Annotated in this window: 96 protein-coding genes and 1 riboswitch; of the genes, 47 read left to right on the plus strand and 49 right to left on the minus strand. The window is 74.1% G+C overall.

Annotated elements, in window-relative coordinates; genetic code table 11:
• The first annotated feature begins 443 nt into the window (after positions 1-443).
• Positions 444-1,268 carry an NAD-dependent protein deacetylase gene (locus tag ACFVN3_RS00005; protein ID WP_047232387.1) on the plus strand — a complete coding sequence of 275 codons (825 nt, stop codon included), beginning with the start codon at positions 444-446 and terminating at the stop codon, positions 1,266-1,268.
• Positions 1,269-1,362: 94 nt separating this feature from the next.
• Here the strand turns inward: ACFVN3_RS00005 and ACFVN3_RS00010 are convergent, their stop codons facing one another.
• Complete coding sequence (locus ACFVN3_RS00010; RefSeq protein WP_205206896.1) at positions 1,363-1,794, minus strand: nucleoside deaminase; 432 nt, start codon at positions 1,792-1,794, stop codon at positions 1,363-1,365.
• Positions 1,795-2,170: 376 nt separating this feature from the next.
• On the opposite strand from ACFVN3_RS00010, the gene upp reads away from it, so the two are divergent.
• The 3 genes from upp to ACFVN3_RS00025 all read left to right on the plus strand — a co-directional run bounded on the left by upp (position 2,171) and on the right by ACFVN3_RS00025 (position 4,697).
• Positions 2,171-2,806: a uracil phosphoribosyltransferase gene (gene upp / locus ACFVN3_RS00015; RefSeq protein ID WP_087470014.1), complete on the plus strand. Its 636-nt coding sequence runs from the start codon at positions 2,171-2,173 to the stop codon at positions 2,804-2,806.
• Between the two features lie 327 nt (positions 2,807-3,133).
• Positions 3,134-3,817: a winged helix-turn-helix domain-containing protein gene (locus ACFVN3_RS00020; protein ID WP_378229276.1), complete on the plus strand. Its 684-nt coding sequence runs from the start codon at positions 3,134-3,136 to the stop codon at positions 3,815-3,817.
• Between the two features lie 157 nt (positions 3,818-3,974).
• Complete coding sequence (locus tag ACFVN3_RS00025) at positions 3,975-4,697, plus strand: NAD(P)-binding oxidoreductase (protein ID WP_378229278.1); 723 nt, start codon at positions 3,975-3,977, stop codon at positions 4,695-4,697.
• Positions 4,698-4,745: 48 nt separating this feature from the next.
• Here the strand turns inward: ACFVN3_RS00025 and ACFVN3_RS00030 are convergent, their stop codons facing one another.
• Positions 4,746-9,962 (minus strand): sigma-70 family RNA polymerase sigma factor, encoded by a 5,217-nt coding sequence (locus ACFVN3_RS00030; protein WP_378229280.1) that lies wholly within the window; start codon positions 9,960-9,962, stop codon positions 4,746-4,748.
• Positions 9,963-10,137: 175 nt separating this feature from the next.
• On the opposite strand from ACFVN3_RS00030, the gene ACFVN3_RS00035 reads away from it, so the two are divergent.
• Complete coding sequence (locus ACFVN3_RS00035) at positions 10,138-10,935, plus strand: hypothetical protein (protein WP_378229282.1); 798 nt, start codon at positions 10,138-10,140, stop codon at positions 10,933-10,935.
• A gap of 77 nt (positions 10,936-11,012) precedes the next feature.
• Here ACFVN3_RS00035 and ACFVN3_RS00040 read toward each other — a convergent pair whose 3' ends face one another.
• The gene (locus tag ACFVN3_RS00040; protein WP_378229284.1) at positions 11,013-11,321 is read right to left on the minus strand and encodes a DUF1540 domain-containing protein; all 309 of its coding nucleotides are present in this window, start codon (positions 11,319-11,321) and stop codon (positions 11,013-11,015) included.
• A gap of 209 nt (positions 11,322-11,530) precedes the next feature.
• Here ACFVN3_RS00040 and ACFVN3_RS00045 point away from each other — a divergent pair, with 209 nt between their 5' ends.
• Positions 11,531-12,256, plus strand: coding sequence for a phosphotransferase family protein (locus ACFVN3_RS00045; RefSeq protein WP_378229286.1), 726 nt, complete (start codon positions 11,531-11,533; stop codon positions 12,254-12,256).
• 22 nt (positions 12,257-12,278) lie between these two features.
• On the opposite strand, the gene ACFVN3_RS00050 is transcribed toward ACFVN3_RS00045, so the two are convergent.
• The 6 genes from ACFVN3_RS00050 to ACFVN3_RS00075 form a co-directional block, all read right to left on the minus strand.
• On the minus strand, positions 12,279-12,773 hold the full coding sequence (locus ACFVN3_RS00050; protein WP_378229288.1) for a heat shock protein transcriptional repressor HspR: 495 nt from the start codon (positions 12,771-12,773) through the stop codon (positions 12,279-12,281).
• 26 nt (positions 12,774-12,799) lie between these two features.
• The gene (locus ACFVN3_RS00055) at positions 12,800-13,789 is read right to left on the minus strand and encodes a DnaJ C-terminal domain-containing protein (protein ID WP_378229290.1); all 990 of its coding nucleotides are present in this window, start codon (positions 13,787-13,789) and stop codon (positions 12,800-12,802) included.
• Positions 13,790-13,946: 157 nt separating this feature from the next.
• Complete coding sequence (gene grpE, locus ACFVN3_RS00060) at positions 13,947-14,609, minus strand: nucleotide exchange factor GrpE (RefSeq protein WP_378229292.1); 663 nt, start codon at positions 14,607-14,609, stop codon at positions 13,947-13,949.
• Positions 14,606-16,489, minus strand: a complete 1,884-nt coding sequence (dnaK, locus tag ACFVN3_RS00065) for a molecular chaperone DnaK (RefSeq protein ID WP_378229294.1) — start codon at positions 16,487-16,489, stop codon at positions 14,606-14,608. Before dnaK ends, grpE begins: the two co-directional genes overlap by 4 nt.
• Before the next feature lie 159 nt (positions 16,490-16,648).
• Entirely contained in the window at positions 16,649-18,046 is a 1,398-nt protein-coding gene (locus ACFVN3_RS00070; protein ID WP_378229296.1) for an alanine--tRNA ligase-related protein, read from the minus strand.
• A 70-nt stretch (positions 18,047-18,116) separates the two neighbouring features.
• The gene (locus ACFVN3_RS00075; RefSeq protein WP_378229298.1) at positions 18,117-19,073 is read right to left on the minus strand and encodes a cold-shock protein; all 957 of its coding nucleotides are present in this window, start codon (positions 19,071-19,073) and stop codon (positions 18,117-18,119) included.
• A 161-nt stretch (positions 19,074-19,234) separates the two neighbouring features.
• Here ACFVN3_RS00075 and ACFVN3_RS00080 point away from each other — a divergent pair, with 161 nt between their 5' ends.
• A complete protein-coding gene (locus ACFVN3_RS00080; protein ID WP_378229300.1) occupies positions 19,235-21,154 on the plus strand; it encodes a fibronectin type III domain-containing protein in 1,920 nt (639 codons plus the stop codon).
• Between the two features lie 136 nt (positions 21,155-21,290).
• On the opposite strand, the gene ACFVN3_RS00085 is transcribed toward ACFVN3_RS00080, so the two are convergent.
• Positions 21,291-23,444: a hypothetical protein gene (locus tag ACFVN3_RS00085; protein ID WP_378229302.1), complete on the minus strand. Its 2,154-nt coding sequence runs from the start codon at positions 23,442-23,444 to the stop codon at positions 21,291-21,293.
• A 320-nt stretch (positions 23,445-23,764) separates the two neighbouring features.
• Here ACFVN3_RS00085 and ACFVN3_RS00090 point away from each other — a divergent pair, with 320 nt between their 5' ends.
• Positions 23,765-24,943: an APC family permease gene (locus ACFVN3_RS00090; protein ID WP_378230300.1), complete on the plus strand. Its 1,179-nt coding sequence runs from the start codon at positions 23,765-23,767 to the stop codon at positions 24,941-24,943.
• Between the two features lie 91 nt (positions 24,944-25,034).
• Here the strand turns inward: ACFVN3_RS00090 and ACFVN3_RS00095 are convergent, their stop codons facing one another.
• Complete coding sequence (locus tag ACFVN3_RS00095; RefSeq protein ID WP_378229304.1) at positions 25,035-25,943, minus strand: alpha/beta fold hydrolase; 909 nt, start codon at positions 25,941-25,943, stop codon at positions 25,035-25,037.
• Positions 25,944-26,004: 61 nt separating this feature from the next.
• On the opposite strand from ACFVN3_RS00095, the gene ACFVN3_RS00100 reads away from it, so the two are divergent.
• Positions 26,005-26,559 (plus strand): TetR/AcrR family transcriptional regulator, encoded by a 555-nt coding sequence (locus ACFVN3_RS00100; RefSeq protein ID WP_378229306.1) that lies wholly within the window; start codon positions 26,005-26,007, stop codon positions 26,557-26,559.
• A 94-nt stretch (positions 26,560-26,653) separates the two neighbouring features.
• Here the strand turns inward: ACFVN3_RS00100 and aspA are convergent, their stop codons facing one another.
• The 6 genes from aspA to ACFVN3_RS00130 form a co-directional block, all read right to left on the minus strand.
• Positions 26,654-28,177 carry an aspartate ammonia-lyase gene (aspA, locus tag ACFVN3_RS00105; RefSeq protein WP_378229308.1) on the minus strand — a complete coding sequence of 508 codons (1,524 nt, stop codon included), beginning with the start codon at positions 28,175-28,177 and terminating at the stop codon, positions 26,654-26,656.
• A 46-nt stretch (positions 28,178-28,223) separates the two neighbouring features.
• Positions 28,224-29,816, minus strand: a complete 1,593-nt coding sequence (locus tag ACFVN3_RS00110; RefSeq protein ID WP_378229310.1) for a family 43 glycosylhydrolase — start codon at positions 29,814-29,816, stop codon at positions 28,224-28,226.
• Complete coding sequence (locus ACFVN3_RS00115) at positions 29,813-32,242, minus strand: beta-glucosidase (RefSeq protein WP_378230302.1); 2,430 nt, start codon at positions 32,240-32,242, stop codon at positions 29,813-29,815. Before ACFVN3_RS00115 ends, ACFVN3_RS00110 begins: the two co-directional genes overlap by 4 nt.
• Before the next feature lie 215 nt (positions 32,243-32,457).
• Positions 32,458-33,351 (minus strand): carbohydrate ABC transporter permease, encoded by an 894-nt coding sequence (locus ACFVN3_RS00120; RefSeq protein WP_378229312.1) that lies wholly within the window; start codon positions 33,349-33,351, stop codon positions 32,458-32,460.
• Positions 33,351-34,376, minus strand: coding sequence for a carbohydrate ABC transporter permease (locus ACFVN3_RS00125; protein ID WP_378229314.1), 1,026 nt, complete (start codon positions 34,374-34,376; stop codon positions 33,351-33,353). Before ACFVN3_RS00125 ends, ACFVN3_RS00120 begins: the two co-directional genes overlap by 1 nt.
• 8 nt (positions 34,377-34,384) lie before the next feature.
• The gene (locus ACFVN3_RS00130; protein ID WP_378229316.1) at positions 34,385-35,671 is read right to left on the minus strand and encodes an extracellular solute-binding protein; all 1,287 of its coding nucleotides are present in this window, start codon (positions 35,669-35,671) and stop codon (positions 34,385-34,387) included.
• Positions 35,672-35,849: 178 nt separating this feature from the next.
• Between ACFVN3_RS00130 and ACFVN3_RS00135 the strand changes: the two genes are divergently transcribed.
• The 3 genes from ACFVN3_RS00135 to ACFVN3_RS00145 all read left to right on the plus strand — a co-directional run bounded on the left by ACFVN3_RS00135 (position 35,850) and on the right by ACFVN3_RS00145 (position 38,860).
• Complete coding sequence (locus ACFVN3_RS00135; RefSeq protein ID WP_378229318.1) at positions 35,850-36,851, plus strand: LacI family DNA-binding transcriptional regulator; 1,002 nt, start codon at positions 35,850-35,852, stop codon at positions 36,849-36,851.
• A gap of 106 nt (positions 36,852-36,957) precedes the next feature.
• Complete coding sequence (locus ACFVN3_RS00140) at positions 36,958-37,377, plus strand: transferase (protein WP_378229320.1); 420 nt, start codon at positions 36,958-36,960, stop codon at positions 37,375-37,377.
• Between the two features lie 184 nt (positions 37,378-37,561).
• Complete coding sequence (locus tag ACFVN3_RS00145; protein WP_378229322.1) at positions 37,562-38,860, plus strand: PrsW family intramembrane metalloprotease; 1,299 nt, start codon at positions 37,562-37,564, stop codon at positions 38,858-38,860.
• 1,341 nt (positions 38,861-40,201) lie between these two features.
• Here ACFVN3_RS00145 and ACFVN3_RS00150 read toward each other — a convergent pair.
• The 6 genes from ACFVN3_RS00150 to ACFVN3_RS00175 all read right to left on the minus strand — a co-directional run bounded on the left by ACFVN3_RS00150 (position 40,202) and on the right by ACFVN3_RS00175 (position 45,877).
• Positions 40,202-41,188: a hypothetical protein gene (locus tag ACFVN3_RS00150; RefSeq protein ID WP_378229324.1), complete on the minus strand. Its 987-nt coding sequence runs from the start codon at positions 41,186-41,188 to the stop codon at positions 40,202-40,204.
• A gap of 212 nt (positions 41,189-41,400) precedes the next feature.
• Entirely contained in the window at positions 41,401-42,390 is a 990-nt protein-coding gene (locus ACFVN3_RS00155) for a hypothetical protein (protein WP_378229326.1), read from the minus strand.
• 271 nt (positions 42,391-42,661) lie between these two features.
• A complete protein-coding gene (locus tag ACFVN3_RS00160; RefSeq protein WP_378229328.1) occupies positions 42,662-44,023 on the minus strand; it encodes a glycosyltransferase in 1,362 nt (453 codons plus the stop codon).
• Position 44,024: 1 nt separating this feature from the next.
• On the minus strand, positions 44,025-44,582 hold the full coding sequence (locus tag ACFVN3_RS00165) for a hypothetical protein (RefSeq protein ID WP_378229330.1): 558 nt from the start codon (positions 44,580-44,582) through the stop codon (positions 44,025-44,027).
• Positions 44,583-44,597: 15 nt separating this feature from the next.
• Positions 44,598-45,707: a non-hydrolyzing UDP-N-acetylglucosamine 2-epimerase gene (gene wecB, locus ACFVN3_RS00170; protein WP_378229332.1), complete on the minus strand. Its 1,110-nt coding sequence runs from the start codon at positions 45,705-45,707 to the stop codon at positions 44,598-44,600.
• Positions 45,704-45,877 carry a hypothetical protein gene (locus tag ACFVN3_RS00175; RefSeq protein ID WP_378229334.1) on the minus strand — a complete coding sequence of 58 codons (174 nt, stop codon included), beginning with the start codon at positions 45,875-45,877 and terminating at the stop codon, positions 45,704-45,706. Before ACFVN3_RS00175 ends, wecB begins: the two co-directional genes overlap by 4 nt.
• A 619-nt stretch (positions 45,878-46,496) precedes the next feature.
• Between ACFVN3_RS00175 and ACFVN3_RS00180 the strand changes: the two genes are divergently transcribed.
• Positions 46,497-47,756, plus strand: a complete 1,260-nt coding sequence (locus ACFVN3_RS00180) for a DUF4434 domain-containing protein (RefSeq protein ID WP_378229336.1) — start codon at positions 46,497-46,499, stop codon at positions 47,754-47,756.
• Between the two features lie 57 nt (positions 47,757-47,813).
• On the opposite strand, the gene ACFVN3_RS00185 is transcribed toward ACFVN3_RS00180, so the two are convergent.
• Entirely contained in the window at positions 47,814-50,270 is a 2,457-nt protein-coding gene (locus ACFVN3_RS00185; RefSeq protein ID WP_378229338.1) for a LuxR C-terminal-related transcriptional regulator, read from the minus strand.
• Between the two features lie 353 nt (positions 50,271-50,623).
• Here ACFVN3_RS00185 and ACFVN3_RS00190 point away from each other — a divergent pair, with 353 nt between their 5' ends.
• Positions 50,624-52,615, plus strand: a complete 1,992-nt coding sequence (locus ACFVN3_RS00190; protein WP_378229341.1) for a sigma-70 family RNA polymerase sigma factor — start codon at positions 50,624-50,626, stop codon at positions 52,613-52,615.
• A gap of 607 nt (positions 52,616-53,222) precedes the next feature.
• Here ACFVN3_RS00190 and ACFVN3_RS00195 read toward each other — a convergent pair.
• Positions 53,223-53,843, minus strand: coding sequence for a helix-turn-helix domain-containing protein (locus tag ACFVN3_RS00195; protein WP_378229343.1), 621 nt, complete (start codon positions 53,841-53,843; stop codon positions 53,223-53,225).
• Positions 53,844-53,933: 90 nt separating this feature from the next.
• Here ACFVN3_RS00195 and ACFVN3_RS00200 point away from each other — a divergent pair, with 90 nt between their 5' ends.
• Positions 53,934-55,175 (plus strand): benzoate/H(+) symporter BenE family transporter, encoded by a 1,242-nt coding sequence (locus ACFVN3_RS00200; protein WP_378229345.1) that lies wholly within the window; start codon positions 53,934-53,936, stop codon positions 55,173-55,175.
• A 73-nt stretch (positions 55,176-55,248) separates the two neighbouring features.
• Here ACFVN3_RS00200 and ACFVN3_RS00205 read toward each other — a convergent pair whose 3' ends face one another.
• Entirely contained in the window at positions 55,249-57,585 is a 2,337-nt protein-coding gene (locus ACFVN3_RS00205; protein WP_378229347.1) for an LLM class flavin-dependent oxidoreductase, read from the minus strand.
• Complete coding sequence (locus tag ACFVN3_RS00210) at positions 57,582-58,529, minus strand: LLM class flavin-dependent oxidoreductase (protein ID WP_378229349.1); 948 nt, start codon at positions 58,527-58,529, stop codon at positions 57,582-57,584. Before ACFVN3_RS00210 ends, ACFVN3_RS00205 begins: the two co-directional genes overlap by 4 nt.
• Before the next feature lie 91 nt (positions 58,530-58,620).
• On the opposite strand from ACFVN3_RS00210, the gene ACFVN3_RS00215 reads away from it, so the two are divergent.
• Entirely contained in the window at positions 58,621-59,199 is a 579-nt protein-coding gene (locus ACFVN3_RS00215; RefSeq protein ID WP_378229351.1) for a MarR family winged helix-turn-helix transcriptional regulator, read from the plus strand.
• A gap of 70 nt (positions 59,200-59,269) precedes the next feature.
• Here ACFVN3_RS00215 and ACFVN3_RS00220 read toward each other — a convergent pair whose 3' ends face one another.
• Genes ACFVN3_RS00220 through ACFVN3_RS00230 form a run of 3 tightly spaced genes read right to left on the minus strand, consistent with a single transcriptional unit; the run spans position 59,270 to position 62,873 of the window.
• Positions 59,270-60,718 carry an MFS transporter gene (locus ACFVN3_RS00220; protein ID WP_378229353.1) on the minus strand — a complete coding sequence of 483 codons (1,449 nt, stop codon included), beginning with the start codon at positions 60,716-60,718 and terminating at the stop codon, positions 59,270-59,272.
• A complete protein-coding gene (locus ACFVN3_RS00225; RefSeq protein WP_378229355.1) occupies positions 60,715-61,665 on the minus strand; it encodes a polysaccharide deacetylase family protein in 951 nt (316 codons plus the stop codon). The genes ACFVN3_RS00220 and ACFVN3_RS00225 overlap by 4 nt, the downstream gene beginning before the upstream one ends.
• Positions 61,662-62,873, minus strand: coding sequence for an ROK family transcriptional regulator (locus ACFVN3_RS00230; protein ID WP_378229357.1), 1,212 nt, complete (start codon positions 62,871-62,873; stop codon positions 61,662-61,664). The genes ACFVN3_RS00225 and ACFVN3_RS00230 overlap by 4 nt, the downstream gene beginning before the upstream one ends.
• Positions 62,874-63,026: 153 nt before the next feature.
• On the opposite strand from ACFVN3_RS00230, the gene ACFVN3_RS00235 reads away from it, so the two are divergent.
• The 3 genes from ACFVN3_RS00235 (at position 63,027) to ACFVN3_RS00245 (ending at position 65,615) form a co-directional block, all read left to right on the plus strand.
• Positions 63,027-63,608, plus strand: coding sequence for a 1-acyl-sn-glycerol-3-phosphate acyltransferase (locus tag ACFVN3_RS00235; protein WP_237840580.1), 582 nt, complete (start codon positions 63,027-63,029; stop codon positions 63,606-63,608).
• Between the two features lie 302 nt (positions 63,609-63,910).
• On the plus strand, positions 63,911-64,657 hold the full coding sequence (locus tag ACFVN3_RS00240; RefSeq protein ID WP_378229360.1) for a lytic polysaccharide monooxygenase: 747 nt from the start codon (positions 63,911-63,913) through the stop codon (positions 64,655-64,657).
• Between the two features lie 292 nt (positions 64,658-64,949).
• Positions 64,950-65,615 (plus strand): lytic polysaccharide monooxygenase, encoded by a 666-nt coding sequence (locus tag ACFVN3_RS00245; RefSeq protein WP_378229362.1) that lies wholly within the window; start codon positions 64,950-64,952, stop codon positions 65,613-65,615.
• Between the two features lie 76 nt (positions 65,616-65,691).
• Here ACFVN3_RS00245 and ACFVN3_RS00250 read toward each other — a convergent pair whose 3' ends face one another.
• Positions 65,692-66,072, minus strand: a complete 381-nt coding sequence (locus ACFVN3_RS00250) for an RNA-binding S4 domain-containing protein (protein WP_378229364.1) — start codon at positions 66,070-66,072, stop codon at positions 65,692-65,694.
• Positions 66,073-66,202: 130 nt separating this feature from the next.
• On the opposite strand from ACFVN3_RS00250, the gene ACFVN3_RS00255 reads away from it, so the two are divergent.
• The 3 genes from ACFVN3_RS00255 (at position 66,203) to ACFVN3_RS00265 (ending at position 68,960) form a co-directional block, all read left to right on the plus strand.
• Positions 66,203-66,472 (plus strand): GlsB/YeaQ/YmgE family stress response membrane protein, encoded by a 270-nt coding sequence (locus ACFVN3_RS00255; protein ID WP_378229366.1) that lies wholly within the window; start codon positions 66,203-66,205, stop codon positions 66,470-66,472.
• A 116-nt stretch (positions 66,473-66,588) separates the two neighbouring features.
• Positions 66,589-67,773: a GNAT family N-acetyltransferase gene (locus ACFVN3_RS00260; protein ID WP_378229368.1), complete on the plus strand. Its 1,185-nt coding sequence runs from the start codon at positions 66,589-66,591 to the stop codon at positions 67,771-67,773.
• Positions 67,770-68,960, plus strand: a complete 1,191-nt coding sequence (locus ACFVN3_RS00265; protein ID WP_378229370.1) for a GNAT family N-acetyltransferase — start codon at positions 67,770-67,772, stop codon at positions 68,958-68,960. The genes ACFVN3_RS00260 and ACFVN3_RS00265 overlap by 4 nt, the downstream gene beginning before the upstream one ends.
• Before the next feature lie 27 nt (positions 68,961-68,987).
• On the opposite strand, the gene ACFVN3_RS00270 is transcribed toward ACFVN3_RS00265, so the two are convergent.
• Positions 68,988-69,647 carry a dienelactone hydrolase family protein gene (locus ACFVN3_RS00270; RefSeq protein ID WP_378230304.1) on the minus strand — a complete coding sequence of 220 codons (660 nt, stop codon included), beginning with the start codon at positions 69,645-69,647 and terminating at the stop codon, positions 68,988-68,990.
• Between the two features lie 137 nt (positions 69,648-69,784).
• Between ACFVN3_RS00270 and pgi the strand changes: the two genes are divergently transcribed.
• The 7 genes from pgi to ACFVN3_RS00305 all read left to right on the plus strand — a co-directional run bounded on the left by pgi (position 69,785) and on the right by ACFVN3_RS00305 (position 77,809).
• The gene (pgi, locus tag ACFVN3_RS00275; RefSeq protein WP_378229372.1) at positions 69,785-71,512 is read left to right on the plus strand and encodes a glucose-6-phosphate isomerase; all 1,728 of its coding nucleotides are present in this window, start codon (positions 69,785-69,787) and stop codon (positions 71,510-71,512) included.
• A gap of 269 nt (positions 71,513-71,781) precedes the next feature.
• A complete protein-coding gene (locus ACFVN3_RS00280; protein WP_378229374.1) occupies positions 71,782-72,621 on the plus strand; it encodes an STAS domain-containing protein in 840 nt (279 codons plus the stop codon).
• Positions 72,618-73,022 (plus strand): STAS domain-containing protein, encoded by a 405-nt coding sequence (locus ACFVN3_RS00285; RefSeq protein WP_378229376.1) that lies wholly within the window; start codon positions 72,618-72,620, stop codon positions 73,020-73,022. The genes ACFVN3_RS00280 and ACFVN3_RS00285 overlap by 4 nt, the downstream gene beginning before the upstream one ends.
• Complete coding sequence (locus ACFVN3_RS00290) at positions 73,019-73,441, plus strand: ATP-binding protein (protein WP_378229378.1); 423 nt, start codon at positions 73,019-73,021, stop codon at positions 73,439-73,441. The genes ACFVN3_RS00285 and ACFVN3_RS00290 overlap by 4 nt, the downstream gene beginning before the upstream one ends.
• Positions 73,438-74,478, plus strand: coding sequence for an ATP-binding SpoIIE family protein phosphatase (locus tag ACFVN3_RS00295; protein WP_378229380.1), 1,041 nt, complete (start codon positions 73,438-73,440; stop codon positions 74,476-74,478). Before ACFVN3_RS00290 ends, ACFVN3_RS00295 begins: the two co-directional genes overlap by 4 nt.
• Positions 74,475-76,202, plus strand: coding sequence for an ATP-binding protein (locus tag ACFVN3_RS00300; protein ID WP_378229382.1), 1,728 nt, complete (start codon positions 74,475-74,477; stop codon positions 76,200-76,202). Before ACFVN3_RS00295 ends, ACFVN3_RS00300 begins: the two co-directional genes overlap by 4 nt.
• Positions 76,199-77,809: a SpoIIE family protein phosphatase gene (locus ACFVN3_RS00305; RefSeq protein WP_378229384.1), complete on the plus strand. Its 1,611-nt coding sequence runs from the start codon at positions 76,199-76,201 to the stop codon at positions 77,807-77,809. The genes ACFVN3_RS00300 and ACFVN3_RS00305 overlap by 4 nt, the downstream gene beginning before the upstream one ends.
• Here ACFVN3_RS00305 and ACFVN3_RS00310 read toward each other — a convergent pair.
• Positions 77,767-78,387 carry a dihydrofolate reductase family protein gene (locus ACFVN3_RS00310; protein WP_378229386.1) on the minus strand — a complete coding sequence of 207 codons (621 nt, stop codon included), beginning with the start codon at positions 78,385-78,387 and terminating at the stop codon, positions 77,767-77,769. The two genes, ACFVN3_RS00305 and ACFVN3_RS00310, sit on opposite strands and share 43 nt — an antisense overlap.
• A gap of 93 nt (positions 78,388-78,480) precedes the next feature.
• Entirely contained in the window at positions 78,481-78,993 is a 513-nt protein-coding gene (locus ACFVN3_RS00315) for a DUF6069 family protein (RefSeq protein WP_378229388.1), read from the minus strand.
• A 224-nt stretch (positions 78,994-79,217) separates the two neighbouring features.
• On the opposite strand from ACFVN3_RS00315, the gene ACFVN3_RS00320 reads away from it, so the two are divergent.
• Positions 79,218-80,453 (plus strand): sensor histidine kinase, encoded by a 1,236-nt coding sequence (locus ACFVN3_RS00320; protein ID WP_378229390.1) that lies wholly within the window; start codon positions 79,218-79,220, stop codon positions 80,451-80,453.
• Between the two features lie 134 nt (positions 80,454-80,587).
• Complete coding sequence (locus ACFVN3_RS00325) at positions 80,588-81,175, plus strand: response regulator (protein ID WP_378230306.1); 588 nt, start codon at positions 80,588-80,590, stop codon at positions 81,173-81,175.
• A gap of 3 nt (positions 81,176-81,178) precedes the next feature.
• Here ACFVN3_RS00325 and ACFVN3_RS00330 read toward each other — a convergent pair whose 3' ends face one another.
• The 4 genes from ACFVN3_RS00330 to ACFVN3_RS00345 all read right to left on the minus strand — a co-directional run bounded on the left by ACFVN3_RS00330 (position 81,179) and on the right by ACFVN3_RS00345 (position 85,577).
• Complete coding sequence (locus tag ACFVN3_RS00330; protein WP_155100015.1) at positions 81,179-81,502, minus strand: DUF4235 domain-containing protein; 324 nt, start codon at positions 81,500-81,502, stop codon at positions 81,179-81,181.
• A gap of 67 nt (positions 81,503-81,569) precedes the next feature.
• Positions 81,570-82,700 (minus strand): ABC transporter ATP-binding protein, encoded by a 1,131-nt coding sequence (locus ACFVN3_RS00335; RefSeq protein ID WP_378229393.1) that lies wholly within the window; start codon positions 82,698-82,700, stop codon positions 81,570-81,572.
• On the minus strand, positions 82,700-84,415 hold the full coding sequence (locus tag ACFVN3_RS00340) for an ABC transporter permease (RefSeq protein ID WP_378229395.1): 1,716 nt from the start codon (positions 84,413-84,415) through the stop codon (positions 82,700-82,702). The genes ACFVN3_RS00335 and ACFVN3_RS00340 overlap by 1 nt, the downstream gene beginning before the upstream one ends.
• A gap of 67 nt (positions 84,416-84,482) precedes the next feature.
• The gene (locus tag ACFVN3_RS00345; RefSeq protein ID WP_378229397.1) at positions 84,483-85,577 is read right to left on the minus strand and encodes a thiamine ABC transporter substrate binding subunit; all 1,095 of its coding nucleotides are present in this window, start codon (positions 85,575-85,577) and stop codon (positions 84,483-84,485) included.
• 81 nt (positions 85,578-85,658) lie between these two features.
• Positions 85,659-85,763: riboswitch (TPP riboswitch) on the minus strand.
• A gap of 177 nt (positions 85,764-85,940) precedes the next feature.
• Here ACFVN3_RS00345 and ACFVN3_RS00350 point away from each other — a divergent pair.
• The 4 genes from ACFVN3_RS00350 to ACFVN3_RS00365 all read left to right on the plus strand — a co-directional run bounded on the left by ACFVN3_RS00350 (position 85,941) and on the right by ACFVN3_RS00365 (position 91,283).
• Positions 85,941-86,822: an ABC transporter ATP-binding protein gene (locus ACFVN3_RS00350; RefSeq protein WP_378229399.1), complete on the plus strand. Its 882-nt coding sequence runs from the start codon at positions 85,941-85,943 to the stop codon at positions 86,820-86,822.
• Positions 86,822-89,356, plus strand: coding sequence for an ABC transporter permease (locus ACFVN3_RS00355; RefSeq protein ID WP_378229401.1), 2,535 nt, complete (start codon positions 86,822-86,824; stop codon positions 89,354-89,356). Before ACFVN3_RS00350 ends, ACFVN3_RS00355 begins: the two co-directional genes overlap by 1 nt.
• 188 nt (positions 89,357-89,544) lie before the next feature.
• Positions 89,545-89,823 (plus strand): DUF4235 domain-containing protein, encoded by a 279-nt coding sequence (locus tag ACFVN3_RS00360; RefSeq protein ID WP_375825385.1) that lies wholly within the window; start codon positions 89,545-89,547, stop codon positions 89,821-89,823.
• An 89-nt stretch (positions 89,824-89,912) separates the two neighbouring features.
• Positions 89,913-91,283 carry a hypothetical protein gene (locus ACFVN3_RS00365; RefSeq protein WP_378229404.1) on the plus strand — a complete coding sequence of 457 codons (1,371 nt, stop codon included), beginning with the start codon at positions 89,913-89,915 and terminating at the stop codon, positions 91,281-91,283.
• On the opposite strand, the gene ACFVN3_RS00370 is transcribed toward ACFVN3_RS00365, so the two are convergent.
• From ACFVN3_RS00370 to ACFVN3_RS00385, 4 genes are read right to left on the minus strand one after another with little or no spacing between them, the layout of a single operon-like run.
• The gene (locus tag ACFVN3_RS00370; protein WP_378229406.1) at positions 91,250-91,801 is read right to left on the minus strand and encodes a hypothetical protein; all 552 of its coding nucleotides are present in this window, start codon (positions 91,799-91,801) and stop codon (positions 91,250-91,252) included. The two genes, ACFVN3_RS00365 and ACFVN3_RS00370, sit on opposite strands and share 34 nt — an antisense overlap.
• 26 nt (positions 91,802-91,827) lie before the next feature.
• On the minus strand, positions 91,828-92,502 hold the full coding sequence (locus ACFVN3_RS00375; RefSeq protein ID WP_378229408.1) for a hypothetical protein: 675 nt from the start codon (positions 92,500-92,502) through the stop codon (positions 91,828-91,830).
• Complete coding sequence (locus ACFVN3_RS00380; protein WP_378229410.1) at positions 92,499-93,197, minus strand: hypothetical protein; 699 nt, start codon at positions 93,195-93,197, stop codon at positions 92,499-92,501. The genes ACFVN3_RS00375 and ACFVN3_RS00380 overlap by 4 nt, the downstream gene beginning before the upstream one ends.
• A 33-nt stretch (positions 93,198-93,230) precedes the next feature.
• Entirely contained in the window at positions 93,231-93,935 is a 705-nt protein-coding gene (locus tag ACFVN3_RS00385; RefSeq protein WP_378229412.1) for a DUF1361 domain-containing protein, read from the minus strand.
• A 116-nt stretch (positions 93,936-94,051) separates the two neighbouring features.
• On the opposite strand from ACFVN3_RS00385, the gene ACFVN3_RS00390 reads away from it, so the two are divergent.
• A complete protein-coding gene (locus ACFVN3_RS00390; protein WP_378229414.1) occupies positions 94,052-95,296 on the plus strand; it encodes a nitrate/nitrite transporter in 1,245 nt (414 codons plus the stop codon).
• 11 nt (positions 95,297-95,307) lie between these two features.
• On the opposite strand, the gene ACFVN3_RS00395 is transcribed toward ACFVN3_RS00390, so the two are convergent.
• Positions 95,308-95,799, minus strand: a complete 492-nt coding sequence (locus tag ACFVN3_RS00395) for a DUF6328 family protein (protein WP_378229416.1) — start codon at positions 95,797-95,799, stop codon at positions 95,308-95,310.
• Positions 95,800-95,890: 91 nt separating this feature from the next.
• Here ACFVN3_RS00395 and ACFVN3_RS00400 point away from each other — a divergent pair, with 91 nt between their 5' ends.
• Entirely contained in the window at positions 95,891-96,634 is a 744-nt protein-coding gene (locus ACFVN3_RS00400) for a PAS and ANTAR domain-containing protein (RefSeq protein WP_378229418.1), read from the plus strand.
• 45 nt (positions 96,635-96,679) lie between these two features.
• On the opposite strand, the gene ACFVN3_RS00405 is transcribed toward ACFVN3_RS00400, so the two are convergent.
• The 3 genes from ACFVN3_RS00405 to ACFVN3_RS00415 form a co-directional block, all read right to left on the minus strand.
• On the minus strand, positions 96,680-97,495 hold the full coding sequence (locus ACFVN3_RS00405) for a GAF and ANTAR domain-containing protein (RefSeq protein ID WP_378229420.1): 816 nt from the start codon (positions 97,493-97,495) through the stop codon (positions 96,680-96,682).
• Between the two features lie 321 nt (positions 97,496-97,816).
• Positions 97,817-98,677, minus strand: coding sequence for an SDR family oxidoreductase (locus tag ACFVN3_RS00410; protein WP_378229422.1), 861 nt, complete (start codon positions 98,675-98,677; stop codon positions 97,817-97,819).
• 39 nt (positions 98,678-98,716) lie between these two features.
• Positions 98,717-99,469, minus strand: coding sequence for a PAS and ANTAR domain-containing protein (locus ACFVN3_RS00415; RefSeq protein WP_378229424.1), 753 nt, complete (start codon positions 99,467-99,469; stop codon positions 98,717-98,719).
• Between the two features lie 106 nt (positions 99,470-99,575).
• Here ACFVN3_RS00415 and glp point away from each other — a divergent pair, with 106 nt between their 5' ends.
• The gene (glp, locus tag ACFVN3_RS00420) at positions 99,576-100,907 is read left to right on the plus strand and encodes a gephyrin-like molybdotransferase Glp (protein ID WP_378229426.1); all 1,332 of its coding nucleotides are present in this window, start codon (positions 99,576-99,578) and stop codon (positions 100,905-100,907) included.
• 8 nt (positions 100,908-100,915) lie between these two features.
• Here the strand turns inward: glp and ACFVN3_RS00425 are convergent, their stop codons facing one another.
• Entirely contained in the window at positions 100,916-101,587 is a 672-nt protein-coding gene (locus tag ACFVN3_RS00425) for an AIM24 family protein (protein WP_047233668.1), read from the minus strand.
• 89 nt (positions 101,588-101,676) lie between these two features.
• Between ACFVN3_RS00425 and moaC the strand changes: the two genes are divergently transcribed.
• From moaC to ACFVN3_RS00445, 4 genes are read left to right on the plus strand one after another with little or no spacing between them, the layout of a single operon-like run.
• Positions 101,677-102,159, plus strand: a complete 483-nt coding sequence (moaC, locus tag ACFVN3_RS00430) for a cyclic pyranopterin monophosphate synthase MoaC (RefSeq protein WP_378229428.1) — start codon at positions 101,677-101,679, stop codon at positions 102,157-102,159.
• Positions 102,156-102,818, plus strand: a complete 663-nt coding sequence (locus tag ACFVN3_RS00435) for a molybdenum cofactor guanylyltransferase (protein WP_378229430.1) — start codon at positions 102,156-102,158, stop codon at positions 102,816-102,818. Before moaC ends, ACFVN3_RS00435 begins: the two co-directional genes overlap by 4 nt.
• Complete coding sequence (locus ACFVN3_RS00440) at positions 102,815-103,108, plus strand: DUF6457 domain-containing protein (RefSeq protein WP_378229432.1); 294 nt, start codon at positions 102,815-102,817, stop codon at positions 103,106-103,108. The genes ACFVN3_RS00435 and ACFVN3_RS00440 overlap by 4 nt, the downstream gene beginning before the upstream one ends.
• Positions 103,109-103,111: 3 nt before the next feature.
• On the plus strand, positions 103,112-103,348 hold the full coding sequence (locus ACFVN3_RS00445; RefSeq protein ID WP_378229434.1) for a MoaD/ThiS family protein: 237 nt from the start codon (positions 103,112-103,114) through the stop codon (positions 103,346-103,348).
• 10 nt (positions 103,349-103,358) lie between these two features.
• On the opposite strand, the gene ACFVN3_RS00450 is transcribed toward ACFVN3_RS00445, so the two are convergent.
• Entirely contained in the window at positions 103,359-103,868 is a 510-nt protein-coding gene (locus tag ACFVN3_RS00450; protein ID WP_378229436.1) for a molybdenum cofactor biosynthesis protein B, read from the minus strand.
• Positions 103,869-104,103: 235 nt separating this feature from the next.
• Here ACFVN3_RS00450 and ACFVN3_RS00455 point away from each other — a divergent pair, with 235 nt between their 5' ends.
• The 5 genes from ACFVN3_RS00455 (at position 104,104) to ACFVN3_RS00475 (ending at position 112,164) form a co-directional block, all read left to right on the plus strand.
• A complete protein-coding gene (locus ACFVN3_RS00455) occupies positions 104,104-107,961 on the plus strand; it encodes a nitrate reductase subunit alpha (RefSeq protein WP_378229438.1) in 3,858 nt (1,285 codons plus the stop codon).
• Between the two features lie 85 nt (positions 107,962-108,046).
• Positions 108,047-109,903, plus strand: coding sequence for a nitrate reductase subunit beta (gene narH / locus ACFVN3_RS00460; protein WP_378229440.1), 1,857 nt, complete (start codon positions 108,047-108,049; stop codon positions 109,901-109,903).
• Entirely contained in the window at positions 109,900-110,655 is a 756-nt protein-coding gene (gene narJ, locus ACFVN3_RS00465) for a nitrate reductase molybdenum cofactor assembly chaperone (RefSeq protein ID WP_378229442.1), read from the plus strand. The genes narH and narJ overlap by 4 nt, the downstream gene beginning before the upstream one ends.
• The gene (gene narI, locus ACFVN3_RS00470; RefSeq protein WP_141388954.1) at positions 110,652-111,410 is read left to right on the plus strand and encodes a respiratory nitrate reductase subunit gamma; all 759 of its coding nucleotides are present in this window, start codon (positions 110,652-110,654) and stop codon (positions 111,408-111,410) included. The genes narJ and narI overlap by 4 nt, the downstream gene beginning before the upstream one ends.
• Positions 111,411-111,795: 385 nt before the next feature.
• Positions 111,796-112,164, plus strand: a complete 369-nt coding sequence (locus ACFVN3_RS00475; RefSeq protein ID WP_378229445.1) for a DoxX family protein — start codon at positions 111,796-111,798, stop codon at positions 112,162-112,164.
• A gap of 191 nt (positions 112,165-112,355) precedes the next feature.
• On the opposite strand, the gene ACFVN3_RS00480 is transcribed toward ACFVN3_RS00475, so the two are convergent.
• Positions 112,356-112,844: a GNAT family N-acetyltransferase gene (locus ACFVN3_RS00480; protein ID WP_378229447.1), complete on the minus strand. Its 489-nt coding sequence runs from the start codon at positions 112,842-112,844 to the stop codon at positions 112,356-112,358.
• Between the last annotated feature and the right edge of the window lie 85 nt (positions 112,845-112,929).

Below are 112,929 nucleotides of genomic sequence, written 5' to 3' on the forward strand. Positions count from 1 at the left end.
GTCGTGGCGGGCCTGGCGGGAGCCGCGAGGAACGAGCGGCGGATGGTAGACGCGGCACCACCACCCACCCCGACCACCCAGGGCGACCACACGCCTTCGAGCAAAAGAGCCACGGCTCTACCTAGCGCGACCACGGCTCTACCTCGCACGACCACGGCTCTACCTCGCGGGACCACGGCTCTACCTCGCGGGACCACGGTTCTACCTCGACCGACCACGGCTCTACCTCGACAGACCACGGCTCTACCTCGCGCCGTCGTACCGTGGGAGGCGTGCCCACCGACCCGACTCCCCCGCGCTCGACCGATCCCTCGACCGCGTCCCCCGCGCACGTGGCGACGTCCTCCGCGGACCTGCCACCCTCGACCGTCCCGACCCTGACCTCGCGGCTCGCGTGGCGCCCGAGCCAGCCGCCGCCGTCGGGGACGGAGCCGGAGCCGCCGCTGGGGACGGCCGAGGACGCCGTGCAGCTCCTGCGCGGGCTGCGGGTCACGGCACTGACGGGCGCGGGCCTGTCCACGGACTCGGGCATCCCGGACTACCGCGGCCCGGACTCGCCGCCGCGCAACCCGATGACGTACCAGCAGTTCGTGCAGGACGAGGCGTTCCGCCGCCACTACTGGGCGCGCAACCACGTGGGCTGGCAGCACGTGCACCGCACGCAGCCGAACGCAGGTCACCGCGCGCTGGCGCGGCTGGAGGACGCGGGCGTGCTCGTGGGGCTGATCACGCAGAACGTGGACCTGCTCCACGAGGACGCGGGCAGCCGGAACGTCATCGACCTGCACGGCCGGTACGACCGCGTGATCTGCCTCCAGTGCGGGCGCGTCATCTCGCGCGAGCACCTCGCGGACCGGCTGACGGCGCTGAACCCGGGGTTCATCGAGAGCATCGGCGACGTCGCGGACGTGGAGATCGCGCCGGACGCGGACGCGGTGATCGAGCAGACGTCGCACTTCCGCCCGGCGCCGTGCGAGTTCTGCGGCGGGGTGCTGAAGCCGGAGATCGTGTACTTCGGGGAGAACGTGCCGCGCGAGCGGGTCGACCGGGCCTACGCGATGGTCGACGAGGGCGACGCCCTGCTCGTGGCGGGCTCGTCGCTGACGGTGATGAGCGGGCTGCGGTTCGTGCGGCACGCGGCGAAGGCCGGCAAGCCGGTCGTCATCGTCAACCGCGGCTGGACGCGCGGCGACCCGCTCGCGACGCTCAAGGTCGACGCGGGCACCACCGAGACCCTCACGACGCTCGCCGCAGCCCTCCCCCGCTGACGCCGAGCACGACCGGAGCCCGCGTCGAGCACGACCGGGGAGTCGCCATCCGCCCGATAACGACCCTCAGGTCGTTCTCGGCGGGGCGCGGCGCTCAGCGCTGGGCGGCGAAGAAGTCTCGCAGGAGGCGGCCGCACTCGTCCTCGCGGACGCCGCCGACGACCTCGACGGCGTGGTTGGCGCGCTGGTCGCGCACGAGGTCCCACACCGAGCCGGTCGCGCCGGCCTTGGGGTCCCACGCGCCGAGCACGAGCCGCTCGACGCGCGCGAGCACGAGCGCCCCGGCGCACATGACGCACGGCTCGAGCGTCACGACGAGCGTGCAGCCCTCGAGCCGCCACTCCCCGAGCGTCGCGGCGGCCTGGCGCAGCGCGAGCACCTCGGCGTGGGCGGTCGGGTCGCCGGTCTCCTCGCGCCGGTTGCGACCCACGCCCAGCAGCCGCCCGTCCGGCCCGACGACGAGCGCCCCCACGGGCACGTCGTCGCTCGCGAGCGCGTGGGTGGCCTCGTGGAGCGCGAGGCCCATGAGCGCGTCCCAGACCTGGTGGCGCGCCGCGACCGTGTCCGGCGGGAACGTCCCGTCCGCCCACGGCAGGTCGAGCCCCCGCGGCCCCGGGGTGCCGCCGGCCGCCGTCGCGCCCCACCCGGGTCCCCCGGTGCCCGACGCCGGCCCCTCGCCCGGGTGGGCGGGGTCGCCGGGGTGAGCGACGTCGTCGGGCACGGGACCTCCGAGGTGTCAGCGGCACGTCGCGCCATGCCGCGACGAGGTGCTGACCGCCCGGTGGTGCGGAGAGCTGCCAGCGCCTCACCAGGCTATAGACCGGTGTGGCGCTGACAACTCGCGGACGGCGGCCGGTTACCGGGCGGTACGGGAGGGCCCGCGGTCGGATACCGTTGTCGCCATGCGCCTGCACGTCGCCGACCACCCGCTCGTGGCCCACAAGCTGACCGTCCTGCGGAACAAGGAGACGGCGTCCCCGACGTTCCGGCTCCTCGTCGACGAGCTGGTCACGCTGCTCGCCTACGAGGCCACGCGCGACGTGCGCGTCGAGCCGCACGAGATCGAGACGCCGGTGACGACGACGGTCGGCGTGCGCCTCGCGGAGCCCCGCCCCCTCGTCGTCCCCATCCTGCGCGCGGGACTGGGGATGCTCGAGGGCATGACGCGCCTCCTGCCGACGGCGGAGGTCGGGTTCCTCGGCATGCAGCGCGACGAGGAGACGCTCGAGGCCGTCACCTACGCGAACCGCCTCCCCGACGACCTCACCGGTCGGCACGTGTTCCTCCTGGACCCGATGCTCGCGACGGGCGGCACGCTCGTGGCCGCGATCGACTACGTGTTCGCGCGCGGTGCGCGCGACGTCACGGCGGTCTGCCTGCTCGCGGCTCCCGAGGGGATCCAGGTGCTGGAGAACGCGGTCGGCGACCGCGTGGACGTCCACCTCGTGGTCGCCGCGGTCGACGAGCGCCTCAACGAGAAGGCGTACATCGTCCCGGGCCTCGGCGACGCCGGGGACCGCCTCTACGGCGTCGTCTGACGCCTCCCACCTGCCCGGACGCGCGCGACCTACACCGGTCGCGCTGCTCGTCGCCGGCACCGGAGCCCGGAACGCGAGACTCCTCGGGTCCGCATGCTGAGAAGTTCCCGGGCTCCTCTTGGCGTACCGCGCGGTGCGCTGCCATGCTCGCTCCCGTGAGCACCACGACCCGTCCCGCGAGCACGCCGTCCGGCGCGCTCCTGGGCGCGGTCATGTGCGTCTGTTGTCAGGCCTGAACCCTCTCCCGCACCTCGGTTCAGCCCTCGACCCCTGCCGACCCGCCGGTTCCCCGGCGACGCCGTCGGCCCGACGCACTCGGAGCCACCCATGACGCTCACCGCTACCCGTCCCGCCCGCCGCACCTCGACGCGCGCCGCCGCACCCCGAGTCCTCGCACCGCAGCGCCCCGCCGCGCCGCACGCCACGGTCGCGCCGGCCCGCCCGGCCGCACCGGACGTCGCGCCCCGCCGCAACCCCGGCTTCGTGCTCTACGTCGGCGTCGACGCCGCGCCGGGCGAGCAGCCGCAGGCACAGCTCGTCGAGCTCGCCGAGGCCCTGGGCGAGCTCGCCCGCGACTGGCTGCCGAGCGCCGAGACGTACACGGCCCTCGCGCTCGCCGAGCCCACGACGGCGACGTCGTCGCCCGTGCAGGACATCGCGGCGTTCCGCGAGCGGCTCGCGACGCTCTCGCCCGTGCCGCGCGTCGTCATCGACCCCGCGGGCCGCACCGTCACGGTCGAGGGCCGGTCCGCGCGCCTGACGTTCCGGGAGCTCGAGCTCCTGTCCTACCTCGCCCGCACGGCGCACCGCGTCGTGACGCGGGCCGAGCTGCTCCAGACCGTGTGGGCCGACCACGAGGTCGCAGCGGGCAGCCGCACCATCGACGTCCACGTGCGTCGCCTGCGCGAGAAGCTCGGGCTGGAGCACGTCATCACCACGGTCCGCGGGCTCGGCTACCGGTTCGACCCGCAGACCCCCGTCGTCCTCGGCGGCACGGGGGACGCCGCCTGAGGACCAGCGCTGCCGGGCCGCGGTCGACGTGGGGGTACGTGGGGGACCGCGCGCCCGGCAGCGCAACCCCGTCCGGGGTGCCCAGCATCCCGGCGGCAGGCCCCGGGGCGACGCTCCTCGCCGGGCGCGGACGCCCGCACGGCGATACGTTCGGCCCATGCGCACAGTCATCGCGGGAGGTCACGGCCAGGTCGGCCGTCGCCTGGCCCGGACCCTGGTGGAGCGGGGTGACGACGTCGTCGCCTTCGTGCGGTCCGCCGCGCAGATCACGGACCTCACCGAGCTCGGCGCGCACGTCGCGCTCATCGACCTCGAGAAGGACGACGCCGTCGCGGTGTCGTTCGAGCTGGAGGGTGTGGACGCCGTCGTGTTCGCGGCCGGGGCCGGTCCCGGGAGCGGCGCACCGCGCAAGGACACGGTCGACCGGGCGGGCGCGGCGCTGCTCGCCGACGCCGCCGAGCGCGCGGGCGTCGGACGCTACGTGCTCCTCTCGTCCCGCGGCGTCGAGGCGGCGCACGCCGACGAGCGGCCCGACGACGTCGACGACGTGTTCTGGGCGTACCTGCGCGCCAAGGCAGCGGCCGAGGACGACCTGCGCGCGCGGACCGACCTCGCGTGGACCATCGTGCGCCCGGGCCATCTCACCGACGACCCCGGCGTCGGCCTCGTCGCGCTCGCGCCCGTCGGGGACGGCGACAGGCCGCGCGGCAAGCGGCGCAAGCCCGGGGCTGCCGTGGGCGAGAGGTCGGACGTGACGCGCGACGACGTGGCGGCCGTCCTCGCCGCCGTCGTCCACGAACCGCGGTCGGCGGGCCTCGTGCTCGACCTCGTCGGCGGCGACCGGCCCGTCGACGACGCGCTCGCCGACGTCCTGCCGTAGCCGAGCCGCCTCACCCCGGCGGCGTGGCCGTCCGGGCGTCGACGACCGTCAGCCCTCGCCGCAGCGCGAGCCGCGCTCCCAGAACAGCCCGAGCGGGTCGCGGTCCGGTCGCACGAGGACGCTGGCGTTGCGCGCCGTGTAGTTCCAGCCGCGGTAGGAGACCTCGGCGTCGTGGCCGTACCAGACGCCCGCCTCCCACTGCGGGGAGCAGGCGGGGGCCGCGGTGAAGTCGTCGACCCTGAGCTGCTCGGTCCACCTGCCCGCGTGGACGACGTAGGACGCCCCGGACCACGGCGCCTCGCCGAGCTGCTCCGTGCGCCGCTCCCCGGCCGCGACGGTCCACTCGCCCTTGGCCTGCCCCGTGACGCGGAACGTCACCGGGACGTTCGAGCCCGAGTTGTCGAGCAGGACGGACACGGCGCGATACGAGTGACCGCGCGCCGCGTCGTAGTACGGGTCGCCGAGGACGAGGCTCGCCGTCGGCTGCTCGACGGCGCAGTCGACCGCGTCGAAGTGCTCCGAGAGGGTCTCCGTGAACGACACCCCGAGCACCGTGCGCGAGAGCTCGAGCTCGACCTTCCCGGCCTTGACGGCGAGCGCACCCGCCGCGACGTCCCCGCGCACGCTCGCGCCGGGGGCGACGGCGCCCAGGTCGCGGTCGCCGAACGGAGTGCGCGCGACGACGTGCATCGCCTCGGCCGAGTCGTTGCGCAGCCCGACGGTGAGCACGACCCCGCCCGTCCCGGGGGCGCACTGCGCGGACACGGTCGGGACGGCCGACCAGTCCGGCTCGTAGCGGTCGCCCTGGTACCTCGCCGTGAGGCGTGCGTCCGTGAAGGCGGCGCCGAGCACGGTGCGCGACTGGCGGAACGTGACGGAGCCAGGCTTCACGTCGAGCGCGCGCGTGTCCACGGTGAACGTCGCGGTCGCACCGGGCGCGACCTGCCGCACGGGCACCGAGTCCCCGTAGCCCGCGGCCGACATGACCACGTCGATCGTCTCGGGCGAGTCGTTGGTCAGCGTGCCGACGAGCTTGACCGAGCCGTCCTGCCAGCGCGCGTCGACCGTCGCGGACCGGGCCCACTCCGGGCTGTACTCGAGGGCGCGGTAGCGGGCCTCGACCGTCTCCCGGCCCGGGCCCGACGGCGCCGCGCGCTCGACCGTGAACGTCGCCGTCCCGTCGGGGACGGACAGCGCCTTCGCGTCCACGGTGAACGTTGCCTCGGCACCCGGCGCGACCTCAACCGGCGCGGCGTCGCCGTGCGGCGTCGACATCCCGACGCGGAGCGTCGTCGCGGCGTACGGGTTGTGGAACGTACCGGTCACGACGGACGTGCCGACGCCGGCCCCGGAAGCGACCACCCAGGAGGTCTCCGCGTCGGCCGCGTGCGCGACCTTCTTCCAGTCGAAGCAGTCGACGGCAGCGACCTCGTGGCTCGCGAGCGGCGTGCCGTCGGCCAGCACCGCCAGCCGCAGCGGCTCCCGGCCCACGCCTCCGGGCACGTCGACGGTCACGGCCGCGCCGCCGTCGACGCTCCGGGTCACGTCCTTGCGCCCCTCGACCGAGAAGACGACCGGGACGGTCGAGCGCGTGTTGTCGTAGCGCAGCGAGACCGTCGCGGAGGACAGCTCGGTCTTCGGGTCGAGCACGCACTTCCCGACGACCGGAGAGCCCACGGCGGGTGCGTGCCGGACCGCGTCGTACGAGGCGGTCACGGAGTGCGACCGCGCGGACCCGTCGAGCCGCGTCGCGTGGAGGACGACCGTGCCGGCCGCGACGTCGCGCGAGCCCGTGTCGAGCGTGAGCGTCACCGTCTCGCCCGGTGCGACGTCCACGGCCTTCGTGACGCCCAGCGCGCCGCCGTCCATGGTCACGCGCAGCGACGTCGCCGCATGGCCGTTGCGGAGCTCGCCCTGCACCACGACGGACCGGGCGTCCGCGGACCACTGCGCCGTCGCGGTGCCCGTCACCGACCACCGGAAGCAGTCGACGGCGTCCACCGTGCGCGTGCCGAGGTCGCGGCCGTCGGCGCGCACCGTGTAGGCGGCGGCCTGCGCCCCGGCGCGCGGCAGGTCCACGACCTGCATGGCCCCGCCCGCGACCGTCGCCGTCAGGCCCGGCCGGCCGTCGACGGAGAACACGACCGGAAGGGTCGACGCCGAGTTGTCGTAGCGCAGCGTCGCCGTGGCCCACGACGTGTCCGACTCCGGGTCGAACCGGCACTGACCGAGCGAGGGAGCCGGGACGGCGGGGGCGATCCGCTGTTCCTCGAGGAGTACGGGCAGCAGGCTCTGGTAACCCTTGCCGTCGCCGTCGCCGTCCTGGTGCCAGCGGTACTGGCGCAGGACCGCGTTCCCGCGCACCGTCTGGGCCAGTCCGGTGTCGAGGACGAGGTCGCCCGTCTGGCCGTCGGCCAGGGGCGTGATCGCCGCCGAGTCCGCGATCCCCGACCACGTGTCGTTGTCGGGCGCGAGCAGACGCACGTCGACCTTCTCGCCCGTGCCGTTCGCGACGCTCGCCGTCCAGCGGACCGTGCCGCCGTCGTTGTCCGCCGCGACGCGCACGTCGGCAGCCGTGAGCCACGGCGGCGGCGTCCAGCAGTCGAGCGCGTCGAACGACCCCGCGTCGAGGCGGTGCTCGAACGTCTCGCCCGCGACGGTCGTCGAGAGCACGACGGCCGCACGCCCGGCGGGGTAGCGCACACCGTCGTCGACCTGGACCTTCACCTCCTGGCCGAGCCGGACCGCGGCCGCGGTCGCGCTCGAACCCGCCGCCTCGACCGTCACGTCGAGGCCGTCGTACGACGTGGTGTTGGTGTACGTCGCGACGAGAGACGCGACGTCGGCCTCCTCGGTCGCCGTGCACTGCGCCACGACGCCGCGGAGCGCCCCGTCCTCCCCGCGCAGACCGTCGGCGGCGCCTCCCCAGTAGTCGTCGACGGCCGGGTCGACGGACGCGGTGCCCGAGCGGACGTCACCCGCCGTCGCGTGGACCTGGAGGTCGGGCAGGTCGTCCGGGACGGTCTCGAGGTCCGCGAGCAGACGCACCGGGACGGCGACGGTCGCACGCGGGGCGAGGGTTGTGCCCGACGGCGAGGCGCACGTCACGTCCCCGTCGCCTGACTCGCAGCTCCAGCCCGTCGGGCCGCCGCCGACGAGGCTCAGTCCGTCCGGGAGGTCGACGGTCACGCGCGGTTCCACGGCAGGCCTGTCGCCGCTGTTGCGCAGGGAGAGCCGCAGCGTCGCGTCGCCCGGGTTGTCGAACGCGAGCGTCGGGTCCGCGGTGACGCGCAGCTCAGCTCCCCAGTACGCGACCTTCGTGGGCGGGAACGACCGGTGCGACGGCTCGATGCCCTTGGCACGCAGCGACGCGGCGAAGGCGTACTCGCCGCCCGAGTCGGCACGGACCTGCACCGCCAGGTCCTGGGTCGCCCGTGGCGCGAGGATGCCGACCGAGCACGTGACCAGGCTCGTCCCGTCCGCCTGCGGCACCGCGCTGCCGCAGGGGAGCGAGGCCGTCGACAGCGGCCCGCCGACGGCGGTGCCGCGCGCGACGAGCGACGAGCCGGGGGTCGAGACGCCCTCGGGGAGCGTGAGGTCGACGAAGACCTCCTCCGCCGCTCGCCCGCCGGTGTTCGACGCGGTGATGACGAGGTCCGCCGGGACTCGTGCCGCGAGCGAGACCGGGGCAAGCGACAGCTCGAGCGCCGCCGGGGCGGGCTCGGGTGTTCCCGGGTCCGTCGGCCCGGGCGTCCCGGTCCCCGGGTCGGTGGGCGTCGGCGTGCCGGTGCCCGGGTCCGTGGACCCGCCCGGCGTCGTCGTGCCCGGCGTCGACCCGACCGGGGTGGAGCCGTCCGTGGGCGACCCGCCGCCGGTCCCGGTCGTGTCTCCCGTCCCGGCGGCGGTCTCGTCGGTCGGGGCGGGCGGGATGTTCGTGGGCGACGTCGGGTCGGTGGTCGGGTCCGGCGTCGTCGTGGTCTCCGTGGTCGGTGACTCGGACGGAGACGGTGAGGTCTGCGCGGTCGGGGTGGGCGCGGGGTCCGGCGAGAACACCCCGAGGGCACCCGCGACGCCGAGCCCGGCGACCGCGAGCACGCCGACCGTGACGGCCGCCGCGGCGAGCGGTGCCGAGGTGACGAGGGCGACGAGGCCGCCGGCACCGGCCGCGGCGAGCGCGCCGCTGCCGGCCGCCGCACCGCCGGCCGCGGCCGCTGCGCCACCGACGGACGCCGCGCCGGCCCCGACCGCGCCGCCGGAACCACCGGCCGCGCCCGCGGCGGCACCCGCGCCGCCGACTGCACCGGTCCCGGCCGCGCCTCCACCGGCGCCCGCACCCGCACCCGCCCCGCCGGAACCACCTGCGGCAGCGGAACCACCCGCCGATCCCGCGCCCCCGCTCGACGAACCCTGGAGAGCGGCACCGACGCCGCCGGCGACGGCCGCGCCGCCGAACGTCGGGAGGGCCGTCCCGACCAGGCCGAGCGCGCCGACGCCGAGGACCAGCGGGGCGATGACGGCGCGCATGCCGTGCGACACGTCGCCCAGCTCGAGCACGAGCGCGCGGCACTCGCCGCAGCCGTCGAGGTGAGACTCCACGCGCGCCGTCTCACGCTTGGCGAGCCCGCCGCGCACGTACGATCCGAGGAGCGCGTTGACCGTGCGACACTCCTCGGCGGGGACGGACGTCAGGTGCTGCTGGAGGTACGCCTGGCGCAGCCCCTCGCGCGCCCGGTAGGCGAGCGCGGAGACGCCGTTCGCGGTGAGGCCGAGGATCGGCGCGATGTCCGCCGGCGAGAGGTTCTCGACCTCCGTGTACCAGAGCACGGCGCGCCACCGCTCGGGGAGGTCCTGGTAGGCGCGCGTCACCGTCGAGCGCTCGAACCCCTCGAGAGTCGGATCCTCCGTGGACGCCATGGGTCCGAACGCGGACTCGAACGTGCGCTCGTCGTCGGTCGGCTGGGTGCGTCGAGCGCCGTTGACGAGGTCGTAGGAGAGGCGCCGGACGACCGTGAAGAGATAGGCGCGGAAGGTGACGTCGGGCCCGCCCCCGCCCTGGAGCACGGACAGCGTGCGGGCGAACGCGTCGGAGACGACGTCGTCGGCGTCGGCCGTGGACCGGACGTACTGCCGCGCGACCGTGCGGGCCGCGGCGGCGTGGCGCTCGTACAGCGCGCCGTAGGCGCTCGTGTCGCCCTCGCGCACGGCTGTGATGAGCTCAGCGTCGCTGAACGCCTCGCTCCACACCCGTTCCTGCGCCTGCGTCATGTCACCCGCCCCGGAGACCGCCCCGATCCGAGGCGTACGGTGGCCATAGTAGACGCCCGTCCAACTTCGGGGCAGAGGGCTTCCGACGACGGAACGGTAACGGCCGGAGTCGTCCCCGTTCGCCCCATTTCACCCCGGACCCGGCGTCCTGGAAACTTCTTCGCCGACCCGCGTCATGGATCGGCCGCTCGCCCGTCTCATCTACATGGACCACCTCCACGGGTACACCGTGCCCGCTCCCGACGCCGTGCGCGAGCGCTGGCGTCGGGCGAGCGCCGAGAGCGTCTGGCTGCGACCGGGCGACTGGTACCACCCTGCCGTCGACGCCCTGGTCGAGGCGCTGTGCGAGGAGCGGGACGGGACACCGGCCGCCGAGCGGCTCGGCCGCGTGCGGGCCGAGGCGGGCGTCGGGATCGGCGAGGCCATCGACGACGTGGTGTGCCTGTACCGGGCGCACGACCGCGAGCCCGGGACCGACCTGCTCCGCGCGGTCGCGGTCGGGTGGTCCGACGGCTACGAGGCGACCCCCGTGACGCCCGAGGTCATGGACCCCGAGTCCGGTCTCGCGACGTCCCAGTACCTGGCCCAACGGCTCCGGGAGACGTACGGCGTCGCGCAGCGCGCGGGCGTCGACGCCGCGGCGACGCACGGCCTGCTCGTCGTGGACGTCGCGCTCGACCACCTGACCGGGTGGCAACGGTTCGCCCGGTCGGCCGCGATGGGCCGCGCGCTCACGCACACCTTCGGCGACGGCCATCCCATGGCCTCCCTCGGCAACGGGCTCTTCGTGGTCCTCGGAGAGCGCGGCGCCGACGACGACACCCTGCGCACCGTGCTCCGCCACAACATCGAGCGCACGGGCCTCGCGCTGGGCGTCACGGCGATCCTGCGCCGACCTCCGCGCGTCTGGCTCGAACCGCTCCCCCGCACCCACTCCGCCGCCGTCCAGCTCCTCGACACGCTCCAGCGCTGACAGCACGACGACGCCCCGGCCGCGCGGGCGAGCGCGCGGTCCGGGGCGTGTCGTGTCGGGGGCGTCTACGGTCCGCGTCAGCGCGGGGTGAACGTGAGGCAGTCGGCCTTGTCCTCGCCGGACGCGCCGGCGCCCACGCGGATCGACGGGGCCGAGCACTCGAGCGAGGAGTTGTGGACGCAGTCGGTGCGCTGGCAGGCGCCGACGTGCGCGAGCACCTTCTCGAGGCCGCCCTTGGTCCCCAGCGGGATGAAGGTCGCGCACTCCGCGTCGCCCGCGTGACCGGCGATGGTCACCGCGCCGGCGTGGCACCCGTGGTCGTGGTTGTAGCCGCAGCCGTCGATGGAACACTCGACGACCTGGGGCATCTCCGTGAGGCTGCTCATCGCGATCTCCTGTTCTCCGAGGACCCGTGGGGGGCCGGGCTTCCGTGTCCACGGTATTCCCGGAATTGCACGATGTATAGCAAGGAAGGCCTTGCTAAGAAATGCAGGAATAGCGCGTAATTAGCGCACGACATTCTTGCGGAAATGCGTGACCAGGGCCGATGCCCCGGACCCTCGTCAGGAGGGCAGCAGAGGCGTAGCGTCGGCTCATGGCCCCTTCGCTCGGCGCGCCGCTGTTCTCGGGTGCCGACGCCGACCTGTACGCGGTCGGCGCCGACCGCGTCCTGCGACGCTCGCGCTCGGGGGCCGACACGGTCGGCACCGCCGAGGTCATGCGCCACGTCCGTGGCGCGGGCTTCCCCGCCCCGCGCGTCGACGCCGCGACGGACGGCGACCTCACCATGGAGCTCCTGCGCGGGCCGACCCTCCTCCAGTCGATCCTCGGCGGCCGGACGTCGCTCGCCGGATCCGCGCGGATCCTCGTCGCGCTGCACGACGCGCTGCACGCCGTCCCGCCCCCGGCGCCGCACGAGCCCGCGTACGCGGCGCTCACCGCGCCGTCCTTCGCGGCGCTCGACGCGCCTTGCGGGTCGCCGTGCGTCGTGCACCTCGACCTGCACCCGGCGAACGTCGTGCTCACCGCCGACGGCCCGGCCGTCCTCGACTGGACGAACGCCCGGCTCGGGCCTGCCGGGCTCGACCTCGCCGTGACCGCCGTCGTCCTCGCGGAGGTCGCCGCCGACGAGGACGACGAGCTCGCGCCGGGCGCGCGGGTCCTGCTGGACGCGTTCCTCCATCTCGCCGACCCGGTGCTCCTGCGGCACCTCGACGCCGCCGCGCGGACCCGCGCCGCGGACCCGGGCCTCGATCCCTCGGAGGTCGCGCTCGTCCCCGCCGCCGCGGCGCTCGTCGCGCGCGAGGCCCGCCGGAGCTGAGCCCCGGGCGGAACGGCCGGGGTCAGGACCCCGCGTCGTCGGGCCGGGGCCGCCAGATGACGAGCGCGCGCGCCTCGCCGTGCTCGACGAGCGTCTCGCGCAGGGCCTCCTCGACCCCGCGGCGCACGCTGCGGCCGCGCGGCACGACGACGACGTCGCCGCTCGCCGCGGCGGCGAACACCCGGCCGCCGGGCTCGACGCGCGCGGAGAGCGCCTCGATGCGGCGCTCCAGCCGCTCGACCTGCGACTCGAGCGCGAGGATGCGCTGGATGCCCGCGAGGTTGATGCCCTCGTCGTGGCTGAGCCGCTGCACCTCGAGCAGCTTCGCGACGTCGCGCAGCGAGTAGCGCCGCCCCCGGCCCGGGGTGCGGCGCGGCACGACGAGGCCGAGGCGGTCGTACTGGCGCAGCGTCTGTGGGTGCATGCCCGCGAGCGCCGCCGCCTGGGAGATGACGAGGACGGGCGCGTCCTGGTCGACGTCGCTCGCCCGGCCCGGGTTCGCACCGTCCGCGGTCATGGTCGAGGGCCTCCTCACGCCGCTGCTCAGACGGCCGCGTCGCGCACGAGGTCGGCGCGCACGTCCTGGCCGTCCGTCTCGGCGGCGAACGTCTCGACCGCCTCGCGCGCGGCCTTCGAGAGCTTCTGCGGCACGGCCACCTGGACGGTGACGAGCAGGTCGCCGGTCGACTTCGCGGTCTGCACGCCGCGGCCCTTGACGCGCAGCGTGCGGCCCGACGGCGTCCCGGCCGGGACCTTGACCTTGACCGACCCGCCGTCGAGCGTCGGCACGCTGATGGTCGCCCCGAGCGCGGCCTCGGCGAACGTCACGGGGACGGTCGCGCGCAGGTTGGTGCCGTCCAGGGAGAACACGGGGTGCGGGGTGACGTGCACGGTGACGACGAGGTCGCCGTCGGGCCCGCCGGCCATGCCCGGGCGGCCCTTGCCGCGCAGCCGGATCTTCTGGCCGTCGCGCACGCCCGGCGGGATGCGCGTCGTGACGTTGCGGCCGTCGACGGTGAACGTCACGGTCGAGCCCTCGACCGCCTGGCGGAACGGGAGGGTCGTGGCCGCGGCGACGTCCGAACCGGCCCGCGGGCGGGGGCCGCCGCCGAACTGCTGCGCGCCCGCGCCGCCGAACATCGACCCGAGGATGTCCTCGAAGCCGCCGCCCTGGCCGCCGGTCGAGTACCGGACCCGGGTGCCACCCGGGCCGCCGCCGCCGAACATGCCGCCGAACACGTCCTCGAAGCCCGCGCCCCCGGCGCCGCCAGGGCCCGCGGAGAAGCGGGCACCGCCGCCGGCCATCGCCCGGATCGCGTCGTACTGCTCGCGCTCCTTGGCGTCCGAGAGCACGGCGTACGCCTCGCCGATCTCCTTGAACTTGGCCTCCGCGCCCGCGTCACCCTGGTTCTGGTCGGGGTGGTACTTGCGCGCGAGCTTGCGGTAGGCCTTCTTGATCGTGGCGTCGTCGGCGTCCTTGGGGACGCCGAGCGCGGCGTAGAAGTCCTTCTCCATCCAGTCCTGTCCGGTCACGGCGCCTCCCTCCTGTCGGTGGTCGTGGTCCTGGTCCTTCGTGTCGTGGCTGCTGCTGCCGGTGGGTCTGCTGCTGGTGATCCTCGCGTGCCCGACGGCGGAGCGCACCTCCGCGCCGGAGGTGCGCCCGCGCCGTCGGGCACGAGTGGAGAGGTGGCTACTGAGGGCCGACGACCGAGACGCGCGCGGCGCGCACGACCCGGTCCCCGATCCGGTAGCCCGGCTCGATGACGAGGTTCACCGTGGTGGTGGTGGCCTCGGCGTCGGGCTGGTGCATGAGCGCCTCGTGGACGGTCGGGTCGAACTCCTCCCCGACCCTGCCGTAGCGCTCGATGCCGAACTTCTCCAGGCTCGCGTCGAGCTTCTCCGCGATCGCGGCGAACGGGCCCGTGAGCTCACCGTGCTGACGCGCGCGGTCGATGTCGTCGAGGACCGGGAGGAGCGCGGTGAGCACGTCCTCGATCCCCTTCGTGCGCGCGGCCTCCTGGTCGCGCAGCGACCGGTTGCGGTAGTTCGTGAAGCTCGCCCGCTCGCGCTGGAGCGCGTCGAGGTGCTCGGCCGCCTCGGCCTTCGCGGCCAGGACGGCCGCGTCGACCTCGGCCTCGTCGGACGGCTCGAAGTCGAGTCCCGCGAGCGGGTCCCTCTCCGCGTCGTCACCTGCCGAGCCACCGGTGGAGCCGGCGTCCGCGCCCTCGCGCGGGCTGCCGGCCTCCGGGTCGACCTTGCGCTTGTCCGTGAAGTGGAACGGCTTGTCCTCGGGGCCCTGGCCGGGCTCGCGCCCGGCCTGCTCCTCGGGGCCCCGGTCCTCGGGGGACGTCACTTCTTGTCGTCCTCGTCGTCCACGATCTCGGCGTCGACGACGTCCTCGTCCGGAGCGGACGTCGCGCCCGCGGCAGCGGTGGCGTCGTCCTGCGCGGCGCCGGGGTTGCCGGCGGCCTGCTCCTGCTCGGCCGAGGCGTAGAGCGCCTGGCCGATCTTCTGCGCGGACGCGACGAGCTTCTCGTGCGCGGTCTTCACGGCGTCGGCGTCCTCGCCCTCGAGCGCGGACTTGACCGACGCGATGTCGGCCTCGACCTCGGTGACGACGTCGGCCGGGAGCTTCTCCTTGTTCTCGGAGACGAGCTTCTCGGTCGAGTACACGAACGCCTCGGCCTGGTTGCGGGTCTCCGCCTCCTCGCGACGCTTCTTGTCCTCGGCCGCGTGCTCCTCGGCCTCCTTGACCATGCGGTCGATGTCGTCCTTGGGCAGCGCCGAGCCGCCCGTGATCGTCATCTTCTGCTCCTTGCCGGTGCCGCGGTCCTTGGCGCCGACGTGGACGATGCCGTTCGCGTCGATGTCGAAGGTGACCTCGATCTGCGGCACGCCGCGCGGGGCCGGCGCGATACCGGTGAGCTCGAACGTGCCGAGCGGCTTGTTGTCGCGCGCGAACTCGCGCTCGCCCTGGAAGACCTGGATGAGCACCGAGGGCTGGTTGTCCTCGGCCGTCGAGAAGATCTCGCTGCGCTTGGTCGGGATGGCCGTGTTGCGCTCGATGAGCTTGGTCATCACGCCGCCCTTGGTCTCGATGCCGAGGGACAGCGGGGTCACGTCGATGAGCAGGACGTCCTTGCGGTCGCCCGAGATGACGCCGGCCTGGAGGGCCGCGCCGACGGCGACGACCTCGTCCGGGTTGACGCCCTTGTTGGGCTCCTTGCCGCCCGTGAGCTCCTTGACGACGTCGGTCACGGCCGGCATGCGGGTGGAGCCACCCACGAGCACGACGTGGTCGATGTCGGAGACGGAGACGCCCGCGTCGGAGATGACCTTGTGGAACGGGGCCTTCGTCCGGTCGAGGAGGTCCTGCGTCATCTGCTGGAACTGCGCGCGCGTGAGCTTCTCGTCCAGGTGGATCGGGCCGTTCTCGCTCATCGAGAGGTACTGCATCGAGATGGTGGTGCTCGTCGCGGACGAGAGCTCCTTCTTCGCCTGCTCGGCGGCCTCGCGCAGACGCTGGAGCGCGATCTTGTCCTTCGACAGGTCGACGCCCGAGCTGTTCTTCACCTGCTTGATGAGGTGCTCGACGATGCGCTGGTCCCAGTCGTCGCCGCCGAGGCGGTTGTCGCCCGACGTCGCGCGGACCTGGATCGTGGAGAAGTCGTCCTCGTCCTTGCCGACCTCGAGGAGCGAGACGTCGAACGTGCCGCCGCCCAGGTCGAAGACGAGGATGAGCTCGTCCTCCTTGCCCTTCTCCAGGCCGTACGCGAGCGCGGCCGCGGTGGGCTCGTTGACGATGCGCGTCACGTTGAGGCCCGCGATCTGCCCGGCGTCCTTGGTCGCCTGACGCTCGGCGTCGTTGAAGTACGCCGGGACGGTGACGACCGCGTCGGTGACGGGCTCGCCCAGGTACTCCTCGGCGTCGCGCTTGAGCTTGCCCAGGATGCGCGCGGAGATCTCCTGCGCGGTGTACTTCTTGTCGTCGATCTCCACCGACCAGTCGGTGCCCATGTGGCGCTTCACCGAGCTGATGGTGCGGTCGACGTTCGTGACCGCCTGGCGCTTGGCGACCTCGCCGACGAGGACCTCGCCGGTCTTGGAGAAGGCGACCACCGACGGCGTCGTGCGCGACCCCTCGGCGTTCGCGATGACGGTGGGCTCTCCGCCCTCGAGGACGGCGACCACCGAGTTGGTGGTGCCGAGGTCGATCCCGACTGCTCGTGCCATGTGTGCTGCCTCCGTTGTGGATGGGGTGCCCGACGGCGCACGCGCGCCCGGTACACCGGGTTGAGTCTGCTTCACTCAAGGTAGGCACGCGGTGCGCTCGCGCGCAAGCCCGCTCGCCAGAACTTGAGTCCACCTGGCTCAACCTTCACTCAGGGCGAACTATTCCCCGCTCGTGGCGGCCGCCCGTGACCGTGCCCGCTGGCGCTCGCGGTGGAGCGCGTACTCCTCCGACCAGTCCGTGGCCAGAGCCATGTCGCGGCGGCGGACCTCGTCGACCGAGAGCTCGACGGGGAATCCCCAGGTGTCCGCGAGCACGAACAGGTCGCCCCCCGTGACCGTCGCGCCCCGGAGCTTCTCGAGCTCCCGGAGACCGCGGTGCACCGTGCGACGGAAGCGTGACTCCTCGTCACGGAGGACCGAGCTCAGCTCCTCACGCCGCGCGACCAGGCCCGGGTAGGTGTCGCCGTACACCTCGGCCACGACGGTGACGAGGTCGTCGGCGAACCGGTCGTCCAGGCCGAGGTGGAGGGCGTGCACCACGGCCCGGCGGACGAGCCGCCGCAGGACGTACCCGTGCGCCTTGTTGCCCGGGCGGACCCCGTCGGCAGCGAGGAACGTCGCGGCGCGGACGTGGTCCGCGATCACGCGGAACGGCCGCGGGTCGTCCTCGTACGCGCGACCGCTGAGCGCCTCGAGCCGGTCGACCAGCGGGCGCAGGAGGCTCACGTCGAACACGTCGGGGGTCGCCAGGGCGGCCGCGGCGATGCGCTCGAGCCCGCCCCCGAAGTCGATGCTCGGCTCGTCGAGGAGGACGAAACCTTCGCTCGTGCGGCGGTAGCGCATGAACACCTGGTTGCCGATCTCGACGAACCGTCCGCCCTCGCTCGCGGGATGGGGCTCACCGGTCGACCGGTCGTGGTGCTCGGGGCCGAGGTCGTAGAAGACCTCCGAGTCCGGCCCGCAGGGGTCGCCCACGGGCGTGCCCTCGAGCCCGCCTCCGCGGCTCCACCAGTTCTCCTCGGCGTCGTAGAGGAAGACGCGACCGCCGCGCATCCCGTCACGGTCGCCGTCGGCACGGGACCCCACGTCCACGAGCGGTGCGGCGATCCCGTGCTCCGCGAGCACCGTGACCCAGGCACGCGCCGCGTCGTCGTCACGAGGGATCCCGTGCTCGGGCGACCCGCGGAAGCACGTGACGTACAGGCGCTCGAGGTCGACGCCGACGTGCACGAGGAACTCGACGAACCAGCGGACCTGCTGCTCCACGTCGGCAGACCCCAGGCTCCAGTTGCCCAGCATCTCGAAGAAGGTCGTGTGCCGCCGGTCTCCGACCTCGTCGATGTCCTGGGCGCGCACGCACGGCTGCGAGTCGACCAGGAGGGCCCCCGAGTCGTGCTCCTGGACACCCAGCAGGTAGGGCATCAGCGGCTGCATCCCGGCACCCGTGAACAGCGTCGTCGGATCCTCGCGCAGCACCAGGGGCGCTCGCTCGATCACGGCATGCCCTCGGGAGGCGAAGAACTCGAGGTAGGCCGAGCGGATCTCCTGGGCGTTCATCTCATCGACCCTAGGGACCGCGCCCGACGCCTTCCAGGGCAATACACCACCCCGGAAGGCCTCCCCGGCCCTACAGCAGCTCGACGTCGTCGGCCTGCGGCCCGCGGTCGCTCTGGCGGATCCCGAACCGGACCCGGTCGCCCTCCTCCAGGAACGTCTCGTCCCGCAGGACGGAGACGTGCACGAACAGGTCCTCGCCCCCCGCGTCGGGCGTGATGAAGCCGAAACCGCGGTCCGCGTCGAAGCGCGCGACGGTGCCCTCGCCCCCGCGCGCCGGCCTCCCGGACCCGCCCGGGCGACCCGAGCGGTCCGCGCGGCCCTGGCGGTCGGGACGACCACGGTCCGCCGACGAGCGCCCGCCTCCCGAGCCGCGCACGAGCTGCACGTTTCGAGCGTTCGGTCCCTTGTCGCCCGCGACGACGTCGTACGTCACGCGTGCGCCCTCGGCGAGCTCGGTCAGCCCTCGGCCCAGGGCGCTGACGTGCACGAAGACGTCGTCGCCGCCCCCGTCGGGGACGACGAAGCCGAAGCCCTTGACGTCGTCGTACCAGGACACGGTGCCGTCCGCGCCGTCGGTCGCGGGCTGCGCGGCCTGCGCCCCGAGCGGGAGGAGGTGGTCCGCCTGCGGCCCCTTCTCCCCCTCGACGACGAGGAACGCGACCCGCTGCCCCTCGGAGACCACGCCGCCCCCGACGATGGCAGAGCTGTGCAGGAAGATCTGGGTGCTGTCACCGTCCGGCGTGACGAAGCCGTAGCCCTTGGTCGGCTCGTACCAGGCGACGGTGCCGAGCACGCCCAGGGGCGCGTCCGCGGCCCGGTCGCCCGTGACGCGGACGCGGCGCGCCTGCGGCCCGCGGTCGCCCTCGCCCACCTCGAACTCGACGACCTGCCCCTCACGGAGCTGCTTGGGTCCGTCGTCGCCGACGATCTCGGACGCGTGGACGAACAGGTCCTCCGCCTCGTTCCCGAGGTCGATGAAGCCGAACCCTCGGTCGGCGTCGAACCATCGGACAGTTCCCTGGGGCACGGAGTACTCCTCGTCTTGGCATGCAGTGCTGCCACCCATTGTCCCCCAGGTCTCGGTGCCCCACCGCGCGCCGCCCTTGACGAACCGCTGCCGGTGCGGGTTCATAAGGAGTGCATCGTTAAGTTCCCTGAGAGTTTGATTCGACCTGCAACGGAGCAGACATGAACAGACTTCGCACCGCCGCCGCGGCACTGGCCGTGGCCCTCGTCTCCAGCCTCGCCCTGACCGCCGCCCCCGCCTCCGCCGAGGAGGTGCTGGCCAACGGGGGCTTCGAGTCGGGCACGCTCAGTCCCTGGACCTGCTCGGGATCGTCCGGGGCCGTCGTCTCCACCCCCGTGCGGACGGGGACCAAGGCGCTGCAAGGGACCCCCGTGGGCCTCGACAACGCGCGCTGCACGCAGTCCGTCCCGACCGTCGCCGGCACGCAGTACACCCTCTCCGCCTGGGTGCGCGGCAGCTACGTCTACCTGGGCGTCGACGGCGGCACCTCGACCTGGACCCCGAGCGCGGCGGACTGGACCCGCCTCACGGTGACGTTCACCGCCCCGAGCAGCACGACCCGGGTCTACCTCCACGGCTGGTACGGCACCGGCGCCTTCCAGGCGGACGACGTCTCGCTCCAGGGCGCGGGCGGCCCGCCGCCCGTCGTCCCGGGCACGCCGGGCACACCCGTCGCCGGGACGGTGACCTCGACGTCGGCGGCCCTCTCGTGGGGCGCGTCGTCCGGCACGGTGACGGGATACCGCGTCTACGAGGGCAGCACGGTCGTGGCGACGTCCACGGGCACGTCGGCCACCGTCTCCGGGCTCGCCGCGTGCACCCCGCACACCTACTCCGTGGCGGCGTACAACACCGCGAGCGAGTCACCTCGCTCCGGGAGCGTCTCGCTCACGACGGCCGGGTGCGGGACGGGCGTCCCCGGCGCGCCCACCGCCCTGCGCGTCGCGACGACCGCCGACACCTCGCTCGGCCTCGCCTGGACGGCCTCGACCGGGACCGTCACGGGATACCGCGTCTACGAAGGCACGACCCTGCGGACGACCGTCACCGGGACGAGCGCGACGCTGACCGGGCTCGCGGCCTGCTCGAGCCACACCTACACGGTGCGCGCCTACAACGCGACGGGCGAGTCCCCGCCCGCCACGGTGACGGGCTCGACGAGCGGCTGCCAGACCGGCGCGCTGCCGAAGCACCTGCTCACGGGGTACTGGCAGAACTTCGTCAACGGGGCCACGCCGCTGCGGCTGTCGGCCGTCCCGACGTCGTACGACCTCGTCGCGGTCGCGTTCGCGGACGCCGTCCCGAGCACGCCCGGCGCCGTCACGTTCGGCGTCGACCCCGGACTGTCCGCCGCGCTGGGCGGCTACACGAACGACCAGCTCCGGGCCGACGTCGCGACGCTGCACTCGCGAGGCCAGCACGTGATCCTGTCCGTCGGCGGCGAGAAGGGCACGGTGTCGGTCGGCAGCTCGGCCGCGGCGTCGGCCTTCGCGACCAGCGTGATCGGGCTCATCGACACGTACGGGTTCGACGGCGTCGACATCGACCTCGAGAACGGGGTCAACCCGACGTACATGGCGCAGGCGCTGCGCCAGGTCCGGGCGGCCGTCGGGCCGGACCTCATCATCACGATGGCGCCGCAGACCATCGACATGCAGTCGACGGGGAGCTCCTACTTCCGGCTCGCGCTGGACATCAAGGACATCCTCACGATCGTCCACACGCAGTACTACAACTCCGGCACGATGCTCGGCTGCGACCAGATGCAGGCATACGGGCAGGGCACGGTGAACTTCCTCACCGCGCTGTCGTGCATCCAGCTCCAGAGCGAGCTGCGACCAGACCAGATCGCGCTCGGCCTGCCGGCGACCACCCAGGCGGCGGGCGGCGGGTACGTGAACTCGTCGGTCGTGAACAACGCCCTGAGCTGCCTCGCCGCGGGCACCGGCTGCGGGAGCTTCGTGCCGCCCGCGCGCTGGCCCGACATCCGCGGGGCGATGACCTGGTCGATCAACTGGGACGCGAGCAACGGGTACGCGTTCGCGAGCTCGGTGGACGCCCACCTGGCGAGCATGCCGTAGCCCCACCGCCCTCGGGCGATTACGGGAGAAGTGGCCCCTCGGCGCGTGTCCCGGGGGGCCACTTCTCACGGCTCGCCGCCCCGGGGTCGCGCGGCCACGCTCCTGGTGGCCTGCCTGACGCGGCCCCGCCGAGGGACTACGCCTTCACCGGCTCCGGCTCCTCGTCGACGGACGGCTCCTCGCCGGAGCTCGGCTCGTCCTCCGTGTCCGGCTCCTCGCCCGGCGTCGGCTCGTCGCTCGACGTCGGCTCGTCGCCAGCATGCGGCTCGTCGCCCGCGTGCGGCTCGCCCTCAGTGGGCGTCGCGTCGTCGGCGAGCGTCGCGTCGTCGGCGGGCGTCGCGTCGACGGCGGGGGTCCCGCCCTCCGGCCGGTCGCCGTCGGCGGCGGACTCGCCCTCGGGCTGCGCGCGACGTCGTGCGCGGCGCCGGACGAGCAGGAGGACCACGCCGGCGAGCGCCACGACGACGAGGAGGACGCTGCCCGCCCCGAGCCAGGGCGCGGCAGCGGCCCGGGACGACGCGTCGCCGGCCGCGACCGCGGCATCGTCCAGCCGACCGTCGTCGAGCGCGGCGCGGGCGTCCGCAGCGGAGCCGTCGACGTCCAGGAGCAGCTGCCCGAGGTCCGCGAGCGGGCCGCCGGCCGAGGCGTCGGCGACCGCGTCGCCGACGGACCCGACGACCTCGACCGCGCGCGGCAGCGCGGTCGCGAGCGCCGCGTACTCCTCGGCGCTCTGAGCGCCTTCGTACTGCTCGCGCACGGCGGCCGGGTCGGGCAGCCCCGCGGCGCGGGCGGCCTCCTGCACCTCCCCGGCGGCCACCGCGGCGTCGGGACCGATCGCGGTGCGGGCCATCTCGGCGTCCTCGAACGCCCAGTCCGTCATCGCGGCGCGCAGGCCGGCGGGCGGCGACCACGCGGCGTCCGCCGCGTCGAGCGCGACGTACGCCTCGCGGGCCGGGGCCCGCGCGTCGAGCAGGGCGGTCTCGTCCGCGTCGGCGACCCACGTCCGGTACGTCGCCTCGGCTCCGGCCACGCCGCCGCGCACCTCGACGAGGTCGAGGAGACGACGGCCGTCCGTCAGGCCCGGGTGGTCGAGGATGCCGGGCACGTCGTAGGCGCTCTCGCCCGCGTACGCCGCCGCGACCAACGGTCCGAGGGCGTCGTCGTCCAGGCCACCGACGAGCTCCGACATCGCGGTCCACGCCGCGGCGTAGGCGTACTCCTCGGCGGCGCCGGCGCCGCCGTCGAGGTCGACCTCCTGCCAGGCGGCGAGCGGGACGGCGTCCGCCGCGTCGCGCGCGGGCGCGGGCCGCTGCTCCGCCGCGCCCCCGGTCTCGGCGGCCACGCGCTGCCCGACCACCTCGGCCAGCCCCTCGTACACCCACCGGTCCGCGAACCGGTCCCCGGCGAGCCACGCGTGCGAGAGCTCGTGGAACAGGAGCCCGGCGTCGAGGTCCTCGGGGATGACGATCTCCCAGGAGGCGGAGTCGAACCACGCGTACCCGAGCACCCCGGGCGACACGTCCTCGCGGATCCGCTCCAGGCTGCCCGGCCACGGCATCCCCACCGCGCGCTCCAGGGCGGGCATGCCGGCCACCACCTGCTCCTCGACGAAGCCGCTCCACTCGGTGTCGCCCGGGAAGCTCTCCAGCACGAGCTCGTTCCCGCCGACGTCGACGCTCGTCTCGTCGGCCTGCGCGGGGTCGCGCAGCGACACGAACGCCCAGGTCCCGTAGTCGTCCGTGCTCTCGGTCGCGCGGTGGGTGCGGGTCTCCCCGTCGAGGATCGGCTCGAAGCCGTCCCACGTGCTGTCGAAGTCCATCGACGTCGGGGTGGCGATCTCGACGGTGACCTGCCCCGGGTCGCCCGCCGCGTTCACGGCGAACGTCGCGTAGCCGGGCCCGACGCGCGTGTACCCCTCGGAGCGGATCGGCTCGCCCGGGATCGTGTAGGACCACTCGACGGTCCGCTCGCGCCCGTAGTTCAGCGGGGAGAACGACACCCCGGCGATGCGGGTCGACGGGTCCTCGGTCGGCTCGAGCGTGACCGGGAGCGATGCCCCGCCGCTCGTGGCGGTGACGTCGGTCGCGCCCGCCGGGACGGGGATCCCGTACGCGTCCCAGTAGTAGACGTACTGGGCGCTGGCCGGCTGCTCGTTGCGGATCGTCGTCGTGACCGTCACGCGGACGGGCCCCGAGCCGTCGACCTCGTACCGCGTCCGCGAGGTCTCCGACAGCCCGTCGCTCGTGTCCGCGAACGCGGCCGTCGGCGCGCCGAGGAGGACGGCGCACACGAGCGCGACCCTCGACCCGGTCCGCAGCGTCCGTCCAGCCCGTCGCACCCGCCCTGCCACCACCCCTGCACCGCCGTCCTCGCCGTAGCGGACAGCCCGTCTCCCCGTGCGACGGGGCCGGTCGACGACGACCGGGAACGGGACACCGGCGGGAACTGTACCCGCTCGCGGACGGCGCGCCGACCACTCCCTGGGACGGTCGTCGACACCTTCCGGACACCTTGCCCTGGCACGCTGTCCGGGTGACCACCACCCCGGGCCGGCCCTCGCTCGTGCGACGCCTCGGCACGACGGACGCGGTCGTCGTCGGGCTCGCGTCGATGATCGGCGCGGGCGTGTTCTCCGCGTTCGCCCCGGCGGCGGCCGCCGCGGGCACGGGGCTGCTCGTCGGGCTCGGCCTGGCGGCGGTCGTCGCGTACGCGAACGCGACGTCGTCGGCCCAGCTCGCGGCGCAGCACCCCACGTCGGGCGGCACGTACGTGTACGGGCGCGAGCACCTCGGCCCCTGGTGGGGGTACCTCGCCGGGTGGGGGTTCGTCGTCGGCAAGACGGCGAGCTGCGCGGCCATGGCGCTCGTCCTCGCGGCCTACGCCGCCCCGCCCGGGTGGGAGCGCCCCGTCGCTGCCGCGGCCGTCGTGCTGCTCACGGCCGTGGGCTACCGGGGCGTGACGCGCACGGCGCGGCTCGCGCGCGCGATCGTCGCGGTGGCGCTCCTCGCGATCGCGACGGCCGTCGTCGCGAGCCTGGCGGGCACGGCGCCCGCGTGGTCCGGGGTGCTCGACCCCGACGGCGCGCACGGCGGCTGGTACGGCGTCCTCCAGTCCGCGGGGCTGCTGTTCTTCGCGTTCGCGGGGTACGCGCGCGTCGCGACGCTGGGCGAGGAGGTGCGCGACCCGCGCCGCACGATCCCGCGCGCCGTCCTCGTGTCCCTGGGGGTCGTCGTCGTGCTCTACGCGGTCGTCGCGGTGGTCCTGCTCGCGGTGCTGGGGCCGGACGGGCTCGCGGCGTCCGCGGCGCCGCTCGCCGACGCGGTCGCGGCCGGCTCGTGGGCGTGGGCCGGCCCGGTCGTGAGCGTCGGTGCCGTCGCCGCGAGCGCCGGCGCCCTCCTCGCCCTGCTCGCGGGCGTGAGCAGGACGGGGCTCGCGATGGCACGCACGGGCGACCTGCCCGGGTGGTTCGCGGCCGTGCACCCCGTGCACCGGGTGCCGCACCGGGCCGAGCTCGCGGTCGGGGCGGTCGTCGTGGTGCTCGTGCTCACGACGGACCTGCGGGGGGCGATCGGGTTCTCGTCGTTCGGCGTGCTCGTGTACTACCTGGTGGCGAACCTGTCCGCGCTGCGCCAGACCGCCCCGCACCACCTGTACCCGCGCGCGCTCCAGGTGCTGGGCGCGCTGGGCTGCGTCGCGCTGGTCGTCACGCTCCCGCTCGCGAGCGTCGCGGCGGGAGCGGCGGTGCTGGCGGCAGGCGTCGCCCTCCGGGTGGTACGCGTGCGGTCCTGACCGCGAGATCGGCCCGCCCGTCACCAGATCGACCTCCCGAGGGTCGACCTCGGGCGTACGGGTCGATCTGGTGGCTCGAAGGATCGGCCCGTCACGCGGCCCGGTCGAACCAGTCGAGCGCGAGCTCCCCGACCGGCCCCGGGGCGTCGTCGGTGATGAAGTGCGCCGCATCGTCGACCCAGGCGAACTCGATGCGGTCCGCGTAGCGCTCCGGACGGCGGCAGATGCGGCCCATGAGCTCCTCCGTGGTGGGGTAGTCGCGCCGGCCGTAGACGACCAGGGTCGGCACCGTGAGCCGACGACGACGGTAGGCACCCCCCATGATGCGCAGCGCCTCGGGCAGGATCATCCGGCGGGTGAGCGGACGCACGGCGGCGTCGATCTCGGGCCGGCGCAACGGGGCCAGGTGCGCGTCGACCGTCGCCGCGGACATCGGCCGGGCGGCATACCGCGCGGAGAACGTCCCGCGCAGCGAGGCTCCTGGCCTGTGCCAGATGAACGGCGGCAGGTGCTGGAAGGCCGGCAGCAGCCGCGGGCTGAAGGTGAAGAAGCCCGGCGGGACGGAGAGCTGCACGGCGGTGCGGACGCGCTCGGGGTGGTCGTAGCAGAGCTGCATCGCCGTGATGGCGCCCATGTCGTGGGAGACGAGGTGGGCACGCTCGACGCCGAGGGCGTCGAAGAGCGCCAGCAGGTCGTGGAGCCGGGTCTCGCGCTCGATCCGCGGGTCGTCCGCGGCGGTCCACCCGGCGCCACGGAGGTCCGGGCACAGGACGCGGTGGCCGGCGGCGGCGAGGACGGGAGCGACCTCGTGCCACTGCCACCAGTGCTCGGGGAAGCCGTGCAGCAGCACGACCGGGTCGCCGGTGCCGATGGTCGCGACGTGGGTGCGCAGGCCGGGCGTCTCGACCACGAGGTGGTCGAAGCCCGGTGCGTCCGGGAGCGGGGGCGACCATGCGGGGGCGCCGGCGGGACGGGTGGTGCGGGGCTGGGGCGTAGTCATGACGACTCCTTCGTGCGAGCGACTACTATGTTCATAGTAGATCGGTCGCGAGAGGGAGTCCATGGCCGCAACCACCCGAGAACGAGCGCTGGACGCCGCCGTGGAGGTGCTCGGAGAGGACGGCGTGCGCGCGCTGAGCCACGCGCGGGTCGACCGGCGCGCCGGCCTCCCGCCCGGGTCGACGTCGAACTGGTTCCGCACCCGCCGCGCCCTCCTCGCCGGCGTGGTCGACCGGATCGCCGAGCAGGAGCGCGCCGACTTCGACGTGGCCGCGATGCCGGCGATCACGAGCGCCGACGCGCTGGTCGACGGGCTGTGCGCCATGACCGAGGCGCAGTCCGGGCCGTTCGCGGCGCGGACCCGGGCGCGCTACGCCCTCTTCCTCGAGCTCTCCGGCGACCCCGAGCTCGGCGAGCCCCTGCGGCGGCAGCGCCGCGCGTTCGAGCGGTGGACCGAGCAGATCGTCACCGCCGTCGGCATCGCCGACCCCGTCCCGGCCACCCGGGCCCTCATGGCCCTCGGCGACGGGCTGCTCCTGCACCGGCTCACCGTCGACCCCGGCCTCGACCTGCGCCCCGCCATCGAGCGCGCGGTCCGCGCCCTCGCGGGGGCGTGACCCGGCGTCGTTGCGCCCCGCCGCGAGATCGACCCGAGCGGCCGAGATCGACCCTCAGGAGGTCGATCTGGCGACGGGCGGGTCGACCTCGGCGTCAGGATTCGGGTTCCGGGGGTGCGCCCGTGGCGTCGTCGGACTCCACGACGCGCGACGACTCGCCCTCCTCGCCCGCGGCCGGCAGGCCGCGCTCGTCGGGCGCGTAGTAGCGGCCGGTGTAGCGCGGGCGCAGGAAGTTCTCGGTCGTGAGGACGGCGTCCACCTCCTCGGGCGTGAGCAGCCCGCGCGCCACGACGACGTCGCGGACCGATGCCCCGGTCCGCGCGGCCTCGGCGCCCACGAGGTCGCCGTTGCGGTGCCCGATGATCTCGTTGAGGTACGTGACGATGCCGATCGAGTCGAGCACGTGGCGGCGGCACACCTCGACGTTCGCGGTGATGCCCGAGACGCACTTGGTACGCAGCGCGACGCACGCGTTGGTGAGGAGGCGCAGCGACTCGAACATGGCCTGCGCGAGCCCCGGCTCCATGACGTTGAGCTGGAGCTGGCCCGCCTCTGCCGCGTGGGTGATGGTCACGTCGTTGCCCATGACCTTGAAGCACACCTGGTTGACGACCTCGGGGATCACCGGGTTCACCTTGGCGGGCATGATCGACGACCCGGCCTGGAGCTCGGGCAGGTTGATCTCCCCCAGCCCCGCGCGCGGCCCGGACGAGAGCAGGCGCAGGTCGTTGCAGATCTTCGAGAGCTTCGCCGCGAGCCGCTTGAGGGCGGAGTGGACCGCGAGGTAGGCGCCGTTGTCGTAGGTCGCCTCGACGAGGTTCTCGGCCGGGACCGTCGGGAGACCGCTCACCTCGGCGAGGCGTCGCGTCGCGACCTTCGGGTACCCGGGCGGCGTGTTCAGCCCGGTGCCGATCGCCGTCGCGCCGAGGTTGACCTCGAGCAGCAGCTCGCCCGCGACCTCGAGGCGCCGGATCTCCTCGCCGACGTTCACCGCGAACCCCGCGAACTCCTGGCCGAGGCTCATGGGGACCGCGTCCTGGAGCTGCGTGCGGCCCATCTTCAGGACGTCGGCGAACTCCGACGCCTTCTCGTCGAACGCGCGCTCGAGCCGGCGGACCTCGCCCTGGAGCGCGCCGACGAGCTCGTGCACCGCGAGCCGGAAGCCCGTGGGGTACGCGTCGTTGGTCGACTGCGAGCGGTTGACGTGGTCGTTGGGGTTGATGACGTCGTAGCGGCCCTTCTCGAACCCGGCGAGCTCGAGCGCGAGGTTGGCCACGACCTCGTTGGTGTTCATGTTGACGCTCGTGCCCGCACCGCCCTGGAACACGTCCACGGGGAACTGGTCCAGGCATCGGCCGTGGTCGAGGATCTGGTCGCACGCGGCGACGATCGCGTCGGCGACGTCGCGCTGGATCGTTCGCAGCTCGCGGTTCGCGAGCGCCGACGCCTTCTTGACCATGACCATGCCCCGGACCATCTCGGGGACGTCGCTCACCGTGGTCCCCGAGATCTGGAAGTTCTCCATCGCCCGCACCGTGTGGACTCCGTAATACGCGTCCGCCGGGACCTCCTTCGGTCCCAGCAGGTCCACCTCGGTGCGTGTCCGTTCGCTCGACATGCCCCGACCGTAGCCCCGCCGGACCGTCCCGCACGCCCGGGGCGCGTCAGCCCACGGGCTCGTAGGCGAACCGGTCCACGCGCACGACGGACGTCGTCGGCCGGCCCTCGCTCGTCGCGTGCACCCCGAGCCAGAGCCCGAGGAACCCGCCCGCCGCGGTGCTGTCGAGCGTGCGGCCGTCCACCGTCGCGACGGGCTCGAGCGGGCCGCCGGACTCGTCCCCCGCCGGACCGGCGACGAGCCCGTAGTCCTGCCCGCGCACGCGCAGCCCGACGGCGACCGGCTCGCCGGGCGCGACGCCCACGGTGGTCTCGCCGACCACCTCGTCCGACCCCGCCCGACGGTGCACGGCGACGACGCGGCGCGACTCCCCCGGGCCGCCCTCGACGAGCAGCCGCACGTGGTCCCGCTCGGACTGGCGCACGACGACGCCCGCCCGCTCCCCCGCGACCTCGGGCACGCGCAGCGTGACCGTCACGTCGACGTCGCGGTGCTGCTGGCGCACCCCGAGGAACGCGGGCACGCCTCGTTCGGCGAGCGTCGCCGGACGCACGGGCAGCGCCCAGCCCTCGCCCGCCGGGGCCGCGACGTCCCGCGGCACGGCCCGCACCGCGCACCAGCGTGGGTCGCCCGGGCCGACGACGCCGCTCGCCCCGCCCTGGATCGCGGGCCGGGGCGCCGCGCCCGCGAACGGGACCTCCACGACGTCGGGCACGCGGCCCTCGCCGGGCGCGAGGACGGGCCAGCCGTCCTCCCACACGACGGGGACGAGGAACGTCTCGCGCCCGAGCGGGTAGTGGTAGCCGCCGTAGACGCGCATGGCGAGCAGCACGGCCCACCACGTGCCGTCGGGCGCCTCGACGAGGTCGGCGTGGCCCACGCCGACGACGTCCGCGCCGCGCCCGAGGTGGCGGTGCGTCAGCACGGGGTTGGCCTTGCTGCCCTCGTACGGCCCGGTCACGGAGGAGGCGCGCGCGACGGACACCGCGTGGTGGAAGTCCGTGCCACCCTCGGCCGCGAGCAGGTAGTACGAGCCGTCGACCTTGTACAGGTGCGGCCCCTCGGCCCACACCGCGCCCCGCACGGCCCCCGTCCAGACGACGTGCTCCGGGCCCACGAGCGTGAGCGTCGCGAGGTCGAGCTCGCGCACCCACACCTCGGTCTGGTGGAACCACTCGGGCTCGGCCGCGAGCCGGGTCCCGTGCAGCCACGCGCGGTCGTCGTCGTCGAAGAAGATCGACGGGTCGATCCCGGCGACCCGCTCGCCGCCCTCGTCGCGCAGCCACACGGGGTCGGACCACGGCCCGGCGGGGTCGGTCGCGGTCATGACGAAGTTGCCGCCGCGGGAGTCGTCCTCCGGGTCCACGAGCGTGCACACGAGCCAGAACGTGCCGTCGTGGTGGCGCAGCGTCGGCGCGTACAGGCCGCCCGACGAGCGGATGCCGTCGTAGTCGAGCTGACCCGACCGGTCGACGACGTCCCCGACGTGCTCCCACGTCGCGAGGTCGCGGCTGCGCAGCACGGGCAGGCCGGGCAGGTACTCGAACGTCGAGGTGACGAGGTAGAAGTCGTCACCGACGCGGCAGACCGACGGGTCGGGGAAGCATCCCGGCAGTACCGGGTTCGGGACGAGGGTCACGCGCGCTCCCCCGCCTCGACCCGCTCGGAGACCTCGACCGCGACGAGCCGCTCGTCCGCGGCCGTGACCTCGTGCACCGGCCCGGTGACGGCGAGCGTCGCGCGCGCGGTCGCCGCGCCGGGCACGACCCGGCGCTCGGCAGGGGCGGACTCGTTGACGATCGCGCCGCCCGTCGTCGACCCGAGGTCGTCGGTCCCGGGCGCGGCGTCGATCGCGCCGGCGTGCGCGCCGACCCACACCTCGACGTCGCCCGGCTCGACCACGCGCGCGAGGCGGCGGTCGGAGAACGCGAGGCGCGTCGTCGGGACGCGGAACGTCACGCGGCGCGACTCGCCCGCGGCGAGGTCGACGCGCGCATACCCGAGGAGCTGCGCGACGGGGCGCGGCACGGAGCCCACGACGTCGCGCGCGTAGAGCTGCACGACGTCCGTCCCCGCCACCGCGCCCGTGTTGGTCACGGTGACCGCCGCGCGGAACGTCCCGCCCGCCGCGACGGCCGGGTCGACCTCGAGGTCCGCGTACGCGAACTGCGTGTACGACAGCCCGAACCCGAACGGCCGCACGGGCGTCGGGTCCGCGGACGTCACGTCCGACGGCCCGCCGAGCACGGGGTGCAGGTAGGAGAAGGGCTCCGCCCCGCCCGCGCGCGGGAGAGACACGGGCAGGCGGCCCGAGGGGTTGACGTCGCCGACGAGCACGTCGGCCACCGCGCGCCCGCCCTCCTCGCCGGGGAAGAAGCCCTGCACGACGGCGGCCGGGCGGCCGGGGGTCGCGCCGTCCGCGCCCGCGTCGTCCCCGAACGCCCAGCCGATCGCGTACGGACGGCCCGTGAGCAGCACGAGCACGACGGGCGTCCCCGACGCGACGACCTCCTCGACGAGCCGCCGCTGCACGCCCGGGAGCTCGAGCGACTCGACGTCGTTGCCCTCACCGACCGTGCCGCGCCCGAACAGCCCCGCCTCGTCGCCCACGACGACGACCGCGACGTCCGCGGCGCGCGCGGCGTCCACCGCCTCGGGGATCCCCGAGATGTCGGAGCCGTCGACCGCGCAGCCGACGGCGTGCGCCACCTCGGCGCCGGTCGGGGCGAGCGCGTCGCGCAGCGACTCGAGGACCGTGGGCAGCGCGATGCCGGCCGGCGTGCCGGGGTGGTGCGCGAGCACGTGGTTGACGAACGAGTAGCAGCCCATGAGCGCCTCGGACGAGTCCGCGTTGGGCCCGACGACCGCGACGCGCAACGGGGCGGACGGCGCGCCGTCAGCGCTGTCGCGGCGCCCACGCACGAGCGGCAGGACGCCGTCGTTCGCGAGCAGCACGAGCGACTCCTGCGCGAGGCGGCGCGCGGTCGCGCGCTGTCGCGGGGTGTCGAGGTCGATCGCCGTCGGCGGCTCGTCGGCGTAGGCGGCCGGGTCGAGCAGGCCGAGCTCCTCCTTCTGGTTGAGGAGGCGCAGGACGGCGCGGTCGACCCACGCCTCGTCGAGCGCGCCGGAGCGCACGCGCTCCGCGAGCGGCGCGAGGTAGGCGTCCCCCGTGGGCAGCTCGACGTCGAGGCCGGCCTCGAGCGCCTGCGCCGCGGCGTCCCCGCGGTCGGCCGCGACGCGGTGCATGACCTCGAGGAACGCGACGCCGAAGTAGTCGGCGACGACGACGCCGTCGAAGCCCCAGCGTTCGCGCAGGATCTCGGTGAGGTACTCCGTGCTGCCGTGCAGCGGCACGCCGTCGACGTCGACGTACGACGCCATGACCGACCGCGCGCCGCCGTCGCGCACGGCCATCTCGAACGGCGGGAGGTAGACGTCGGCGAGCTCGCGCGGCCCCGCGCTCACCGGCGCGTGGTTGCGGCCGGCGCGCGAGCCCGAGTACCCGACGAAGTGCTTGAGGGTCGCGTGCACGCCCGCGTCCTGCAGGCCGCGCACGTACGCCGTGCCGACCGTGCCCACGAGGTACGGGTCCTCGCCCACGCACTCGTCCACGCGGCCCCAGCGCGGGTCCCGCACGACGTCGAGCACGGGCGCGAGGCCCTGGTGCACGCCGAGCGCGCGCATCGACTCCCCGACCTCGCGCGCCATCTCCTCGACCAGTGCCGGGTCGAACGACGCGCCCCACGCGAGCGGCGTCGGGTACGTCGCGGCCTTCCACGCGGCGAGGCCCGTGAGGCACTCCTCGTGCACGATCGCGGGGATCCCCAGGCGGGTCTCCTCCTTCAGCCGGCGCTGCTCCGCCCACAGCCACGCGGCACGCTCCGCGGGCTCGACGGGCCGCGTGCCGTAGACGCGCGTGTAGTGCCCCATGCCGTGCCGCGTGATCTCGGCGAGGCGGCCGCCGTCCTGCTGGCCCGCCGTCATCTCCGACTGCATCGGGGCGACGGTGCCGTTCTGGTCGAGCCAGTAGCCCACGAGCTGCGCGAGCTTCTCGTCGAGCGTCATGCGGGCGTGGAGCGCACGCACCTGCTCGGAGACCGTGGGCGGCTGCGGCGAGGCCGGGCGCGGGGTGCGCGGTGCCGGGGTGGTCGGCTCCGGGGAGCCGGTGAGGGCCGTCGGGACGGCAGGGACGACGTCGGTCACGGGACCGTTCTCCTTCGATGGTGGCCCTGCCCCGCGCGCGACGCGGGGCAGGGACGGGTGCGCGGACGAGCGGACGGTCAGCCCTTCACGGCTCCGGAGAGCCCGCCGACGATGCGCCGCTCGAACAGCGAGAAGAAGACGAGCGCGGGGATCATCGACAGGGACGTGAAGGCGAGCACGCGGGCGGTGTCCACGGAGTACTGCGACGCGAACGCCTGCACGCCCAGCGGGAGCGTGTACGACGTCTCGTCGTTGAGGATGAAGAGCGGGAGCATGTAGCTGTTCCAGCTCGCGACGAACGCGAGGATCCCCACGGTGATGACGCCCGGCAGGGACAGCGGCACGACCATGCGGAAGAAGAAGCCGAGCCGGCTGGCCCCGTCGATCGACGCCGCCTCCTCGATCTCGCGCGGGATGGCGCGCAGGAACGGGACGAGGATGATGACGGTCGTCGGGAGGGCGAACGCGATCTGCGGCAGCACCAGGCCGCCCACGGAGTTCATCAGCCCGAGCGAGCGGATCATGATGTAGAGCGGGGTGATCGCGACGGTCATGGGGAACATGAGGCCCGCGGCGAACAGCGCGTACAGCGCCCCGCGGCCGACGAACGAGTAGCGCGCGATGACGTAGCTCGCCATGAGGCCGAGGACGACGACGCCGAGGGTCGTGAGCAGCGCGGCGACGAGCGAGTTCCCGAGCTGATGCCAGAACAGCGAGCTCGTCAGGACCCCGACGTAGTTGTCGAGCTGCCACGGGTCGGGCAGGCCCGACGGGTCGGCCGTGATCTGCGCGTTCGTGCGGAACCCGCCGACCACGATGTACGCGATCGGGGCCAGGCACACGCCGACGAGCAGCCACGCGACGACGTAGGTCAGGGGGCCGCCCCGCCCGATGCCGGAGCCGCGCGGCTCCTTCGGGAGCTTGGCGCCGGGGGCACGCTCGGGCGCGGGCGCCGCGGTGACGGTGGCCATCACTTCTTCCCTTCCGTGATCGCGCCCTCGGTGTCACGGCGCAGGACGTACCGCTGGTAGACGAGGGCCACCGCGAGCGAGATGAGGAACAGCACGACGGCGACCGCGCTGCCGTACCCGTAGTTCCCCGCGTTGCGGCCGTTCGCCACCATGTAGGTCGCCATGGTCGACGTCCCCGCCGTCGAGGCCACGTACTGGCCCCAGATGATGTAGACGAGGTCGAAGAGCTGGAGCGAGCCGATGATCGACAGGAACGCCCAGATGCGGACGGTCGGGCCGAGCAGCGGGAGCGTCACGAAGCGCTGGGTCTTCCAGTACGACGCGCCGTCGATCGCGGCCGCCTCGCCCAGCTCGTCGGGGATGCCCTGGAGGCCCGCGAGGAAGAGGATCACGGCGAAGCCGATGTACTTCCACGTGATGATGAGCAGCAGGGTCCAGATCGCGACGTCGGGGTCGGCGAGCCAGTCGACCGTGAGGAACCCGAGGCCGATGCGCTCCAGCAGGTCGTTCACGGCGCCCGTGGTCGCGAGCATGAGGCTGAAGCCCGTCCCGACGATCACCTCGGACACCACGTACGGCACGAACACGAGCACGCGGATCACCGAGCGGCCGCGGATGCGCCGGTTGAGCATGAGCGCCACGACCACGGCGACCGGGCCCTGGAGCACGAGCGACATGATGACGATGAACGCGTTGTGCCCCAGCGCCGCGAGGAACTCGGGGTCGCGGAAGATGATGAGGTAGTTCTCGAACCCGACGAACTCCGTCGGCGGCCCGAAGCCCTTCCACTTGAAGAACCCGTAGTACGCCGCCATCACCACGGGGACGATGACGAAGGTCAGGAAGACGACGAGCGCGGGCCCGGCGAGCACCGCGATCTCGGCCCGCTGGCCCCAGCGCCCGCGGCGCGGGCGGCGGGCCCGCGCCGCGGCGGCCGGGGGCGGCTGCACGGCGCCGGCGCCGCCCCCGGCCCGGTCCTCGGGCGTCGTCGTGCTCGGCGAGGTCTCGCCCTGGGACACGCTCATGGCTGGTGCTACTCCTTGGCCGCTGCGTCGTTGACGGCCTGGACGATGTCCTCGGGGCTGCCCTTGCCGGCCAGCAGGTTCACGACGGCCGTGTTCAGGGCGTTGCCGATGTTCTGGCCGTACAGCGTGTCCAGCCAGACGGAGACGTACGGCGCCTCGTTGTACGCCTCGAGGATCGAGACGAGAGCCGGGTCGGTGACGACGCCCTGCGCCTCGGAGCTCGCGGGGAGCGTCTGGAACGCGTCGGCGTAGGCCTCCTGCGACTCCTTCGACAGCGCGAAGTTGAGGAACTCGGCGCACTCGTCCGGGGCGTCCGCGGAGCACGAGTAGCCGTCGACGCCGCCCATCATCGCGCCGGGCTCGCCCTCACCGTCCTCGACCTCGGGGAACGGGAACCACTGGAGGTCGGGCAGCGGCTGGCCGTCGGGCGTGAGCGAGGCGATGACGCCCGGGTCCCAGGCGCCCATGAGCTCCATCGCGGCCTGGTGGTTCGCCAGGAGGCCCGCCGACGAGCCGGCGCCCTGCTGCGCGGAGGTCGTGAGGAAGCCCTCGTTGAACGGCTCCGTCGCGGCGAAGTCCGCGAGCGCCTCCCCGGCCTCGGTCCAGCACGGGGCGTCGAACGTCCGCGTGGAGGCGGCCTCGTTCATGGTGTCCTGCGAGCAGTAGCGCAGGGCGAAGAAGTAGTACCAGTGCGCGGCCGGCCACGCGTCCTTGGCGCCCAGGGCGATGGGCGCGACGCCGCTCGCGCGCAGCTTCTCGTTCGCGGCCTCCAGGTCGGGGATCGTCGCCGGGTTCTCGGTGACGCCCGCCGCCTCGAACAGGTCCGCGCTGTAGAACAGGCCGCCCGGCAGGATCGACACGGGCACGCCGTAGACCTTGTCGTCGACCGTCATGGCGCTCAGCGAGCCGCCGACCGCCTCCTTCACCGCCGGGTCGATCAGGTCGGTGAGGTCCTTGGCCTGGCCGGCCTCGACGACGTCGGCGAGCTTGCCGCCGCCGCGAGCCATGAAGATGTCGGGCGCGTCGCCCGAGTTGAGGGCCGTCTGGAGCTTGCCGTCCATGTCCTCGTTCTGGATGGCCTGGATCTCGATCGTGACGCCGGGGTTCGCCTCCTCGAACGCCGCGACCGTGTCCTCCCAGTACGCCTTGCCGTCACCGGTCGTGGAGTTGTGCCAGAAGGTCATCGAGACCGAGCCGTCCTCCGAGCCGGAGTCGCCCCCGCCTCCGCAGGCCGAGAGCACGAGCGTGCCCGCCATCGCGACGGCGGTCGCCGCCAGGAGCTTCCGAGACTTCATCGTTCCGTCCTCTTCGTCGAGTCGCACAGGGCGCACGCTGCCTCGAGCGCGCCGGGCTGCCGCCGCGTCGGGGCCGCCACGAGCGACTCTCGCAGCCCGAACGTCCTCGTGTCAATCGTTATCGATAACGTTTTACACACGGCGCCGCACATGCCGCTCACGGGCTACTGTCATCCCCATGCGCTCCACCGGAAGAGTCACGATCGGCGACGTCGCCCGCACCGCCGGCGTCTCCGTCGCGACGGTCTCCAAGGTGATCAACGGCCGCTACGGCGTCGCCATGGAGACCTCTCGGCACGTCCAGGAGGTCATCGACCAGCTCGGGTACGAGTCGTCGATCGTCGCGCGCAGCCTGCGCAGCAGCCGCACCAACGTCATCGGCATCCTCGTCGCCGAGTTCGAGCCGTTCTCGACCGAGCTGCTCAAGGGCATCTCCGAGGCCGTCGACGGCACCGGCTACGAGCTGCTCGCCTACTCCGGCGGGCTGCGTCGCGACGACCGCGTCGGGTGGGAGCAGCGCTACCTCTCCCGGCTGGGCGGCACGCTGATCGACGGCGCCATCCTCGTCACCCCGACCGTCGTCGCGCCCGGCAACTCCATCCCCGTCGTCGCCGTCGACCCGCACCGCGGCCCCTCCGGCCCCCCGACCGTCGACTCCGACAACCTCGCCGGCGCCCGCGCCGCCACCGAGCACCTGCTCTCCCTCGGCCACCGCCGCATCGGCTTCCTCGCCGGCCGTCCCGACCTGGAGTCCGCGCGCCTGCGCGAGCAGGGCTACCGCGAGGCGCTCGCCGACGCCGGCGTCCCGTTCGACCCCGACCTCGTGCGCGTCGGCGGCTACCGCCCCGACCTCGCCGACTCCCCCGCGCACGAGCTGCTCTCGCTGCCCGAGCGCCCCACCGCGATCTTCGCCGCCAACGACCTCTCCGCGATCCGCACCATGGAGGTCGCCGCGGAGCTCGGCCTGCGCGTGCCCGACGACGTCTCGGTCGTCGGGTTCGACAACGTCCCCGAGTCGGCGCTCACCACCCCGCCCCTGACGACCGTCGACCAGCCGATCCACCGCATGGGCGCCGAGGCCCTGCGGCTCATCGTCGACCTCGTCGAGGGCAACACCCGCGAACCCCACGTCCGCCTCCCCACGACCCTCGTCGTCCGCGGGACCACCCGCGCCGTCTGACCAGGGCGAGACGACGCCGGGCGGGGCGCCGGCGAGGCTGGAATCCTGGGCACCTCCCCGACGTTATGTCAGCAGTACCACTGCCGACAGACCTTGAGGAGGTCACATGGCCCGCCTCGCACGCCGTGTCCAGGTCGAGAACGACTACGGCGAGATCATGCACTACGAGCGCCACACCGGCGGCGGCCTCGTCTCGCCGCACGCCCGCGTCCCCGAGTCGGTCCCCGTCGGGTCGGGCACGTACGTCGAGAAGGGGGCCGTCGTCGGGCACGGGTCGCTGCTCGGCGAGGGGAGCTGGATCGACCGCGACGTCACCCTCGGCCGGGACGTCCGCATCGGCGACAACGTACGCATCTCCCCCGAGACCCGGGTCGGCGACCGCGCCCGCGTCGGCAGCGGCGCGCGCGTCGGACGCCGCGTGCTCGTGGAGCCGGGCGCCGTCGTCCCGCCGGACGAGATCGTGCCCGACGACGCCACCGTGCGCCGCCGGGGCGGCGTCCGGTCCGGCTACGACGTCGCCGCCTAGCAGCGACCACCACCTTCCGACCCCGCTCACGGCCGCGCCGACACCGGGGTTTGTCGGCGCGTCTCGCGCCGAGCCCGGCGACATCCCCGGTTTCGACGACCGCGGTCCCCATAACCCCGGGTTCGGCGCCACCGGCGGCGGACACCTTTCCCCCGCGGTGCCCGGGTGCGTAGCCTTGGCGCCCGTGACGTACCCGCCGCACGGCCCTGCCGTCCCTCCGCCGCGCCCGCAGCCGACGCCGGTGCCCCCGCACCCGCAGGGTCCTGCGGGCACCGCGGTGCCGCTCGACCCGCGCGCAGTCCTGGAGGGTCGTCCGCCGGGCAGGGCGCGCGTCGGCGTCATCGTGACGATCGCGGTCGCGAGCCTGTGCCTGCTCGTCGGCCTCGTGCTCGCGGCGCTGTCCGGGGTCGGGACGTTCACGGTCGGCCTCCTGCTGGCGCTCGTGCCGCTCGGCATCTGGGTGCCGGTCGTGCTCGCGCTCGACCGCCTCGAGCCGGAGCCGCCGAGCGCGCTCGTCGTGGCGTTCCTGTGGGGCGCGGGCATCGCGACCCTCGTCGCGGGGATCCTCAACACGCTCGGGCTCGAGCTGCTCACCGCGCCGCTGTTCGGCGAGGAGGTCGGCTGGTACGTCGTCGCGTCGTTCGGGGCCCCGTTCGTCGAGGAGATCCTCAAGGGCGCCGTGCTGTTCGGGATGCTGTGGTTCCGTCGGCACGAGATCGACGGCTGGACCGACGGCGTCATCTACGCCGCGATGGTCGCGCTCGGCTTCGCGGCGGTCGAGAACGTCACGTACTTCATCATGGCGGCGCAGGACGGCACGCTCGGCCCGACGTTCGTGCTCCGCGCGCTCGTCACGCCCCTGCTGCACCCGCTGTGCACGGCGCTCACGGGCCTCGGCGTGGCGAGCGCGGCCACGAGCCCGCCCGGACCGCGCCGGGTCCTCGCGCCGATCGGCGGCCTCGCGGCCGCGATCGCGCTCCACATGCTGTGGAACGCCTCGACCGGCTTCGGGACGCTCGCGCTGGGGGTCGCCTACCTCGCGGGGCTCGGGGTCCTGATCACGCTGATCGTGCTCCTCGTCCGGGACCGGCGCCGCACGGTCGCGACGATCCAGCGCCAGCTCGTCCCCTACGTCCCCACGGGCCTGGTCACGCCGGCGGACCTCACGATGCTCTCGACGCTCGCGTCGCGCCGCCAGGCCCGCGACTGGGCTCGCCGCACGGGCGGCGCCGGCGCCGCGCACGCGATGCGGGACTACCAGCAGGCGGCGACGGAGCTCGCGCTGCTCCACGACCGGGTCGCACGCGGCGCGGTCGAGGCGTGGCGGGTCGAGGGGCAGCGCCGCGCGCTGCTCCAGCTCATGCTCACGGCGCGCCAGGCGTTCCTCGTCCGGACGCCGCAGCCGCCGCCCGCGCCGTGGTCGCCCGGAGCACCGTCCGGCTTCACGACCGACGCGTGGGTGCCCGGCCAGGGCGTGTACTAGGTCTGCCCAGTCACGAGGTTGGTGGCAGTTCCGGTCGTCGAAGGGATGACCTCCGGGCTCGGTGGAGATGTCTGAAGTCTTCGCACCCCGGACACCCTCGTGTCCCGCGCTCATGCCCGCCTGACCTTTCGCGGCAGGGGGCACACCAGAGCCTCTACGGAGGCCGGGGCGGTTCAGCACGAGGACCTGGCTCCATCGCCATCGTCCACCGACACGATGGACAGCCCCGGGCGAGCGTGCCATGGTCGAGATCCGGACGGTGGACGTCCCGTTCACCGCACGCGGGGAACGGCGTGGTGTGGACCATGGACAGTCGGTGGCCGCTCGTCGCGACGCTGGCAATCGTGTTCGCGACGTCCTCAACCCTGGGTGGCGACGTCGATCACGGTGTCCCGGCCGCCACGCAGTCCGTGACATCGGCTACGGACGAGGGACCGACGCACTCGACGAAGCCGACTCCGGCTGATCCGTCAGGCTCGCCCTCGTCCGCCGAGGAGCCTGACAGGTACGCCGGCTGGCCAGCGTACTTCGCCCGGACGGGGGTGTTCCTCACTCGCGCCGTGGTCGGGGCGGTGGCCCTCGTCCTGCTCGGTGCAGCTCTCCTGGGTGTACGGCGCTTGCGCTCCGCACGGCCAAGACCCGACGACGGATGACCTCGAGGCCGTCCCGCGGTTCGCTCCTGGGCGCCATGAAGACTCCGATCGGTGGAGGCCGCTCGCCTCCAGCACCGGTGCGCAGCCCCGCATCGCTACGGAGCGGGCCGCGCGCACGATCGCGAGGTGAGGGACTGCCCTGCTGCGCGCGCGGTGGCCGACCATGGTGCGAGCTCCGAGGGCCGGGCCGGTGGACGCTTGAACCCGTCATCGCAGAGCGTCTCCGCGCGTGATGAAGGTATGCCAGGTCAGACGTTCCGCGATGCCGTGCTCGGATACGCAGTCCGCGCAGGAAGACACCATGGTCACCGTAGGGGCGAGTTCTCGCGCGCCGTGACCGCGATGGCGTTCGAGATGCAGGACAGCGTCCGAGACTCCTCGAACGAGCTCGAGCTGCGTTGCCGCCTGGTCGACCTGGCAACGCGAGCTCAGGCACGCGCCGGCGGGCGATCTGGTCACTGGTGGGGTGGGCAGCGTGCTGTTGCGCGAGACATCGAGCTCGCCCTGGCAGGTTGGTGCCCTGACCCGGCAGTCGGAGTGCGGGACCCGTGGTCAGCCCGGGCGTTCGCCGCAGCCGCTGACACGCTGATGGTGGTAGTCACGTAGGAACGAGGTGCCTGTCGCCTGCTCGCCGAGGGGACGGTGAACAGGCGACGGGCACGGTTCGCACCACGACCTCGTCGGTCCCTCAGGCGGCCGTTCCGCGGCGGCGGTGCAGCAGGCCCGCGCCGGCCAGGACTGCGGCGGTGCCGAGTCCGACGGAGCCGACGACGGGGTCGACCAGCGCGCCCCCGGCCTGCTCGCGCTCGCACGAGACCGTGCCGGTGATGGCCCTGGCGTACAAGCCCACCGAGAGCGCCGGGGTCTGGTCGCTCGCCGTGGCGGTCGCGTACCAGTACACCTTCAGAGGGACGCCGGTGTACTCGGGCCGGTTGACCAGCAGGCCGGGGGTTCCCGCCTGGTCATGGACGAGCATGCGCACCGGACCGACACTGCCCGCCCACCCCGATCCCATGGCGAAGGCCGGCGTCACGGAGAGCTCGACGAAGTCAGGCAGCCTCTCCACACCCTTCGGCGGGGTGACGGTCGTGACCGCGGTCGCGACGAACCGGCCCGCGAACGATCCGGCCGGCGCCTGCCAGCCCGGGGTGGTGAGAGCTCCCCCGCCCTCCGTGACCGTCGGGTCCCACTCGGCGGCCTCGTAGGACGTCAGTGTCTTGTCGTAGCCGACGTTCTTGGTCAGGTCCCGCACGTGCCGCTGGTACCCGAACCCCGCGCGCTCCAGCGTCGGGGACGTGGACTCCGTCTCGGTCCACAGCGAGCCGTCGGCCCTGGTGTAGGTCAGGTCGGGGTTGCCGGCGTAGGCGTCGGTGGGTCGCAGGTCGGAGACCTCGAACGACACCGTCGTGGGAACGATCTGCTCGGGGTCGTACCCGCACGCCCGCACCTCCTGCGCCGAACCCTCTACGTACGAGGGGGTCAGGGTGAAGCTGATCGTGCCCCCGTTCGGACCGAACTTCGACAGGTCCGCGGGTGACGGGCTCCATCGGACCGTCGACGAGACCGTGGACGTCTCATCAGCCGCCGAGGCAGGCGCGGCCACGGCCAGGCTCGTCAGACCCAGCAGGCCGATCGCTGCGCCGCCGGCGATGCGCCGCCCGCGTGTCGTTCTCATCATTCGAGTTCTCTCTCTCGTGTCTGTGCCCACCGACAGGTGCCACGCACCCGGGGGGTGCGTGATGACGCCGAGCAGTTCGATGCCCGCACCGCATCGTCGGAACGCTGGTGTCGTTCGGAGGGGCGGGAGCGAGCCGTCGTCCGCCCACCTGTCGGCGAGCGGACGACGGCGCTTCCTGGTACGGATCTCCCTCAGGAGCAGACGGCAGGTCAGACCGCGGTCTGACGGCGGCGGTGCAGCAGTCCGGCGCCGGCCAGGACTGCGGCTGTGCCGAGCCCGACGGAGCCGATGACGGGGTCGATCAGCGCACCACCGGCTGCTTCGCGCTCGCACGACACCGTGCCGGTGATGGAACGCGCGGTGATCGCAGCCCCGATCTCCACGGAGGCGTCGCTGGCGCCGTACGGGTTGGCGACGTACCAGTACGCCTGCGTCGGCTGGCCCGAGTACGCGACCTCCTCGATCGGTGAGACGATCGCGCCGCCAACGCTGTAGTACAGGTACGACGGCGTGTAGCCCTTCATCTCGCCGGCGCTGAGGCGGAACGTCGGGGCAGCCTCGAGCTCGACGAAGCTCGGCAGCTCGACGCCCTCCTGAGGCGTGACGGTCGTGACCGCTGCGGCGACGAAGGACCCCAAGAAGGTCTCCGTCGGCGCCAGCCAGTCCGGTGTGGTGAGCTTGCCGTCCACCTCGGTCACCGTGGGGTTCAGCGCCTGGGTGCCCGGGACGGTGTGCGCCTGGTCGTAGCTGGTGTTCTTGACCAGGTCACCCACCGTGCGCTGATACCCGTAGTAGACGCGCTCCTGACCCGGAGCCATGGTCACCGTGGACGCCTTGAGCGTGCCGTCCGCCATCGTGTAGGTCAGGTCGGGGTTGCCGGCGTAGGCGTCGGTGGGTCGCAGGTCGGAGACCTCGAACGACACCGTCGTGGGAACGATCTGCTCGGGGTCGTACCCGCACGCCCGCACCTCCTGCGCCGAACCCTCTACGTACGAGGGGGTCAGGGTGAAGCTGATCGTGCCCCCGTTCGGACCGAACTTCGACAGGTCCGCGGGTGACGGGCTCCATCGGACCGTCGACGAGACCGTGGACGTCTCATCAGCCGCCGAGGCAGGCGTGGCCACGGCCAGGCTCGTCAGACCCAGCAGGCCGATCGCTGCGCCGCTGGCCAGGGTGCGTCGGTGCGCGTTGTTCTTCATCGTGTTGCTCTCTCTTCCTGGTGGTGGCTCCACCGGTGGGTTCACGCGGAGGGGGTCGCCTCGATGACGGCGTGCCGCGTCGAGATGGTCTGGTGGGAGCTCGGGTCCGTCTGGTTCCACGGTGGCGAACCGCGGCCGCTCGCAGGCACGTGGACGGCCTGCTGCGTACGCGTTCGTGAGTCCGCGGGGCGTGGTGGTCCACGCCCAGCGGTGTCCCGTGGACCGAGGTTGCGTGGTCGGGTGCGTGCGGCCTCAGTAGGCCGCCCGGGGGTCAGGCCTCGGTGGCGATCGGCCCGATGACGTGGGTCTCGGCGTTGCGGCGGGTCTTTGCCCAGCCGGACCGGCCCGTCAGGATGCGCCCGAAGGCGCGCCACGTCGTGATGTAGAAGCCGTAGACGTAGACCACGTAGGCCAGGCCCCAGCCGATCCCGCGCCACATCGGCTGGGTCGTCTCGCAGCGCAGCACGTAGATCGGGCCCCAGAGGATGAACGGCCCCAGGCCGAGCAGAAGATAGCTGAGCAGGAGCGCGAGGCCGCCTTGCGAGAGGAACGTGGCGAGCTGGTCCGGGTGCGCCGTCAGGCGGGCCGCGAGCAGGACGAGCGGGACGGGGTAGACGATCGTGCCGAGCAGCGTGAGCCAGGGTTGGAGCATGTAGTAGCTCATCTCGATCATGCCGATGTTCGGGATGGTGGTGGAGGACCACACAGCCCTCCAGTAGCGCCCGCACTGCATGACGCCCTGTCCCCAGCGGGTGCGCTGGGTGAGGTAGCGGCGTCCGTCGAACAGCGCCTCCTGGTCGACCCACGTGTCGGCCGTGAACTCGCTGCGCCATCCGGCCAGGAGCAGATGGACGCCGAGCTCGAAGTCCTCGAGGAGCGACCCGCGCCAGGCGCGCCCGTCGCCGGAGTCCAAGGAGGTGAGCGCCGAGAGGCGGGTGAACTGCCCGTTGCCGCCCATCCCGACGGTCTTGGTGTGCCGTCGGGTGTCCTGGATCGCGGCGATGACGGTGCGGAACTCCATGTCCTGCATCCGCACCAGGGTCCGGCCGAGGAAGTTCTTGAGCCGCCCCGCGCCCGGCGTCGGTTCGCGCTCGTCGCGGTTGACCATCCGGACCTCGATCTGTGCCGCGCCGACCTCGGGGTCGGCGAAGAGGGTGTCTCCGGCGCAGACCTCCAGGCAGTTCGCGGCCGGTCGGCCGTCGGCGTCGACGACGGCGACGATGACCTTGTCGAGATCGGCGTCCGGGCCGAGGAAGTCCAGCAGCTGGGCGTAGGCGGTGTTCAGGGCGTCGCCCTTTCCGGTGCGAGCCTCCGGCCGGCGACGCTGGACCAGGTGCACGCGCGGGTCGACCTCGGCGTGCGCGGCCACGATCCGGCCGGTGCGGTCGTCGGAGTCGTCGTCGATGACCCAGACGTGGGCCCCGAACGTGGTGCGCAGGTAGGTGACGGTTCCGTCGATGACGGCCTCCTCGTCACGGCAGGGGACGAAGAAGTGCCACTCGAACGCACCGGGCTCCCCCGTCGCGCGACGTCTGCGCCTGAGGTAGGGCACGACGATGACCACGACGTAGGCGATGAAGACGACGGACATGATGAGGGAGAGCTGCATCGACAGCCCGAGGAGCGTCTCCACGTCAGTGCTCCTTCCGGGGCCCGCGCAGGGCCACCATCCACAGGACGACCAGGGCGACGGCGACGCCGAGGAGCGTCAGGACCGACCCGACGACGGTGTGCGACCAGCCGTACCCGGCAGCGCCCCACCGGATGAGGGCGTACCCGATCAGGGCGAGACGCATCTGGTTCACGGCCAGGACGACCAGACAGGCCAGCGACGTGCCGACGAGCAGCCGCGCCACGGAGAACCTCCGGGAGAGGAGCAGCACCCCGCCGAGCACGAGGAACGGCGCCACGACCAGACCGCCGGCACACTCCACCGTGACGTGCAGGTCGAAGACCGTGTCGGCAAGGCGGATCACCGGTCGACCGTCGAGCGCCCAGACGTCCTGGCCCAACGGCCCGTGGAGCAGCCGGGCGGTCGCGTGGGCCTCCCAGGTCTGGGTGAGCCCGAGGTTGGTCACGACCCACCCGGCGAGCACGACGAGCGCGATCCCGAGCGGTGCACGCAGGATGCGGCCCTGGCGGCGCGACGCAGCAGGGGCCGATGCGTGCCTGCCTGACGTGGTGGTGGTCATCTCGGGTCTCCCAGGTCAGGCCGCGGCGAGGTCGCGGGCGTCGGTGTACTGCCGGGCGAGCTCGGCGATCTGCGCGGAGGCGGTGCCGTCGCCGTAGGGCGAGGGCGTGGCGGCCAGCCGGTTGTGCAGGACGGGCAGGTCGGCGACCCAGGCGTTGACGATCGTGGAGATCTGCGGGCCGGGCAGGGTCCGCTGCGCGAACGTGCCCAGCACCTCGGGGCGTTCGGTGGACCTGCGGACCACCAGCAGGGGCCGCTTGAGCACCGAGCACTCCTCCTGGAGGCCCCCGGAGTCGGACACGATCGCGGCGCTGCAGGACGCGAGTGCGAGGAACTGCGGCGGCGCGAGCGGGTCGATCACCACCAAGGGCTCGAGCAGCCCGCCGAGCCCGGCCGCCTTGACGCGGGTCAGGGTCCGCGGGTGCAGCGGCAGGACCACCGGCACGTCGATCTTGGCGAGCTCGCTCAGGATCGTGGCGAGCGAGCCGAGGTCGTCGGTGTTCTCCGGCCGGTGGACCGTCGCCACGACGAAGCCGTCGGGTCGTACCCCGACCTGCTCGAGGATCTCGAAGGTCTCGTCCGCCGGGGGCATCTGGGCCCGCACGGCCTCGACGACCGTGTTGCCGGTGACCACGACGCGGCGCGGGTCGATGCTCTCGGCCAGCAGGTTGTCCCGGTTCACCGAGGTCGGAGCGCACAGCACGTCGGCGATGTGATCGACCATCACCCGGTTGTGCTCCTCGGGCATCTCGCGGTCGAAGCTGCGCAGGCCCGCCTCGACGTGGATCAGCGGGATGCCGTGGGCGTTGGCGGCGAGGGCGCCCGCGAGCGTCGCGTTGGTGTCACCCTGCACGACCACGGCCGCAGGAGGGTGCTCGGTGAAGATCTCGTCCAGGTCGGCCACCGCGGCAGCGACCTGCTGCGCGCGAGACAGGCCGCCCACGTTCAGCACGCGCTCTGGCTCGGGGATGCCCAGCGCCTGCCACACGGCGCTCGACATGTTCTCGTCGTAGTGCTGACCGGTGTGGAAGACACGGGCCTGGGGGCCGAGCAGTCGTGCGATCTCGGCGAGCTTGATCATCTCCGGGCGGGTGCCGAGCACGATCGCCACGCCGGCGCGGGTCACGAGCGCACCTCGCTCGCCTTGGCGAGCCGGCTCGAGCGCACCATCAGCATGCCCGCGCCGAGTGCGAGCACCGCGAGGGCGATCATCCAGACCACCGCGGGCGCACCCGTGGTCGCGAGGACCGGCACCCCGGCGACACCCGGGGTGTACGCGCCTGCCTTGCCGTACATGACGACTTCCTTCCGTTGACGAGTCTGGTCAGCCCTGAGGGCTCCGACCACCTCACGCGTCCGGCGTCGTCCGGATGACGAGGTGATACCGCTACGCTGCCCGTCCCTGGCCTTCTGCCCCGGGTGCCGCCCCTCGCCAGTAGGCACCTCCATCGCTGTGGCCTGCGACGACGCACCGTCCGGTGCCGGGTCTGCGTAGCCGCCGCCCACGAGTTCAGTGGTCACCGCGACCTGTGCGAGGACGCGGTCGAGCAGTCGGGGTCGTGCTCGTCCTGACCGGTCTGTCTCGGCGTCGCCGCCGTGCTCGCCGCGACCAGGCTCGAGGCGGTCGCCCTCGCCGTGGATCTGCACCCTGTCGGCAGGCGGAGCTCCGTTCGAGGCCCGCAGTCCCCGGCGCAGCCGTGCGGTGGACGAGGCCGAGGGCTGGCGCGATCCTGAGCCGTAGCGGGTTCACGACCAGGCGACGATGCTCGGTCGCGCCGGCCCGCTCTCCTTCGAGGAGGCGGTCCAGGTGGCCCACGCTGAGCGAGAGCACGAGCACGTCGAACGACGACACCGGACGCGCCGACGATCTGGCCCGATCCTGACCCTGCTGAGCGCGCTGAGCATGTGCGGGATCATGCTGGCTCCCCCCACGACCGCGGCCACCGCACCCGCCTCGCCCATGGTCGCCTCGACGTTCCTCGACCCTCGCACGGCCATGAGCTGGGACGCGGTGCGATGGGACAGGGAGCTGACCTCGATGCGCAGCGCCGGGCTGACCACCGTCGTGCTGCAGGCCAGCGTCGAGCTCCGCGACGGCAAGACCATGGCCTACTACCCCAGCGACCTGCCCGGTGTCCGACGAGCGACCCCCGAGAGCGGTGCGCCCTCCGACGTCGTCGGGACGCTCCTGGCGTCGGCGAAGACCCACGGCATGACGGTCTGGCTCGGGTTGTACCGAGACGCACGCCCCGAACGGTTCGCCCCCACTTCCACGATCGCCACGACCTTGGCCCAGGACGCGAGCATCACGCGTGCCGTCGCCGCCGAGCTGCGGCACGCCTACAGCACGTACCGCAGCACGATCATGGGCTGGTACCTCCCCGCGGAGATCAACACCAACTACACCGATGAACCCGCACGGTCGGCGATACGCGGCTACTACCGCGACGTCGTCGCCCACCTGCGCGCGCCCAGCCACCGCTACCCGGTCATGGTCTCCCCCTACTTCAACGCCGGCGCCGGGGTCACCCCCGGCGTGTGGCGCGCGTTCTGGGCTCAGACGTTGACCGCCGCTCCTCTCGACGTCCTCGCGCTGCAAGACGGAGCCGGAGACATCCCCGGTGTGCCGCGTGGGCGTGCGGAGCTCGACGCCACCCTGACCACGTGGTTCGCCGCAACCAGGGCAGCCATCACCGACGCTCGAGCGCGGACCGCTCTGTGGTCGAACCTGAACCTGTACGAGTTCACCGGAGCCGCGGCGACGGTCGGCGACGTGGCCTCCAACGCCCGCGCGGTCCGACCTCACGTCACCGGCTACACAAGCTTCAGCTTCACCAGCAACTACAGCCCGTGGACGCTGGGCACCGACCGCTACGCGACCGTGTTCGGTACCTGGAACACCACCGGAACGCTCCCGACCGGTACGCCCACGGCCCCGGTCCCGGGGTCGGTCACCCGTGCACGGGGTGTGCTCACGTTGACGTGGGCGGCGTCCACGTCGACCAGCGGAACGCAGATCGCGTACTACCGCCTCTTCGACACCGACACCGGTCGGTACCTGACCACGGTCTGGGGCGTGTCGACGACTCTTGCCACGACGGCGCGCTGCGCGAGCGTCGCGGCGTTCGACGTCGCCGGGAACGTCTCCACCCGTGCTCCCTTGTGCGCGCCCTGACCGAGGACCGTCGCAGGCCCGCGAGACGGCGTCGGGACACGCCCGACGGACGTGTCGCTACGGGGTGACCGCGGGATCCCAGCCGGACAGGTCGGAGCGGGAGCTCAGTGCGAGCTTGCGCAAGATCCGGTACATGTGGCTCTCGACGGTGCGGACGCTGACGAACAGCATGCTCGCGATCTCGCGGTTCGACAGGCCGTTGCGTGCGTACAGGGCTACCTGGCGCTCGCGGTCCGTCAGGACCCCGGCCTCCGTCCCGGGTCCCGAGCCGCGTCCGGTGAGCTGGTCGGCTCTCCCGGTGGCGTGACCGATCTCGACCTGGTTCATGGGAGGGACCCCTTCACCGAGGCGCAGCTCGTTCAGCCGTTCGACGAGTGCTTGGCTCTGGGCGGGTCCGAACGCCCGTCCGACGCGGGTGAGCAGCTGGAGCACGAGGTCGCTCGGGCCGGAGTGCAAGGCTCTCTGGAGCTCGAGCACGGGCTGGAAGAGGGGCATCTGTCGGGGATGGTAGGTCTCTTCGACGATCGTGAGCTGGTGGTCGTCGAGGGTTCCTGCGTGGGCCATCCAGACGAGCATCGCCGAGGCGATGTGCCCGCGTTCCGCGGCGGCGAGCCCTGCCCTCCACAAGAGCCCGTCACCCTGGGCGCGTTCCCCCTCGGCGTAGTGCGTCTCGGCGCGTGCCCAGGCGGGAAGGACGTCGAACGGGTGCGGAGCCGGCGAGGTGTAGCGCTCGAGCTCACGCAGCAGGACCCATGCGGTGCTGATCTGTCCACGTCGGGCCTGGAGCCCCGCACCGATCGACAGGCCGCGCTCGGCAGGGACGTCCTCGAACGGTCCGGGGGGTCCGAGCCGTAGCGCCAAGGAGACCGGGGCGAACGCGTTGGTGTAGTCCCCGGTGAGGAGCAGCAGGCCGGACAACCCCCCGACGTGGGTCTGGATCGCAGCCTTGTCGAGGCTGTCGATCGCAGCCGAGAGGCGGCTGCGCGCCCAGTACGTGGCCTGGTCGGGTTCGCCCGCGAACATCAGGGCATCGGTCCGAGCGGCATCGAACTGGGCCTGCAGGTCGGAGTCGACGCCCTCTGTGTCGTCCAGCAGCTCGAGGGCGTCCTGACATCGCCCGGCCTCGATCGTGCTCTGGATCAGCCCGAGGCGCTCACGCAGCCTCTGGCGCCGCGGCGGGCCGAGGCTCCGGTCCGAGAGTTCCGGCACGGCTGTCCCGGTGGCGCGGCTCCACAGTGCCCGCAGCTCGTCGAACTGCTCGACCGCGCCGTGCGTCTCGGAGCCATCGATGGTGGTCCGGTCGAAGATCGCGCGCACCTCCTCGGTGCGTGGAGCGGCACCCAAGGAGGCAAGGAGGCGGTTCGCGTGCTCGACGCTCGGGTGGTCGCCCCATGCCGCACGGCGCGCGGCGCGCTGGGCCGAGGTGCGTTCGAGGACCAGCGCGGCGGTGGACGACGACCACGCACGGTCCTCGGTCTCCAGCAGGTTCCCGGAGACGTTCTGCGACACCGAGGGGTCGATCCCGCTGGTCGGGCGAGCGACGTAGTCGTCGCCGAAGTGGGACTGCACGACGGCGACGACCTCGCGTAGATGCTGAGTCGTCATCTGAGCGTTCAGCCCGTGTGCCAGCGCGGGCGGGTTGACCATGATGAGCTCGTCGCTCGCGAAGGGGAACGTGGCAAGGCGGTCACCAGCCAACAACCCCGCGACGATGGGCGGCCCGACGAGGGCCTCCGCATCGCGCACGGACACGGGCCCGACCCACGACAGCAGGCGCAGCGCTCGGGCCTGGTCCGGGTCGAGCTGGCGCGTCAGGACGTTCACGACAGCATCGTGCGGCGCGTCGTCCAGCGGCGACGTCTCTCGCCACATCCCACCGGTGGACTCGATCGAACCCGACCAGCGGCCGGCATCGGTCAGAGCGAGCGCGACACCAGCGTGCCCGCCGGAGCGGGCCAAGACCCCGGCGACCAGGTTCAGATCGGGCTGACCTCCCAGCCTGTGCTCGATGAGCGACGCCATGTCCCACAGCCCGAGCGCACCGACCCGCACCTCGGCCGGAGCGCGATGGGCCAGCACTCTCAGGACGGGTGCGCTGGTGTGGTCCAGCGTGGTGCCGGCCAGGGTCGCTGCCAAGCGTGCCGAGGTGCGCCGCAACAGCTCTTCGACGACCAGCAAGGACCAGTCGTCGAGCAGGTCGATGTCGTCCACCGCAAGAAGGTTGCGCGGTCCCTGCAGCTCCTCGGCGAGCGACTGGGCGATCGCACCGATCGACGGGCGGGCGCCGGGGCGTTCCTGGACAAGGCCGTGCACGAGGAAGGGCGCCAACGCCGGGGTGCTCGGGGCGCGGAACGCGCGGACCGTCAGCACGTGGATCCCGGCCTCGGTCGCGGACGTGACGAGCGTGTCCAAAGCGGTCGTGCGACCGCTGCCGTCGTCCCCGCGCACCAGCACGTCACGACCCAGCTCGATCCACCGCAACGCGCTGGCGGCCGCACCAGTGGGTTCGAACACGAAGTCCTCCTCGTGAACGCCAGGGTGCCCCGCGGCGCCCGTTGCCAACATCCTGCACCCAGCCCGTGGGTCGAGCGCGTCGACGTCCCGCCGCCCCTGCGGCACTACTGAGTCCGGTGGCACGCGACACCACATCCCGTGAGCGAGTCACCCAGCCGGAACGTCCGCGTTCGGTCGGGGGCGAGGCGACTACGTACGGGGCGCGGTGCGAGCGCCTCGCAAGCGCCCGGACGGCCGCTGGACTGCCACGAGCAGCGCGCCTCGCAGCGGCCGCGTCATGAACGCGCCACCCATCTCGTGATGCCCATGACAGGGCGATGCCCTCGCACCACCCCCAGACCACGGAGTCCCGCATGCCACTGACCGTCTCCTCCGACCAGGTGCTGCTCGATCTCACCCGCCAGGGCGAGATGAGCGCATTCAGCGAACTGTGGCGCCGCCACTGGCCCGCGGCACGGGTGATGGCTTCTCGGTTCGGCCAGCTCGCCGACCCCGACGACATCGCGCAGGAAGCATTCACGCTGCTGCTGGCAGCCCTGACCGACGGGCGCGGGCCGCACGGGGCGTTCCGCCCCTACCTGTACCGCACGGTGCGCAACGTCGCAGTCTCGATCTCTCGCCGCCGCACGGCGGCGGCCATGGGGGGCACGGAGGACCTCACCATGCTCCCTGGCGCGCCGGTCGTCGCCTCGCACGCAGAGCGCGTCCTTGACCGTTCGATCACGGCCACCGCGTTCAAGAACCTGACACCGCGCTGGCAGGAGGTCCTGTGGTACACAGCCGTGGAGGACCTGCCCGCACGAGAGGTCGCGACCTTGATGGGGATCTCCGCCAACGCGGTCGCAGCACTGGCCATGCGCGCCCGCGAAGGGCTGCGCATCGCATGGCTCGACGCTCACCTCGAGCACCGCACGGTCGAGCCCGACTGCCGATGGACCGTCGCCCACCTCGCCGAGCTCGAGCGCGACGCCCTCAACGCCGCGGACACCGATCGGGCGCAACGCCACCTGCAGGACTGCCTGCACTGCACCCTGATCCAGTCCGAGCTCGACGAGGTCGCCTCCCGCCTGCGCGCGGTCCTGTTCCCTCTGCTCACCGGGCTCACCGTGCCAGGTACCGCACTCGGGCCCACCTCCGTGGCCCCCGAGACCGGCGCGACAGCCCCCTCGCAGACACCACACCACGCCCAGAGCACGTCGTCGCCCCCAGCCACCCTCACGGCCGGCGCACACGGGGTGGCCGGTGCGGGCAAGACCGCGATCGCCTGGGCCGCGGTCGTCAGCCTGTCCGTCGCCGCCGTCGCCGCCGCCGCCGCCGTCGACACCTACCTCGCACGCACCCCCGCGCAGCCCACCGCACACCGCGGCGAGCACGTCGACGCCCCCGACCGCGCCCTACCCGACCCGTCACCGTCCCGGTCGACGCCGCAACCCGACCCGACCGTCGAACCGCACGACATCACACCCGACGACGTACCAGCGCCCACCAGCCCGGACGACGTCGCGCCCGTGAGCGCCGCCTCCCCGCCCGCCCCCACGGCACGCGCCACGGCCCCGCCGCCGAGCCCGGGTCATGGTGAGAAGACGGGCGCCACCGCACGGGCGGAGGAGGCACCAGCCGTCGGCCCGGCTCCGGAACCAGAGACGGGGGACGAGACCCTGCCTGTACTCACCGAACCGAGTCCTCCGGAAGGTCCCGGCACGCCGTCCGACCTCGACAGGCCCGTGGCCTCACCCGTCCTGCCTGCGCCGGCGACCGACTGGCCCAGCGGCATGGACCTTCTGACCGCCCCGAACATCACCGGGACCGCCCACCCTGGCGCGCTCGTCGAGGTCCTCGACCACACCGGCCGCGTCATCGCCGCCGGCGACGTCCCCGCCGATGGCGCGTGGTCGATCCGCCTGCCCACGCCGAGCGCACGCGAGGAGCGCTACGCCGCCCGCCAGACCACCGGCGGGCGCACGTCACCCCTGAGCGAACCGTCCCCGCGCTACACCTACGGCACACCGGTCATCATCACGCCCGCGGAAGGGTCCACGATCGGGTTCAGCGCCGACCACAACGGCAACGGGCTCCAGGACGAGATCGATCTGCGGTTCGCCGGTCAGGCTGGTCAGAGCGTCCTGGTTCTGTTCGACGGCGTCCCGACCCACAACGTCCACGTGCTCGGCCTCACCCCGCTGCTGAGGTACAAGGACGAGGTCACCGCGGGTCTGCACACCCTCACCCTGCGGTACGTCGACCCCGCCACCGGAGCCCTGGGCCTGGGGACCACCAGCACGTTCGCGGTCGGGCCGCGTAGCCTTCGTGGCGGGCTCGTCGCACACCCGGGGACCCCGGTATGAGCGACGTCGAACGACTCGATGCTGCCGTCCAGTCGATGTCGTGCTGGGTGTGCCGCGCCGTCCCGACCGGCTCGTGCGACACCGCGCGCCACGAACGTTTCGCCCGCACCGTCCCGTGCAACCAGTGCGGCGCGCTCCCCCACCAGCCCTGCCCGTCGAGCCACGAGCACGACGGCCAACCCGCGCGCCCGGACCATCGCGCCACCGCGATCCTCCGACGCCGCCCTGCCAGGTCTCAGCTCCTGGCCGACTCGTTCACGTGCCCTGTGTGCCGCTCACCGGACCGAGCCACCTGCACGCTCGCCCGGCACATCGAGATGCATGTCGATCGTTTCGGCTGCAGCTCGTGCGGGGCCCAGCCAGGGCAACGCTGCACGCCTCGGTGCACCGCGACGGCGCTCACTCAGGGCATCGTCCAGCTCCTGACCACCCTCTAGCTGTCGTGCTGAGCCGTCCACTCGTCCCGTGTCGTCCTGAGGATCTTCAACCCACAGCGTCCCGTCGTGGGTCCGCACCGGGACCCGGAGCACTGCAGGCTCCTTCGGCCCGTTGCTTGATCACCGCTGAGCGAGGACGCACGCCCTGGCTCGGCGGGCTCCACCGACGTCTACCCGACGGCGCCCCGGGGCGGCGTCCGGATGACGAGCACCGCGTCGACCGGGGCGCCGTCGAGCGCCCGGTAGGAGTGGTCGGCGTCGGAGACCCAGCGCAGCTCGTCGCCCTCCTCGACGGCGGCCTCCGCGCCGTGCCGCCCGGCCCGCAGGCGGCCGCGCGTGATGAGCAGGTGCTCGACGACGCCCGGCCCGTGGGCGGGCGAGGTCCGGTCCGCGTGGGGCTCGAGGTGCAGGTGGTAGACCTCGACGGCCGTGCCGCCGGGCAGGTGGTGGGCGTCCAGCAGCCGCGCGGTGACGCCCTCGGACGACACCTCGGTGCCCGCCCGCTCGGCGAGCAGCGTCGCGAGCGGGACGCCCAGCGCCCCGGCCAGCGCGTAGAGGGTCGCGAGCGTGGGGTTCCGCGCGCCGTGCTCGATCTCGGAGAGCGAGCCCTTGCCGATGCCGGCCGCGGCGGCGAGGGCCGACAGCGAAAGCCCACGCTCGGCGCGCAGCGCCCGGAGCTGTGCGGCGACGGCCGCGAGCGTCCCGTCCTCCGCTCGTCCCGACGGATGTCCGGGCGCTCCCGCGGCCTCGCCGTCCGGCCGTCTTCCCGCGCGCCCCGCCCCGTCGCTCACGGGCCGCAGCCTACCGGGGCGGGTATCACGGGGCCTCTGGTAGCGTTCCATGAACAGAACGCTCTTCTCCCGCAGCCCGCCAGGAGCAGCATGGACCCCGCCTCGGACCGCCTGCGCCCCGTCCTCGCCGGGCTCGTGACCGCCCTCGTCGGCTTCACGAGCTCGTTCGCCGTCGTGCTCGCCGGGCTGCGTGCCCTCGGCGCGACCCCCGACCAGGCCGCGTCCGGCCTCCTAGCGCTCTGCGTCACGCAGGCCGTCGGCATCCTCTGGCTCACGACCCGGCACCGCACCCCGCTCACGCTCGCGTGGTCCACGCCCGGCGCGGCCCTCCTCGTGAGCACGGGCGCCGTCGCGGGCGGGTGGCCCGCCGCGGTCGGGGCGTTCTGCGTCGTCGGCGGGCTCGTCCTGCTCACCGCCCTCTGGCCCCGTCTCGGCGACCTCGTCGCCGCCATCCCGACCCCGATCGCGCAGGCGATGCTCGCGGGAGTGCTCCTCACGCTGTGCCTCGCGCCGGTGCGTGCGGTCGTCGCGACACCGTTGCTCGTCGCGCCGGTGATCCTCACGTGGCTCGTGCTGCTGCGGGTCGCGCCGCGCTGGGCGGCCCCCGCCGCGCTCGCGGTGACGCTCGCGATCGTCGGGTACGAGGCCGTGCACGGTGGCACGCTCGCCTGGTCCGATGCCGTCCCGCGCCTCGACCTCACGGCGCCCACGCTCTCGTGGCAGGCCGTCGTCGGGCTCGCCGTCCCGCTCTACGTCGTGACGATGGCGTCGCAGAACGTCCCCGGCGTCGCCGTCATGGCGTCGTTCGGGTATCGCGTGCCGTGGCGCGAGGCGATGACCGTCACCGGGATCGCGACCCTCGCCGGAGCGACCGCGGGCGGCCACACGATCAACCTCGCGGCGATCTCCGCCGCGCTCGCCGCAGGCCCCGAGGCCCACCCCGACGCCCGACGACGCTGGGTCGCCGCCCACACGGCGGGGTGGGCGTACCTCGTGCTCGCCGTGGGGTCCGCGGGCCTCGCCGCTCTCGTCGCCGCCGCGCCAGCGGGGCTCGTCGAGGCGGCGGCGGGGCTCGCGCTCGTCGGCACGCTCGGCGCCGCCGTCGCGGGCGCGGTCGCCGAGCCACGCGGGCGCGAGGCCGCGGTCGTGACGTTCCTCGTCGCCGCGAGCGGCGTCGTCGTGGCGGGCATCGCCGCCGCGTTCTGGGCGATCCTCGCTGGGCTGGCCGTCCACGCGGTCCTCACCGTGCGTCGTCGGGCACCGGACCCCGACGGCGAGGGCGAGACCCAGACGCCGACTGATACCCGACCGCGCGAGGTAGAGGCCCGGTAGACGAGGTAGAGGCGTGGTCATGACCAGGGCTCTACCTCGCGTGACCAGGGCTCTACCTCGCGGCACCGGGGCTCTACCTCGCGGGGACTACCTCCACGGACTCGTCCACCGGGTCCGGCCCGAGGACCGGCAGGTTGTCGCGGAAGACGTTCGTCGGGTCGACCTGGCGCTTGATCTCGCGCAGCCGCTCCAACGTCGCGGGCGGGAACGCGTCCGTCACCCTCTCGGTGCGCAGGTCGGTGTCGAAGCTCAGGTACATGCCTTCGAACACGTCGGCCAGCGCGTCCCAGCGCGCGTCGAGCCGAGAGCGGCTCGCCCCCATCGCCACGACGGAGAAGTTTGCCGACCGGTGCGCGTACGCCGTCGCGTCCGCGGCGACGTCCGACGCCGCACCGCCCGTCGAGCGGATCTGGAAGAAGTACGTGTCACCGCTCGCGACGAGCCCCGCCAGCCGGGCGGACGCCTCGGGCGTGAGGTGCTCCAGCAGGCCGGACCTCGAGACGGGCTCGCCCTGGCCGCCGTGGGGCCCGGGGGCGGGCGCGGAGACGACGGCGTCGTACGGCACGATCTGCGCCGTCGCCTGCGCGAGCAGCGGCGCGATCGCCGCGAAAGGCTGCAGGCGCGCGAGGACGGTGTCGGGGTCGTCGGAGTCGACCATGGTCATGGACTGCGCGACGACCGGCTGGCCCGGCCTCGGGCGCCCGACGATCAGAAAACTCGTCGTGTCGCGCGGCGACGTCTCGACGGTCGCGCCCCAGCGCTCGAGGAACCCGGCGAGGTCGGACGCGTCGTGCACCATCTGCGCGAACCCGACCGCGGACACCTCGTCCGCGACGAGCTCGAACGACGTCACGATGCCGACCTGCGACCCCGCGCCGCGGACGGCCCAGAACAGGTCCGGGTTCTCCTCCTCGCTCGCACGCACGACCGACCCGTCGGCGAGGACGACCTCGACCGCGCGCACGTGGTCGATCGTCAGGCCGTGGGCTCGCCCGAGGAAGCCGATGCCGCCCGCGGTCGCGAGCCCGCCCACGCCCACACCGCCGTAGTCGCCGGACGTGATCGCCCAGCCGCGCGGCGCGAGCGCCGACGCGACCTCGCCCCAGCGCGCGCCGGGGCCGACGCGGACGAGGCGCGCGGCGTCGTCGAGCACCTCGATCGCGTCGAGCGCGCCCAGGTCCAGGACGATCCCGCCGTCGTTCGTCGAGCGCCCGCTGATGCCGTGGCCGCCGGAGCGGACGGACAGCGGCACGGTCCGCGTGATCGGCTGGGCGCGCGCGAACGCGAGCGCCTCGACGACCTCCGCGGTGTCGCGCGGGCGGAGCACGAGCCCGGGCGATCCGCCGCGGAGGTAGTTCGAGCGCACGCCCCCGTACGCGGCGTCGCCCGGCTCGACCGCGCGCTCCGCGAGGGAGGCGGGGACGTCGCCGTAGGCGATGCCGTCGCGGCGCGCGGCCCGGACCGCGAGGGGCACGACGCGAGACGTGTCCGTCCCGCTCGCCGCACGTCCCGCGGCGACGGCGTCCCGCAGCGCGGGCGCGACGTCCTCCGCGAACCGGCGGGTCGTGCGCTCGTCGTCGGTCGCGAGGATCAGCGTCGAGACGCCCTCCTCCAGGACGAGCGGCAGGAGCCGCTCGACCCAGGCCTCGGGCGGTCCGGAGAGATCGGGGGCACCCCCGAGACCGGACGCCGTGGGGGCGGCGTCGAACGTGCCCGACACGTTGAGCAGCCGCGTGACCTCGCGCGGGTCGCGCCCGACGGCGGTCGCGGCCTCGTCGATGCGCGCGTTGCCCGCGCGCAGCCCGTCCAGTCCGACGCGGCCCAGCGACGGGAGCCAGCCGTCGGCCTTCTCCCCGGCGAGGCGCAGCATGCGGGGACCGAGCGCGCCCAGCCAGAGCGGGATGCGGCGCGTGGTGCCGGGGCCGGGCGTCGCGCCGTCGAGCCGGTGGTGGCGCCCGGGGACGAACAGCTCGCCCTCGCCGTCCTCGCCCCAGATCGCCCGGATCACCTCGATCGCCTCGGCGAGCGCGTCGACCGACTCGCCCGGCGTCAACCGCTCGACGCCCATCGAGACCATGGCGTCCCAGAACGCGCCGGCGCCGAGCGCGAGGTCGACGCGCCCGTCGGACAGCAGGTCGAGGCTCGCGGCCGCGCGCGCGAGCACGGCGGGCTGGCGCAGGGGGACGTTGACGACGTCGGGCGCGACGTGGATGCGCTCCGTCGCGGACGCGACGTACGACAGCAGCGTCCACGTGTCGAGGAAGCGCGGCTGGTACGGGTGGTCCTGGAACGTCACGAGGTCGTAGCCGAGGTCCTCGGCGAGGCGGGCGAGCCCGACCGTCGTCTCCGGGTCCTGCGCCGACGGAGTGACGAACGTGCCGAACCGGAGCGGGTGGCCGTAGTCGGTCATGCGCGGGCCTCGCCGTCCGTGACGGCGCCGGGCGCCTGGACGACGGCCGTACCGCGCTCCGCCGCGACGAGCTCGCGCGCCGCGGGGGCGACCTCCTGGCCGACGACGGCCAGGGTCGTCGGGTCGTCGCCCGCGACGATCCACGTGGAGACGCCGTGCTCGAGCGTCACCTCCGCGACCTGCTCGGCCCACTGGCTGGGCGAGCCCTGGAGGAACCCGGCGCCACCGTCCGCCGTGAAGCGGCCGCCGACGTTCAGCAGGCGCCGGACCGCGCGCGGGTCGCGACCCGCGTCCTCGGCGGCGGCGTCGATCGTCGCGTTGCCCTTCGCCAGCGCCTCGAAGCTCTGGAGGTACGCGAGCGACGGGAGCCAGCCGTCGGCCTTCGCCCCGACGAGGCGCAGCATCCGGGGCTTGAGCGCGCCGACCCAGATCTCCACGTCGTGCGCCGGTGCCGGCCCACGCTTGGGCCCGTCGACATGGTGGTGCGCCCCGCCCGCGACGAGGCGGTCGCGCGTGGACGTGTCCCACAGCCCGCGGACGACGTCGATGCCCTCGGAGAGCGCGTCGACCGACTCCCCCGGCGTCAGGCGCTCGCCGCCCATCGCGACGATCGGGTCCCAGAACCCGCCCGCGCCGAGCCCCAGCTCGACGCGCCCGCCCGAGAGCCGGTCGAGGCTCGCCACGGCGCGCGCGAGCACGGCCGGCGGGCGCAGCGGCAGGTTGAGCACGTTGCCCGCGATCCGGATGCGCTCGGTGCGCGCGGCGACCCAGGACATCAGCGTCCACGTGTCGAGGAAGGCCGCCTGGTACGGATGGTCCTGGAACGTCACGAGGTCGAGGCCCACCTCCTCGGAGAGCTGCGCGAGCGCGACCGCCTGCTGCGGTACCGCGGCGGTGGGCGTGACGAAGGACCCGAAGCGCAGGTCGTGGCCGTAGTCGGGCATGGCTCCTCGCGATCTGAAGATACGTTGCTGTACAGAACATATCCGTAACAGATAGGTGGTGCAACCGCATTCCCGGCGGTAGGCTGGGCGGATGAGCACGACCACGACGACCGCCGCACCCACCGGCCCGGCCGAGCTCCCCGGTCGCCTCGAGGACCTCGGCTGGCACCTCGGCGTGCTCCTGCGCGCCTACCGCGCGACGGTCGAGCAGGCGCTCGACGACGTCCCGCACGGCACGCGCGGCTACCAGGTCCTCGTCACCGTGGCGCAGGGCGACCATCCCACGCAGCTCGCCCTCGCCGAGCACCACGGCATCGACAGGACCGTCATGACCTACCTGGTCGACGACCTCGTCGCCGCAGGCCTCGTCGAGCGGAAGCAGAACCCCGCCGACCGTCGCGCGCGCCGCGTCGTCGCGACGCCCGAGGGCCGCCGTCGGCTCGCCGGGTGGGCCACCGCCGTGCACGACGCCGAGGAGCAGCTCCTCGGCATGCTCTCGCCCGACGAGCGCAGCGCCTTCCGCACGCTCATGCGCCGCGTCGCGTGCGACCTCCGCGACGTCGACGCCACGACCGACCCCTGCACCGTCGCCGAGCACACCCTCGGCGTCGCCACCCCGCCCGGGAAGGACCGCGAGCGGCCGGAGGGGAACGCCGGTCCGCCGAGGTAGAACCGTGGTTGCGCGAGGGAGAGCTGTGGTTCTCCGCGACACCAGAGCTCTACCTCACGGGACCAGAGCTCTACCTCGGCAGGGGGTCCGCCGCGGTGGGTGAGGCGTCTGCCTCGGTGAGGGCGGCGTCGGTGTCCTCGGGGTCGCGGCCGCGGAGGGGGTAGAACCAGAAGCACACGAACGCGAGCGCGGCGAGGACCACGGGGACCCCGCCGAGGAGGAAGCGCACGCCGGTCGCGACGCTGTCCGGCTGCACGACGTCGCCCGCGCCCTCGACGTACCCGCTCGCCGAGAGCACACCGGCGACGAGCACGGCCTGGACGATGACGGACCCGCGCACGACGAACCCGTTGGCACCGAAGTACATGCCCTCGCGGCGCAGGCCGGTGCGGCGCTCGTCGTCGTCGATGACCTGCGCGAGTGCGACCTCGAGCACCTGCATGAGGCCCGCGACACCCACGCCCACGGAGAGACCCGCGAGCGCGGCGCCCAGGACGGTGGACGGGACGAGGTAGAGGCACGTCGCGAGGCCGTAGACCGCAACGACCCACAGCATGGCCGAGCGCGGGCCGATCTTCCGCACGACCCAGGACCACCCGACGATCGACGGGATGGCGGCGACGAAGATCGGCGCGAGGAGGAACGTCGCGTCGGCCTCGGCGCCGCCCAGCGTGTAGCGCACGTAGAACGGGATCGCGGCGAGCACGATCGCGGTCGTGCTCTGGAGCAGGAGCGACCCGAGCACGTAGGTCACGAACGCGCGGTTGGCGAACGTGTAGCGGAGCTGGTCCCCCAGCCCGACGGCGGCCTCGCGCTCGCGCACCGTCGCGACGTCGACGGGACGCTCGACCATGCCGGCGAGGGACCACACGAAGAACGCGAGGCTCACGACGGCGAGCAGCAGCGCCATCCAGGTCCACCCGAGCGTGCCGTACAGCAGCGGTGCACCCGCGGTGCCGAGGATCATCCCGACCAGGCCGAAGATCTGGCGCGGCGTGTTGCCGCGGGCGCGCTCCGCCGTCGTGCGGAAGATCTCGGGGAAGAGCGCCGAGATGTTGAGCGCGACGACGACGTACGCGACGTCGAACAGGGCCACGACGACGAGGAACCACACGACGAGGCCGGTCGGCCCCACGGCGGGTGGCGTCCACACGAGCGCGAACGCGACGACGAGCGGGACGATCCCCAGCACGATCCACGGGACGCGACGGCCCCAGCGCGTGCGGCGACGGTCGGAGACCGCGCCGACGAGCGGGTTGAGCAGGGCGTTGAGGATGCCGTGCGCGACCATCGCGCCCGCGACCCAGCCGGCGCGCACGCCGAGGTGGTCGACGTAGAAGTAGACGACGAACGCGGAGAACGTCTGCATGAGCAGGTTCGACGGGAACGCGGAAGCGCCGTAGGCGACCGTCTGCGCGCGCGAGGGCGTGCCGACGAGCCGGCGGTCACGGACGCGGGAGAGCAGCCCGCCGCCCGCCGTCGACGCGCTGCCCGACGGCGTCCCGTGCGGGGCACTCACCGCTCGCCCCGCTGCACCGCGCGCAGGTCCCGCCAGCCGACGCGGACGATCCCCTCCTCGGCGATCACGGCGGCCACGGCCGGGTCGGCGAGGAGCCGACGTTCGAAGCCGCGCTTCGCGACGCCGTAGTCCGCGACGTCGCCCAGCTCGTCGTCGTCGAGCATCGGGTGGAGGAAGATCTCCGTCACCCCGGACGGGACGCGGCGCAGCAGGTCGAGGAAGTCGGCCCGGACGTCCTCGTAGTCCTCCTCCTCGACCGTCCCGGCGCCGTCGAGCTCGAACGGGTGGGTCCACAGTCGGTCGACCAGGACGACGCCCAGCGCGTCCGCGGCGGCCGTCGCCTCGTCGAGCAGAGGCTGGAAGTCGCCGGGAGGAAGGACCATCCCGTCGGTCGTCCGGGGCAGCCGGAACGGCAGGCGGTACCGGGCGGCGAGCTCGAAGACCTGCGGCAGGAACGACCGACCGGTCTCGAGGCCGTAGACCGAGCCCATGTGGTTGTCGAGGTGGGAGACGTCGACCCCGGCCGCGAGCGCCGTGTCGACCTGAGCCGTGAGCTCGGCGACGACGTCCTCGACGCGCGCCTGGCGCTCGACGGACAGGACGTCGCGCGGGAAGTAGCCCGCGTCGTCGACCAGGGACGTGCCCGTCCCGGTGAGCGGCCGCCAGCGGTACCGCGTCCACTCGCTCGTCAGCACGAGGTGCACCCCGACGTCGACGGGGTGCGCGGCCGCAAAGGCGAGCGCGTCCGGCGCCCACCCGCACGGGACCATGACGGTCGCGGAGTCGATGTGCCCGGCGAGGAGGAGCTCGGAGACCGCGCGGTTGGCGGCCCGGCACATGCCGTAGTCGTCGGCGTTGAGGATGATCGCGCGCGCGTCGGCGGCGAGGCCGAGCCGGGAGACCAGGTCCGACGGCGGTGCTCCCCCACTCGGTGGGGCTGCGGTCACGACGCCGCCTCCTCGCGCTCGTCCCCGGCGTCGCCCTCGCCCGGCGCGGGGTGGGCGGCGGCGGTGCGGAACACCTCGTCGCGCAGCGCGTCGCTCGCCGAGCGCGCGGCTCCCACCACGACGGCGTCGCACGTGAGGTCCGAGGAGACGACCCGGATGGGGAGCACGGCGATCTTCTCCGCCAGGAAGCGCGTCACCCGGTCCGCGATCGGCGCGCGCGCGGCCTGGTTCGTGAGGACGAAGAGCTCCGGCTCGACCACGAGCGCGACCGACGCCGCGACGACACCGATGCGCTCGGCGACCTCGTCGAGCGCGTCGTTCGAGGCGCCGTCGCCGTGCTCGGCTCGGTCGACGAGCTCCTTGACGGTCACGTCGTCCGGCAGGCCGTGCTCCTTCGCGAGCACGGCGAGCGACGACGCGCCCAGCGCCTCCGAGCCCAGCGCCCGGGCGGGGTGCGGCAGGAACGAGACCTCGCCCGCACCGCCCGCGAACCCGCGGTGAAGCTTCCCGTCGAGCACCAGCCCCGCGCCGAAACCGTCGCCGAGACCGAGCACCGCGAACGAGCGCACGCCCACGGCGACCCCGTCACGCTGCTCGGCGAGCGCCGCGAGGTTGAGGTCGTTCTCGAGCGTGACCGGGCAGCCCAGCGAGTCCTCGAGGGCCTCGACCAGGTCGGTCCCGCCCTTCTCGTAGCCGGGGACGCGCCGGATGGTCCGCTGGTCCGACCCGACGATCAGCGGGACCGCCGCGACGGCGCGCGTGACCTCGACCGCGGTGCCCTCGGGGAGCCGGGCCGCGACGTCGCTCACGCACGCGCGGGCGAGCTCCGCGGCCGCGCGCGCACGGGCCGTCGTCGTCGGCTTGACGTCCCGACGCTCCGCGCGGGCGCGGATCGCGCCCGTGACGTCGACGAGCGCGACGCGCACCCGGTCGCGCGCGACGTCGATCCCCAGCCCGAACGCGTAGTCGGGGTCCACGCGGTACAGCGTCGCGGCCGGCCCCCGACGGTCGCGGTCGAGCCCGGCCTCCCTGACGACGCCCGTCGCCTCGAGCGCGCGCAGCGTCTGCGCGACGGTCGTCTTGGACAGCCCGGTCGCCGAGACGACGTCGGGCCGCGCGACCTGCGCGCCCGTGCCGAGCACGTCGAGCACGGCGCGCGCGTTGAGGGTGCGCAGGAGGGCGGGTGTACCGGCGGGAGTGGTGTCCATCTGGTCTCCGTCGAGCAGTGGGTGGGTCGAGCCGACATGTCCGGGCCGTACAGGTAGGGCGGGAGGTTCCCTACCCGCCCGGAGACTAACCAAGGTCCCTGTCGTTGTCGACGGCAACCGGTCTCCCTGTGGACGGCCCTGTACCGTGGCGTCGTGATCCGCCGAGCCCTCGCCCGCGCCTACTGGGCGACCAGCCGGTGGTCCCTGCGTTCCGAGCCGTACGACACCGGCCGCCCGACGCTCCTCGTCGGCGCCCCGCACACGTCGAACTGGGACTTCGTCCTGATGCTCGCCATCGCCTGGAGCACGGGCATCCACGTGCGCTGGCTCGGGAAGCACACGCTGTTCGCCGGCCCCGCGGGCCCGCTCATGCGCGCGCTCGGCGGCATCCCCGTCGACCGGCGCGACCCGAGCCGCGTCGTGGCCGACGTCGTCGCGCGCCTCCAGGCGGGCGAGGTGTTCTCGCTCGTCGTGACGCCCGAGGGCACGCGCGGCGCGGGGTCGTACTGGAAGTCGGGCTTCTACCGCATCGCGCGCGAGGCGCACCTGCCGGTGACCCTCGGGTACGTCGACCGCACCACCATGACCACCGGCCTCGGCCCGACGATCGAGCTCACGGGCGACGTGCGCGCCGACATGGACGTCGTGCGCGCGTTCTACGCCGACAAGTCCGGCCTCCGCCCGGCGCTGCGCACCGAGCCGCGGTTGCGCGAGGAGGACGCGGCCGCCGCCTGACGCACCGAACCCTGCGTCCCGACCCGGGCACGCCGTCGGAGCGCCGCAGGGGGTACGTGGTCCCCACATGGTTTTCGCCCGCCGAGCCGCCCGACGGGGCACGACGACGGAGCAGGCTCGACCGCGCAGGCGCACGATCCCGGCGAATCGACCCGCCGGGTACGGGACTTCCCGTACCCGGCGCCGGTCGTGCGTAGTCGTTGAGCGGACGTCGCACGGCTGCCTACGGTCCACCACGTCACGGCCGACGGTGCGGGCTCCGCACGGCGTCGGCCCTCCCCGACACAGGAAGCGAGTCCCCCATGAAGCGACTCCGCGCGGCGCTCCTCGCCGCCGTCGTGGGCGCGACCGCGATCATCGCCCCGATCGCGATCGCCCCCAGCGCCTCGGCGCACGGCTGGATCACCTCTCCGGCCTCCCGGCAGGACCACTGCGCGAAGGGCACCACGTCCTTCGACTGCGGGTCCATCAAGTACGAGCCGCAGTCCGTCGAGGCCCCCAAGGGCTCGATGAAGTGCTCCGGCGGCAGCGGCTACGCGATCCTCGACGACGCGAGCAAGCCCTGGCCCCGCACGACCACCGGCCGCGACGTGACGTTCCAGTGGAACCTCACCGCGAACCACGCCACGAGCGTGTGGGAGTACTTCGTGGACGGCCAGCTCTTCGCGACGTTCGACGGCGGTGGCGTCCAGCCGCCCAAGGACATCTCGCACACCCTCAAGGGCCTGCCGCTCGGCAACCACACGATCCTCGCGCGCTGGAACGTGTCGAACACGGTGAACGCCTTCTACAACTGCGTCGACCTGACCGTCACGGCCGACGGCACCAACCCCGGCGGCGGGGAGAACCCCGGCGGCGGCGAGGGCGAGAACCCCGGCGGCGGCGAGCCGGGCACCTGCACCGACGCGGCCTGGTCGTCGGCCTCCGTCTACACGGGCGGCGCGAAGGTCTCGCACGACGGCAACGTCTACGAGGCGAAGTGGTGGACGCAGAACAACGTCCCGGGCTCCGAGGCGTGGGGTCCGTGGAAGCTGATCGGCGCCTGCTGACCGCTGAGACCCGCGACGGCGGGTGCCCTCGTCCGCACGGGCGAGGGCACCCGCCGTCGTGCGTGCCCGGCGTGGACGGCGCGCCGGGTACGCGGAAGCACGTACGGGCTTTGCCCAATTGTCCGCACTCCTCACGTTTCGTAGCGTCGAGAGTGCCCGATCCGAGAGCGGCCCGCGACGAAGCGCGCCGCAGGACCCATGCACCACCGGATGGAGAGCGAGACAACTCATGCGAAGACTGAGAGCGGTACTCCTGGCGGCCGTCGTCGGGGCGGTCGCGATCATCGCCCCCGTGGCCATCGCACCCAGCGCGAGCGCGCACGGCTGGATCACGTCCCCGCCGAGCCGGCAGGACCACTGCGCCAAGGGGACCACGTCCTTCGACTGCGGCGGCATCAAGTACGAGCCGCAGTCCGTCGAGGCGCCCAAGGGCTCGATGAAGTGTTCCGGCGGCAGCGGGTTCAGCATCCTCGACGACACGAGCAAGCCGTGGCCGCGCACGCAGACCGGCACGTCGGTGACGTTCCAGTGGAACCTCACCGCGGCGCACAACACGAGCACGTGGGAGTACTTCGTCGACGGCGTGCTCTTCAAGACGTTCAACCAGGGCGGAGCGCAGCCCCCGAGCAACATCTCCCACACGCTGACCGGCCTGCCCGAGGGCAACCACACGATCCTCGCGCGCTGGAACGTGTCGAACACGGTGAACGCGTTCTACAACTGCGTCGACCTGAAGATCGGCGCCGGCGGCACGGACCCAGGCGACCCGGACCCCGAGCCCACGGACCCCGAGCCCGGCAACTGCACGGCGCCGGCGTGGACCGCGGGCGGGGTGTACGTCGGCGGCGCGAACGTCTCGCACGACGGCCGCAACTACCAGGCCAAGTGGTGGACGACGGGCGAGAACCCCGCCCAGAGCGGCCAGTGGGGCGTCTGGAAGGACCTCGGCGCCTGCTGACCTGACACCTCGCACCGGACGCTGCACCCGCGGCCGGGAGACGCACCTCCACGTGCGTCTCCCGGCCGCACGTGCGTCAGCCGCGGCCCCGGAGGCGGTCGAGGTCGCGGCGCTCGCGCTTCGTCGGGCGGCCGGCGCCGCGCTCGCGGACGGCGACCCGGACGGTGAGCTCCTTGGGCGGCGGAGGTGGGCTCTGGTCGATCACGGCCTGCGCGGCGAGCGGCGCGGAGACGCGCTTCACCAGCACCTTCTCGACGACGAGGATCCGTTCGGCCGGGCCGCCGCGGACGACGACGCGGTCACCGACCTTGACGCTCGTCGCCGGCTTCGCGCGCTCGCCGTTGACCCTTACGTGCCCGGCCTTGACCGCCGCGGTCGCCTGCGAGCGGCTCTTGAACATCCGGACCGCCCAGAGCCAGCTGTCGACGCGCGCGCTCGTCGCCTCGGTCGTCGCCACCCCCCGAGCGTAACCACCCCGGGCGCGGCACCCGGCGTGCGAGCCTCGACGCCTCGTGCCACGGTGAGGTCAGGCATACGGGGCAGTTGCCCCGTATCGCTGTTTCGTCCCCCAGAGAACGGAGACAGGGATGGGCTTCATCGGGTGGATCCTCATCGGCCTCATCATGGGCGCCATCGCACGCGCCGTCCTGCCGGGCAAGGCAGCGGGGGGCTGGATCGTCACGTTGATCGTCGGGGTGCTGGGAGCCCTCCTCGGTGGGTGGATCGGGGGCGCGCTGTTCGGCGCCGACGCGAACGACGAGTTCTTCTCGCTCACGACGTGGTTCTGGGCCTTCGTCGGCTCGCTGCTCGTCCTGCTCATCTGGGGCGCGATCGCGGGCCGCTCGGCGCGCAAGTAGGGCACCGACGACCGCCGCGACCGACGGCGCACCCGGCCCGGGCTCCCGCGGGAGCCCGGGCCGTCGTCGTCCCAAAAGGCGTGGACATCCTGCGCCGGCGCGGGAACGCTGGACGCATGAGCAGCGTCGCCCGCACCGCCCCCGAGGTGTCCCTCCCGCAGGGGTACACGCTCGTCGAGGCCCCGCACCCCGCGTCGCTCGACGACCCCGACGCATGGGCGTACCGCGCCGTCGCGGACCTCGAGCGTGAGCACGAGCTCGAGGTCCATGGCTACGACGACCTCGCGCTCCGGCCCCGGGACGTGCTCTCGGGCATGGACCACCAGGAGTACGCGGCCAAGCGCCGCTTCGTCGTCGTGCGCTCCGCGGCCGCCCGCGCTCTGATCGCCGAGGGCGTCCCGCCCACGGTGCCCGACGTCGTCGCGCACCTGTTCGTGCTCCACCCCACCACGAGCAACGAGCGCCTCAGCGAGGCCTTCGTGCTCGTCCGCCCGTCCGAGCGCCGGCGCGGCATCGGGACTCCCCTCCTCGCGCTCGCCGAACGTCTCGGCGCGGACGCCGGGCGCACCGTGCTCCTCTCGAACACCTCGCACGGCGAGGAACCTCCGCCGGGCCCGGGCGCGCTCGCCGCCACGACCGGCGCCGGCCGCGTCCCCGCCGAAGCCCCCGGCCCGCGCTTCCTCAGCGCGCGCGGGTACGCCCTGGAGCAGGTCGAACGCCACTCCGTGCTCGACCTCCCGGTGGCCTCCGCGGCCCTCGGCGCGCACCGCGACGACGCCCGGGAGCACGCCGGTGCCGACTACCGGGTGCACACCTGGACCGACGAGGTCCCCGACGTCTGGCTCGACCAGGTGGCCGTGCTCTTCACCCGCATGAGCACCGACCCGCCGACAGGCGGTGTCGAGTACGGCGAGGACCCGTGGGACGCGCGCCGCGTGCGCACCTGGGTCGGCGAGCAGGCCGAGAAGCGGAACGGCTTCCTCCTGAGCGCCGCGGAGCACGTGCCGACCGGCACGCTCGCCGCGTTCACGGTCTTCCTGTACCCGCACGAGCACGACGACTTCGCGTTCCAGGAGGACACCCTCGTGCTCCGCGAGCACCGCGGGCGCCGCCTCGGGATGCTCGTCAAGGTGACCAACCTCGACGCGCTCGCCCGTGAGCGCCCCACGACCCGGCGCGTCCACACCTGGAACGCGCAGGAGAACGACCACATGCTCGCGATCAACGTCGCCCTCGGGTTCCGGCCCGCGGGCGTGTGGGCCGCGTGGCAGCGCAGGACGACCCCGGAGGACGGCGAGTGACCGCACCGCACGCAGGACCGACCACCACCACCCCGCGCGACGTGCGCGTGCGCATCGAGCCCGTCCCGGGGAGCCTCGACGCGCCGGATGCGTGGGCCGTCGACGGCACGGTCCGGGTGGGCGACGCGATCGACCGCGCGATCTACGGCCACACGGACCTCGCCCTGGACGCGGCGACCGTCGCGGGCACGGTGGCGAGCCCTGGTTACCGGCGCGTGCTGCGCTGGGTCGCGGTGCTCGACGACGCGCCGCAGGGTACGACGCCCCGGCCCGAGGACGTCGTCGGACGGTCGATGGTGGGGCTCCCGCAGCAGGGCAACACGCACGTGGCGGTCGTCTACGTGGGTGTGGACCCCGCGCACCGACGCCGCGGCGTCGGCTCCGCGCTGTGGGACGCGGCCCTGGAGGTCGCACGCGCGGAGGGGCGGCGCGTCATCCAGTCCGACTCCTCGTTCGCGCCCGAGCCGCCACCGGGGCCGGGCGCGCTGGAGGCGCCGACGGGCAGCGGCCGCGTCCCGGCGCACGACGACGGGACGACGTTCGCGCTGCGTCGCGGGTTCACGCTCGAGCAGGTGATGCGCCACTCGGTGCTCGACCTCCCGGTCGCGCCCGAGGTGCTCGACCCGCTGCGCACGGCGGCGACGGCGCGGTCCGACGGCTACCGCGTGCACGTGTGGACGGACGAGGTCCCCGAGGAGTGGATCGACCAGTTCGCGGTGCTCGAGACGCGCATGAGCACCGACGCCCCCAACGGTGGCCTCGACCTCGAGGAGGACCCGTGGGACGCCGAGCGCGTCCGGACGACGTCCCGGGAGATCCTCGACCGCGGTCAGGGGTACGTCATCGCCGCGGCGGAGGACACGTCGTCGGGCACGCTCGCGGCGTTCTCGATGGTCTCGTACCCGCTGGACCGGCCCGAGGTCGTCTTCCAGTACGACACGCTCGTGCTCCGCGAGCACCGCGGCCGCAGCCTCGGGATGCTCGTCAAGCTCGCCGTGCTCGACGAGCTCGCACGGGCGCGGCCGTCGTCGCGCCGGGTGCACACGTGGAACGCGCAGGAGAACGCGCACATGCTCGCGATCAACGTCGCGCTCGGCTTCGCGCCGGCGAGCGTCGACGCCGAGTGGCAGCTCGTGCTCGACGCGGCACCGGGCGAAGAGCCCGTGCAGCCCGGCGCGACCTCCTGACCCGGAGGCCGCCGCGACGTCGGCCGCTCAGCGGATGCCGTCGAGGAAGCGGATCACCCGCTCGGTGACGAGCGCGGCGGCCTCCGGCTCGTACGACGGCAGGCTCGGGTCGGTGAACAGGTGCCGGTCGCCGGGGTAGACGAACAGCTCGGCGTCGGGTGTGGAGTCCACGAGCTCGCGCGCGGCGTCGAGATCGCCCTCGCCCGCGAACGACGGGTCGGCGTCCATGCCGTGCACCTGCACGGGGACGGCGTCGGGCCAGGCCTCGCCGAACTCCGAGACGGGAACGCACGCCTCGAGCAGCACCGCGCCCTTCGCACCGGCGCGCGTCTGGGCGAGCATCTGCGCGGGCAGCACGCCGAGCGAGATCCCTGCGTAGACGACGCCCGCCTCGTAGCCGTCGGCGACGGCCTGCCCGCGCTCCAGGACGGTGCCGAAGCCCAGCTCCTGCACGTGCGCCATGCCCTCGTCGAGGGTCGCGAACGTGCGCCCCTCGAACAGGTCCGGCGTGTGCACGACGTTCCCCGCGCCCCGCAGCGTCTCGGCGATCGTCCGCACGCCCTCGGTCAGTCCCTGCACGTGGTGGAACAGCACGACCTCGGCCATGGTCCCCTCCTCCGGTGTTGCGTCGGTGGCCCGGCGGCGCCGTCGCCGTCCGGTGCGCGCCCCGCGGCGCACGCCGACCATCGTCGCGCGGACCGCCCACGCTCGCCCCGGGGCCGAGGTCCAGGGACCGACGGCGGCCGTTCGTGAGGCCACCGGACCATCGACCGCGGGACGGTCGGGGTGGGCGGGCGACGACGTCGGTCAGTAGTTTGGTGGTCATGACCTCGCAGCCCGTGCCGCCGCCGATCGACCCCACCACCACGCCGTCCTGGACCGCGCTGACCGTGCACCGCGACACCGTGGAGCCGGACCTGCGCACCTGGTTCGCGGCCGACCCGGACCGCGCCCGCCGCCTCACCCACCAGGCCGCCGACCTCACGGTCGACCTGTCGAAGAACCTCGTCACGGACGAGACGCTCGAGCTGCTCGTGCGCCTCGCCGAGGAGGTGCACCTCGACGACCGGCTGGAGGCGATGTTCACGGGCGAGCACATCAACGTCACCGAGGACCGCGCCGTCCTGCACACGGCGCTGCGCCGCCCGACCCCGCTGGGCGCCGACGAGCACCTCGTGGTCGACGGCCAGGACGTGGACGCGGACGTGCACGGGGAGCTCGCCAAGGTCTACGCGTTCGCGGACAAGGTCCGCTCGGGCGAGTGGACAGGCGTCACGGGCGAGCGCGTGCGCACGGTCGTGAACATCGGCATCGGCGGCTCCGACCTCGGCCCGGTCATGGCGTACGAGGCGCTGCTGCCCTACAAGCACCAGGACATCGAGGTCCGGTTCGTCTCGAACATCGACCCGACGGACGTCGCGGAGAAGACGGCGGGCCTCGACCCGCGCACGACGCTGTTCATCGTCGCGTCCAAGACGTTCGGCACGCTCGAGACCCTGACGAACGCGCGTCTCGCGCGTGACTGGCTGTGGACGGAGCTCGCGGCGGTGGGCGCGCTGGAGGACACCGACGAGTCCCGGCAGGCCGCCGTCGCGCAGCACTTCGTCGCGGTGTCGACCGCGCTGGACAAGGTCGCGGCGTTCGGCATCGACCCGGCGAACGCGTTCGGGTTCTGGGACTGGGTCGGCGGGCGCTACTCCGTGGACTCGGCGATCGGGACGTCGCTCGCCATCGCGATCGGCCCCGACCGCTTCGCCGAGCTGCTCGCCGGGTTCCACGCGATCGACGAGCACGTGCGCCGCACGCCGTTCGAGCGCAACGTGCCTGTCCTCATGGGCCTGCTCAACGTCTGGTACGTGAACTTCCTCGACGCGCACACGCACGCGGTGCTCCCGTACGCGCAGTACCTGCACCGCTTCCCCGCCTACCTGCAGCAGCTCACGATGGAGTCCAACGGCAAGCGCGTGCGCTGGGACGGCTCGCCCGTGACGACGGAGACCGGCGAGATCTTCTGGGGCGAGCCCGGCACCAACGGCCAGCACGCGTTCTACCAGCTCATCCACCAGGGCACGCGCCTCATCCCGGCGGACTTCATCGCCGTCGCGAACCCCGCGCACCCGCTCACCGACGACGTCGGCGACGGCGGCGCGGTCCAGCCCGGCGCGGACGTCCACGGGCTGTTCCTCGCGAACTTCTTCGCCCAGACCAAGGCGCTCGCGTTCGGCAAGACCGCCGACGAGGTCCGCGCCGAGGGCACGGCCGAGGCACTGGTGTCCGCGCGGACGTTCCCGGGCAACCGCCCGACGACGTCGATCCTCGCGCCCGCGCTCACGCCGTCGGTGCTGGGCCAGCTCATCGCGCTCTACGAGCACATCACGTTCGTGCAGGGCGTCGTGTGGGGCATCGACAGCTTCGACCAGTGGGGCGTCGAGCTCGGCAAGAAGCTCGCGCTCGAGATCGCGCCCGCCGTGGCGGGCGACGAGGACGCCCTCGCCGCGCAGGACCCGTCCACCGCCGCCCTCATCGACCGCTACCTCGACCTGCGCAGCTGACCACCGGTCCTGCGCCGACGCCCTGGGTGTCGTCATCCGTCGGATGACGACACCCAGGGCGTTCTCGCGGGCGCGCAGGGTCGTGCTCGCCGATGCTCGGGCCTCGCGGCACTCCCCGGGCGCCGCGCCCGACGTCGCGGCGGTGCGGCGCCTTGCACCTGGGTCGGCGTCGGGACCCTGCCCAGGCTGCGTGCGCGCGCGCCCTGCGTACACTGACGGCGCGACAGCCGCGAGCCCGTTCGGCGTCGTTCAACCCCGGAAGGACACCGATGGCCGACGCCGCCACACCCGAGACCCTTGCCCGCATCCTGACGGAGCACGCCGACGACGTGCGCAGCGCCTGGCTCGAGGCCGCCGCGCACGAGCTGCACGGCCGCACGTCGCGCGGCGAGCTCGAGCGGGAGCAGGGCGAGATCCTCGACACGCTCCTCGACGGACTCCGGTCGGGCGGCATCTCCCTGTCCGACCCCGCGTTCGACCAGCTCCGCGGCATCCTCGCCGACGTCTCCTCGGCGCGCGCCCGCCTCGGGTTCACCCCGCGCGAGACGGCGATCGGCGTGTTCGCGCTCAAGGAGGGCCTGTACCGGCTCGCCGCCGCGACGGACGCCGACACCGACGTCACCCCGCTCCTGCGCCTGGTCGACCAGCTCGGGCTCTTCACGTTCGAGACGTTCGCCGCCGCTCGCGAGGCGATCATCTCCGAGCAGGCCGAGCAGCTCCTCGAGCTCTCGACCCCTGTCGTGAAGCTCTGGGAGGGCATCGTCGCGGTGCCGCTGGTCGGCACGCTCGACTCGGCGCGCACCCAGGTCGTCATGGAGAAGCTGCTCAACACGCTCGTCGACACGGGCAGCGAGCACGCGATCATCGACATCACCGGCGTCCCCGCGGTGGACACCCAGGTCGCGCAGCACCTGCTCAAGACGGTCGTCGCGGCGCGCCTCATGGGCGCCGAGTGCACGATCAGCGGCATCCGTCCGCAGATCGCCCAGACGATCGTCGCGCTCGGCATCGAGTTCGGCGACATCCGCACGCGCGCGACCCTCGCGGACGCGCTCGTGGACGCGCTGCGCGCGGGCCGCGACACCCGGCGCACCGGGCTCCCGGCATGACCGACGCCGTCCCCATCCTCAAGATCGGCTCCACGCTCCTCGTCTCGATCCAGGTCGACCTCCAGGACGACACCGCCCTGCGGCTCCAGGAGGACCTCGCCCAGCGGATCACGGACACCGGGGCGCGCGGCGTGATCATCGACATCTCCGGGCTGGAGATCGTCGACTCCTTCATCGGCCGCATGCTCGCGTCGGTCGCGGGGATCTCCCACGTGCTCGACGCGACGACCGTCGTCGTCGGGATGCGCCCCGCCGTCGCGATCACCATGGTCGAGCTCGGGCTGTCGCTCGGCGACGTCCGCACGGCCCTCGACGTCGAGCGCGGCCTCGCGCTCCTCGCGCCCGAGGTGCGGTCCGCCGAGGACGTGCTCCTCGCGGCCGCCGAGCGCGAGGAGAGATGACGACCACGACACCGCCGGCCGCGACGGCCGAGCGCGTGCCCGTGCGCACGGACTCCGACGTCGTCCGGGTCCGCCAGCTCGTCCGGACGCTCGCGCAGCAGGCACGCCTGTCGCTCGTCGACCAGACCAAGCTCGTCACCGCGGCCAGCGAGCTCGCGCGCAACACGCTCGTCTACGGCGGGGGCGGCGAGGCCGAGGTCGAGCTCGTCACCGAGGGTCCGCGGACCGGCGTGCGCGCCGTCTTCTCGGACGAGGGGCCGGGCATCCCGGACCTCGACCTCGCGCTCACGGACGGCTGGACCAGCGGGAGCGGGCTCGGCCTGGGCCTGTCGGGCTCGCGTCGGCTCGTCCAGCACTTCGCGATCGACACGGCGCCGGGTGCGGGCACCCGCGTCGAGATCGCCACCTGGTCCCGATGAGCACCGTCCCCGCCCGTCCCGACGAACGCCGCAGCATCGTCGAGGACGGCACCTGGTACACCGTGGACCACCCGTCGGCGGTCGGGAGCGTGCGGCGGGGCGCGAGCACCGTGGCCCGGAGCCTCGGTCTCGACGACGACCGGGCCGCCGAGATCGGGCTCGTGGTCTCGGAGCTCGCGACCAACCAGTGCCGGCACGCCGGGTCGGGCTCGATGCTCGTCCGCGTGCGACGCACCGGCGACGACACCGCGCTCGAGGTGCTCGCGGTGGACTCCGGCCCGGGCATGCGGGACATCGGCGCCGCCATGCGAGACGGCGTCTCGAGCCGCGGCACGCTCGGCATCGGCCTCGGCACGCTGCCGCGGCTCGCGTCGTCGTGGGACGCGTGGACCTCCCCGGGTCGCGGGACGGTCATCGCGGCGACGTTCGCCGCGCACGGGACGGTGGCCGGGCTCCGGGAGCCGACGGGCATCACCCGGCCGATGACCGGCCAGGCGGTGTGCGGCGACGCGCTCGCGGTGCGCCACGACGACGGCGTCGCGAGCCTCCTCGTCGCCGACGGCCTGGGGCACGGCCCGCTCGCCGCCGCCGCGTCGGGCGCCGCCGTGCGCGCGTTCCTCGACGCGCCGGCCGGGTCCCCGGTCGCGCTCCTCGAGCGCGTGCACGCGGCGCTCGGCGGCACGCGCGGCGCGGCCGTCGCCGTCGCCCAGGCGGCCGGCGGCGGGGTGCTGCGGTACGCGGGCCTGGGCAACATCGCCGGCACCGTGCACGGCGGGCGGACGCGCGGGCTCGTCAGCTATCCCGGCATCGCCGGCACCCGGGGACGGCCGCTGCGCGAGACGACGTACCCGGTCGAGGCCGGGGACGTCGTCGTGCTGCACAGCGACGGGCTCACCGACCGGTGGTCGCTCGCCGACTACCCGGGACTCGCGGCCCGCTCGCCGCTCGTCGTCGCGGGCGTCGTCCTGCGCGACCACGCGGTGCGGCGGGACGACTCGTGCGTGGCGGTGCTCCCGATCGGCCGGGAGGCGGCATGAGCACGACGCTGCTCGTCACCCAGCTCCGCTCCGACTCCGACGTCATCGCGCTGCGGCGGGCGGGCCGGGAGATCTGCCGACAGCTCGGCCTGGACACGCAGGACCAGGTGCGCGTCGCGACCGCGCTGTCCGAGATCGGCCGGTCCGCCGTCGCCTCCGGCACCGCCGACGTCGTCGTCGGGGTCCTGCCCGGGCTCCCCCAGGCGACCCTGCGTGCCGAGATCGTCGCGGGCACGCCGTTCCTCGTCGAGGGCGACTCGAGCGACGGCGGCGTCCCCGCTGCCCGCCGGCTCGTGCGCGGCCTCGAGGTCGACCCGACCGGGACGCGCGTCCTGCTCACCAAGGCGCTCCCCGCGACCGCACGCACCGACGAGGCGACGCTCGCGGCCGTGCGGAGGTCCACCGCGGCCGCGCACGTGGCCGACGCGGTCGACGAGCTGCGCGTCCAGAACGCGGAGCTGGTCCGCACCCTCGACGAGCTCACCCGCCAGCAGGAGGAGCAGCGGCGCCTCAACGTCGAGCTGGAGGAGACGAACCGCGGCGTCCTCGCGATGTACGACCAGCTCTCCTCCGAGCTCGAGGAGACCAACACCGGCGTCGTCGCGCTCTACGCCGAGCTCGACGAGCGGGGGCGCGAGCTCGCCGCGGCGAACGAGGCGAAGACGCGCTTCCTGCGCAACGTGAGCCACGAGCTCCGCTCGCCCGTGAACTCGATCCTGGGGCTGACCTCCCTGCTCTCCGACTCCCACCTCGACGGCGAGCAGACCCAGCAGGTGGGCTTCCTCCGGGAGAGCGCCGCGACGCTCCTCACCCTCGTCGACGAGCTGCTCGACCTCGCACGCGCCGAGGCCGGGCACGAGGACGTCGCGCCGGGCCGGGTGGACGTCGCGGAGCTGCTCGACGAGCTGCGCGGCACGACCCTCCCCGTGGTGCGCCCCGGCGTCGCGCTGCGCACGGTCGCCGAGCCCGGCCTCACGCTCGTGACCGACCGCCGGCTCCTGTCCCGCGTGCTGCGCAACCTGCTCACGAACGCCGTGAAGTTCACGGACCACGGCGAGGTCGTGCTCCGTGCGGAGGCCGACGGGGAGGTCGTGCGGTTCGACGTCCACGACACCGGCCTCGGCATCCCGGCGGACCAGCTCGACGCCGTGTTCGAGGAGTTCGTCCAGGTCCCCAACCGTCTCCAGCCGACCGTGCGGGGCACCGGCCTCGGCCTGCCCTACGCGCGCCGGACCTCCGAGGCGCTCGGCGGGGCGCTCGTCGCGACGTCACGCCCCGGGGAGGGGAGCGTGTTCACGCTCCGGCTCCCGTCGCTGTCCGTCGACGAGTCGGTCCCGTCGGACCCGCGGCCCGAGCCCGAGGAGGCGGACCACGACCTCGGGCACGTGCTCGTCGTCGACGACGACCGGGCCTACGCCTCGGTCGTCTCCTCGATGCTCCGCGACGACGCGGCGCGGGTCAGCGTCGCGCACGACGCGTCGCACGCCCTGGCGCTCCTGCACGACGGCGCGGCCGACGTGGCGCTCCTCGACGTGTGCCTCCCGGGGACGGACGGGGTGGCCCTCCGGTCGACGATCCAGGGCCTCTACCCCGCGACGGCGACGGTGCTCATGTCGAGCGCGCCCGCCCCCGCGGGGATCGGCGACGCCCCGTTCCTCGCGAAGTCGGGCATCGACCGCGACCGCCTCGTCGCGACCCTGCGCCGGGAGGTGAGCGCGCGATGAGCGCCGAACGCACCGTGCTCGTGGTCGACGACACGCACGCGCACCGCTACGTCATGGCGAGCTGGCTCCGCCGCGCCGGGTTCGACGTCGTCGAGGCCGCGACGGGGAGCGAGGCGCTGGCCCAGGCGGCGGCGCACGTCGACGCGGTCGTCCTCGACGTCAACCTCCCGGACATCCCGGGCCGCGAGGTGTGCAGCCGGCTCAAGGCGGACCCCGCGACGGCCCACGTGCCGGTCCTGCACGTGTCGGCGACGGACGTCGACGCGGCGGCGCGCACCGCCGGCCTCGAGGGCGGGGCGGACGCCTACCTGCCGGAGCCGCTCGACCGCGACGAGTTCCTGGCAACCATCAGCGCCCTGTGCCGGCGCGTCGACGCCCAGCGGGGCGCGGGCCGAACGGCCCGGCGGCTCGAGGCGCTCACCGACGCGCTCGTCCCGCTCCACGAGGCCCGGTCGCCGGAGGCCGTGGCCGACCATGCGGCGCGCGGTGCGTGCGCGGTCCTCGGCCGGGCGGTCGTCTCGATGGTCGTCGCCGAGGCCGGCGTGGTGCTGCGCTCGGTGTGCTCCACGGAGGGTGCCGCGCTCGTGCGCGGCCGTGGCCCGACGGCGGTCCTGCCGCCGACCGGGGCGACGTCCGCCGTGTTCGGTCCCGACGAGGTGCCCGCCCCGTGGCGGCCGCTCCTCGCCGAGGCCGGGGTCGGCCCGTCGGCGTGGTTCACCTTCTGGCTCGTCGACGCCACGGGCGCGCTCGTCGGCGGGCTCGGCATCGAGGTCGGCGACGAGCCGCTGTCCGACGAGGAGCGCGAGGCCGCCGCGCGCTTCGCGGAGGCGGCGACGGTCGCCCTGGCGAACCTCCGCACGTTCACCGAGGAGCACCGCATCGCGCTCGCGCTCCAGCGCGCGCTCCTCCCGGCCGACCTGCACGTGCGGGGCGGCGTCGAGGTCGCCGCGCGGTACGAGGCGTCGGACGCACGCCTCGACGTCGGCGGCGACTTCTACGACGCGTTCGACCTCCCGGACGGGCGGGTGGCCGTCGTCATCGGCGACGTGCAGGGCCACTCCCTGCGCGCCGCGACCGTGATGGCGGAGGTGCGCATGACGCTGCGCGCCTACCTGCGCGAGGGCCACGACGCGGCCTCCGCGCTGGACCTCCTCAACGCGGCGCTGCGCGACGACCACACGGAGTTCGCGACGGTCTGCGTGTGCGTGCTCGACCCGGCGACGGGCGCCCTGGAGCTCACGGACGCCGGGCACCTGCCCGCGCTCGTCGTGCGCGCCGACGGGACGGTCGTCCGCGCGAAGTCGGGCTCTCGCATCCTCGGCGTGCCGAGCCCTGACGAGCGCAGCGCCCACCACGAGGTCCTGGAGACCGGCGACCTCCTCGTGCTCGTGACCGACGGGCTCGTCGAGCGCCGGGGCGGGTCGCTCGTCGACGCGCTCGACCGCCTGGTGCGGGTGGCCGGCCAGAACGCGGGTCTCGATCCCGCGGCCATGTGCGAGCGCCTCGTCGCGGCGTTCGACGACCCCGGTCGCGAGGACGACGTCGCCGTGGTGGCGGTCGCGCGTCAGGCGTCGCCGGACGGCACCTTGTCCGCGACGTCGTCGTAGGTGACCTCCGCCGGCGGCTCGGCCGGCGCGTAGACCAGGCGCACGACCCCGGTCGGGTAGGTCTCGGACCGCAGGAGCGTGAGCGGGTAGTACGGCTCGCCCTCGTCGAAGAGCCGCTCGCCCGTGCGCGCCGCGACGGGGTGGACGAGCAGCCGCAGCTCGTCGAGCAGCCCGGCGGCGAGGAGCTGGCGCACCACCGAGATCGACCCGGCGACGAGCACCTTGCCCAGGCCGGGCTCCTCCTTGAGCGCGCGCACGGCCTCGACGAGGTCGCCGTCGACCCGCTCGACGTGCCGCCACCCGAGCTCCTGGTCGCCGCGCGTCGCGACGATCTTGCGCATGTCGCCGAGCCGCGCCGCGAACGACGCGTCCTCGCCCCCGGCGGTCTCCCGCTCGGGCCACGCGCCGGCGAAGCTGTCGTACGTGACCCGCCCGAGGAGGAGCGCGTCGACGTCCTGGTAGTCCTCGTCGACGGCGGCCGCCATGTTGTCGTCGAAGTAGGGAAAGTGCCACTCCGGGTCGACCTCGGCGACGCCGTCGAGCGAGAGGAACAGGGTGGACACGAGCGTCGCGGTCATGGGTGTGGCCTTCCGGTCGGGATGCGAGACGACGGGGCAGACCGTGGCTCCCGCACGAACTCATCGTCCCGCCGAGCACGACCTCGCGCGCGGTCAGCGGCGGAGGCCCAGCGCGAGGGTCAGGCCGACCGTGAGGTGCTCGACGGCGAGGAGCGCGACCGCTCCGGGCGTCACCGCACCGAGGGGGCCGAGGAGCGAGACGAGCAGCACGACGCCGCACGTCACGAGCCACGCGAGCTCGCCCCGGCGGGGCCGACGGGCCGACATCCGGCCGAGCAGGGTGCGCACGCCCCACGCCGCGTACCCGACGACGAGCGCCGTGACGACCGCCGCGAGGACGCCCACGGTCTGGGTGCCGGTCGCGGTACGCACCTCCGGGTCGACGCCGAGCGCCGTCCCGACGAGCAGCACCACGGCGGCGACCACCGCCGCGACGAGCGGGACGGACCAGTGCGGGATGCGCCGTCGGGCCGGGACGACCTCGGTCCCGGGCCGCCGCGCGCCCGGGGCGGCGGACGCCGACGAGGCGGGGTGGCGGGGGACGTTCGAGGTTCCGTGCGAAGTGCCGTCGGAGATCCCGTTCGAGGTGGTCGGCGTCGTGGGCATGAGAGTCCTCCTTCGTCACGCGACGGTGCCGCGTGCTCTCGCGACCGGGGTCGCGGCCGGCGAGGTGCCGACGTCCCCGACGTTCGCCGCGACACGTCGTCGGCCGCACCGGCCGGAGGGCGACGGCCGACCCGACCGCCGTCGGTCCCCGACCCTCCCCCCGGACCGCGACCCCCGACCTTGGTCGGTGGTCGCCCGCGACGCCGCCCCCTAGCGTCCGGAGCATGACCACACCGACCGACTGCCCCCCGCTCGTCGGACGCCCCGTCCTCGCGACGGCCGCCGCCCGCCGTGACGGGAACCGCCCGCTCGTCCCCTGGTGGACGTTCGCCGTCGCGTGGCTCGCTGTCGCGGCGCTCACCGTGCTCGCGACGGCCGGGGTCGTCGGCCAGGACGACCCCGGCGCGCAGCCCGCGATCGACGTCGCCGTCGCGGTGCTGGCGCTCGCGGTCCTCCCGCTCCTGTGGTCGCGGACCCCGCGCAACGCCCCCGTGCTCGGCGCGCTGATGCTCGCGTCGCTCGCCGCGTACTCCGGTGCGGCGACCCCCGCCTCGACGGTCGCGACCCTCCAGGTCACGCGCTGGTACCCGGCGCGCACGGCGGTCCCGGTCGCGGTCGCCGGGTTCCTGGGCCACGCCCTGCAGGCGCTGTGGCGGCCGCAGGCGCTGCCGCTCGGCTGGTGGCTCCTGTGCGACCTCGCCGTGCACGCCGCCCTGCTCGGCTGGGGCATGTACTGGCAGGCGCGGGCCCAGCTGATGTGGTCGCTGCGCGACCGCGCCCGGCGCGCCGAGCGCGAGCAGGAGCGCCGCGTCGCGGAGGCGCGGGTCGCGGAGCGCACCCGGATCGCCCGCGAGATGCACGACACCCTCGCCCACCGGCTCTCGCTACTCGCCGCGACGGCCGGCGCGCTCGAGTACCGCCCCGACGCCGACCCGGCGCAGCTCGCCCGTGCCGCGGGCCTCGTCCGGGCCGGGGTGAGCTCCGCGCTCGGCGACCTGCGTGACGTCGTGCGGGTGCTGCGCGCCGACCCCGACGACGCCGAGGGCGCCCCTGCACCCCAGCCGACGCTCGACGACGTCGACCGCCTCGTGGCCGAGGCGCGCGAGGCGGGCGGCGACGTCGCGTACGAGCGGGCGGGCTCGGCGGACGTGCCACGGGCGGTCGAGGTCGCGGCGTTCCGCGTCGCGCAGGAGGGACTGACGAACGCCCGTCGGCATGCGCCGGGCAGCCCCGTCGTCCTGCGGGTCGAAGCCCGGGCGGGCCAGGTGCGCGTCACGGTGTCCGACGGCGGTCCGCGCCTCGTCGCGGTCGGGGGCGCCCTGGGAGTGGCTTCCGGCAAGGGGACCGGGACCGGGCTCGTCGGGCTGCGCGAGCGCGTCGACCTGCTCGGCGGGACCCTCGACGCCGGGGCGCGGGACGAGGGGTTCGTCCTCGACGTCCGGCTACCGTGGGACGCGTGACCGACCAGGGTGGCCGCGGGGACGGCGTGCGTGCGAGCGATCGGCACGACGCCGGAGGGGACCCGCGCGACCCGCCGCGGACCCGGCTCGTGATCGTCGACGACGACGCGCTCGTCCGCGCCGGGCTACGCCTCATGCTCGACGGCGCCCACGGCATCGAGGTGGTCGGCGAGGCCGCGGACGGGGCCGCGGTCACGGCCGTGCTCGACGCGCACCCGACCGACGTCGTGCTCATGGACCTGCGGATGCCGCGGGTCGACGGGATCGAGGCCACGCGGCGGGTGCGGTCGCGGGCGGACGCGCCGGCCGTCGTCGTGCTCACGACGTTCGACAGCGACGAGGAGGTCGTCGGCGCGCTGCACGCCGGGGCGTCCGGCTACCTGCTCAAGGACATGCCGCCCGAGCGGATCGTGACGGCGGTCCTCGTCGCGGCCGCGGGTGAGCCGGTGCTGTCGCCGGAGATCGCGCGGCGCCTCATGGCGTCGGTCGCCGACGCGGGCGGCGAGCGCGACCGCGCCCGGGCGGCGCTCGGCGCGCTCACCGGCCGCGAGCGGGACGTCGCCGTCGAGCTCGGTCGCGGCGCGGCGAACGCCGAGATCGCCGCCGCCCTGTTCCTCAGCGTCCCGACGGTCAAGGCGCACGTGTCGAACGTGCTGCTCAAGCTCGGCCTGGAGAACCGGACGCAGGTCGCGCTGCTCGTCCACGCCGCCGGACTGGACTGACCGTCAGTCGCCGGGCCACTCCCCCGTCCAGCGCTCGAACGCCCGGGCGCCACCGCGGTCGATGAGCGCCTTCACCGCGGCGAAGATCGCGCCCTGGATCAGCGCCGCGACGAGGATCTCGCGGAGCCGGTACTCGGACTCGAGCGGCTTGGGCGCGTCGGTCCGGTGCCCCGGTGTCACGCGCTTGTAGACCTGCTTGAACACCTGCCCCGCGACCAGCCCACCCACGATCGAGCTGGCGAGCCCCACGGGGCGGTAGAGGATCTTCGCGGCCTTGCCGCCGGTCTTCTCCGGGGGATGCGTCCCCGCCGTCACGTCGTCGCTCATCCCTCGACGCTAGGTCGGCTCCGGCTCTCTCGCGCGTCGCACGACCGCGAGCGCCGGTCCGGAGGTATCAGGCCGGGACGACGGCGCAGCCCGCCGGATCGGGCGCGACGTGCACCCGGGCACCGGGCTCGGGCCCCTCGTCGACTCCCCCTGCACCGCCGCCGCCCGCGAGCGCCACCAGGCGGGCCGGTGCGCCGTGGTCGGCGCCGGGGAGGACGACGTCGACCGTGGTCTCGACCGCGCCCCGCCGGAACACGCTGCCGACGACGGTCGCGGCCCACGTGTCGCCCGACGACGGGGCGCCCGCGGTCACGAGCCGCAGCCCGCGCGGGCCGACCGCGAGCACGGTCCCGGCGCCACGCGGGACGAACGCCTGGTAGCCGAGGAACTCCGCCACGCGTCGCGACGCCGGGGCGCGCCAGAGGTCCTCGGGCGGCGCGACCTGGAGGAGCCGGCCGGCGTCCATGACGGCGACGCGGTCGGCGACGGTGAACGCCTCGTCGTGGTCGTGGGTGACGAAGACGGCCGTCGTCCCGGTGGCGCGCAGCGCCTCGCGCAGGTCGAGCGCGAGGCGCTCGCGCAGCCCGCGGTCGAGCGCGGAGAGCGGCTCGTCGAGCAGCAGCAGCCGGGGGCGCGGCGCGAGCGACCGCGCCAGGGCAACCCGCTGCCGCTCTCCCCCGCTGAGCGTCGCGACGGCGCGGCGCGCGTACCCGGCGAGACCGACGACGTCGAGGAGCTCGGTCACGCGCGCGTCGCGCTCGGCGCGAGGCATGCCCGCGATCCCGTAGGCGACGTTCCCCGCGACGTCGCGGTGCGGGAAGAGCTGGCCCTCCTGGAACATCAGCCCGAACCCGCGCCGGTGCACGGGGACGCCCGTGAGGTCGCGCCCGTCCCACGCCACGGAGCCTGCCGCGACGGGTTCGAGCCCCGCGACCGCGCGCAGCAGGCTCGACTTGCCGCACCCGCTCGGTCCGAGCAGGGCGAGCACCTCGCCGGTCGCGACGGCGAGCGAGACGCCCGCGACCGCCGTCGTGCCGGGGTCCGTCCGCGTCCCCGCGCCGTAGCGCACGACGACGTCGCGCACCGCGAGCCCGGCGCTCTCCCCGGGCACGGGGCCGGGCAGTGGGGCGGGCGCGGCGTCGGGGCGCGGCGCCTCCGGCGCGTCCGAGCGCGCCGGGGCGGGGTCGGTCTGCACCATCAGAACTCTCCTCCGGGTCGGTCGCCGCGCAACCGCTCGGCGAGCAGCATGACGGTCGCGGTGAGCAGCGCGAGCACGACGCTCGCCGCGAGCGCCATGCCGTAGTTCTCGGCCCCGGGACGCCCGATGAGCCGGAAGATCACGACGGGCAGGGTCGCGCTGTCCGGACGCGCGAGGAACGACGTCGCGCCGAACTCCCCGAGCGAGACGGCGAACGCGAACCCGACCGCGAGACCGAGCGAGCGGGCGGCGATCGGGCCGTCGACCGTGCGGAACACGCGCCCGGGCGCGGCGCCGAGGGTCGCGGCGGCCTCGCGCAGGCGCGGGTCGATCGCGCGCAGGGTCGGCAGGACCGTCCGCACGACGAGCGGGATCGCGACGACCGCCTGCGCGATCGGCACGAGGAGGCCGGACGTGCGCAGGTCGACGTCGAGGCCGAGCGGACGGTCGAGCGTGATGAGGAAGCCGAAGCCGACCGTCACGGCGGAGACCCCGAGCGGCAGCATGAAGACGGAGTCGAGCACGGAGATCGCGCGCCGCCCGCCGCGCGACCGCGGCCGCCGGGACACGACGAGCGCGACGAGCCCGCCGATCACGACGGCGAGCACGGTCGCGAGCGCCGCCGTCCGCAGCGAGTTGCCCGCCGCCTCCCACACCGTGACGGACAGCGCGTTGCGGCCGCCCGTCGTGCCGAGGTTCGCGTAGTTGTCGAGCCCCCAGCCGCCCCCGGGCACGCGGAACGAGCGCACGACGAGCGTGCCGAGCGGCAGTCCGACGAGCACGACGACCACGGCCGCGGTGAGCGCGGCAGGCCCGAGGTCGCCCGTCGGACGGCCGTCGCGCCACAGGCGCAGCGGGTGCGCGGACGACGCCGAGGACGACAGGTTCAGGGCGCGCTCGCGCCGGGCCCGCGTGCGGTTCGCGACGGTGAGCGCCGCCGCGACCACCACGAGCTGCACGACCGACAGCACGGCGGCGGTGCGCAGGTCGAGGAACTGCGTGGTCTGGATCCAGATCTCCGTCTCGATCGTCCCGTAGCGGATGCCGCCGAGGACGAGCACGACGCCGAACGCCGTCGCGCAGAAGAGGAAGACGATCGACGCGGCGCTCGCGATGGCCGGCGTCAGCGCCGGGAGCGTCACGGTGCGGAACGCGCGCCACGGCGTCGCGCCGAGCGCCCGGGCGGCCTGCTCGGCGCGCGGGTCGAGGTGCTCCCACAGCCCGCCGACCGTGCGCACCACCACGGAGTAGTTGAAGAACACGAGCGCGACGACGATCGCCGCGAACGTCTCGTCGAGCCCCAGGAACCCGAGCGGGCCGCCCTGCACGAGCAGCGACCGGAACGCGACGCCGACGACGACGGTCGGGAGCACGAACGGCACGGTGACGAGCGCGCGCACGACCCGTCGCCCCGGGAACCGGCACCGGTACAGCACGTACGCGCCGGGCACGCCGAGCAGCACGGAGAACACCGTGCCGAGCACCGCCTGCCACAGCGTCAGCCCGAGGATGCGCCACGTCCGCGGCTGGGAGAACACCTCCGCGAACCCCGACAGGTCGAGGCCGCCGTCGTCCCCGACGAACCCGCGCGCCACGAGCGTGAGGACCGGCCACGCGAAGAACACCCCGAGAAACACCAGCGGCACCGCCGCCGCCAGACCCCACAGCACCGCGCGCCCGACGCCACCCCGCCGGACCGCCCGGCCCCTCACCACGGCTCTACCTCGCGCGACCACAGCTCTACCTCGCGAGGTAGAGCCGTGGTCGCTCGTGGACCGGGCGTCAGTCGACGACCGTCGCCGTCCATGCCTTGATCCACTCGTCGCGGTGCGCCGAGACGTCGGCGGGCGCGACCTCGAAGGGCTCGTCGGCGAGCGGCGCGAACTCGGCCCAGCCGTCGGGCAGCGCGACGGCGTCGTCGGCGGGGTACATGTACATCTGGCCGGGCACGTCCGACTGGAACGCCTCGCTCACGAGGAAGTCGACGAGCTGCTGCGCGCCCTCGGGGTTCTTCGCGTTCGCGAGCACGCCCGCGTACTCGACCTGGCGGAAGCACGTGTCGAGCAGCGCGCCGGTCGTGGACGCGGAGCCGTCCTCGGTGAGCGTGAACGCGGGCGACGTCGAGTACGACAGCACGAGCGGGCGCGGCCCGGCGCCCTCGGAGCCGGAGAAGTCGACGTAGTACGCGTCCGACCACCCGTCCACGACCTTGACGCCGTTGGCGCGGAGGTCGGCCCAGTAGTCCTCCCACCCGTCCTCGCCGAACGCGCCGACGGTCGCGAGGAGGAATGCGAGCCCGGGCGACGACGTCGCAGGGTTCGTCACGACGAGCAGGTCCTCGTACTCGGGCTTCGCGAGGTCCTCGAGCGTCACGGGCTCGGGGATCCCCGCGTCGGCGAACCACGTGTGGTCGACGTTGACGCACACGTCGCCGAGGTCGACCGGAGTGAGCTCACCTCCGTCGCCCACCGCGTACTGCGCCGCGGAGTCGGAGAGGCCGTCCGGCGTGTACGGGTCGAGCACGCCCTCGTCGATCGCGCGCGACGCGAACGTGTTGTCGATCCCGAACACGACGTCGCCGAGCGGTGAGTCCTTCGTGAGGATGAGCTGGTTGACGAGCGCGCCGCCGTCGCCGGGCGCGACCTGCTCGACGGTGAGCCCGCTCTCCTCCTCGAACGCGGCGAGCACCTCGTCGCTCACGGCGAAGGAGTCGTGGGTCACGAGGGTGACGGTCCCACCCGTGCCCGACGACGCGTCGTCGCCTCCCGCGCCGTCGTCGCCGCCGCTGCACGCGGCGAGCGCGAGGAGGGCAAGGGTCGTCCCCGCGCCGGTGGCGAGGGACCGGGCCCGGCGGGTGCGGGCGGTCGTGCGCTGCATGTGTCCTCCCAGGACGTTCAGGAGGGGTCCACCGACCCGTGCGACCCGTGCTCCGGCGAGCGCGGGCGACCGCACGAGCAGGTGATCGAGATCCCGACTTCCTCCACCGGTGCTAACCGGATCAGGTTCGAGGGTCTGCGGTGGTCCGCACTCTCAGCTCCTCCAGGAGCTCCCCTGTCGTTCACGTCGAGCCTACACCGGGCCGCCCCTCGGGAATCCCCCTGAGAGAACCCTGAGAGCGGCCCGGCGGCGACCAGGGAAGGGTCCGGGCCGGTCCCCGATGCCCGCGGGCGCGCGCCCGCGGGAGGGTCGTGACGACCGGACCGGGGTCCCCGGCCGACGACGCAGGAGGGTGAAGGACCGATGAGCAGCAGACCTGGGACGACGCGTACGACGACGACCGTCGCCGCGTCCGCGGAGCACGCCACGGGAGCCGCAGGAGTCTCCGGAACCACGCCGGAGCATCCCGTGATCGCGACCGCACGGGGCCTCGAGAAGACCTACGGGCGCGGCGAGGCGACGGTCCGCGCGCTCGACGGCGTCGACGTCGACCTCGAGCGGGGGCGGCTGACCGCGATCATGGGCCCGTCCGGGTCGGGAAAGTCGACCCTCATGCACTGCCTCGCCGGACTCGACTCCCCCACGGCGGGCACCGTCGTCGTGGACGGCGAGACGGTGTCGGCGATGAGCGAGCGGCGCCTGACGCGGCTCCGACGCACACGCATCGGGTTCGTCTTCCAGTCGTTCAACCTCGTCCCGACGCTCACCGCGGAGGAGAACATCGTGCTCCCGCTGGCCATCGCGCGCCGGCCGGTGGACCGCGAGTGGTTCGACCGCGTGGTCGACGCCGTGGGGCTGCGCCCGCGGCTCGGGCACCGCCCGGCGGAGCTCTCGGGCGGGCAGCAGCAACGCGTGGCGTGCGCGCGGGCGCTCGTGTCCCGGCCGGCGGTCGTGTTCGCGGACGAGCCGACGGGCAACCTCGACTCGCGCGCCGCCGCGGAGGTGCTCGGCTTCCTGCGCGCCTCGGTGGACGACCTCGGCCAGTCGGTCGCGATGGTCACGCACGACCCCACGGCGGCGTCGTACGCGCACCGCGTCCTGTTCCTCGCCGACGGTCGCCTCGTCACCGAGCTGCGCGACCCGACGACGCAGGCCGTCCTCGACACGCTCGGCGCCCTCACGCCGGTGGCGCCCGCGGGCGCGCACGCCGCCGAACCTGCGCACGCACCGGCGGCCGTCCGATGATGGGCCGGATCGCGCTGCGCGGCGTGCGCGCGCACGGCGCCCAGCTCGTCCTGTCGGTGCTCGCGGTGACGATCGGCGTCGCGTTCGTCACCGGCACGTTCGCGCTGCGCGCGATGCTCGCGTCGACGTTCGACGGCATCGTCGCGTCGTCGATCCAGGCCGACGCGTACGTGCGCGGTGCGACCGCCGCGGGGTCCGCGCTCGAGTCGTCGTCCGCTCAGCTCGGTGGGGCCCGCAGCCTCGTCCCGGCAGACCTGGCCGAGACGCTCGACGCGCGCGACGACGTCGACCTCGCGCTCGCCGAGGTGAGCGGTCCTGCCGTCCTCGTGGGCGCCGACGGCACCGCGGTGCTGAGCACGCAGGCTCCGAGCATGGCGGTCGGCTACGACCCGCGCGACCCCGGGCCGCGCGTCGTCGACGGCCGCGCACCGGAGAGTGCCGCCGAGGTCGCGCTCGAGTCCGCGACGCTCGAGGCGTCGGGGCTCGCTGTGGGCGACACGACCGACGTCGTGCTCGGGGACGAGGTGCGTCCGGTGCGCGTGGTGGGCGAGCTCTCGCTGTCCGCGCCGATGGCGGGCGCGACCATCGTCCTGCTCGACGCGACGACCGCGGCCGCGACGTACGCGCCGGACGGCATGGTGCCGTCGATCGCCCTGTACGCCGCCGACGGCGTCTCGCCCGAGGCGCTGCGCGACGCCGTCGCGACGGCGCTCCCGGACGGCGCCGAGGCCGTGACGGGTGCCGACCTGCGTGACGAGACGAGCAGCGCGATCGCCGACCAGCTCGGCTTCGTCTCGACGTTCCTGCTCGTCTTCGCCGCGCTCGCGCTGTTCGTCGGCACGTTCATCATCACCAACACGTTCGCGATGCACGTGCGCCGCCGGACGCGCGAGCTCGCGCTGCTGCGCGCCGTCGGGGCGTCGCCGGCCCAGGTGTTCGCCTCGGTGCTGGGACAGGCCGCGGTCGTCGGGGTGGTCGGGGCGGTGCTGGGCGTCGCGGCCGGGTTCGGGCTCGCCGAGCTCGCGCGGGCCGGGCTCGGCGCGGTGGGCATGGAGCTCGCCGGGTCGCTGCCCGTGACGACGGCCGGGATCGTGGTCCCGCTCGTCGTCGGGGTCGTGGTGTCCGTCGTCGCGGCGGCGCTGCCCGCGCGGCACGCGGCGCTCGTCCGGCCCGTCGAGGCCATGCGGGCCGACGTCGTACGCCCCGCCGGTCCGGGCGTCGCTCGGGTGGTCGCGGGGACGCTGACCCTGCTCGCCGGCACCGGGCTGGTGGTGGGCGCCGCGGCGGTCGGGAGCGGCGGGGCACCGCTCCTCGGCCTCGGCGCGGTCGGGGTGATCGCGGGCGTGCTGCTGCTCTCCCCGCTCGCGGTCGGCCCCGTGCTGGGCGTCCTCGCCGCGCCGTTCGTCGCGCTGGTCCGACCCCTCGGCGGGCTCGCGCGCGGCAACGTCACGCGCCAGCCGCGCCGCACGGCCGCGACCGCCGGGGCGCTCGTCGTCGGCATGGCGCTCGTGTCGACGACGTCGGTCCTCGCGCTCTCGGCGCGCGAGTCCGTGACCGGCATCGTCGACGAGGAGACGGCCGCCGACCTCGTCGTCCGGTCCGCGACCCCGTACCTCCCGGAGGGCGTCGCGGCCGACGTCCGCGCCGTGCCCGGTGTCGCGTCCGCCGACCTGACGACGTACGGGCAGGTCGTCGTCGACGACGAGCCGCAGCTCGTGGTCGGGTTCCCCGCCGAGGGCTTCGGCCGCTCGGTCCGCACGACGGCGGTCGAGGGCGACCTGGCCGCGTACGCCCGCGGGGAGGCCGCCGTCATGGAGGACGCGCTCGACGAGCACGGCTGGGCGCTCGGCGACGTCGTGACGATCGCCGACCGCACGCGGGCGGACCTCCCGGCCCGCGACGTCCGCATCGGCGCGGTGATCGACTCCCACGCGTTCTCCGTCGACATGCTCCTGCCGCCGGACGTCGCCTCCGCGGTGGGCGCGACCACCCCCGAGATGCTGTTCCTCGACGTCGAGCCGGGCGCCGACCTCGCGGCCGTCCGGGAGGGGGTGACGGACGCCGTCGCGCCGTACGTCGTGGCGAGCGTGCTCGACGCCGACGAGTTCGCCGGGGAGGTCGCGGCCCAGGTCGAGTCGATCCTCGCGATCGTCTACGCGCTGCTCGGCCTGTCCGTGCTCGTCGCGGTCCTCGGGATCGTCAACACGCTGGCCCTGTCCGTCGTCGAGCGGACGCGCGAGATCGGTCTCCTGCGCGCCGTCGGGCTGGGGCGCGCCCAGCTCGCCACGACGATCGTCATCGAGTCCGTGCTCGTCGCGGTCTTCGGGACGGCCGTCGGGCTGGTCGTGGGGACGGGTCTCGCCTCCGCGCTTCCCTCGGTGCTCGCGGACGAGGGCTTCACGACCCTCGCCGTGCCGTGGGCGCACCTCGGCGCGATGCTCGCGCTCGCGGCCGTCGTCGGGGTCGTGGCGGCGGTCTGGCCCGCGGCCCGGGCGGCCCGGCTCCCCGTGCTCGACGCGGTGAGCCAGGAGTGATGCCCGGAGTGCGGTGACGAGATGCGAGAAGTGGCCCTCCGCTGCGGCGTCCGAGGGGCCGCTTCTCGCATCTCGCGACGCGCGGTGACGCGTCGCGTGCGCGCGCCGGGCGGCGCGGGTGCTGGCGGTTCGCACTACGGTGGGAGCACGCCCGCGCCGACCGGCGCCCCGACTCACGGAGGACCCTCGTGGCCGACACGAACGAGACCGAGCAGACCCTGGCCGTGAAGGTCGGGACCGTCGCCCTCACCTTCGCCGCGGGCTGGGCCGCGCAGAAGCTGGTCACGTTCATCTGGGCGAAGGTCACCGGTCACGACGCCCCGAAGGACCTCGACGACGAGGAGGTCGGCATCGTCTCGGCCGTCACCTTCGCCGCCGTCGCCGCGGGCGTCGGCGTCCTCGCGCGCCGGTTCGCCGGCAAGGAGGCCAAGCGCGTCGTCGCCCGCCTCGCGTCGCGCGCGTCGTAGACCACCCTCGAACCCGGGGGCGTTCCTCACGATCCCCATGACGTGGGGAACGACCCCGGGTTCGGTGACGCACCGGTACCCTGGCGCGCGTGACGGCCCCACCGGCGAACCCTGCGGTCGCGACGACGGTCCCCTCGGACTCCGTGCTGCGTGCCGGCGTGCGCGTGCTCGCCGACGCGGGCAGGCTGCTCACCCGGCACTGGCCCGCGCTCGTCGCGGTCGCGCTCCTCGCGGAGGTCATGCACGAGCTCGCGCTGCGCGCCGCGCTCGCCGTCGCGCCGACGTCGGGCGTGCTCGGTTTGCTCGTGCTGTGCTTCTCGCCGCTCGCGACGGTCGTCGGGATCGTCGTCATGCTGCACGTCCTGCGCCGCGAGCCGCGGACCGCGCGCGACCGGCTCGAGGTGCGGGCGCTCCTCGGCTCGATCGCGTCGGTCCTCGTCCCCTACCTCGTCATCTACGAGTTCTACGGCGGCCTGTCGTCCGACTGGCAGTCCTACATCGACTCCGCGGCGCTCGACCACGCGTTCGCGGCCGGGTCCGGGATCGAGACGGCGAGCCCCATCCCCGAGGGGTTCGGGCTCACCGTCGTGCTCGTCGTCGCGGGTGCCCTGCTCGCCCGGACGCTGCTCGAGCGCCTCGCCAAGCGCGTCGACCGCGGAGTCTCCGCGGCGGGCGGCGACACGCAGCGCAGCGCGCGCTCCGCCGCCGTCCGCATCGCGGCAGGGTACTGCGAGGTCGTGTGGATCGTCGTCGGCGCGTTCACCGTCACCGCCGTCGTCGGGCGCGTGCGCGAGTGGTGGACGTCGCGCGTGGTCGTCGTCGAGACCACGACCTGGTGGGACGGCGTCGTCGCGCGCGTGGACGTGCTCAAGCCGCTCGTCGACGCCCTGGGCCCAACGACGTCACTCCTCCTCGCGGGTGTCGTCACCGGCCTCGTCGTGCCGCTCGCGTGGCTCACCCTCGGCACGATCGTCTACGGCGTCGAGGCGATCGACGTCGTCGACCCGGCGCACGCGACGCAGGGCGGCGACGAGCCCACGGGTCGCGCGACGCGCGTCGTCGACCGGTTCAACCGGACGCTCGGCGAGAGCGGTGCGCGCAAGGCCTGGGAGCTCATGCTCGACCCCGGCCGTCGGTTCGGCGGGCTCGTGGGTGCGCTCGGCATGCTCTGGCGCAGCCGGTGGAGCGCCGTGCTGCTCTTCTGCGTCGCGTTCGCGCTCCTCACGCTCGGTGAGCAGGTCGTCTACACGGCCGCGCAGGCCGTCGTCGGCCAACCCGGGATCGTCGCCTGGCGCGCGCTCGTCGGCCCGCTCGAGATCGTCGCGACGGTCGTCGTGCAGGTGCTCACGACCGTGCTCCTCGCCGCCGCCGCGGACGCGCTCCTCGCGAGCCTCGGCCTGCCGTCGGCGCTGCGCACGCGGCGTCGTCAGGCGACGTCGAGGACCGGCAACGACCAGTAGGCGGGGAGCAGCTCCGGCTCGACGAGACGCACCTCGGCGGGCACGGCGTCGTCGGGCGTGAGGAAGTACTGCGCGCTGCGGCTGGAGACGGCGCCCGTGCACACCGGGGCCTCGGGGAACGGCATCCCCGGGAGCGCCGACGCCCCCGCCGCGAACTCGCGCCCGGCCGTGTCGAGCAGCACGACCTCGCACGCCGAGTACGTCTCCTCCTCGCTCGCCGGGGCGTCGGGCGCGTCCGACCGCAGCGACACGTCCGCGGCCCAGAGCGTGTAGCCCTCGGGAGCCTCGATGCGGTCCCCGTACCCGTCGTCGAGCCAGTCGACCCGCTCCAGACCGGCGAGGCGGGCCCGGACGTCGCCGACCTGCGCCCAGCCCTCGGCGTCGGTCGAATGGGCGCGGTGCGGCTCCGACGCCCACCACCCCTGCACCGCGTCGGAACGCCAGGTGAGCGTGGCGAGGGCCGCGAGCGCGCCCGCCAGCACGACCAGCCACCACCGGTTCGCACGCCACCATCCCACGCCCGGTCCCCCGCCAGACCTCCCGCTCATCCGTCCCACCCCCCAGGGACGAGCGCGGGGGGCAGCACCTCGACGACGGTGTCCGCCGCGGGCCGCTCGAGACGACCGAGGTCGACCTCGGCGACCGCCTGGGGGCGGTCGATGTCCGCGTCGTCGTGCTCCGTGAGGACACGCAGCACGACGTCCCCCTCGAGCGCCCGAGCGGGCACCTCGACGACGACCGTCCCGGCCTCGGGCACGTCCGGGTCCACGAACGTGCTCATCATCGAGCTGCTCACCCGGTGGGACGCCGCGTGGTCGCGGCCCTCGGCGTCACGCAGCTCGAGCACCTCGATGCCGGCCTCTCGCGTCGTGCCGGACACCGCGAGGTCGACGGCGACCCAGGCGCCGTCGGTCGTCAGCGTGTCGAACCCGTCCTCGAGCACCGTGCCGGTGCGCACGTCGTCGACGCGCACGCGCAGCGGGCCGGCGGTGACGACCTCGCCGACGCCGCCGCGCGTCGTCGTCGCCGTGAGCGTGGGCCACCACGTGTCGACGCGCGCCACGGCGGCCCCGACGCCCACGGCGAGGACGAGCAGGACGACGGTCACGACGACGTCGGCACGGCGCGGGCGCACGGCCGCGGCGGGCGCACCGGCCGTCGCGGCCGGCTCGCCGGCGGTCGCCGTGGTGGTCGCCGTCTCCACGGTGGGCTCGGTCACCACGCCTCCTCGTCCTCGGGCGGGTCCACGATCTCCGGCGGGACCTCGCCGGCCGGGACGTCCACGAGCACCACGCTCCCGGTCTCCGCCCACCGGCGCCCCCCGCCGACCGTCATGTCCCGGTAGCGGAACGACGGGACGGTGACGGTGAGCGGCTCGTCGGGTGCGGCGGAGGTGGCGCCGCCCTCCGGGACCGCCACCGGCCACAGGAGCGCGACGTCCTCCGGCAGTCCCGGCTGGAGCACGGGGTAGACCGAGGCGTCGCGCACGAGCAGCGTCGGGTCCGGGCGGTCCGGCTCCGCGTCGCCCGCGAGCGCCAGACCGCCCGGCAGCTCGTCCGGGAGCGTCACGGCGGTGCGGTCCAGACGGCGCGGCTCCCGGTCGGTGTCGAGCGCGCCCACGACCACGACCAGCCACGCGTCGGCGCCGGAGTCCTCGAGCGCGGAGACCTGCACGGTGTCCGTCACGGTCCACGACCGCACCGTGAGGTCGAACGGTCCCGTCGGGACCGGCTCCCCCGCGGCGGCGTGGGCCGGGCCCGCCTCGGCGGCGACGTGCTGCGCGAACCCGCCGGCCGCCGCCGTCCCCGCCACGAGGCCGAGCACGACCGCCAGCGCGATGCGGCGCGGCCACGTCCCGACGACCGCGCGGAGCAGCGGGACGCTGCGGGCGGCCCTCGGCGCGGTCGACGTCACGGCGCGCATCCTACGGGTCGGGCGGGGTCCCCGTCAGGCCCCGCGGACCAGGAGCGTCGTGACGGGTCCCATGACGATCGCGTACATGACCGCGAAGAAGAGCGTGTGCAGGAGTACGAAGAGCAGCGCGTCCAGCACGGCGCCCCGTCCCCGGAAGTGGCGCACGAGCTTGCGCACGAACTGGACCGGGTGGGCGAGGTCCCAGCTGTTGAAGCGCACGTACCGGCCCAGGTAGATGCCCACCGACACCAGGGCCAGCACGACGAGCACCACGAACCACGACACGGGCCGGCGGAACGGGGCGTCGTCGTCCGGGTAGAGCACGATCGCGAGCAGCGCCTGCGCGAGGAACACGTTGACGAGGGTGTTCATCACCCCGGACAGCGCGAGCGTCAGCACGGCCACGATGTCGTACCAGAGCGGGACCTCCTCGCCCTCCTGGCGGTGGCTGTAGTTCAGCTCGGTGACGAGGTAGCCCGCGTTCGGCAGGAGCAGCAGCCAGACGCCGAACCCGAGGACGGCGCACGTCACGACCGCCCAGGACGGGGCACCGCCCGCGATGAGCACCGCGTCGACGAGCACGACGAGGCCCAGCACGATCACCGGCGCGATCGAGAGGCCGATGTTGAGCAGCATCGGCCGGTACAGGGGCGTGCGGTAGAGCGGGGCGCGCAGCACCACGAGGGCGAGCGCGTACACGTTGAGCAGGGCCACGCCCCCGAAGAGCCAGTCGAGCACGCCCCCACGGTACGGGTGGTTCGCCGCGCGGGGCGCGACGAGCGTCGTTAGCGTGGAGTCGCTCGACGCAACGACCTCCCGTGCCCGGCGACGGGCACCTCCTCCCAGGAGTCGCCATGGCGCAGCAGGACGCGAGCGGGACCACCGGTCCCTCCCCGACGACGACGTCCCCGTCCACCTCCCCGACCCTCATGCTCGTCCTCGCGACGATCGGGTTCGCCGTGAACTTCTGGGCGTGGGCGCTCATCAGCCCGCTGGGCGCGGCGTACGGGCAGCTCTACGACCTCACGGACGTGCAGGTGTCCGTCCTCGTCGCCGTCCCGGTCGTCGTCGGGTCCCTCGGGCGCATCCCCGTGGGCGCTCTCACCGACCGGTACGGCGCCCGCATCATGTTCCCCCTGGTCAGCGCGCTGACCATCCTGCCTGTGCTCTTCGTCGGGCTCGTCGCGGACAGCTTCGCCGCGCTGCTCGTCGGCGGGTTCTTCCTCGGGCTCGGCGGCACGGCCTTCGCCGTCGGCGTCCCGTTCGTCAACGCGTGGTACCCGCCCGCCCGCCGCGGTACGGCGATCGGGATCTTCGGCATGGGCATGGGCGGCACGGCGATCTCCGCGTTCACCACCGTGCGCATCCGCGACGCGTGGGGCGACGCCGCGCCGTTCCTCCTCGTCGCCGCCGTCCTCGCCGTGTTCGCCGTCGTGTCCTGGCTCCTGCTGCGCGTCCCGCCCGGCCGCGCGGCCGCCCCCGCCGGCGGCTTCTGGTCCCGTACGTGGGCGACGTTCCGCCTGCCCGCCACCCTTCAGCTGTCGTGGCTCTACGCCGTCGGGTTCGGCGGGTTCGTCGCGTTCTCCGTCTACCTGCCCACGTTCCTCGTCAACGCGTACGACCTCACCGCCTCCGACGCCGCCGCCCGCACCGCCGGGTTCGTCGTGCTCGCCGTCCTCATGCGGCCCGTGGGCGGGGCGCTGTCCGACCGGTTCGGCGGCGTGCCCGTCTCCGTCGTGTGCTTCGCCGTCGTGACCGCGCTCGCCGCGGTCGTCGCGTTCCAGCCTTCGCTCGTGCCGGTCGGGACCGTCGCGTTCCTCGGCCTCGCCGCGGCTCTCGGCGCGTCGTCAGGCGCGACGTTCGCGCTCGTCTCCAAGGTTGCCCCGGTCGAGAAGGTCGGCGCCGTCACCGGCCTCGTCGGCGCGGCCGGCGGCCTCGGCGGGTTCATCCCGCCGCTGCTCATGGGCGCCGTCTACCAGCTCGAGGGCACCTACGGCCTCGGCTTCGCGCTCCTCGCCCTCACCGCCCTGCTCACCCTGCTGTTCACCCTCGGCCCCGTCCGCCGCGGCGTCCAGGCCCGCGCCGCCGCCTCGACCTGACCTTCCCGAGGTCAGCTGGAGGGAGGAGAGGCCGGGCCCCGGGCGACGAGACGCGGGAGGAGGAACCAGAGACCGACGAGCAGGACGAGCGCGCAGCCGCTCGACCACAGCGCCGCGGTGCGGTTCACGACGACGTCGACCACGAGCAGGACCGTCCCGGTGACGACGAACGCGAGGACGAGCACGCCGAGGCGGGCGATGCGGTCGCTCATCGTGACGAGCGCCGTCTTGCGGTGCTTGCGGAACAGCGCGCGGTGCAGGCTCACGGGCGTGACGAACAGCCCGGTCGACAGCACGGCGAGCCCGACCAGCGCGAGGTAGACCCCGGTCTGGAACGGGTCGAGGTCGGCGAAGCGCTGCTGGAACGGCAGCGTGAGCAGGAACCCCGTGAGGATCTGCACGCCCATCTGCATGACGCGCAGCTCCTGGAGCAGCTCCGCCCAGTTGCGGTCCGACCGTTCGTCCGCCGACTCGTCACGTCCGTCGCTGACCTGCGTGGTCATGAGTCCTCCCTCTCGCCGCCCCTGGGATAATCTTCCTCTGCTGGGGTCAGGAATCGGCTCCGTCCTGATCGATCTCCGGGGACCCCCATCGATGGACGCTGCCCTGCCCTCCGACGTCGCGGAGCCCGACGACGTCGTCCCTCCGGCTCTCGCCGACCTCCTCGCCGCGCTCGGCCCGGGTGACCCCCAGCCGGTCGGACGCTTCCGCGTCGACGTCGCCACGGACACGTGGTGGTGGTCGGACGAGGTGTACGAGATGCACGGCTTCGCGCCCGGCGAGGTCGTCCCGACGACGGCCCTCGTCCTGTCCCACAAGCACCCCGAGGACCGCGAGCGCGTCGCGAGCGAGCTCGCGCAGGCGGCGCGCACCGGCGAGCCGTTCGGGTCCATGCACCGCATCGTGGACGCGACGGGCCGGACTCGCACGCTCGCCGTGGCCGCGCAGGGCCGCCGCCTCGACGGCGGGGCCCCGTGGGCGGCGGTCGTGGGGTACTTCGTGGACCTGACGACCGCGCACGAGGAGGCGGCCCGCCGCGAGGCGACGGCGTCGATCCGCGCGGCCGACGCGTCCCGCTCGGCGATCGAGCAGGCGAAGGGCGTCCTCATGACGGCGTTCGCGATCGGACCGGACGACGCGTTCGAGCTGCTGCGCCGCCGCTCGAACGACGCCAACGTGCCCGTGCGGGAGCTCGCGCGCCGGTTGGTCGCGGGTGTCGTCGACGGGTCGGTCGCGGGCACCGGGGTGGTCGACGACGCGGCCCGTCGACGCATCGACCGGCTCCTCGAGGGCACGGACGGCCGCGGCGAGGACGAGCCGCAGCACACGTCCCGCTGACGGCCCGGCCGCACGGTGCGGGGAGCGCCGGCGCGACCTCCCGCGTCAGTCCGCCCCGACCCCGGGGATGCGGCGCGTCTCCACGACCTGGCGCGCGATGTCGACGAGCTTGATGTTCGCGTCCTGGGACACGCGGCTCAGCACCGCGAACGCGCGCCCGGGCGTGAGCGAGTAGCGCTCCATGACGATGCCCTGCGCCTGCCCGATGAGCGTGCGGGTCTGGACGGCGGACTGGAGCTGTTCCTCGGTCCGCGCGGCCGAGATCGCGGCCGCGGCGACGGCCGCGAACGTGGCCGCGAGGTGGTGGGCGTCGGCGTCGAACGCCTCGCGCGACGTCGAGTACATGTTGAGCGCGCCGTGCGCGTTCTCCGACGTGTAGAGCTGCACGCACAGCATCGACCGGACCCCGAGCTCGCGCGCGACGGCGGGCGCCCACAGCGGCCACCGCGCGTCGGTCTCGATGTCGCCCGACTCGACGAGCGCGTGGTCGTGCACGGCATCCAGGCACGGCCCCTCGCGCAGCTCGTACTGGAGCGCGTCGCCACGTGCCACGAGGGGGTCCGAGACAGCGGGGCTCTCGATCCGCCCGCGCGTGACGAGCGAGATGCCCGCGGACTCGCACCCGTCCACCATCGACACGGCGAGCTCGACGACGCGGTCGAGGGTCTGCTGGAGGGTCGGCTCGTCGGCGAGCGCCCGCGCGGCGTCCGCCACGAGCCCGGCGACGCTCTGCTCGTCGGGACCGCCCACGACCTCCGGCACCCCGGCGACGGTCTCCGCCTGCGGCGTGGGGACGGTGGCGCCGGGGCCCGCCGGCATCCCGACCGTGCCCTGCTCGACGCTCTGCTCGATGCTCGTCATCCCGGCCTCCTCACGGCTCTCGGCCCCAGCGTAGTTCGCGCTCACGGCGGCCGGTATCCCGAGGGGCGGCCGCGGCGTCGTGCGCGGCCCGCCCCAGCGGTCGTGCCGGAGGCCCCGCCCGGGCACGGCGCCCGGGCGGGTCGGGGGCGGTGGCCGTCTCGCCCGCACAGGGCGTGGCGGCTGGTGTCCCACGGGCACCGTCGCTCTCGCGGCGGACCCGCCCCCGGGCGGGCGCGGACGCCCACCCTCCGACCCTCCCGGGCGGGTCGCGGCCCTCGGCCGATCCGTCCGCGGCCCGCACGGGGAGGTCTCTTCATCGCCCTAGAACACGGGCTTTCCTCCCGTCACCCCGAGGACGGTGCCGGAGACGTAGCTCGCGTCCGCCGGGGAGGCGAGGAAGACGAACGCCGGGGCGACCTCGCCGGGCTGTCCCGCCCGCCCCAGCGGCGTGTCCTGGCCGAACTTCTCGATCTTCTCCTCGGGCTGGGTCGCCGGCTGGAGCGGGGTCCAGATGGGACCCGGCGCGACGGCGTTGACCCGGATGCCCCGCGGTCCGAGCTCGGCCGCGAGGTTCACCGTGAGGTTGTTGATCGCGGCCTTGGTCGACGCGTAGTCGAGCAGCGACGTCGACGGCTGGAAGGCCTGGATCGACGAGTTGTTGACGATCGCCGCCCCCTCCCCCAGGTGCTCGAGCGCCGACTGCGTGACCCAGAGCAGCGCGTAGAGGTTCGTCTTGAGGACGCGGTCGATCTCGTCCGTCGTGACGTCCTCGATCGACTCGCGGCGCGCCATCTGGAACCCGGCGTTGTTGACGAGCACGTCGAGCCCCCCGAGCTCCGCGACGGCACGCCCGGGCAGGGCACGCGCCGTCGCCTCGTCGGTCAGGTCGCCGGGCAGGAGGGCGCAGGCGCGTCCCGCCTCGCGGACCCAGCGCCCGGTCTCCTCGGCATCCTCCTGCTCCTCGGGCAGGTAGCCGATCGCGACGTCGGCGCCCTCGCGCGCGAACGCGATGGCGACGGCGCGCCCGATGCCCGAGTCGCCGCCGGTGACGAGCGCGCGGCGCCCCGCGAGCCGCCCGCTGCCGCGGTACGACTCCTCGCCGTGGTCGGGTGCGGGGTCCATGGGCCCGGTCAGGCCGGGCGGCTCCTGCTGCTGGGCCGGGAAGGCCTTCTCGTCCGTCATCTCGTCCCTCCGTCCTCTCGAGGTCCGGTCATGGGGGCGTCAGGAGCGCGCCGGCTCGCGACGGCGCGCGAGCTGGGCGTCGTGCGCACGCGGCCGGGCGACCGGGCGCACGGCGGCGAACGCCCCGGCGAGCGTCGCCTCGGCCGTCGGGCCCACCCCGCCGGCCTTGCTCAACGCCCGCATGACCTGCGCGGCGGTCTCCTGGACCGGGACGCCGGCCTCGCCGGCTGCCTCGGCGAGGAGTTGGCTCGCCGCGACGTCGTCCACGCCGTGCACGGCCATGAGCACGCCCTTGACCTGCTCGACGGCGGCCTGGCTGACGAACGCGCGCGTCACGGCGCGCTGGGACTCGCGCTCGAGCGCCTCCTTGTGGGCCGGGCTGACGTCGACGACGTACCCGGCGATCTCGACGACGCGGCCCCGGGCATCCCGGCGCCCCTGCCCCGTCACGACGACGGACCGGGCCTTGCCGTGCCCGTCGACGATGCGGTGCGCGCAGGAGAACGGTCGGCCGGAGCGGATCGCCTCCGTCGCGGCGCGGACGACGCGGGCGCGGTCGTCGGGGTGCTTGCGTGAGCGCAGGGCGTCCAGGCTCGGCTCGACGTCGCCCGGCGTCCAGCCGTGCATCGTGTACACCTCGTCCGACCACCACCACGTCCCCGTGCCGAGCTCGACGCGGTACTGCCCCACGAGGAGGTGCGTGCCCACAGCGAGCACCTCGGCGAGGGCTGCGGGGCGTACGGGCGCGGTCTGCTCGGCGCTGGGGGTGGTGGTCACGGAGATCGAGGCCATGGTGTCCTCCCAAGGTTCGGGGGGCTGCGGGCCGCTTCATGACTCCGGTCCCCAACCTAGCCCACCCACCGGCGGACGGCACCCGGGCTCGGCTACGGTGCGGGGCATGACCCGCGAGCCGCGCCGGACGATCGCCCAGCACGCCGACGACGCGCTCGCGCTCGTCCGCCCGACGCCAGCCACCGACGTTCCGCTCGAGGACGCCGTCGGGGCGGTCCTCGCCGCCGACGTCGTCTCGACGCTCGACGCGCCCGCGTTCGACGCCTCCGCGATGGACGGGTACGCGGTGCGTTCGGTCGACGTGGCCGGGGCCACGACCGGCTCGCCCGTCGCGCTGCGCGTGGTCGGCGACGTCGCGGCCGGGGCGCCGGGGCTCGACGTCTTCCTCGGGGTCGGCGAGGCGGTCCGGATCATGACCGGGGCCCCCGTGCCGCGCGGCGCCGACCTCGTCGTCCCGGTCGAGCGCACGTCGACCGGGCGGTTCACGCCGGGGGATCCCGGGAACGGCCCCGCGACCGTCGAGGTCCACGACGCGTCGCGCAGCAACGTGAGGGCGCGGGGTGAGGACGTGCGCCGTGGCGACGTGGTCGTCGAGGCGGGGGTCGTGCTCACCCCGCGGCACGTGTCCGTCGCGGCGTCCGCCGGGCACGCGATCGTGCGGGTCCACCGCGCGCCGCGCGTCGCGGTGCTCTCCACGGGGAGCGAGCTCGTCGCGCCGGGGACCGCGCCCGGACCGGGCCGGATCCCCGACTCCAACTCGGTCCTGCTCGCCGCGTCGGCGCGCGCGGCCGGGGCCCGCGTCGTGCGACGCGGCGCGGTGGGCGACACGTCCGCGGCACTCGTCGCGGCGCTCGACGACCTGCTGGCCGCGTTCGACGGCGCCCCGCCCGACCTGCTCGTCAGCACGGGCGGGGTGAGCGCGGGCGCGTTCGACGTCGTGCGCGAGGTCCTCGACCCCGCGACGCGCGCCGGGACCGCGTGGGAGGGCGCAGTCGACGACGCGCGGCTCGTCGCGGTCGGGATGCAGCCCGGCAAGCCGCAGGGGCTCGCGCGGTGGCGGGGCGTCCCCTGGCTCGCGCTGCCCGGCAACCCCGTGAGCGCGTTCGTCTCGTTCGAGCTGTTCGTGCGGCCCGTCCTCGACCGCCTGCGGGGCGTCCCCGGCACGGGCCGCGCGCTCGTGGAGCGCGTCGCCGCGGAGGGCTGGTCGTCGCCTGCCGGCCGCGAGCAGCTCGTGCTCGTGCACCACACCCTGCCCGACGGCGGTCAGGTCGTCCCCGCGGGCCGGCACCGCGACCGGGGGGCCGACCCCGCGGAGGCGCGGGGCTCCGGCTCGCACCGCGTGAGCGCGCTCGCGCACGCCGACGCGCTCGCCGTCGTCGGTGCCGACGTCACGTGCGTCGAGCCCGGCGACGCCGTCCGGGTGCTGCTCCTGGACTGACCGCCGGGTCACTTCTGCGCGGGCGGCGGGTGGCCCTCCGAGGCCTGCACCACGACGATCCCCTGCCCCGACAGCGCGAGCTGGTACGCCTCGCCCGACCCGCGCCCGATCGCCGCAGCGAGCTTCGCCGTCTTGCGGATCGAGGACTGCAACGACGTCGACCACAGCACGGCGGCCTGCATGTCGACGTACGTCGGGACGTCGACGTCGAGCACGACGGGCGTGCCGAACGCCGTCACGGCGAGCGCGCCGGTCCCGGTGAACGTCGTGTTGAACAGCCCGCCGCTGAGCATCGACGCGCCCTCGACGCGGTTGATGTCCCACGTGAGCGAGCTCTCGAACGCGAGCACGTTCGCACCGTTGACGGTCACGCCCTCGTCCTCCAGGTGCAGCACGAACACCTGGTCCGCCTCCTGCGCGAGGAAGACGTCGCCGCTCCCGGACACCTTCATGAGGGACATGCCCTCGCCCGTGAACGCCTTCTTGAACATCTTGCCGAGACCGCCGCTGCCCTCGTACGCGAAGTCGACGTCGCCCTGGTAGGCGACCATCGAGCCCTGCTTCGCGAAGAAGAACCCGCCCGTGCCGCGGAGGTCCACCTTGAGCATGCGGTCGTTCTGGAGCTGGAAGGAGCCGGGCTCGACGGAGCGCTCGGCATGGTCGAGGAGTGAGCTGCGCATGCTCCGATCCTCACGGGTGCGGGCCGCCGTCGCACGCGCGGGTCCTCCGACCCGTCCGCCCGGCGGGTCACGCGTGCGAGAGTGGCGCCATGAGCTCCACGCACGGCTTCACGCACCTGGACGACCGCGGGCACGCGCGCATGGTCGACGTCACCGCCAAGCAGCCCACCGTCCGCTCCGCGACGGCGACCGGGGTCGTGCGGTGCTCCCCGCAGATCGTCGCCGCGCTGCGTGACGGCACCGTCCCCAAGGGCGACGTGCTCGCCGTCGCGCGGATCGCGGGCATCGCGGGCGCCAAGCGCACGGCCGAGCTGTTGCCGCTCGCGCACGTCATCGGGGTGCACGGCGCGGTCGTCGACCTCGTCGTGGGCGACCACGGCGTGGACGTCACCGCGACCGTGCGCACCGCCGACCGCACGGGCGTCGAGATGGAGGCGCTCACCGCCGTCGCCGTCGCCGGGCTCGCGGTCGTCGACATGGTCAAGGGGCTCGACAAGTCCGTCGAGCTCACGGACGTCCGGCTCGTCGCCAAGACCGGGGGCAAGTCCGGCGACTGGCACCGCGAGCCGTGACGGTCCCCCGCCCCGACCCGTCCCTCCGTTTCGACGCCGTCGTGCTGGCCGGGGGTCGGGCGGAGCGGCTGGGGACGCCCAAGCCCGGCGTCGTCGTCGGAGGTCGGCCGCTGCTGGAGCACGCGCTCGCGGCGACCGCGGGCGCGGGGCGGACGGTCGTCGTCGGGCCGGACGAGCTCGCCGATCCCGCCCGCTACGCCCTGACGCGCGAGGACCCGCCGTTCGGAGGGCCTGTCGCCGGCATCGCCGCCGGGCTGGCCGCCCTGCCCGGGCCCGACGACGGCGGCGCGGCCTGGGTGCTCGTCCTCGCGTGCGACGTCCCCCGGGCCGCGGAGGCGGTGCCCGCGCTGCTCGCCGCGGCGCGCCACCGGACGGACGAGGTGGCGGTGCACGCGGTGCGCGGCGGGCGCGACCAGTGGCTCGTGGGGCTCTACGAGCGGGCGGCGCTCCAAGGCGCGCTCGCCGCCCTGCCCGCGGTGCACGGTGCGTCGGTGCGCCGCCTGCTCGCCGGTCTGCCCGCGCTCGCCGTGCCCGACGACGACGGCGCCACCGCCGACGTGGACACGTGGGAGGATGCCCGCGAGCAGGACCGCCGCCTGGGCGCGGGTGCGGTACCGGCGCCCGACGACACCCCGACGGACCGCAGGAGGCCACGATGACGAACCTGGAACGCTGGGTCGACGCGCTCGCACAGGACCTCGACCTGGACCCGCAGGTCGTCGACATCGGCGCGATCCTCGACCTCGCGCGCGACGCCGCGCACGGCATCGAGCGTCCCGCCGCCCCGCTCACGACGTTCGTCGCGGGCTACGTCGCGGGGCTCGCCGCGCACGACGGCTCCGGACGCACCGTGCAGGACGTCCTCGACCGCGCCGCCGAGCTCGCGCTCGCGTGGACGCCGGAGCCCGAGCTGCCGGGCACGGCGGCGCCGGCGGAGACGCAGGACTGACCGATGGTGACGGTCCGCTACTTCGCCGGCGCGCGCGACGCCGCCGGCACAGAGACCGAGAGCGTCGACGCGGCGACGGTCGGCGAGCTGCACGCGGCGCTCGTCGCGCGGCACGGCGCCCTGGCGGACGTGCTCCCCCGCTGCTCGCTGCTCGTCGGCGGCGTGCGAGCGTCGAGCGACGACACCCCGGTCGGCCCCGACGAGACGGTCGACGTGCTCCCGCCCTTCGCGGGCGGCTGACCGCCCGGCGTCAGTGGTCGCCGCCGTCGAGCTGGGCGAGCACGTGCGGCAGGAGCGTCTCGAGGACGGCCCAGCCGTCGCGCACGCCGCCCGTCGACCCGGGCAGGTTCACGACGAGCACCCGGCCCCTCGGGCCTGACGCGATCCCCGCGAGCCCGCGCGACAGCACGGCCGCCGGAACGTGGGCGGCGCCGCGCCGGCGCAGCTCCTCCGCGATGCCCGGGACCTCCTGCGCCAGGACCTCGCGGGTCCCCTCGGGCGTGAGGTCGCGCGGCCCGACGCCGGTCCCCCCGGTCGTGAGCACGACGCGCGCTCCCCCGGCCACGGCCCGGGCGACGGCGTCGCGCACGGAGGCGACGCCGTCGGGCACGAGGTCCGTGACGACGGCCCAGCCCGCCGCCCCGAGGAGCCCCGCGAGGAGCGGCCCCGAGCGGTCCTCCGCCTCGCCCCGCGAGCAGCGGTCGGACACGGTGACGACGGCGACGGTCACGTCCGCGGGCCGTCCGGTGGGTGCGCTCATGGCGTCACGGTATCGACCCGTGGGCCTGCGTCGGCCCGGTCGCCGGGCGGGTCCCCTCGGCGCGCGCGATCCGCCCGTCCTGGGCATAGTGGCTGTGGACCGACCCCCGCCGTCCCTGCTCGCCCCAGGAGGCTCGTATGTCGTACGTGTCCGTGCCGTCAGCGTCGCCGGTGCGCGGACCCTCGCGGGCGCTCCCGGCGCGACCCTCCGCGACCGCCGGCGACGGGAGCGCGGCATGACGACGACGTCGGACGGCCCGGTCGAGGACGCGCTGCTGCGGCTCGGCAAGCACCTGCGGCGGGGGAAGGTGTCGGACGACCTGCGGCAGGTGTTCCTGACCGGCGGACGCCAGGGCGACGTGTTCTACCGCGACCGCTGGTCCCACGACAAGGTCGTGCGCTCCACCCACGGCGTGAACTGCACCGGGTCCTGCTCCTGGAAGGTCTACGTCAAGGACGGCATCATCACCTGGGAGACCCAGCAGACCGACTACCCCTCCGTCGGCCCCGACTCCCCCGAGTACGAACCCCGCGGCTGCCCCCGCGGCGCCGCGTTCTCCTGGTACACCTACTCCCCCACCCGCGTGCGCTACCCCTACGTCCGCGGCACCCTGCTCGACCTGTACCGCCGCGCGAAGAGCACCGTCGGGGGCGACCCGGTGCTCGCCTGGGCAAAGGTCACCTCCGACCCCGACGCGGCCCGCGCCTACAAGTCCGCCCGCGGCAAGGGCGGCCTCGTGCGCGCCACCTGGGACGAGGCGGCCGAGATCGTCGCCGCCGCCCACGTGCACACCATCAAGACCTACGGCCCCGACCGCGTCGCCGGGTTCTCCCCCATCCCCGCCATGTCGATGGTCTCCCACGGTGTCGGCGCCCGGTTCGTGCAGATGCTCGGCGGCACGATGCTGTCGTTCTACGACTGGTACGCCGACCTCCCGGTCGCCTCCCCCCAGGTCTTCGGCGACCAGACCGACGTCCCCGAGTCCGCCGACTGGTGGAACTCCACCTACTGCATCATGTGGGGCTCCAACGTCCCCGTCACCCGCACGCCCGACGCCCACTTCATGACCGAGGCCCGCTACCGCGGCCAGAAGGTCGTCGTCGTCTCCCCCGACTACGCCGACAACACCAAGTTCGCCGACGAGTGGCTCGCGCCCCACCCGGGCACCGACGGCGCCCTCGCCCAGGCCATGGGCCACGTCATCCTCACCGAGCACTACGCGCAGCGCCGCACCCCGCAGTTCGCGGAGTACGCGGCGCGCTTCACCGACCTCCCGAACCTCGTCGTCCTCGACGAGCACGACGACGGCTCGGGGTCGGGCGCGGCGTACGTGCCCGGGAAGTTCCTCACCGCGGCGGACCTGCCCGACGGCGTCGGGCGCCCCGGCGACGACGACGCCGCCTCCTCGAACGCCCGCTTCAAGACGGTCGTGCTCGACGCCGACGGGACACCGCGCGTCCCGAACGGCAGCCTCGGCCACCGCTACGGCGAGGCCGACGCGGGCCGCTGGAACCTCGACCTCGGCGACATCGACCCCCTCCTCTCCGTCGCCGACCCGCACGGCGTCTTCTTCCGGAACCCGACGGCCGCGCAGACCGACGACGGCGCGGGCTCCGGGTCGTACGAGACCGTCGCCGTCGCGCTGCCGCGGTTCGACCTCGACCCGGCGCCGGGCGACGAGGCGGGCGCGCACCTGGGCGGCGCGGGCGTCGTCGCGCGCGGCGTCCCGGCCCGGCGGGTCGGCGGTCGGCTCGTCACGACGGTGCTGGACCTGCTGCTCGCGCAGTACGGCGTGGACCGCCCGGAGCTGGGCCTGCCCGGCGAGTGGCCCGCGGGCTACGACGACGACGCGTCGCCCGCGACGCCCGCCTGGCAGGAGCGTTTCACCGGGGTGCCCGCGGCAGCGGCCGAGCGGATCGGGCGCGAGTTCGCCCAGAACGCGCTGGACTCGGGCGGCCGCTCGATGATCATCATGGGCGCAGGCACCAACCACTGGTTCCACTCCGACACGATCTACCGGGCGATGCTCGCGCTGACGACGCTCACCGGGTGCCAGGGCGTGAACGGTGGCGGCTGGGCGCACTACGTGGGGCAGGAGAAGTGCCGCCCGGTGACCGGGTGGGCGCAGTACGCGGGCGGCCTGGACTGGTCGCGGCCGCCGCGGCAGATGATCGGCACCGCGTTCTGGTACCTCGCGACGGACCAGTGGCGCTACGACGGCCTGCCCGCGGACGCCCTCGCGTCGCCGCTCGCCCAGGGCCAGTTCTCGGGCCGCACGACGGCGGACACGCTGGTCGAGTCGGCGCAGCGCGGCTGGATGCCGAGCTACCCGACGTTCGACCGCAACCCGCTCGACCTCGTGGACGAGGCGCGCGCGGCGGGCAAGGAACCCGCGCAGCACGTGGTCGACGAGCTCAAGGCCGGGACCCTGCGGTTCGCGTGCGAGGACCCGGACGACCCGGCGAACTTCCCGCGCGTCGTGACGGTGTGGCGCGCGAACATCCTCGGGTCGTCGGGCAAGGGCAACGAGTACTTCCTCAAGCACCTGCTCGGCACGGACGCCGCGGTCAACGCGGCGGAGTCGGGCCCCGAGCGTCGGCCGCGGTCGATGACGTGGCGGGACGAGGCGCCGCAGGGCAAGCTCGACCTGCTCGTGACGCTCGACTTCCGCATGACGTCGACGACGCTGTTCTCCGACGTCGTGCTGCCTGCAGCGACCTGGTACGAGAAGCACGACCTGTCGTCGACGGACATGCACCCGTTCGTGCACTCGTTCAACCCGGCGATCAGTCCCCCGTGGCAGACCCGCACCGACTTCGACATCTTCCACACGATCGCCGGGAAGGTGTCCGAGCTCGCGACGACCCACCTCGGCGTCCGGGAGGACCTCGTCGCCGCGCCGCTCGCGCACGACACCCCGGACGAGATGGCCGTCCCGCACGGGGCGCTCACCGACTCGGGCCTGCCCGTGACGGAGCGCGAGCTCGTGCCGGGCGTGACGATGCCGAAGCTCGTGGTCGTCGAGCGCGACTACCCGGCGTTCGCCGCACGCATGGCATCGCTCGGGCCGCTCACCGAGAAGGCGGGCATGGTCACCAAGGGCGTGCACTTCTCGCCCGCGCCCGAGGTCGCCGACCTGGGGCGGCGCAACGGCCTCGTCCAGGACGGGCCGACGGCGGGTCGCCCGCGCCTGGACCGGGACACGCACGCGTGCGAGATGATCCTCGCGCTGTCGGGGACGACGAACGGCCGGCTCGCGGTGCAGGGGTTCGAGCACGTCGAGCAGCGCACGGGCACGCGCCTGGCCGACCTCGCCCTCGACGAGCAGGGCAAGCGCGTGACGTTCCCGGACGTGCAGTCGCGCCCGACGCCGGTCATCACCTCTCCCGAGTGGTCCGGCTCCGAGCACGGGGGCCGCCGGTACTCGGCGTTCGTCGTCAACGTGGAGCGGCTCAAGCCGTGGCACACCCTGACGGGCCGCCAGCACCTCTACCTCGACCACGACTGGATGATCGAGCTCGGTGAGCACATGCCGATCTTCCGACCACCGTTGGACATGCACCGCCTCTTCGGCGACTCGCCCGTGGTGGGCGACACCTCGCCGTCGGGCTACCCCGCGTCGGGCGGCCACGCCGAGGTCGCGGTGCGGTACCTGACCCCGCACAACAAGTGGTCGATCCACTCCGAGTACCAGGACAACCTCTTCATGCTGTCCCTCTCGCGCGGCGGTCCGAACGTCTGGATGTCGCCCGCCGACGCCGCCAAGATCGGGGTCGCGGACAACGAGTGGATCGAGGCGTACAACCGCAACGGCGTGGTCGTGGCGAGGGCGGTGGTCAGCCACCGGATGCCCGAGGGCACGGTCTACATGCACCACGCGACCGACCGCACGATCGACGTCCCGCTCGCCGAGACGTCCGGGCTGCGCGGCGGCATCCACAACTCGCTCACGCGCATCCTGCTCAAGCCGACGCACCTCGCGGGTGGCTACGCCCAGCTCTCCTACGCGTTCAACTACCTCGGGCCCACGGGGAACCAGCGCGACGAGATGACCGTCATCCGCCGACGCAGCCAGGAGGTGCGGTACTCGTGACCCTCGTGACAGTCGTGACCACGACCGGAACAGCGCGGGGCCCAGCCGCGGGCAGGGCGTCGTCGGCACGGGAGGGGGTGGCGTCGTGCGGGTGATGGCGCAGATGTCGATGGTGATGAACCTGGACAAGTGCATCGGGTGTCACACGTGCTCGGTCACGTGCAAGCAGGCCTGGACCAACCGCACGGGCGTGGAGTACGTGTGGTTCAATAACGTCGAGACCCGCCCCGGCCTGGGGTACCCCCGCACCTACCAGGACCAGGACCGGTGGCAGGGCGGGTGGGTGCGCACCAAGAAGGGCAAGCTCAAGCTCCGCGCCGGCGGGCGGTTGAAGAAGCTCGCCACGATCTTCTCCAACCCCGTGCTGCCCTCCATCCACGACTACTACGAACCGTGGACCTATGAGTACGACATGCTGCTGTCGGCGCCCCAGGGCGCCCACACCCCGGTCGCCCGCCCGAAGTCGCTGCTCACGGGCAAGGACATGAACATCTCCTGGTCGGCGAACTGGGACGACGACCTCGCCGGGTCCACCGCGACCATGGACCAGGACCCGATCCTGCAACACATGTCCGAGCACGTCGCGACCGAGCTCGACAAGACGTTCATGTTCTACCTGCCCCGCATCTGCGAGCACTGCCTCAACCCCGCCTGCGTCGCGTCCTGCCCGTCCGGGGCCATGTACAAGCGGGCCGAGGACGGCATCGTCCTCGTGGACCAGGACCAGTGCCGGGGTTGGCGCATGTGCGTCACCGGCTGCCCCTACAAGAAGGTCTACTTCAACCACAAGACCGGCAAGGCCGAGAAGTGCACCCTGTGCTACCCCCGCATCGAGGTCGGCCTACCCACCGTGTGCTCCGAGACCTGCGTCGGACGCCTGCGCTACCTCGGCCTCGTCCTGTACGACGCCGACAAGGTCACCCAAGCCGCCGCCGTCCAGGACGAGCACGAGCTCCTGGCCTCCCAACGCGCCGTCTTCCTCGACCCGAACGACCCCCAGGTCATCGCCGCCGCCCGCGCGGAGGGCATCCCCGAGGACTGGATCACCGCCGCCCAGAACTCCCCCATCTGGGACCTCATCACCAAGTACGAGGTCGCCCTGCCCCTGCACCCCGAGTACCGCACCCTGCCCATGGTCTGGTACATCCCACCCCTGTCCCCCGTCGTCGACGTCATCACCGCGTCGGGCAACGACGGCGAGGACGGGCGCACCCTGTTCGCCGCCATCTCGAAGCTGCGCATCCCGCTCGAGTACCTCGCCGGACTGTTCACCGCGGGCGACACCGCACCCGTCGAGAAGGTCCTGCGCCGCCTGGCCGCCATGCGCTCCTACATGCGCGACCTCAACCTCGACCGCGAACCCGACGAACGCACCGCCGCCGCGGTCGGCATGACCGGACAACAGGTCCAGGACATGTACCGCCTCCTGGCCATCGCGAAGTACGAAGACCGGTACGTCATCCCCACCGCCCACACCGAGATCGCCCGCGAGCTCGACGAGCTCTCCTGCTCCCTCGACTACGACGGCGGCCCCGGCATGGGCGGCATGGGCCTGACCGGCGGCGGGCCGTTCGGCGAGACGTCGGGGAGCCCGGTACCCGTCGCGGTCGAGAACTTCCACGTGCTCCAGTCCCGGCAGACGGCGGACTCCGCGTACGGGCCCTCGACGCCTGGCCGCGTGAACCTCCTCAACTGGGACGGCAACGGCCGCCCGCCAGGGCTCTTCCCGCCCGGCGAGGACGCGACGACCGGAGGAACCGGCGCGGGCACGGGGACCGGTGGCGTCACGCCCGGCGCCCCCGGCTCGCTGCCCGGCGGTCGGCAGGACGCGCGCCACGACACGATCCCCGACCCGTCGGCGCCCGGCAGGTCGGCGGGCGGGGCGCCGGGGAGCGGACCCGGCACGGAGCCCAGCACGGAGCCCGACGGGGGCACCCGATGAGGACGCGCTCGCTGCTCCCGAACCCCGCGCTGCGGCCCGGGGCGCGACCCCGCGGGCCGCAGCCCGACCACCTGGCTCCCGTCGCGGCGTCGGGCACCCAGCGCCGCACGACCCACATGGCGGCATCCGTGCTGCTCGCCTACCCCGACGCGGACGTGCTCGACGCGACCGTCGCTGTCCGGGCGTCGACGCCGGGGTTGCCTCCGCCCGTCCGCGAGCGCCTCGACGCGTTCTGCGACGTGCTGTCGGCGTCCGCGGACGCGACGGGACTGCGCGAGCTCCAGGCCCGCTACGTCGCGACGTTCGACCTCAAGCGCAAGTGCTCGATGTACCTGTCGTACTACGCCGCGGGCGACACCCGGCGGCGCGGGACGGCGCTCGTCGCGTTCGTCGAGGCGTACCGAGCCGCGGGCTGGGAGGTCACGGGCTCGGAGCTGCCGGACTACCTGCCCACCGTGCTCGAGTTCTCGGCCCGCACCGAGGGCGACGACGCGACGATCGCGGCGGGCCTGCTGGCCTCGCACCGCGACGGGATCGAGGTGCTGCGGACCGCGCTCGAGAGCATGGCGAGCCCCTGGACCGGGTTGGTCGAGGCGGTGTGCCTCACGCTGCCGCCGCTCGACGCGCGGACGCAGCAGCGGTACGTCGAGCTCGTGACGGCGGGGCCGCCCGCCGAGCTCGTGGGGATGGAGCCGTTCGCGCTGGAGCCGTACGGTGCCGGGGCCGACCGAACCGGAGGTGCGGTGCGATGAGCGGGGTGAGCACGGGCGAGATCCTGCTGTGGGTCGTCTTCCCGTACGTGACGTTCGCGGTGTTCGTCGTGGGCTCGATCTGGCGGTACCGGTACGACAAGTTCGGCTGGACCACGCGGTCGAGCGAGCTCTACGAGAAGCGGCTGCTGCGGCTCGGGTCGCCGCTGTTCCACTTCGGTCTGCTGTTCGTGATCCTCGGGCACCTCATGGGGCTGGTCATCCCCAAGTCGTGGACGGAGGCGGTGGGCATCAAGGAGGTCGCCTACCACTTCGTCGCCACGTACATGGGGTCGATCGCGGCCGTCGCGCTCGTCGCCGGGCTGCTCATCCTCATCTACCGGCGCCGCACCACGGGACCCGTCTTCCGCGCGACGACGCGCATGGACAAGACCATGTACGTGTTCCTCGCGGCGTCGATCCTGCTCGGGTCGTGGGCGACCGTGCAGACGCAGCTCCTCGCCGGCGGCCACGGGTACGACTACCGGGAGACGATCTCCCCCTGGTTCCGCTCGCTCTGGTACCTCCAGCCGCAGCCCGCGCTCATGGAGGGCGTGCCCGCGGCGTTCCAGCTCCACATCGTCGCCGCCAACCTGCTGTTCATCCTGTGGCCGTTCACGCGGCTCGTGCACGCGTTCTCCGCGCCCGCGCCGTACCTGTTCCGCCCGTACGTCGTGTACCGGTCGCGCGAGGCCTCGGTCGCCGCGCGCGCCCCGCGGCCCGGCTGGGACCCCTCGGAGCGCCCGCGCGGGCGATGATCCCGAGCAGCCCCGCCGCGCCCGCGGAGCACCAGGTCAGCGGTCAGAAATCACCGTGGCGCACCGAGCACCCACCGGGGGCCACCGGGTGAAATGAGCGGCGCGGCGACCACGGAACGCCCCGACACCCCCTCCTTCCAGGGGCGGTCACCCCGACCGTGACCGTCACCCGGAAGAGGTTCGAGCATGTCCACCACCGCCCCGACGACCGCCGGCCGTCCCCGCGCCGTCCGCCCGTCCGCGTCGTCGACCACGCCCCCTGCCCCCCCGCCGCGTCGCCGTCCTGACCGAGCGCCTGACCGGACGCGTCGACACGGCCGTCGCCGCCACCGCGCGGTTCCTCACCCGCTGGTCCGTCCCCGCGCTGCGCGTCGCCCTCGGGCTCGTGTTCCTCGGGTTCGGCGTCCTGAAGTTCGTCCCCGGCGCGAGCCCGGCGGAGTCGATCGCGGCACGGACCGTCGAGACGCTCACGTTCGGCCTCGTCGGCGGGACCGCGGCCGTGATCTTCACCGCCGTCCTGGAGACGTTCATCGGGCTGACCCTCCTCACCGGCCGCCTCCTGCGGGCCGGGCTGATCGCCCTCGCCGTCGCGATGGCCGGCATCCTGTCGCCGATCGTCCTGTTCGCCGACGAGCTCTTCGGCCACGGCATGACCCTCCTGGGTCAGTACGTGCTCAAGGACGTCGTCCTCGTCGCCGGAGCAGCTGTCGTCGCCGCCGTCGCCCTCGGGGCTCGCCTGAAGCTCGACGCATGACACCTCGGCGCTCCCACGCCTTCCCTGACCCGACGCACAGGACCCCGTGACCGGTACCGGTCGCGGGGTCCTGTCTGTCGGGGTGTCGACCTCGCCGTCGCGACGTAGAGCCTCCGGTCGCGACGTAGAACGCGACGAGCTCTCTCTCGCGACCGGACGTTCTACCTCGGCGGGAGACGGGCGCAGCTCCGTCAGGCGAGCGCGATCGTCAGGTACGCGCTGTTCGGGTCGGCCGTGTAGTCGGCGAACGGGGCGCACGGCACGAACCCGTGACGCGCGTAGAGCCGGCGGGCGGGCGCGAAGTAGTCCTCCGTACCCGTCTCCAGGCTCACGCGGTCCAGGCCCCGGTCGCGCGCGACGTCGAGCAGGTGCGCGAGGACCGTGGCGGCGACGCCCCGGCCCCGCGCGGCGGCCGTCGTGCGCATCGACTTGAGCTCGCCCAGCGTCGCGTCGTGCTGCTTGAGCGCGCCGCACCCCAGGAGCCCGCCGTCCGTGGCGCGCGCGGTGACGAACGTGATGTCCAACGCGCGCAGCCGCTCCACGTCCAGCGCGTGGACGCTCTCCGGCGGCGACGTCGCGTGCATGTCGTCCAGGTGCTCCTGCAGCAGCGCCAGCACGTCCTCGGCCGTCGGGTCCTCGACGGCGACGCGCACGTCCGCCCGGGTCGTCGTCTCGCTCACGCCCCGAGCGTGCCACACGACCCCGTACGCCCGTCGTCGCGTCCGGGGGCGAGCGCTGCGCCGACATCGAGCGCTGCGCCCGTGG

The organism is Cellulosimicrobium sp. NPDC057862 (assembly GCF_042797035.1).
Lineage (GTDB): Bacteria > Actinomycetota > Actinomycetes > Actinomycetales > Cellulomonadaceae > Cellulosimicrobium.

What these genes read in the sequence shown, in the direction of transcription:
- ACFVN3_RS00010 (WP_205206896.1), bottom strand. Translation starts at nt 1,794, where the DNA reads ATGGGCCTCGCGCTCCACGAGGCCACCCACGCGCTCGCGAGCGACGAC.
- upp (WP_087470014.1), top strand. Translation starts at nt 2,171, where the DNA reads ATGCGCCTGCACGTCGCCGACCACCCGCTCGTGGCCCACAAGCTGACC.
- ACFVN3_RS00020 (WP_378229276.1), top strand. Translation starts at nt 3,134, where the DNA reads ATGACGCTCACCGCTACCCGTCCCGCCCGCCGCACCTCGACGCGCGCC.
- ACFVN3_RS00025 (WP_378229278.1), top strand. Translation starts at nt 3,975, where the DNA reads ATGCGCACAGTCATCGCGGGAGGTCACGGCCAGGTCGGCCGTCGCCTG.
- ACFVN3_RS00030 (WP_378229280.1), bottom strand. Translation starts at nt 9,962, where the DNA reads ATGACGCAGGCGCAGGAACGGGTGTGGAGCGAGGCGTTCAGCGACGCT.
- ACFVN3_RS00035 (WP_378229282.1), top strand. Translation starts at nt 10,138, where the DNA reads ATGGATCGGCCGCTCGCCCGTCTCATCTACATGGACCACCTCCACGGG.
- ACFVN3_RS00040 (WP_378229284.1), bottom strand. Translation starts at nt 11,321, where the DNA reads ATGAGCAGCCTCACGGAGATGCCCCAGGTCGTCGAGTGTTCCATCGAC.
- ACFVN3_RS00045 (WP_378229286.1), top strand. Translation starts at nt 11,531, where the DNA reads ATGGCCCCTTCGCTCGGCGCGCCGCTGTTCTCGGGTGCCGACGCCGAC.
- ACFVN3_RS00050 (WP_378229288.1), bottom strand. Translation starts at nt 12,773, where the DNA reads ATGACCGCGGACGGTGCGAACCCGGGCCGGGCGAGCGACGTCGACCAG.
- dnaK (WP_378229294.1), bottom strand. Translation starts at nt 16,489, where the DNA reads ATGGCACGAGCAGTCGGGATCGACCTCGGCACCACCAACTCGGTGGTC.
- ACFVN3_RS00070 (WP_378229296.1), bottom strand. Translation starts at nt 18,046, where the DNA reads ATGAACGCCCAGGAGATCCGCTCGGCCTACCTCGAGTTCTTCGCCTCC.
- ACFVN3_RS00080 (WP_378229300.1), top strand. Translation starts at nt 19,235, where the DNA reads ATGAACAGACTTCGCACCGCCGCCGCGGCACTGGCCGTGGCCCTCGTC.
- ACFVN3_RS00090 (WP_378230300.1), top strand. Translation starts at nt 23,765, where the DNA reads ATGATCGGCGCGGGCGTGTTCTCCGCGTTCGCCCCGGCGGCGGCCGCC.
- ACFVN3_RS00095 (WP_378229304.1), bottom strand. Translation starts at nt 25,943, where the DNA reads ATGACTACGCCCCAGCCCCGCACCACCCGTCCCGCCGGCGCCCCCGCA.
- ACFVN3_RS00100 (WP_378229306.1), top strand. Translation starts at nt 26,005, where the DNA reads ATGGCCGCAACCACCCGAGAACGAGCGCTGGACGCCGCCGTGGAGGTG.
- aspA (WP_378229308.1), bottom strand. Translation starts at nt 28,177, where the DNA reads ATGTCGAGCGAACGGACACGCACCGAGGTGGACCTGCTGGGACCGAAG.
- ACFVN3_RS00115 (WP_378230302.1), bottom strand. Translation starts at nt 32,242, where the DNA reads ATGACGCTCGACGAGAAGCTCGCGCAGCTCGTGGGCTACTGGCTCGAC.
- ACFVN3_RS00120 (WP_378229312.1), bottom strand. Translation starts at nt 33,351, where the DNA reads ATGGCCACCGTCACCGCGGCGCCCGCGCCCGAGCGTGCCCCCGGCGCC.
- ACFVN3_RS00125 (WP_378229314.1), bottom strand. Translation starts at nt 34,376, where the DNA reads ATGAGCGTGTCCCAGGGCGAGACCTCGCCGAGCACGACGACGCCCGAG.
- ACFVN3_RS00130 (WP_378229316.1), bottom strand. Translation starts at nt 35,671, where the DNA reads ATGAAGTCTCGGAAGCTCCTGGCGGCGACCGCCGTCGCGATGGCGGGC.
- ACFVN3_RS00135 (WP_378229318.1), top strand. Translation starts at nt 35,850, where the DNA reads ATGCGCTCCACCGGAAGAGTCACGATCGGCGACGTCGCCCGCACCGCC.
- ACFVN3_RS00140 (WP_378229320.1), top strand. Translation starts at nt 36,958, where the DNA reads ATGGCCCGCCTCGCACGCCGTGTCCAGGTCGAGAACGACTACGGCGAG.
- ACFVN3_RS00150 (WP_378229324.1), bottom strand. Translation starts at nt 41,188, where the DNA reads ATGAGAACGACACGCGGGCGGCGCATCGCCGGCGGCGCAGCGATCGGC.
- ACFVN3_RS00155 (WP_378229326.1), bottom strand. Translation starts at nt 42,390, where the DNA reads ATGAAGAACAACGCGCACCGACGCACCCTGGCCAGCGGCGCAGCGATC.
- ACFVN3_RS00165 (WP_378229330.1), bottom strand. Translation starts at nt 44,582, where the DNA reads ATGACCACCACCACGTCAGGCAGGCACGCATCGGCCCCTGCTGCGTCG.
- ACFVN3_RS00175 (WP_378229334.1), bottom strand. Translation starts at nt 45,877, where the DNA reads ATGTACGGCAAGGCAGGCGCGTACACCCCGGGTGTCGCCGGGGTGCCG.
- ACFVN3_RS00180 (WP_378229336.1), top strand. Translation starts at nt 46,497, where the DNA reads ATGCTGGCTCCCCCCACGACCGCGGCCACCGCACCCGCCTCGCCCATG.
- ACFVN3_RS00190 (WP_378229341.1), top strand. Translation starts at nt 50,624, where the DNA reads ATGCCACTGACCGTCTCCTCCGACCAGGTGCTGCTCGATCTCACCCGC.
- ACFVN3_RS00200 (WP_378229345.1), top strand. Translation starts at nt 53,934, where the DNA reads ATGGACCCCGCCTCGGACCGCCTGCGCCCCGTCCTCGCCGGGCTCGTG.
- ACFVN3_RS00205 (WP_378229347.1), bottom strand. Translation starts at nt 57,585, where the DNA reads ATGACCGACTACGGCCACCCGCTCCGGTTCGGCACGTTCGTCACTCCG.
- ACFVN3_RS00210 (WP_378229349.1), bottom strand. Translation starts at nt 58,529, where the DNA reads ATGCCCGACTACGGCCACGACCTGCGCTTCGGGTCCTTCGTCACGCCC.
- ACFVN3_RS00215 (WP_378229351.1), top strand. Translation starts at nt 58,621, where the DNA reads ATGAGCACGACCACGACGACCGCCGCACCCACCGGCCCGGCCGAGCTC.
- ACFVN3_RS00230 (WP_378229357.1), bottom strand. Translation starts at nt 62,873, where the DNA reads ATGGACACCACTCCCGCCGGTACACCCGCCCTCCTGCGCACCCTCAAC.
- ACFVN3_RS00240 (WP_378229360.1), top strand. Translation starts at nt 63,911, where the DNA reads ATGAAGCGACTCCGCGCGGCGCTCCTCGCCGCCGTCGTGGGCGCGACC.
- ACFVN3_RS00255 (WP_378229366.1), top strand. Translation starts at nt 66,203, where the DNA reads ATGGGCTTCATCGGGTGGATCCTCATCGGCCTCATCATGGGCGCCATC.
- ACFVN3_RS00260 (WP_378229368.1), top strand. Translation starts at nt 66,589, where the DNA reads ATGAGCAGCGTCGCCCGCACCGCCCCCGAGGTGTCCCTCCCGCAGGGG.
- ACFVN3_RS00270 (WP_378230304.1), bottom strand. Translation starts at nt 69,647, where the DNA reads ATGGTCGGCGTGCGCCGCGGGGCGCGCACCGGACGGCGACGGCGCCGC.
- pgi (WP_378229372.1), top strand. Translation starts at nt 69,785, where the DNA reads ATGACCTCGCAGCCCGTGCCGCCGCCGATCGACCCCACCACCACGCCG.
- ACFVN3_RS00280 (WP_378229374.1), top strand. Translation starts at nt 71,782, where the DNA reads ATGGCCGACGCCGCCACACCCGAGACCCTTGCCCGCATCCTGACGGAG.
- ACFVN3_RS00285 (WP_378229376.1), top strand. Translation starts at nt 72,618, where the DNA reads ATGACCGACGCCGTCCCCATCCTCAAGATCGGCTCCACGCTCCTCGTC.
- ACFVN3_RS00290 (WP_378229378.1), top strand. Translation starts at nt 73,019, where the DNA reads ATGACGACCACGACACCGCCGGCCGCGACGGCCGAGCGCGTGCCCGTG.
- ACFVN3_RS00295 (WP_378229380.1), top strand. Translation starts at nt 73,438, where the DNA reads ATGAGCACCGTCCCCGCCCGTCCCGACGAACGCCGCAGCATCGTCGAG.
- ACFVN3_RS00300 (WP_378229382.1), top strand. Translation starts at nt 74,475, where the DNA reads ATGAGCACGACGCTGCTCGTCACCCAGCTCCGCTCCGACTCCGACGTC.
- ACFVN3_RS00305 (WP_378229384.1), top strand. Translation starts at nt 76,199, where the DNA reads ATGAGCGCCGAACGCACCGTGCTCGTGGTCGACGACACGCACGCGCAC.
- ACFVN3_RS00310 (WP_378229386.1), bottom strand. Translation starts at nt 78,387, where the DNA reads ATGACCGCGACGCTCGTGTCCACCCTGTTCCTCTCGCTCGACGGCGTC.
- ACFVN3_RS00315 (WP_378229388.1), bottom strand. Translation starts at nt 78,993, where the DNA reads ATGCCCACGACGCCGACCACCTCGAACGGGATCTCCGACGGCACTTCG.
- ACFVN3_RS00320 (WP_378229390.1), top strand. Translation starts at nt 79,218, where the DNA reads ATGACCACACCGACCGACTGCCCCCCGCTCGTCGGACGCCCCGTCCTC.
- ACFVN3_RS00325 (WP_378230306.1), top strand. Translation starts at nt 80,588, where the DNA reads ATGCTCGACGGCGCCCACGGCATCGAGGTGGTCGGCGAGGCCGCGGAC.
- ACFVN3_RS00330 (WP_155100015.1), bottom strand. Translation starts at nt 81,502, where the DNA reads ATGAGCGACGACGTGACGGCGGGGACGCATCCCCCGGAGAAGACCGGC.
- ACFVN3_RS00335 (WP_378229393.1), bottom strand. Translation starts at nt 82,700, where the DNA reads ATGGTGCAGACCGACCCCGCCCCGGCGCGCTCGGACGCGCCGGAGGCG.
- ACFVN3_RS00345 (WP_378229397.1), bottom strand. Translation starts at nt 85,577, where the DNA reads ATGCAGCGCACGACCGCCCGCACCCGCCGGGCCCGGTCCCTCGCCACC.
- ACFVN3_RS00350 (WP_378229399.1), top strand. Translation starts at nt 85,941, where the DNA reads ATGAGCAGCAGACCTGGGACGACGCGTACGACGACGACCGTCGCCGCG.
- ACFVN3_RS00355 (WP_378229401.1), top strand. Translation starts at nt 86,822, where the DNA reads ATGGGCCGGATCGCGCTGCGCGGCGTGCGCGCGCACGGCGCCCAGCTC.
- ACFVN3_RS00390 (WP_378229414.1), top strand. Translation starts at nt 94,052, where the DNA reads ATGGCGCAGCAGGACGCGAGCGGGACCACCGGTCCCTCCCCGACGACG.
- ACFVN3_RS00395 (WP_378229416.1), bottom strand. Translation starts at nt 95,799, where the DNA reads ATGACCACGCAGGTCAGCGACGGACGTGACGAGTCGGCGGACGAACGG.
- ACFVN3_RS00400 (WP_378229418.1), top strand. Translation starts at nt 95,891, where the DNA reads ATGGACGCTGCCCTGCCCTCCGACGTCGCGGAGCCCGACGACGTCGTC.
- ACFVN3_RS00405 (WP_378229420.1), bottom strand. Translation starts at nt 97,495, where the DNA reads ATGACGAGCATCGAGCAGAGCGTCGAGCAGGGCACGGTCGGGATGCCG.
- ACFVN3_RS00410 (WP_378229422.1), bottom strand. Translation starts at nt 98,677, where the DNA reads ATGACGGACGAGAAGGCCTTCCCGGCCCAGCAGCAGGAGCCGCCCGGC.
- ACFVN3_RS00415 (WP_378229424.1), bottom strand. Translation starts at nt 99,469, where the DNA reads ATGGCCTCGATCTCCGTGACCACCACCCCCAGCGCCGAGCAGACCGCG.
- glp (WP_378229426.1), top strand. Translation starts at nt 99,576, where the DNA reads ATGACCCGCGAGCCGCGCCGGACGATCGCCCAGCACGCCGACGACGCG.
- ACFVN3_RS00425 (WP_047233668.1), bottom strand. Translation starts at nt 101,587, where the DNA reads ATGCGCAGCTCACTCCTCGACCATGCCGAGCGCTCCGTCGAGCCCGGC.
- moaC (WP_378229428.1), top strand. Translation starts at nt 101,677, where the DNA reads ATGAGCTCCACGCACGGCTTCACGCACCTGGACGACCGCGGGCACGCG.
- ACFVN3_RS00440 (WP_378229432.1), top strand. Translation starts at nt 102,815, where the DNA reads ATGACGAACCTGGAACGCTGGGTCGACGCGCTCGCACAGGACCTCGAC.
- ACFVN3_RS00445 (WP_378229434.1), top strand. Translation starts at nt 103,112, where the DNA reads ATGGTGACGGTCCGCTACTTCGCCGGCGCGCGCGACGCCGCCGGCACA.
- ACFVN3_RS00450 (WP_378229436.1), bottom strand. Translation starts at nt 103,868, where the DNA reads ATGAGCGCACCCACCGGACGGCCCGCGGACGTGACCGTCGCCGTCGTC.
- ACFVN3_RS00455 (WP_378229438.1), top strand. Translation starts at nt 104,104, where the DNA reads ATGACGACGACGTCGGACGGCCCGGTCGAGGACGCGCTGCTGCGGCTC.
- narJ (WP_378229442.1), top strand. Translation starts at nt 109,900, where the DNA reads ATGAGGACGCGCTCGCTGCTCCCGAACCCCGCGCTGCGGCCCGGGGCG.
- narI (WP_141388954.1), top strand. Translation starts at nt 110,652, where the DNA reads ATGAGCGGGGTGAGCACGGGCGAGATCCTGCTGTGGGTCGTCTTCCCG.